The organism is Paenibacillus sp. VMFN-D1 (assembly GCF_003386155.1).
GTDB lineage: Bacteria > Bacillota > Bacilli > Paenibacillales > Paenibacillaceae > Paenibacillus_AQ > Paenibacillus_AQ favisporus.
The window spans coordinates 2,588,867-2,704,209 of the sequence record NZ_QRDU01000001.1 but is presented as its reverse complement, the minus strand read 5'-3'; the positions used below and the strand labels follow the sequence as shown (position 1 = coordinate 2,704,209).

The 115,343-nt window shown below is 54.6% G+C and carries 114 protein-coding genes (1 of these 114 cut by a window edge); 89 read left to right on the top strand and 25 right to left on the bottom strand.

Going from position 1 to position 115,343, the window contains the following annotated elements:
- The 9 genes from essC to C7820_RS12345 all read left to right on the top strand — a co-directional run.
- Window positions 1-2,948 carry the 3' portion of a type VII secretion protein EssC gene (essC, locus tag C7820_RS12385; protein ID WP_116231178.1) on the top strand. The gene continues 1,042 nt to the left of window position 1, outside the view, so the window shows 2,948 of its 3,990 coding nt (coding positions 1,043-3,990); its start codon lies off the left edge, out of view; the stop codon is at window positions 2,946-2,948.
- A gap of 16 nt (window positions 2,949-2,964) precedes the next feature.
- Window positions 2,965-3,792, top strand: coding sequence for a hypothetical protein (locus C7820_RS12380; RefSeq protein ID WP_116231177.1), 828 nt, complete (start codon window positions 2,965-2,967; stop codon window positions 3,790-3,792).
- Window positions 3,793-3,798: 6 nt separating this feature from the next.
- Window positions 3,799-4,854 (top strand): WXG100 family type VII secretion target, encoded by a 1,056-nt coding sequence (locus C7820_RS12375; RefSeq protein WP_147306277.1) that lies wholly within the window; start codon window positions 3,799-3,801, stop codon window positions 4,852-4,854.
- Between the two features lie 127 nt (window positions 4,855-4,981).
- A complete protein-coding gene (locus C7820_RS12370) occupies window positions 4,982-5,266 on the top strand; it encodes a DUF4176 domain-containing protein (protein ID WP_116231175.1) in 285 nt (94 codons plus the stop codon).
- Between the two features lie 83 nt (window positions 5,267-5,349).
- Window positions 5,350-5,625, top strand: coding sequence for a WXG100 family type VII secretion target (locus tag C7820_RS12365; protein ID WP_076167864.1), 276 nt, complete (start codon window positions 5,350-5,352; stop codon window positions 5,623-5,625).
- A gap of 120 nt (window positions 5,626-5,745) precedes the next feature.
- On the top strand, window positions 5,746-7,887 hold the full coding sequence (locus C7820_RS12360) for a protein kinase family protein (RefSeq protein WP_116231174.1): 2,142 nt from the start codon (window positions 5,746-5,748) through the stop codon (window positions 7,885-7,887).
- Between the two features lie 45 nt (window positions 7,888-7,932).
- Window positions 7,933-8,688: a vWA domain-containing protein gene (locus tag C7820_RS12355; RefSeq protein ID WP_116231173.1), complete on the top strand. Its 756-nt coding sequence runs from the start codon at window positions 7,933-7,935 to the stop codon at window positions 8,686-8,688.
- Window positions 8,689-8,701: 13 nt separating this feature from the next.
- Window positions 8,702-9,511, top strand: coding sequence for a hypothetical protein (locus tag C7820_RS12350; protein ID WP_258875220.1), 810 nt, complete (start codon window positions 8,702-8,704; stop codon window positions 9,509-9,511).
- 134 nt (window positions 9,512-9,645) lie between these two features.
- On the top strand, window positions 9,646-10,452 hold the full coding sequence (locus C7820_RS12345) for an SDR family oxidoreductase (RefSeq protein ID WP_116231172.1): 807 nt from the start codon (window positions 9,646-9,648) through the stop codon (window positions 10,450-10,452).
- 88 nt (window positions 10,453-10,540) lie between these two features.
- On the opposite strand, the gene gluQRS is transcribed toward C7820_RS12345, so the two are convergent.
- Complete coding sequence (gluQRS, locus tag C7820_RS12340; RefSeq protein ID WP_116231171.1) at window positions 10,541-11,521, bottom strand: tRNA glutamyl-Q(34) synthetase GluQRS; 981 nt, start codon at window positions 11,519-11,521, stop codon at window positions 10,541-10,543.
- A 177-nt stretch (window positions 11,522-11,698) separates the two neighbouring features.
- Here gluQRS and hrpB point away from each other — a divergent pair, with 177 nt between their 5' ends.
- Window positions 11,699-14,206: an ATP-dependent helicase HrpB gene (gene hrpB / locus C7820_RS12335; protein WP_116231170.1), complete on the top strand. Its 2,508-nt coding sequence runs from the start codon at window positions 11,699-11,701 to the stop codon at window positions 14,204-14,206.
- 89 nt (window positions 14,207-14,295) lie between these two features.
- Entirely contained in the window at window positions 14,296-14,865 is a 570-nt protein-coding gene (locus C7820_RS12330; protein ID WP_397334130.1) for a general stress protein, read from the top strand.
- 43 nt (window positions 14,866-14,908) lie between these two features.
- On the opposite strand, the gene C7820_RS12325 is transcribed toward C7820_RS12330, so the two are convergent.
- Window positions 14,909-15,196: a hypothetical protein gene (locus C7820_RS12325; protein ID WP_116231169.1), complete on the bottom strand. Its 288-nt coding sequence runs from the start codon at window positions 15,194-15,196 to the stop codon at window positions 14,909-14,911.
- A complete protein-coding gene (locus C7820_RS12320; RefSeq protein ID WP_116231168.1) occupies window positions 15,150-15,440 on the bottom strand; it encodes a hypothetical protein in 291 nt (96 codons plus the stop codon). Before C7820_RS12320 ends, C7820_RS12325 begins: the two co-directional genes overlap by 47 nt.
- 341 nt (window positions 15,441-15,781) lie before the next feature.
- On the opposite strand from C7820_RS12320, the gene C7820_RS12315 reads away from it, so the two are divergent.
- From C7820_RS12315 to C7820_RS12295, 5 genes are all read left to right on the top strand, one after another.
- Window positions 15,782-16,171 (top strand): DoxX family protein, encoded by a 390-nt coding sequence (locus C7820_RS12315; protein ID WP_116231756.1) that lies wholly within the window; start codon window positions 15,782-15,784, stop codon window positions 16,169-16,171.
- Between the two features lie 152 nt (window positions 16,172-16,323).
- Window positions 16,324-17,100: a pirin family protein gene (locus C7820_RS12310; protein WP_116231167.1), complete on the top strand. Its 777-nt coding sequence runs from the start codon at window positions 16,324-16,326 to the stop codon at window positions 17,098-17,100.
- A gap of 167 nt (window positions 17,101-17,267) precedes the next feature.
- Window positions 17,268-18,431, top strand: coding sequence for an acyltransferase (locus tag C7820_RS12305; RefSeq protein WP_181909012.1), 1,164 nt, complete (start codon window positions 17,268-17,270; stop codon window positions 18,429-18,431).
- Window positions 18,432-18,982: 551 nt separating this feature from the next.
- The gene (locus C7820_RS12300; RefSeq protein ID WP_076169519.1) at window positions 18,983-19,345 is read left to right on the top strand and encodes a replication termination protein; all 363 of its coding nucleotides are present in this window, start codon (window positions 18,983-18,985) and stop codon (window positions 19,343-19,345) included.
- Between the two features lie 27 nt (window positions 19,346-19,372).
- Entirely contained in the window at window positions 19,373-20,377 is a 1,005-nt protein-coding gene (locus C7820_RS12295) for a Gfo/Idh/MocA family protein (protein ID WP_116231165.1), read from the top strand.
- 106 nt (window positions 20,378-20,483) lie between these two features.
- Here the strand turns inward: C7820_RS12295 and C7820_RS12290 are convergent, their stop codons facing one another.
- The gene (locus tag C7820_RS12290) at window positions 20,484-21,053 is read right to left on the bottom strand and encodes a TraR/DksA C4-type zinc finger protein (protein ID WP_116231164.1); all 570 of its coding nucleotides are present in this window, start codon (window positions 21,051-21,053) and stop codon (window positions 20,484-20,486) included.
- Window positions 21,054-21,158: 105 nt separating this feature from the next.
- Entirely contained in the window at window positions 21,159-22,109 is a 951-nt protein-coding gene (locus C7820_RS12285) for a cation diffusion facilitator family transporter (protein ID WP_116231163.1), read from the bottom strand.
- Window positions 22,110-22,378: 269 nt separating this feature from the next.
- Between C7820_RS12285 and C7820_RS12280 the strand changes: the two genes are divergently transcribed.
- The 7 genes from C7820_RS12280 (at window position 22,379) to C7820_RS12250 (ending at window position 29,762) form a co-directional block, all read left to right on the top strand.
- On the top strand, window positions 22,379-22,756 hold the full coding sequence (locus C7820_RS12280; protein ID WP_076167836.1) for a DivIVA domain-containing protein: 378 nt from the start codon (window positions 22,379-22,381) through the stop codon (window positions 22,754-22,756).
- Between the two features lie 130 nt (window positions 22,757-22,886).
- Window positions 22,887-23,447, top strand: coding sequence for a DEAD/DEAH box helicase family protein (locus tag C7820_RS12275; RefSeq protein WP_116231162.1), 561 nt, complete (start codon window positions 22,887-22,889; stop codon window positions 23,445-23,447).
- 195 nt (window positions 23,448-23,642) lie between these two features.
- A complete protein-coding gene (locus C7820_RS12270; protein ID WP_116231161.1) occupies window positions 23,643-24,044 on the top strand; it encodes an RDD family protein in 402 nt (133 codons plus the stop codon).
- Between the two features lie 273 nt (window positions 24,045-24,317).
- Window positions 24,318-27,497 (top strand): bifunctional cytochrome P450/NADPH--P450 reductase, encoded by a 3,180-nt coding sequence (locus C7820_RS12265; RefSeq protein ID WP_116231160.1) that lies wholly within the window; start codon window positions 24,318-24,320, stop codon window positions 27,495-27,497.
- A 111-nt stretch (window positions 27,498-27,608) separates the two neighbouring features.
- Complete coding sequence (locus C7820_RS34035) at window positions 27,609-28,427, top strand: GNAT family N-acetyltransferase (protein ID WP_309545751.1); 819 nt, start codon at window positions 27,609-27,611, stop codon at window positions 28,425-28,427.
- A gap of 60 nt (window positions 28,428-28,487) precedes the next feature.
- Window positions 28,488-28,955: a GNAT family N-acetyltransferase gene (locus tag C7820_RS12255; protein WP_181909011.1), complete on the top strand. Its 468-nt coding sequence runs from the start codon at window positions 28,488-28,490 to the stop codon at window positions 28,953-28,955.
- A 33-nt stretch (window positions 28,956-28,988) separates the two neighbouring features.
- Window positions 28,989-29,762: a class I SAM-dependent methyltransferase gene (locus C7820_RS12250; protein ID WP_116231159.1), complete on the top strand. Its 774-nt coding sequence runs from the start codon at window positions 28,989-28,991 to the stop codon at window positions 29,760-29,762.
- 16 nt (window positions 29,763-29,778) lie between these two features.
- On the opposite strand, the gene C7820_RS12245 is transcribed toward C7820_RS12250, so the two are convergent.
- From C7820_RS12245 to C7820_RS12235, 3 genes are read right to left on the bottom strand one after another with little or no spacing between them, the layout of a single operon-like run.
- Window positions 29,779-30,864, bottom strand: a complete 1,086-nt coding sequence (locus tag C7820_RS12245) for a GerAB/ArcD/ProY family transporter (RefSeq protein WP_116231158.1) — start codon at window positions 30,862-30,864, stop codon at window positions 29,779-29,781.
- Window positions 30,865-30,908: 44 nt separating this feature from the next.
- Window positions 30,909-32,045, bottom strand: a complete 1,137-nt coding sequence (locus C7820_RS12240) for a Ger(x)C family spore germination protein (RefSeq protein WP_181909010.1) — start codon at window positions 32,043-32,045, stop codon at window positions 30,909-30,911.
- Window positions 32,046-32,073: 28 nt separating this feature from the next.
- Window positions 32,074-33,540, bottom strand: coding sequence for a spore germination protein (locus tag C7820_RS12235; RefSeq protein ID WP_116231156.1), 1,467 nt, complete (start codon window positions 33,538-33,540; stop codon window positions 32,074-32,076).
- A 153-nt stretch (window positions 33,541-33,693) separates the two neighbouring features.
- Between C7820_RS12235 and C7820_RS12230 the strand changes: the two genes are divergently transcribed.
- From C7820_RS12230 to C7820_RS12220, 3 genes are all read left to right on the top strand, one after another.
- A complete protein-coding gene (locus tag C7820_RS12230) occupies window positions 33,694-34,566 on the top strand; it encodes a CAP domain-containing protein (RefSeq protein WP_116231155.1) in 873 nt (290 codons plus the stop codon).
- A gap of 173 nt (window positions 34,567-34,739) precedes the next feature.
- Complete coding sequence (locus C7820_RS12225) at window positions 34,740-35,336, top strand: AAA family ATPase (RefSeq protein ID WP_116231154.1); 597 nt, start codon at window positions 34,740-34,742, stop codon at window positions 35,334-35,336.
- 14 nt (window positions 35,337-35,350) lie between these two features.
- Window positions 35,351-36,037, top strand: coding sequence for an HAD family hydrolase (locus C7820_RS12220; RefSeq protein ID WP_116231153.1), 687 nt, complete (start codon window positions 35,351-35,353; stop codon window positions 36,035-36,037).
- Between the two features lie 51 nt (window positions 36,038-36,088).
- Here the strand turns inward: C7820_RS12220 and C7820_RS12215 are convergent, their stop codons facing one another.
- Window positions 36,089-37,393 (bottom strand): MFS transporter, encoded by a 1,305-nt coding sequence (locus tag C7820_RS12215; protein ID WP_397334161.1) that lies wholly within the window; start codon window positions 37,391-37,393, stop codon window positions 36,089-36,091.
- A 126-nt stretch (window positions 37,394-37,519) separates the two neighbouring features.
- Here C7820_RS12215 and C7820_RS12210 point away from each other — a divergent pair, with 126 nt between their 5' ends.
- The 5 genes from C7820_RS12210 to C7820_RS12190 all read left to right on the top strand — a co-directional run bounded on the left by C7820_RS12210 (window position 37,520) and on the right by C7820_RS12190 (window position 40,266).
- A complete protein-coding gene (locus tag C7820_RS12210) occupies window positions 37,520-37,981 on the top strand; it encodes a GNAT family N-acetyltransferase (RefSeq protein ID WP_116231151.1) in 462 nt (153 codons plus the stop codon).
- Between the two features lie 148 nt (window positions 37,982-38,129).
- A complete protein-coding gene (locus C7820_RS12205; protein ID WP_116231150.1) occupies window positions 38,130-38,417 on the top strand; it encodes a hypothetical protein in 288 nt (95 codons plus the stop codon).
- 203 nt (window positions 38,418-38,620) lie between these two features.
- Complete coding sequence (locus tag C7820_RS12200) at window positions 38,621-39,382, top strand: DUF3891 family protein (protein ID WP_116231149.1); 762 nt, start codon at window positions 38,621-38,623, stop codon at window positions 39,380-39,382.
- Window positions 39,383-39,416: 34 nt separating this feature from the next.
- A complete protein-coding gene (locus C7820_RS12195) occupies window positions 39,417-39,905 on the top strand; it encodes an 8-oxo-dGTP diphosphatase (protein ID WP_116231148.1) in 489 nt (162 codons plus the stop codon).
- 55 nt (window positions 39,906-39,960) lie between these two features.
- On the top strand, window positions 39,961-40,266 hold the full coding sequence (locus tag C7820_RS12190) for an antibiotic biosynthesis monooxygenase family protein (protein ID WP_116231147.1): 306 nt from the start codon (window positions 39,961-39,963) through the stop codon (window positions 40,264-40,266).
- Between the two features lie 70 nt (window positions 40,267-40,336).
- Here C7820_RS12190 and C7820_RS12185 read toward each other — a convergent pair whose 3' ends face one another.
- Window positions 40,337-40,807: a DinB family protein gene (locus tag C7820_RS12185; RefSeq protein WP_116231146.1), complete on the bottom strand. Its 471-nt coding sequence runs from the start codon at window positions 40,805-40,807 to the stop codon at window positions 40,337-40,339.
- 190 nt (window positions 40,808-40,997) lie between these two features.
- Here C7820_RS12185 and C7820_RS12180 point away from each other — a divergent pair, with 190 nt between their 5' ends.
- The 8 genes from C7820_RS12180 (at window position 40,998) to C7820_RS12145 (ending at window position 47,136) form a co-directional block, all read left to right on the top strand.
- Window positions 40,998-41,504: a GNAT family N-acetyltransferase gene (locus C7820_RS12180; RefSeq protein ID WP_181909009.1), complete on the top strand. Its 507-nt coding sequence runs from the start codon at window positions 40,998-41,000 to the stop codon at window positions 41,502-41,504.
- A 43-nt stretch (window positions 41,505-41,547) separates the two neighbouring features.
- On the top strand, window positions 41,548-42,363 hold the full coding sequence (locus tag C7820_RS12175) for a class I SAM-dependent methyltransferase (RefSeq protein WP_116231144.1): 816 nt from the start codon (window positions 41,548-41,550) through the stop codon (window positions 42,361-42,363).
- Between the two features lie 129 nt (window positions 42,364-42,492).
- A complete protein-coding gene (locus C7820_RS12170; protein WP_116231143.1) occupies window positions 42,493-43,251 on the top strand; it encodes a threonine/serine exporter family protein in 759 nt (252 codons plus the stop codon).
- Between the two features lie 12 nt (window positions 43,252-43,263).
- The gene (locus tag C7820_RS12165; protein WP_116231142.1) at window positions 43,264-43,692 is read left to right on the top strand and encodes a threonine/serine exporter family protein; all 429 of its coding nucleotides are present in this window, start codon (window positions 43,264-43,266) and stop codon (window positions 43,690-43,692) included.
- Between the two features lie 49 nt (window positions 43,693-43,741).
- Window positions 43,742-44,437, top strand: a complete 696-nt coding sequence (locus C7820_RS12160; RefSeq protein WP_116231141.1) for a response regulator transcription factor — start codon at window positions 43,742-43,744, stop codon at window positions 44,435-44,437.
- 2 nt (window positions 44,438-44,439) lie between these two features.
- Window positions 44,440-45,375, top strand: a complete 936-nt coding sequence (locus C7820_RS12155) for a sensor histidine kinase (protein ID WP_116231140.1) — start codon at window positions 44,440-44,442, stop codon at window positions 45,373-45,375.
- 146 nt (window positions 45,376-45,521) lie between these two features.
- Window positions 45,522-46,445 carry an ABC transporter ATP-binding protein gene (locus tag C7820_RS12150; protein ID WP_116231139.1) on the top strand — a complete coding sequence of 308 codons (924 nt, stop codon included), beginning with the start codon at window positions 45,522-45,524 and terminating at the stop codon, window positions 46,443-46,445.
- Window positions 46,438-47,136: an ABC transporter permease gene (locus tag C7820_RS12145; RefSeq protein WP_116231138.1), complete on the top strand. Its 699-nt coding sequence runs from the start codon at window positions 46,438-46,440 to the stop codon at window positions 47,134-47,136. Before C7820_RS12150 ends, C7820_RS12145 begins: the two co-directional genes overlap by 8 nt.
- Before the next feature lie 140 nt (window positions 47,137-47,276).
- Here the strand turns inward: C7820_RS12145 and C7820_RS12140 are convergent, their stop codons facing one another.
- Window positions 47,277-48,098, bottom strand: a complete 822-nt coding sequence (locus C7820_RS12140) for a class I SAM-dependent methyltransferase (RefSeq protein ID WP_181909070.1) — start codon at window positions 48,096-48,098, stop codon at window positions 47,277-47,279.
- Window positions 48,099-48,100: 2 nt separating this feature from the next.
- Window positions 48,101-49,339 (bottom strand): peptidase T, encoded by a 1,239-nt coding sequence (pepT, locus tag C7820_RS12135; RefSeq protein ID WP_116231753.1) that lies wholly within the window; start codon window positions 49,337-49,339, stop codon window positions 48,101-48,103.
- Window positions 49,340-49,502: 163 nt separating this feature from the next.
- Between pepT and C7820_RS12130 the strand changes: the two genes are divergently transcribed.
- The 6 genes from C7820_RS12130 (at window position 49,503) to murI (ending at window position 52,785) form a co-directional block, all read left to right on the top strand.
- Window positions 49,503-49,700, top strand: a complete 198-nt coding sequence (locus tag C7820_RS12130; protein ID WP_076167781.1) for a hypothetical protein — start codon at window positions 49,503-49,505, stop codon at window positions 49,698-49,700.
- Window positions 49,697-50,332: a pyridoxamine 5'-phosphate oxidase family protein gene (locus C7820_RS12125; RefSeq protein ID WP_116231136.1), complete on the top strand. Its 636-nt coding sequence runs from the start codon at window positions 49,697-49,699 to the stop codon at window positions 50,330-50,332. The genes C7820_RS12130 and C7820_RS12125 overlap by 4 nt, the downstream gene beginning before the upstream one ends.
- Before the next feature lie 36 nt (window positions 50,333-50,368).
- Window positions 50,369-50,764: a VOC family protein gene (locus C7820_RS12120; RefSeq protein ID WP_116231135.1), complete on the top strand. Its 396-nt coding sequence runs from the start codon at window positions 50,369-50,371 to the stop codon at window positions 50,762-50,764.
- Window positions 50,765-50,877: 113 nt separating this feature from the next.
- Window positions 50,878-51,345 (top strand): DinB family protein, encoded by a 468-nt coding sequence (locus C7820_RS12115; RefSeq protein WP_076167774.1) that lies wholly within the window; start codon window positions 50,878-50,880, stop codon window positions 51,343-51,345.
- A gap of 26 nt (window positions 51,346-51,371) precedes the next feature.
- Window positions 51,372-51,881, top strand: coding sequence for a GNAT family N-acetyltransferase (locus C7820_RS12110; RefSeq protein WP_116231134.1), 510 nt, complete (start codon window positions 51,372-51,374; stop codon window positions 51,879-51,881).
- A 97-nt stretch (window positions 51,882-51,978) separates the two neighbouring features.
- Entirely contained in the window at window positions 51,979-52,785 is an 807-nt protein-coding gene (gene murI / locus C7820_RS12105) for a glutamate racemase (protein ID WP_116231133.1), read from the top strand.
- Here the strand turns inward: murI and C7820_RS12100 are convergent.
- A complete protein-coding gene (locus tag C7820_RS12100; protein WP_244867299.1) occupies window positions 52,782-53,552 on the bottom strand; it encodes an MBL fold metallo-hydrolase in 771 nt (256 codons plus the stop codon). The genes murI and C7820_RS12100 overlap by 4 nt on opposite strands.
- A 195-nt stretch (window positions 53,553-53,747) precedes the next feature.
- On the opposite strand from C7820_RS12100, the gene C7820_RS34030 reads away from it, so the two are divergent.
- From C7820_RS34030 to C7820_RS12085, 3 genes are read left to right on the top strand one after another with little or no spacing between them, the layout of a single operon-like run.
- Window positions 53,748-54,743 carry a tetratricopeptide repeat protein gene (locus C7820_RS34030; protein WP_309545750.1) on the top strand — a complete coding sequence of 332 codons (996 nt, stop codon included), beginning with the start codon at window positions 53,748-53,750 and terminating at the stop codon, window positions 54,741-54,743.
- Between the two features lie 52 nt (window positions 54,744-54,795).
- Entirely contained in the window at window positions 54,796-55,233 is a 438-nt protein-coding gene (gene fosB / locus C7820_RS12090) for a metallothiol transferase FosB (protein ID WP_116231132.1), read from the top strand.
- On the top strand, window positions 55,230-55,814 hold the full coding sequence (locus tag C7820_RS12085) for a histidine phosphatase family protein (protein WP_116231131.1): 585 nt from the start codon (window positions 55,230-55,232) through the stop codon (window positions 55,812-55,814). Before fosB ends, C7820_RS12085 begins: the two co-directional genes overlap by 4 nt.
- A 27-nt stretch (window positions 55,815-55,841) precedes the next feature.
- Here C7820_RS12085 and C7820_RS12080 read toward each other — a convergent pair whose 3' ends face one another.
- Window positions 55,842-56,174, bottom strand: coding sequence for a DUF3889 domain-containing protein (locus C7820_RS12080; protein WP_181909008.1), 333 nt, complete (start codon window positions 56,172-56,174; stop codon window positions 55,842-55,844).
- Between the two features lie 313 nt (window positions 56,175-56,487).
- Between C7820_RS12080 and pfkB the strand changes: the two genes are divergently transcribed.
- The 10 genes from pfkB to C7820_RS12030 all read left to right on the top strand — a co-directional run bounded on the left by pfkB (window position 56,488) and on the right by C7820_RS12030 (window position 68,783).
- A complete protein-coding gene (gene pfkB, locus C7820_RS12075; protein WP_116231129.1) occupies window positions 56,488-57,420 on the top strand; it encodes a 1-phosphofructokinase in 933 nt (310 codons plus the stop codon).
- Between the two features lie 160 nt (window positions 57,421-57,580).
- Window positions 57,581-58,240, top strand: a complete 660-nt coding sequence (locus C7820_RS12070) for an HAD family hydrolase (RefSeq protein WP_116231128.1) — start codon at window positions 57,581-57,583, stop codon at window positions 58,238-58,240.
- Window positions 58,241-58,475: 235 nt separating this feature from the next.
- Entirely contained in the window at window positions 58,476-59,534 is a 1,059-nt protein-coding gene (locus tag C7820_RS12065; RefSeq protein WP_116231127.1) for an ABC transporter substrate-binding protein, read from the top strand.
- A 63-nt stretch (window positions 59,535-59,597) separates the two neighbouring features.
- Window positions 59,598-60,521 (top strand): ABC transporter permease, encoded by a 924-nt coding sequence (locus C7820_RS12060; RefSeq protein ID WP_116231126.1) that lies wholly within the window; start codon window positions 59,598-59,600, stop codon window positions 60,519-60,521.
- On the top strand, window positions 60,521-61,315 hold the full coding sequence (locus C7820_RS12055) for an ABC transporter ATP-binding protein (protein WP_116231125.1): 795 nt from the start codon (window positions 60,521-60,523) through the stop codon (window positions 61,313-61,315). Before C7820_RS12060 ends, C7820_RS12055 begins: the two co-directional genes overlap by 1 nt.
- A gap of 359 nt (window positions 61,316-61,674) precedes the next feature.
- Window positions 61,675-64,452, top strand: a complete 2,778-nt coding sequence (locus C7820_RS12050) for a CHASE3 domain-containing protein (RefSeq protein WP_116231750.1) — start codon at window positions 61,675-61,677, stop codon at window positions 64,450-64,452.
- A 133-nt stretch (window positions 64,453-64,585) separates the two neighbouring features.
- Window positions 64,586-65,659 (top strand): LacI family DNA-binding transcriptional regulator, encoded by a 1,074-nt coding sequence (locus tag C7820_RS12045; RefSeq protein WP_116231124.1) that lies wholly within the window; start codon window positions 64,586-64,588, stop codon window positions 65,657-65,659.
- 49 nt (window positions 65,660-65,708) lie between these two features.
- Complete coding sequence (locus C7820_RS12040) at window positions 65,709-66,872, top strand: Gfo/Idh/MocA family protein (RefSeq protein WP_116231749.1); 1,164 nt, start codon at window positions 65,709-65,711, stop codon at window positions 66,870-66,872.
- Window positions 66,873-66,939: 67 nt separating this feature from the next.
- Window positions 66,940-67,662: a ThuA domain-containing protein gene (locus tag C7820_RS12035; protein ID WP_116231123.1), complete on the top strand. Its 723-nt coding sequence runs from the start codon at window positions 66,940-66,942 to the stop codon at window positions 67,660-67,662.
- Between the two features lie 14 nt (window positions 67,663-67,676).
- A complete protein-coding gene (locus C7820_RS12030; protein ID WP_076167738.1) occupies window positions 67,677-68,783 on the top strand; it encodes a Gfo/Idh/MocA family protein in 1,107 nt (368 codons plus the stop codon).
- Between the two features lie 76 nt (window positions 68,784-68,859).
- Here the strand turns inward: C7820_RS12030 and C7820_RS12025 are convergent, their stop codons facing one another.
- The 3 genes from C7820_RS12025 to C7820_RS12015 form a co-directional block, all read right to left on the bottom strand.
- A complete protein-coding gene (locus C7820_RS12025; protein ID WP_116231122.1) occupies window positions 68,860-71,013 on the bottom strand; it encodes a YhgE/Pip domain-containing protein in 2,154 nt (717 codons plus the stop codon).
- A gap of 82 nt (window positions 71,014-71,095) precedes the next feature.
- Window positions 71,096-71,623 (bottom strand): YfiT family bacillithiol transferase, encoded by a 528-nt coding sequence (locus C7820_RS12020; RefSeq protein WP_116231121.1) that lies wholly within the window; start codon window positions 71,621-71,623, stop codon window positions 71,096-71,098.
- A gap of 122 nt (window positions 71,624-71,745) precedes the next feature.
- Window positions 71,746-72,006 carry a YolD-like family protein gene (locus C7820_RS12015; protein ID WP_181909007.1) on the bottom strand — a complete coding sequence of 87 codons (261 nt, stop codon included), beginning with the start codon at window positions 72,004-72,006 and terminating at the stop codon, window positions 71,746-71,748.
- A 107-nt stretch (window positions 72,007-72,113) separates the two neighbouring features.
- Here C7820_RS12015 and C7820_RS12010 point away from each other — a divergent pair, with 107 nt between their 5' ends.
- Window positions 72,114-72,782, top strand: a complete 669-nt coding sequence (locus C7820_RS12010; protein WP_116231119.1) for an HD domain-containing protein — start codon at window positions 72,114-72,116, stop codon at window positions 72,780-72,782.
- A 7-nt stretch (window positions 72,783-72,789) separates the two neighbouring features.
- On the opposite strand, the gene C7820_RS12005 is transcribed toward C7820_RS12010, so the two are convergent.
- The gene (locus tag C7820_RS12005; protein ID WP_089546638.1) at window positions 72,790-73,527 is read right to left on the bottom strand and encodes a polysaccharide deacetylase family protein; all 738 of its coding nucleotides are present in this window, start codon (window positions 73,525-73,527) and stop codon (window positions 72,790-72,792) included.
- A gap of 172 nt (window positions 73,528-73,699) precedes the next feature.
- Between C7820_RS12005 and C7820_RS12000 the strand changes: the two genes are divergently transcribed.
- The 8 genes from C7820_RS12000 (at window position 73,700) to nagE (ending at window position 82,283) form a co-directional block, all read left to right on the top strand.
- Window positions 73,700-74,536: a sensor histidine kinase gene (locus C7820_RS12000; RefSeq protein ID WP_116231748.1), complete on the top strand. Its 837-nt coding sequence runs from the start codon at window positions 73,700-73,702 to the stop codon at window positions 74,534-74,536.
- A complete protein-coding gene (locus C7820_RS11995; RefSeq protein ID WP_116231118.1) occupies window positions 74,533-75,210 on the top strand; it encodes a response regulator in 678 nt (225 codons plus the stop codon). Before C7820_RS12000 ends, C7820_RS11995 begins: the two co-directional genes overlap by 4 nt.
- A gap of 126 nt (window positions 75,211-75,336) precedes the next feature.
- On the top strand, window positions 75,337-77,130 hold the full coding sequence (locus C7820_RS11990; RefSeq protein WP_258875219.1) for a spore germination protein: 1,794 nt from the start codon (window positions 75,337-75,339) through the stop codon (window positions 77,128-77,130).
- A 65-nt stretch (window positions 77,131-77,195) separates the two neighbouring features.
- Window positions 77,196-78,413, top strand: a complete 1,218-nt coding sequence (locus C7820_RS11985) for a Ger(x)C family spore germination protein (RefSeq protein WP_181909006.1) — start codon at window positions 77,196-77,198, stop codon at window positions 78,411-78,413.
- Window positions 78,414-78,423: 10 nt separating this feature from the next.
- Entirely contained in the window at window positions 78,424-78,678 is a 255-nt protein-coding gene (locus C7820_RS11980; RefSeq protein ID WP_076167713.1) for a hypothetical protein, read from the top strand.
- The gene (locus tag C7820_RS11975; protein ID WP_116231116.1) at window positions 78,671-79,882 is read left to right on the top strand and encodes a GerAB/ArcD/ProY family transporter; all 1,212 of its coding nucleotides are present in this window, start codon (window positions 78,671-78,673) and stop codon (window positions 79,880-79,882) included. Before C7820_RS11980 ends, C7820_RS11975 begins: the two co-directional genes overlap by 8 nt.
- A 407-nt stretch (window positions 79,883-80,289) precedes the next feature.
- A complete protein-coding gene (locus tag C7820_RS11970; protein ID WP_116231115.1) occupies window positions 80,290-80,784 on the top strand; it encodes a PTS sugar transporter subunit IIA in 495 nt (164 codons plus the stop codon).
- Window positions 80,785-80,816: 32 nt separating this feature from the next.
- A complete protein-coding gene (gene nagE, locus C7820_RS11965; RefSeq protein WP_116231114.1) occupies window positions 80,817-82,283 on the top strand; it encodes an N-acetylglucosamine-specific PTS transporter subunit IIBC in 1,467 nt (488 codons plus the stop codon).
- 65 nt (window positions 82,284-82,348) lie between these two features.
- Here nagE and C7820_RS11960 read toward each other — a convergent pair whose 3' ends face one another.
- Genes C7820_RS11960 through C7820_RS11950 form a run of 3 tightly spaced genes read right to left on the bottom strand, consistent with a single transcriptional unit; the run spans window position 82,349 to window position 85,237 of the window.
- Entirely contained in the window at window positions 82,349-82,774 is a 426-nt protein-coding gene (locus C7820_RS11960) for a cytidine deaminase (RefSeq protein ID WP_116231113.1), read from the bottom strand.
- 59 nt (window positions 82,775-82,833) lie between these two features.
- Window positions 82,834-84,195 (bottom strand): TrkH family potassium uptake protein, encoded by a 1,362-nt coding sequence (locus C7820_RS11955; RefSeq protein ID WP_116231112.1) that lies wholly within the window; start codon window positions 84,193-84,195, stop codon window positions 82,834-82,836.
- Between the two features lie 37 nt (window positions 84,196-84,232).
- Window positions 84,233-85,237, bottom strand: coding sequence for a LacI family DNA-binding transcriptional regulator (locus C7820_RS11950; protein ID WP_116231111.1), 1,005 nt, complete (start codon window positions 85,235-85,237; stop codon window positions 84,233-84,235).
- Between the two features lie 502 nt (window positions 85,238-85,739).
- Here C7820_RS11950 and C7820_RS11945 point away from each other — a divergent pair.
- The 5 genes from C7820_RS11945 (at window position 85,740) to C7820_RS11925 (ending at window position 92,542) form a co-directional block, all read left to right on the top strand.
- Window positions 85,740-87,530, top strand: coding sequence for an L-fucose isomerase (locus C7820_RS11945; RefSeq protein WP_116231110.1), 1,791 nt, complete (start codon window positions 85,740-85,742; stop codon window positions 87,528-87,530).
- A gap of 27 nt (window positions 87,531-87,557) precedes the next feature.
- On the top strand, window positions 87,558-89,054 hold the full coding sequence (locus C7820_RS11940) for a rhamnulokinase (RefSeq protein ID WP_116231109.1): 1,497 nt from the start codon (window positions 87,558-87,560) through the stop codon (window positions 89,052-89,054).
- A gap of 32 nt (window positions 89,055-89,086) precedes the next feature.
- Window positions 89,087-89,755 (top strand): class II aldolase/adducin family protein, encoded by a 669-nt coding sequence (locus C7820_RS11935; protein ID WP_116231108.1) that lies wholly within the window; start codon window positions 89,087-89,089, stop codon window positions 89,753-89,755.
- A 419-nt stretch (window positions 89,756-90,174) separates the two neighbouring features.
- Window positions 90,175-91,899, top strand: coding sequence for a proline--tRNA ligase (locus tag C7820_RS11930; RefSeq protein WP_116231746.1), 1,725 nt, complete (start codon window positions 90,175-90,177; stop codon window positions 91,897-91,899).
- A 79-nt stretch (window positions 91,900-91,978) separates the two neighbouring features.
- Window positions 91,979-92,542, top strand: a complete 564-nt coding sequence (locus C7820_RS11925; protein ID WP_116231107.1) for a GNAT family N-acetyltransferase — start codon at window positions 91,979-91,981, stop codon at window positions 92,540-92,542.
- Window positions 92,543-92,633: 91 nt separating this feature from the next.
- Here C7820_RS11925 and C7820_RS11920 read toward each other — a convergent pair whose 3' ends face one another.
- Window positions 92,634-93,380, bottom strand: coding sequence for a hypothetical protein (locus tag C7820_RS11920; protein ID WP_116231106.1), 747 nt, complete (start codon window positions 93,378-93,380; stop codon window positions 92,634-92,636).
- A 364-nt stretch (window positions 93,381-93,744) separates the two neighbouring features.
- Window positions 93,745-94,314, bottom strand: a complete 570-nt coding sequence (locus tag C7820_RS11915) for a GNAT family N-acetyltransferase (protein WP_116231105.1) — start codon at window positions 94,312-94,314, stop codon at window positions 93,745-93,747.
- A 291-nt stretch (window positions 94,315-94,605) separates the two neighbouring features.
- Between C7820_RS11915 and C7820_RS11910 the strand changes: the two genes are divergently transcribed.
- From C7820_RS11910 to C7820_RS11835, 16 genes are all read left to right on the top strand, one after another.
- Window positions 94,606-96,207: an S-layer homology domain-containing protein gene (locus tag C7820_RS11910; protein ID WP_258875218.1), complete on the top strand. Its 1,602-nt coding sequence runs from the start codon at window positions 94,606-94,608 to the stop codon at window positions 96,205-96,207.
- Between the two features lie 197 nt (window positions 96,208-96,404).
- A complete protein-coding gene (locus tag C7820_RS11905; RefSeq protein WP_116231104.1) occupies window positions 96,405-97,454 on the top strand; it encodes an ArsR/SmtB family transcription factor in 1,050 nt (349 codons plus the stop codon).
- Window positions 97,447-98,730, top strand: coding sequence for an MFS transporter (locus C7820_RS11900; RefSeq protein ID WP_116231103.1), 1,284 nt, complete (start codon window positions 97,447-97,449; stop codon window positions 98,728-98,730). Before C7820_RS11905 ends, C7820_RS11900 begins: the two co-directional genes overlap by 8 nt.
- Window positions 98,731-98,775: 45 nt before the next feature.
- Entirely contained in the window at window positions 98,776-99,645 is an 870-nt protein-coding gene (locus tag C7820_RS11895) for an MBL fold metallo-hydrolase (RefSeq protein WP_258875217.1), read from the top strand.
- A 102-nt stretch (window positions 99,646-99,747) separates the two neighbouring features.
- The gene (locus C7820_RS11890; protein WP_116231101.1) at window positions 99,748-100,230 is read left to right on the top strand and encodes a hypothetical protein; all 483 of its coding nucleotides are present in this window, start codon (window positions 99,748-99,750) and stop codon (window positions 100,228-100,230) included.
- Between the two features lie 80 nt (window positions 100,231-100,310).
- Window positions 100,311-101,237 (top strand): DMT family transporter, encoded by a 927-nt coding sequence (locus tag C7820_RS11885; RefSeq protein ID WP_116231100.1) that lies wholly within the window; start codon window positions 100,311-100,313, stop codon window positions 101,235-101,237.
- A 391-nt stretch (window positions 101,238-101,628) separates the two neighbouring features.
- The gene (locus C7820_RS11880; RefSeq protein ID WP_116231099.1) at window positions 101,629-102,336 is read left to right on the top strand and encodes a metal ABC transporter ATP-binding protein; all 708 of its coding nucleotides are present in this window, start codon (window positions 101,629-101,631) and stop codon (window positions 102,334-102,336) included.
- Window positions 102,273-103,175 (top strand): metal ABC transporter permease, encoded by a 903-nt coding sequence (locus tag C7820_RS11875; RefSeq protein WP_116231098.1) that lies wholly within the window; start codon window positions 102,273-102,275, stop codon window positions 103,173-103,175. The genes C7820_RS11880 and C7820_RS11875 overlap by 64 nt, the downstream gene beginning before the upstream one ends.
- Complete coding sequence (locus C7820_RS11870; RefSeq protein ID WP_116231097.1) at window positions 103,172-104,245, top strand: metal ABC transporter solute-binding protein, Zn/Mn family; 1,074 nt, start codon at window positions 103,172-103,174, stop codon at window positions 104,243-104,245. The genes C7820_RS11875 and C7820_RS11870 overlap by 4 nt, the downstream gene beginning before the upstream one ends.
- 25 nt (window positions 104,246-104,270) lie before the next feature.
- On the top strand, window positions 104,271-105,467 hold the full coding sequence (locus tag C7820_RS11865; RefSeq protein ID WP_116231096.1) for a GTP-binding protein: 1,197 nt from the start codon (window positions 104,271-104,273) through the stop codon (window positions 105,465-105,467).
- Between the two features lie 231 nt (window positions 105,468-105,698).
- Window positions 105,699-106,835: a zinc-dependent alcohol dehydrogenase gene (locus C7820_RS11860; RefSeq protein WP_116231095.1), complete on the top strand. Its 1,137-nt coding sequence runs from the start codon at window positions 105,699-105,701 to the stop codon at window positions 106,833-106,835.
- 239 nt (window positions 106,836-107,074) lie between these two features.
- On the top strand, window positions 107,075-107,812 hold the full coding sequence (locus C7820_RS11855) for an ABC transporter ATP-binding protein (protein ID WP_116231744.1): 738 nt from the start codon (window positions 107,075-107,077) through the stop codon (window positions 107,810-107,812).
- Window positions 107,809-108,654 carry an ABC transporter permease gene (locus tag C7820_RS11850; protein ID WP_116231094.1) on the top strand — a complete coding sequence of 282 codons (846 nt, stop codon included), beginning with the start codon at window positions 107,809-107,811 and terminating at the stop codon, window positions 108,652-108,654. The genes C7820_RS11855 and C7820_RS11850 overlap by 4 nt, the downstream gene beginning before the upstream one ends.
- Window positions 108,655-108,666: 12 nt before the next feature.
- The gene (locus C7820_RS11845; protein ID WP_116231093.1) at window positions 108,667-109,437 is read left to right on the top strand and encodes an ABC transporter permease; all 771 of its coding nucleotides are present in this window, start codon (window positions 108,667-108,669) and stop codon (window positions 109,435-109,437) included.
- 24 nt (window positions 109,438-109,461) lie between these two features.
- Window positions 109,462-110,157 carry a response regulator transcription factor gene (locus C7820_RS11840; protein WP_076167651.1) on the top strand — a complete coding sequence of 232 codons (696 nt, stop codon included), beginning with the start codon at window positions 109,462-109,464 and terminating at the stop codon, window positions 110,155-110,157.
- Window positions 110,136-111,617 (top strand): sensor histidine kinase, encoded by a 1,482-nt coding sequence (locus C7820_RS11835; protein WP_116231092.1) that lies wholly within the window; start codon window positions 110,136-110,138, stop codon window positions 111,615-111,617. Before C7820_RS11840 ends, C7820_RS11835 begins: the two co-directional genes overlap by 22 nt.
- Before the next feature lie 113 nt (window positions 111,618-111,730).
- Here the strand turns inward: C7820_RS11835 and C7820_RS11830 are convergent, their stop codons facing one another.
- Window positions 111,731-111,931 (bottom strand): hypothetical protein, encoded by a 201-nt coding sequence (locus C7820_RS11830; protein ID WP_089546663.1) that lies wholly within the window; start codon window positions 111,929-111,931, stop codon window positions 111,731-111,733.
- A 155-nt stretch (window positions 111,932-112,086) separates the two neighbouring features.
- Between C7820_RS11830 and C7820_RS11825 the strand changes: the two genes are divergently transcribed.
- Window positions 112,087-113,856: an SgrR family transcriptional regulator gene (locus C7820_RS11825; protein WP_116231091.1), complete on the top strand. Its 1,770-nt coding sequence runs from the start codon at window positions 112,087-112,089 to the stop codon at window positions 113,854-113,856.
- A gap of 138 nt (window positions 113,857-113,994) precedes the next feature.
- Here the strand turns inward: C7820_RS11825 and C7820_RS11820 are convergent, their stop codons facing one another.
- Window positions 113,995-115,245: a methyl-accepting chemotaxis protein gene (locus C7820_RS11820; protein ID WP_116231090.1), complete on the bottom strand. Its 1,251-nt coding sequence runs from the start codon at window positions 115,243-115,245 to the stop codon at window positions 113,995-113,997.
- Window positions 115,246-115,343: the final 98 nt, after the last annotated feature.

Sequence of the window (115,343 nt, the reverse complement as noted above, 5' to 3'; positions counted from 1 at the left end):
GCACGATCATTATATCGGACCGCAAGGAGAAGCTGCCGATGCAGTGCCAGCTGATCGTTGATATGTCCCAGGGAAGCGGCCAGTATTCGCTGAAACGGGAAGACGGTTCTTTTGAATTGCAAAGCTTTGAAGCCGATACGATTACGCTGGAAAAGGCGGACGCGCTCGCCCGCTATATGGCCCCGATCCGGCTTAAGCGTTCGTCGGCTTCGGAGATTCCATCGCTGCTGTCCTTGTTCGACATGCTTGGTCTGGAAGACATCCGGGCGTGGGATGTACGCAGCAGGTGGAGGCACAACCGTTATCCGGAGAGCTTTCCCGTTCCGCTCGGCGTCCGGGCCGGGGGCAAAAAAGTCATGCTCAACATTCACGATAAGATCGAACGGAACGGTCACGGCCCCCATGGCCTGATCGCAGGCACGACGGGATCCGGCAAAAGCGAAGTGATTCAATCGATCGTCGCTTCCCTGGCTGCGGAATACCACCCGCATGACCTGGCTTTCATGCTGATCGATTATAAGGGCGGCGGCATGTCCAACACGTTTAATCATCTTCCGCATGTTGTCGGAACGATCACGAATTTGAACAGCAGCCTGATCGAAAGAGCCAAGGTCTCGCTGAAGGCCGAACTGGTCAGACGCCAGAAAATACTTAACGAATCGGGCAATCTGCAGCATATCGATGAATATTATAAGCTGCTTAGACAGCGGCAAGGACAACCCCTTCCGCATCTGGTCATTATTATAGATGAATTTGCCGAACTGAAGCGGGACCAGCCCGAGTTTATGGATGAATTGATCAGCATAGCGGCGATCGGCCGCACGCTGGGCGTTCACCTGATTCTGGCCACCCAAAAGCCGGCAGGAGTCGTTGACGAGAAAATATGGAGCAATGCGAGGTTCCGCATCTGCCTCCGCGTTCAGGATGAAAGTGACAGCCGGGATATGCTGAAAATTCCCAATGCCGCCTGGATCACCAAACCGGGCAGGGGCTACCTTCAGGTTGGCAGTGACGAAGTGTTCGAGGAAATGCAGTTTGCATGGAGCGGGGCGCCTTATTTGGACCCTGAGGCCTCCCTTGAGAAACGGGCGGTAAGCGAAGTCGGACTGAACGGCAAGCGGGAATGCCTGTTGTCCGGTGGCATGGCCTCGGCCGAAATGCTGACGCAGCAGCCGAAGCGGCAGCTGCAGGTATTTATAGATCAGCTCGCCCGGACTGCGGAAGAAGAGGGGATTATCCGCCTGCAGGGCCCGTGGCTTCCGCCGCTTCCGGAGCATTTGGAGCTGGACGCCGTCATGCAAGGGACGGATGCGGACAACATTAATGACATCGCCGGTATAGCCGGCCTGATGGACGATCTGCCGAACCAAAGCCAGAGGCTTCTGACCATCCCGATGCAGCAAGGACATTGGGCTGTGTACGGGATGCCGGGCCTCGGCAAATCGACCTTTGTCCAGTCCCTTCTCATGTCGCTGGCAAGATTGTACTCGCCGGCGGATTGGAACGGTTACGTTGTGGACATGGGCCGGGTCATGCGCGATTTTACGGGGCTTCCCCACATCGGGGCAGTCATGACGGCCGAAGAGGAGGACCGGATCAAGCGGCTCTTCCGGTTTCTGATGAAGTCGGCAGCTCACAGGAAAGAATTGTTCGCCGAAGCAGGCGTAAAGACAGCAGCCGCTTACAGATCGTTCCGTCCTGGTTTGCTGCCTCAACTGGTCATCGTTATTGACGGCTATTTGAACTTCCGCAACATCTACCCTGAGGAAAACGAAACGCTGGAGTTCCTCCTCCGTGAAGGAGCGGCTCTAGGCATGACATTTGTCGTAACGGCCAACCGGATTTCTGATATATTCGAGAAAGTGCGGAGCAGTCTGACGAACGCTTTGACCTTCGAGCTGGCCGACTCCGCCGATTATTATTATGCTGTCGGCAGACCGGGACGGATACCGGGCAGTCTGCCGCCGGGAAGAGGTCTGGTGAAGGGGTACCAGCCGCCGCTGGAATTTCAGGCGGCTTTGCCGGCCGTTGGAAAAGATGAGATGCAGCGCACGGAAGCGCTCCGAAACCGAATCCAGCTGATCCGCTCTTTGTATCCCGAGCAGCAGGCTCCGGAGATCGGGAAGCTGCCTGACCGTGTCACGCTCAGGGAGCTGCTCCCGCCGGCAGCCGGTTACGACCGGGATCTATTGAACGGCCGCAGCCTCAAGGTGCCGCTCGGGCTGGCAACCGATGACCTGGACCCTTTCGGGGTCGACCTGCAGGAAGGTCCGCATTTTATCGTAGCAAGCCCAATGGAAGGGGGGAAAACCTCCTTCCTGCTGAGCTGGATGCTGTCCCTCGCACACCGCTATCCGCCGGAAGTGCTGCAGATGTATACCATCGATACCCGTTATGGGAACCGCGGACTGAGCCAATTGGCGGAACTTCCGCATATTCAGGCTAGCGCCAGCCGCGAGGAAGAGCTTGGTCCGCTGATTCAGCGACTGTATGAACAGGTACAAGCCCGGAGTCCAGGCCAGGAAGCGCCGGCTGCCGTGCTTGTGATCGATGATGCGGACCTGTTGGCGAAACAGCTCCAGGATTTTACAGTGAAAGAGCAGCTGACGGCGATCGTCCGCCAGGGCCGCGACCGAAATGTGCATGTGATCGTTTCAGGCGTGCCCGCTGATTTACCGACGTTCGGCGCAGACTGGTTTAACGATATTAAATCCTGCCAAAGCGGATTTTTGTTCGGGACTTTAGACCCTAACGATTTATCGTTCTTTCGTATTCCGTTTTCGGAAGCGAGTCATACCCAGGGGAGCTTGAAAATCCTTCCGCCGGGACAAGGGTACTATATTAAACGGAAATATTTCAGGGTTAAGGCCGCAATTCCGTTTGATGACTATTGGAACAGCCATCGCTGGGTTGCCGAAATTCGCGACCGATGGCATGTTGTCGTTTGAGGGGAGGTGGCTCATAATGTTGACGATTCATGCTTCCAGACAGGACACCATTACACTTGATAATAAAGAATTCTTTTTTCTTGCCGGGATTCTCGGTTCGGACCGGCTTCTCGGCGTGGAAGACCCGTTTCAAGGATATCTGGCCGAAGAGATCTCGGAAGAATGGGATATTGTGAAAGCCTCTTTGCTGGAAAAGGGTTACCTCATTGAGGAAGAGAACGGCATAGAATTGTCTATGCCGCCCAAGATCTTTTCCAGAGTGGCGATTGCCGGCTTGGCGCAGCGGTCCTGCTGGCTTAAATATGTTCAAAACGACGAAACGTTCGAAGGCTATCTTCATGTGACCAACGAACGTGTCGTTCAAGTATGCAAATCCGCAGAGGATTGCCAGTACAAACTGGATGAGCTCGGGACCGTCGAGGAGGCCTGCCGTACGCTGGTGGAGGAAATGGACTTGAAAAACTTCGCGCCGATGGAGACGCCGGCTTTGCTTCTCTCTAAAAAGAAGTTTGCCCATCTCTTCAGCCATACCTCGGAAATTCCGTTCGAAGAGCTCGGCGACCAATTGGTAAAGGCAACAAACGATGTGGAAGGTTCTATCGCGCTTGCCAAATGCATGAAGTACCGCACGGGTGAAGGTGAGCTGCAATTGTCGACTTGGACCGGCAGCGGCTGGGAGTCGCAAAATGCGGCGTTTATGGTCAATGACACGATGAACTGGCTCGTACGTATGAGCATCAAAGGGGATCAGGACTGGCTGACGGCCATTCCGGCGAGCAGGGAGCAATTTGAGGAAATGCTGCTTCAGTGGCTGAAGCAGCCTGCAGAATTAAATGGAAGGTGAGAGTCCGTGCGTATTTCTGTTGAACCGGAGTCACTCCGGTCTTTAAGCCGTCAGTTAGATAGAGGCAGTGAACAAATTCGGGAAATGACGCTCGCCTTGAATCAGGCGCTTGGGAACTTTAGGGGAGAAGCGGCTTTCCCGCAATCCGTAATGGACGAATGGCAGTCCGCACACCGGCAGGGGGAACAGATCTATGCCATGCTGAAGGATATCGGCAAATGGATCGAATCCAAGGCATCCGAATTTCAAACCGCAGACGAGCAGCATCATTCCATTCTGAACGATACCTTGATGTACTCAAACCCCGCACTCATGTTCCAGTCGGCGGCCGTCTCCGGGAGAGAACCGATTCTGCCTGGATATGGGCTGACAGACGGGACGGTCTCCAATCCGTTATCCGCTGTTCAAGCCGTCCACGCCGAAGCTGGGGGCAGTTACTCGGGTTGGAACAGCCACGGGACGGCTGCCGCCGGAGCGGCGGCTGGGTTAGTGACTTTGATGGCAGGAGCTGTACTTCCTGCTGCTAAAGACGCACGCTTGGGTATAAACAAAAACGAGCATGCCGGAAGTGCCAAGTTTTTGCTGGAGCGGGCCGCTAACAATCCTACAGCCTGGAGGTTCATCGACCCCAAGGCAGCGGGCAAAATCCGAACCCTGGGACAAGGACCGGGCGGCCATTCGGGAAATGAAGGCCCTCCGGGAACCGGAACAAAGCGTGAGCTGCAGCAGGAGAGCGGGGAAGAGGACAGGGCTCCCGGCCATCTCATGATCAATAACGGTATAGGTCTGGGTGCGATAGCTGGAAGTACGGCCATCGGGGCTGCGGTCGGATCCGTCGTTCCGGCAGCCGGAACCGCTGTGGGGGCATTTGTCGGTCTGGCCTCGAGTCTCGTCATTTCGGCTGTAACCGACATCGAAGTCGCCGGTAAAACGCTGAGAACGCGTGCCTCAGGCGGGATGGACTTGGTGTCCGACTCCGTCAAGGCGGTTACCCATGGGGCGAGCATACTGGCGGACCAGGTGAAGGACAAGCTGAAGTCGCTGGGCATGCGTTTTGCCTGAAACGGAACCCAGCAGTAGACGTGAAGTACCCTGTTATTTCTATCTGCATCTGATTCTATCACCGGATCGTGATTACCGGCTGCTTACCCATGAAGAATACATACTTAAATGAGAGGACGGACAAGCGATGGATAATGGGATTCCTTCACAAGCTTTGCTTCCGCTCGGATCTGTGGTTCTTCTCAGAGGAGCACAGAAGAAGCTGATGATTTATGGACGTAAGCAGATTCATCAAGAAAACAATCAGATGTATGATTATTTGGGGGTCGTATACCCGGAAGGATATATTGATCCGAATTATACATTTTTGTTTAATCATGAAGATATCGACAGGATTGAGTTCAAAGGCTTTTTTAACAGCGAAGAGGAACAATTTCAAAAAATACTGTCGGAAGTATCCGCGACAAGCTAAGCCAAATGGCATTTGTGATGTGCAGCCAGAGTTTAAGATACCCGAGGAAAGCATAGGAAACCGATAAAAGGGGAGGGACCATCATGTCAGGACGTATTTTGATTTCACCGGAACAGGTGGAGGCGGTCGCCAATCAATTTAAGCAGAGCGGAGAGCAGAGCCAGCAGCTCGTAGCGAGCTTGTCCCAAGCGATCCAGGGGATGGAGGGCCAATGGGAAGGCCTGACGAAGCAGCGGTTTTTCCAGGAGTTTCAAGAAGCCGGCAGACAGATGCAGTCATTTGTCCAGATTCTGAACAGCATCAGCCATGAGCTTGGGGCCATTGCCCAGAAATTCCGCTCTATCGATGAAACGAGATAATTTTAGCCATTCAAGTTACGGTTCATTTACAGTAGAATAAGATCGTAGGAATCATCAACCGGGTGTATTTACTCCCGGTTTTCTTGCAGTCCACAAAGTTTAAGTGAAAGGGGGGTGTCCATGTCTTTTCAACCGAATGCGGGAGATGAGATGGTTATTAACGGGGTGCTGTACCGCGTTGGCCAGCATCCTGCCGCTCCCGGGTTAGCTTATGCGCAGGCAGGAAGGCAGGGAATCGTCTATCAGCTGATTCCTGCCAGCGGGCAGCTTCATGAAGCAAAAGCTTTAAAAGTGTTTTTTCCGAAGTACCGTATTCCTGCGATGGTGTACCAGTCCGAAATGATGGAAATGTACAGTGAAAGTCCGGGTTTGCAGGTCTGCAGACGAGACGTGCTCACTCCCGAAAGAAACGAAAGCCTGATTGCCGAGCATCCTGATCTGCTGTATGCGGTGCTCATGCCCTGGATATACGGGCATACCTGGTTCGATATTATGACCGACCAGCGCCGGCTGCTTCGCGGGGAGAGCCTCGCGCTGGCCAAAGGGCTGGCGGCCATCGGATCGGGGATGGAGCAGCGCGGCTTGGCGCACTGCGATTTGTCGGCACCCAATGTCATGCTTCCGTTTTTTTCTGAAGTGGAATTGCCGGAACCGCGAAGCGTGGTCGAACTGGTAGACATTGAGCAGATGTACAGCCCGAAGCTGGACAGGCCTGATGTGCTGCTGGCGGGTTCACCGGGGTATGCCGCGCACCGGACGGTGCAAAGCGGGTTGTGGAGCGGTTATGCCGACCGGTTCGCCGGTGCGGTCATCATTGCGGAAATGCTGGGTTGGTGCGATCCCCAAGTCGTGGAGAAGGCCTGGGGGGAAAGTTATTTTGATCAGCCTGAACTGCAAAATCCGTGCGAGCGGTACTTTATTCTGAAAAATTCCCTGGAACGGAACTGGGGAGCGAGGACGGCAGAGCTGTTTGCGCGGGCCTGGGAAAGCCAGGATTTGAGCAGCTGTCCGACGTTCGGCGAGTGGCTGGTGCTGCTGTCGACGATGACGGAGAACAGCGAAACCACGGATGAAAGCGTTACGGAGAAACAGGATGCGGTTCAACCGGCGGAGTCTCCGGAGCCGTTGGTTTCCGCTTCCTCCCCAGCTTTTCGGCCGCCGGCGGTGCCCACTGCCAGAAGTTTCGTGGCAGCGGCCGCTGAGCGGGCGGCTGCCCTGACGAAGAAGGAAGAAGCCGCGTCTGGTGATCAGGATGTCGTCAACAGGCTGTTTCACCAGGCCAGAGAGCTCGAATCGAGTGGAAATCTAAGCGGTGCTCTGGAGGTGTACAAGTCCGCCCACCATTTTGTCAGCGAAGGCTCACCGATGGAGATTGAGCTGGAAGCTGCGATACGCGGACTGGAATCCGAGCTGAATCCGCCAGGCCCCGATCGGAAGCCGGACAAGGTTCCTTTTTACCAGTCGCGTAAATGGCTGACTTCGGCGGCGGTTGTCATCCTGCTTCTCGTCGGGACGGCGTTTGCCGTCAACCAAATCGTTGCCGACCATTCGCCAGGGAAGCACATGGAGGCGGGAGCCGGCACGAAGCCAGGCGGTGAGAAAGCTCCTGCGGTCCCGGATACAGCGCAAACGGATCAAAAACAGGAGGAAGCGGACCGGCAGGCCGAGCTGCAGAAGCAGGAAGCCGCGCGGAAAGAGGAAGAAGCCCGAAAACAGGAAGAAGCCCGGAAACAGGCGGAAGCGCAGCGCCTTCAGGCCGAGGCCGAGCAGAAAAAGCTTGAGGAGGCGCGCAAAGCCGAAGAGCGCAAGAAACTGCAGGATCAGTACGCGGTCCAAGCGAAATATGACGCCTATTTGCAGCAGCAGAAGGAAAAAGCAAAGAAAAAGGCTGCCGAGCGGAAAAAGCTGCAGGAAATGTACCAGAAGCAGGCGCAGTACGAAGCTTATCTTGCTTATCAACAGCAGAAGGAAGCGAAGGCGAGGGCGGAAGCGGAAGCTGCCCGTAAAGCAGCCGAGGCGAAGGCGCAGCAGCTGAAGCAGAAGCGTTCCGGCCAGGTCGTCCAGCTGATCGCTTACTACAATCAGGCCTTTAACGCCCAGCGGGGCGGCAACATTGAACGGGCGCGCTCCTACGCCAAGGATTTCGCCCGCCTGTATGAGCAGGATGCGGCGTATTTCAAATCCGTCGGCAAGGTGGGAACGCGGGCGTCGGCCATCTACAAATTCCTGTCCAATGGCTCTTACTCGCTGCCTGACGTTTAGACATAGAAAAAACTAAGGAATTAATCAAAGGGGAGTTGTTTACTGATGAACTATACGATCCAGGCTTCCCAGCGGACTCCGGCGCTGATCATCTATCTGATCGACATCAGCGCATCCATGAATATGCTCATGGACGGCAAACGGCGCATCGACGTGGTGTACGAAGCACTGTCGCTTGCGATCCGCCAAATGGTGTACCGGTCCACGAAAGGGAACCGGCTGACGCCCCGGTACCGGATTGCCATCCTGGCTTACAGTGACGACGTGTACGATCTGCTGAACGGAATCAAAGGGATCGACGAAATTGCAGCGGTCGGTTCCCTGCCGGACTTGACCCCGAGGCGGTTTTCGGATTCGGCCAAAGCTTTTCAGCAGGCAGAGAAAATATTACAGGCCGAGCTGCCGCGCATGCAGGACTGCCCGGCTCCCCTCGTCTGCCACATGACGGACGGGGTGACGACCGGAGAGGATCCCGAGCCGATCGCACGGCGCATCATGAGCATGAGCGTGCCTGACGGGAACGTGCTTGTGGAGAACATCTTCATATCCGATCACATGCTCGACCAGCCGATTGCCCAGCCGCGCCGCTGGAGAGGCATCCTGCCGGATACGCTCCTTCACGATGAGCATGCGGTAAAGCTGAGAAACATGTCATCTCCGCTTCCGGAGAGCTATCGGGACATGCTGGTCGAAGCCGATTATCTGCTTGCCCCGGGGGCGCTGATGATGCTTCCGGGAAGTTGTGCGGAGCTGGTATCCATCGGTTTTCAAATGTCGGCGGCCACGCCGGTAAGAGCTTAGGAGGGATCCGCCTGTGAAAATAAACTCGGCAGCAACCGGTGACATGTTTACGTTTATCAGCTCCCAGACCCAGGAGCAGCCGCTCGCTTCCCATTCGGGACGGGTACTGTGCAGGTACGCTTACGGACGGGCGATGGAGACGCTGCTGCAGGGAGAGAACGGACAGGATTTCGTCGGTGTGCAGACGTACGGTGACGTGTGCAACTTTGTGCTGTGTGACGGCGTCAGTATGAGCTATCAAGGTGATTTTGCCGCCCGTTTTCTCGGCAACACGCTGCTGGATTGGCTGGACCATACGCGGGACTGGTCTTCGGCCGGATTTACGGAGTTCATAACTTCCATCACCGAATCCGCTTCGGCGCAGCTTCGGCGGTTAGCTCCACCGGGCGGGGTTCCCTCCTTACTTCGGGAGGTGCTGGAGGACAAGCAGCGTATGGGCAGCCAATCCATGTATATTTGCGGGCGGATTGAGCTGCCTATAAGCAGAAAGAAGCAGGGAAGACTGTGGATGGCGTGGCAGGGAGACTCGCGGCTGCGATTTTGGAAAGACGGTCTGGAAGTCAGCGAGCACTTTGATGACACCTTTCGGACCAATGAGCGGTGGTCCACGCTAACCGGTCCGGTCGGCGGCAAACCGCATGTGTACCAGACCCGGCTGGATTACGGCATGCCGATGCGACTGCAGCTGTATACCGACGGGCTCGCCGATCTGGACCCGATCCATCAGGTGCTGCCGGACGAGCTGATCCAGGTTTTGCTCGATGCGCCCCATACCGAAGGGCTTCAGGATGATGCCGCTTTTCTTGAATTGCAGTGGTCGTAATGAACGGCTTGCTGCTGGCTGACCCTTTGCGGGTATAAAATTTGTTTGCTGCGCGATGATTAAGCTGACCTCCTTTATGGGTAATCTTGAGACAGATAACTATATTTGATGAGGATGAAAAAGGAGAGATAGCGATGAGTCAGCAGCAATACAACAGACAGCGATTCGAAGGGAAAACGGCGATTGTTACCGGCGCAGGCTCCGGCATCGGGAAAGCGGCGGCGATCAAACTGGCGCAGGAAGGCGCTAACGTGGCCTTATTTGATCTGATTAATGAACGGACTTCCAAGACGGAAGCGGAAATCAACGCGATCCGCGAAGGAGCGGCCCGCGCTTTTGACGTGGATACTTCCGATGCGGCACGCGTGGAGAAGGCGGTGCTGGAAACCGCGGAGCTGTTCGGCTCCGTGGATGTAGTGTTCGCAAACGCTGGCATCAACGGCGTGCTGGCCCCGATTGAGGAGATGCAGCTGGAAGACTGGCAGCAGACGCTGAGCGTCAATCTGAACGGTACGTTTTTGACGGTGAAATACGCGATTCCGCATCTGAAAAAAAATGGCGGAAGCGTCATTATCACCAGCTCGATTAACGGCAACCGCACCTTCTCCAACTTCGGCATGTCGGCTTACAGCACGTCCAAAGCCGGGCAGGTCGCTTTCGCCAAAATGGCGGCGCTGGAGCTGGCCAAGTTCAAAATCCGCGTCAACGTCATTTGCCCCGGCGCGATCTCGACCAACATCGATGAAAGCACGGAGAAAACGGAAGAGCTGAAGGAAATCGTCATCCCGGTCAAGTTTCCGGAAGGAAGCCAGCCGCTCGCCGACGGGCCAGGTCAGCCGGAAGACGTGGCGGATCTGGTGGCCTTCCTGGCTTCGGACGAGTCCAAGCATATTACGGGAGCGCAGATCATTATCGACGGTGCGGAATCGCTGTTGGTTTAACAGCTTTTCGGTATATATAAAAACGGCAGCTCAAGCGGTGGATACCCTTGAGCTGCCGTTTTTGTTGCGGCCGTATCGTGAGAACCCTTTAACTTTCGTACAACTGGGCAAAGAGCTCTTCTGTCATGACGATCGGCTCGGCTGGAATGAGGCTCATATCAAACCGGCCGATCAGCTCCTGGGGAGCGGCCGGATCCGGCGTGGGCACGAGTCCGCCGATCCAGGCCAGCCAGCCGGTGAGCTTGGCCGGGGATACCCCCTGCTCCCGAAGCGCCGCCAGGCTCGTGTTCCCGTGCCGCTTCGCCAGGCGTTTGCCGTCCGTTCCCATAAACAGGGGAACGTGGGCAAAGGCAGGAATCTCCCAGCCCAGCGCCTGGTAGAGCTGGATCTGCCGCGGCGTTGAATCCAGCAGGTCGGCGCCCCGCAGAACGTGCGTGACCTGCATCATGGCGTCGTCCACGACGACAGCCAGCTGGTAGGAAAACATGCCATCCGCCCGCTTGACGATAAAGTCGCCGGTGGCTGCCGGGTCGAAGCTGTGCCGTCCGCTGACGCCGTCGATGAACGCTACCGGCTCCTTCCCGACCCGGTACCGGATGGACGGCTGTTTCAGCTTGGCCTTGGCCGCCCTCTCTTCCGGGCTGAGATTCCGGCAGGTGCCGGGATAGGCCGGCCCTTCCGCGGCGAGTCCGTGCGGTGCGCTGGCCGCGGATAGGAGATCGGCCCGGCTGCAGAAGCAGGTGTACAAGGCGCCCTGCTTCTGCAGCTTGCCTAAGGCGTCCTCGTAATGCTGAAGCCGTTCGCTTTGCGTATAGGGAGCATAGGGACCACCGACGTCGGGCCCCTCGTCCCAGTCGATGCCAAGCCAGCGCAGATCGTCCAGGATCTGCCGGGCCAAATGCGGCTTGGACCGGGGCTTGTCGATGTCTTCCATACGGAGGATGAAGCTTCCGTGCCCGGAGCGGATTTGCAGCCAGGCCAGCAGGGCGGTCCAGGCGTTGCCGATATGCATTTCCCCGGAGGGGGTCGGGGCAAACCGTCCGCGCAGCTTCGGGTTGGTTGGGTTCATGATGCTGTCTCCTTTCCCCAAACATCAGTCAGGTCGGTCAATCCGAATGGATACATTTTATAGCAAACCTGAATAGATATCCAGCACATGCAGGCTTTATAATAGAGAGATACAGCGTAGTCGGGTGATCGTCTGGGCCCGATCCTTACCTTACATAAAGAGAAAACGGGTGGAATTATGACAGAATTGGAGCTGCCGGTACTTCAGGTCATGCCGGAGCTGAAAGAAATATTGAACCGCCGCACGTCGGCGCTGCTTATTGCCGAGCCGGGGGCAGGCAAAACGACCCAAACCCCGCTCGCCTTCCTCGATGAAAGCTGGCTGGACGGCCAAAAAATCGTCATGCTGGAGCCGCGCAGGCTAGCCGCCCGGTCGGCTGCCGCTTATATGGCCTCGCAGTTGGGGGAGAAGGTCGGCCAAACCGTCGGCTACCGGGTCCGGATGGACAGCAAGACCAGCGCGTCCACACGGATCGAAGTCGTGACGGAAGGAATATTGACGCGTATGCTGCAGCGCGATCCGGAGCTTGGCGGCGTCGGCATGATCATCTTTGACGAGTTTCATGAGCGCAACATTCATGGCGACCTTGGGCTGGCGCTTGCGCTGGAATCCCAGTCGGTCCTGCGGGAGGACCTGCGCCTGCTGATCATGTCGGCCACGCTGGAAGCGGAACCGGTAGCCGCGCTGCTGGGCGGAGCGCCGGTCGTTCACTGCGCGGGCAGGCAGTATCCCGTCGAGACGGTCTATGCCCCGCCGGCGGCGGGAACCCCGCTTCATCAGGCCGTGGCTGCGGTCGTTACGAGGGCCTTGTCCGCCCATGACGGGGACATGCTCGTGTTCCTTCCCGGAGCGAGGGAGATCGGCCAGGTTCGCCGGGAACTCGAGCAGAGGGGGCTGCCCGCGGGCTGTGTGATCCGTCCGCTGCACGGCCAGCTCCCGCAGCAGGAGCAGGATGAAGCCGTAGCTCCGGACAGGCAGGGGCGCCGGAAGATCATCCTCAGCACCTCGATCGCGGAAACGAGTTTGACGATCCAAGGGGTCACGATCGTGGTCGACGCCGGGCTGATGCGGACGCAGATGTTTTCTCCGCGGACCGGCATGTCCGGACTCACGACGGTCAAGGTGTCCAAGGCGTCGGCGGATCAGCGCAGAGGCCGTGCCGGGCGGACGATGCGGGGGACCGCCTACCGGCTGTGGAGCCGGGAAGAGCAGGACTTTCTGCCGGAGCGGAGCACGCCGGAGATTCTGCAGACCGATCTGGCCTCGCTGGCGCTTGAGCTGGCAGTCTGGGGGGTGAAAGACCCGCTCAGCCTGCAGTGGCTGGACCCGCCGCCCGTAGCGGCGTACGGGCAGGCGGTAGAGCTGTTGAAGCGCCTGGGAGCCCTTGATAGCGGAGGCGGGATCACCGGACTGGGGAAAAAGATGTCCGCAGCCGGGATGCATCCCCGTCTGTCGCGGATGGTGCTGCTGGGTGCCGCGCAGGGACATGGGATGCTGGCGGCCGTATTGGCAGCCCTTTTGCAGGAACGGGACCTGTTCCAGGGACAAAGTATGGACCGGGACGTCGATATCCGGAAGCGGGCCGAAGCCGTAGCTGCGTGGATGCGCGGCGGCCGGGGTGCGCTGTCCGGCCTTGCGGACGAAGGGCGAATCCGCCGTATTGAGCAGGAAATCCGCGGTATCCGCGCTACAATGGATTTGGATGCCGATGCGGCGATCAACGAAGAATACGCAGGTCCGCTGCTCTCCTTGGCCTATCCCGACCGGATCGGACAGAACCGGGGTAACGGCAGGTTTCTGCTGACTTCGGGCAGGGGTGTAGAAATCGGGCAGGTTCAGCTGCTGAGCCGTGCGCCGTATATCGTGGCAGCCAGCGTGGATGACGCCAAAGGGGCGGAGGGCCGGGTGCTTCTGGCCGCACCACTTCCGGAGGAGGAGCTGTTCGCTCTTCATCAGGACGGCATCATCCGGGAAGGAGCGATCGCCTGGGACCGGCAAATCCAGGGGGTTAAAGCAAGGCAGGTGACGAGACTGGGAGCAGTCATCCTCCGTGAATCACCGGACCCCGCGCCGCCGTCTGATGCCATAGCGGAAGCACTGCTGGACGGCATTGCCGTCGAGGGTCTGGATATCCTGCCGTGGAACAAGTCGTCAACACAGCTTCGGCAGCGTCTGCAATTCATGCATCTGATGCATGCCGACTGGCCGGATTTTTCCGGAGAGACCCTCTCCGGAACCCTGCGGGAGTGGCTTCAGCCATACCTGCACGGGATGAAGAAAAAGAGCGATCTGCAGCGGCTGCATATGTCCACCGTCCTGGAACAGAGCCTGACGTGGGAGCAGCGGAAGCAGCTGGATGAGGAGGCGCCGACGCACATCACCGTACCGAGCGGTTCGCGAATCCCGGTGGACTACAGCGACCCGGCCAAGCCGGTGCTTGCCGTGAAGCTTCAGGAAATGTTCGGATGGCATGAAACGCCGCGCATCGGCAGAGGGAAGATGCCGCTAACCCTGCACCTGCTGTCCCCGGCTCAGCGGCCGGTGCAGGTGACTTCGGATCTGGCCAGCTTTTGGAAGCAGGGGTATTTTGATGTCAAAAAGGATCTCAAGGGCCGCTATCCCAAGCATTACTGGCCGGACGACCCGCTCGAGGCTGTTCCTACAAGGAGAACCAGGCCCCAATAATTTATTGGCCTCACATTCGGTTTATTGTTGTTTGCAAACCTCTGGGCAGGGGTAATAGAAGGCATAACAACAATGAATGGAGGGTGAATATGATGGATCATGGCAAAAAAATTGTTGGCGTTTTTGAAAGTGAGCAGGAAGCGTCCCGGGCGATCACCGAGCTGCAGGATTTCGGTTTCCCGCCTGAGGATATTTCCGTCGTAACGAAGGACCGGGAAGATTTACAGACGATTACGGAAGATACAGGTACAAAGGCGCCGGAAGGCGTGGCCGCCGGTGCAGCCACAGGCGGTATGCTCGGCGGCGTGGCCGGACTGCTGGCGGGGATCGGCGCACTGGCCATCCCTGGAATCGGGCCGATTCTTGCGGCAGGCCCGATTGCCGCGACGCTGGCCGGTGCTGCGGTAGGTGCCGGTGCCGGCGGACTTGTCGGCGGCTTGATCGGCCTGGGCATTCCGGAGGACGAGGCCAAAGAGTACGAAACTTATGTGGATAAGGGTAAAATTTTGGTCATCGTCGATGCCAGAGGACGCGACCGTGACATCTACGACGTGTTCAACCGAAACCGTTCGCTGAATGCCGAGCGCTATAACAGAGATCTCGGGCTGGTGACCGACGATACCGCTTCCTTGACCGATAACGATCACGTTCGCCCGTAATGGCATACAAAAGACGGCTCCTTCAAGGGGCCGTTTTTTACGTTTAGACCATTTTAACAGCCTTATAAGCCCATTTCAGGTCCTGCTCCCACTGCGCCGAAGCGTCCGGCAGAATCCAGGCTTTACGGACGCAGTACTCCTTAAGCCGCTGCAAAAATTCAATAGCTGTTCGCAGCTCGTTGGCTATAGTGTCCTGAACAAGCGGCGGATTTTCCAACAGACACTGGGCAAGTAGAGAGATCCGGACTTGTGTATCCTGCATCAAGTCGGCTGCAATATATTGGTCATTGAGCGCCTTTAGGCCGGTCAGGCTCTCCAGGACGGGATTCATGGCTGTCACCTGCTTGGAATGGGGATGAAGTCGCTTGGGATTGCCCATAAAAAACGTCGTGAAGCTGTTCGAGCAGCGATTTGCGCATTTGGGCGCTGATTTTCAGCAGATCGATGAGAGCGGGGTCGGAAACGAGCTGCACCAAGGTCTCGGACTTGATGATGCCCAGCGTCTCGTGCCTGATCAGTTTTTGCAAGGAGGCGTTCGGGGCGGGACTTCCGGCCATCTTACGGCTGCTGTCCATCATTGCACCCCCTGTCTTTTTTGGAATATTGTTGACTGGATCTCAAGAAGCTATGCATCGGATAGGTTGATTTTGTTTAGGCTCCTAAGGACGCGAAGAAACTTGTAAATCGGGTGTTGACAAAAAACGAATTATGAATTATCTTAAATTTAAGATATTTACCAAACAGAAACGAGGCTGATCTAATGCAGCGGTTATGCCGATATTAGCGGGTTGAATGAAGGAAGTTTGTTAGAAGTGACAGCGGAGGGCTGGCAGTTTGGATAAGGACGATGCTTTTTTTTTTTAACTATTATCTCAATATTAAGAAAATTAAATTTAAAAAATGGAGGATGTTAAAAATGGTTGCATGGGGATTGTTGATTATTCGTTTAGTGATTGGACTTACGTTTGCCGGGCATGGCGCGCAGAAGCTGTTCGGCTGGTTTGGCGGAGGCGGCTTAAAAGGGACAGCCGGGTGGCTCGCATCGATGAACTTGAAGCCGGCTTTTTTGCTGGCGCTGGTTACGGGGATCTTTGAATTTGCCGGTGGATTGCTGTTTGCTGCGGGAATCTGGACTCCGCTTGCGGCGATGATGATTGCTGTAACGATGATCGGCGCCATCGTTACCGTCCACGGCAAAAACGGATTTTGGGCGACCTCGAACGGGTTTGAGTATAATCTGATCCTGATCGCCGCGGTCGTCGGCGTGGCATTGACCGGTCCGGGTGCATACAGCCTGTTCCAGTAAGGACAGCAATCGTAAAATATATAAGTGTGATGGTCGGGTGTGTATACTCCATTGAATTGGAAGTATCGTTAGTAACGGATATGCAAGTCAATCATTTAGATGAATCGTGATGGATGTAAATTTAACACAAGGTATGAAAGGATGGGATGAGCATGCATATACGGCGCTATTTGCCCTCGATGCAGGGACGCGGAGCATTTGACGGAGGTAAGATCACAGAGCAGAAGCCAATCGGTTTCCCTGGGGAGGGATCGGTCATTAACCGGATCGGCCCGCTATTTTATTGGGCATGGGCCCACACTCCGGAGGAAGGACATATTCCGCTTCATCCCCATTTTGGATTTGAAATTATGACGTACGTCATCCAAGGAAAGGCTGAACACGGAGATTCCCTCGGTACCCGCAGCACGGTTGGTTCCGGCGGAGCCCAGCTCATCCGGGCGGGGTCCGGAGTAAGCCATGAAGAGCGTCTGATTGGTCCGGACATGGAGAGCTTTCAAATTTGGTTTGAGCCGGATCTGAAAGTATCGAACAAGCGGGAACCTTCTTACGAGCAATGGGAGCACGAACAGTTTCCGGTAACGGAAACCGCCGGCGGCACCGTCAAGCAGATCGTGGGTGGAGACGCCCCGCTTAAGCTCAGCGTGGATGCCGGAATGTGGGACGTTCAGCTGGAAGCCGGCGGCACCTACAGTCACCCCCTTCGTAAGGGCCGGGCGCTGACCGCGCTCGCGCTACGAGGCGGCGGCCGCTGGAGCGGTGAGCTTCCGGGCGTACATGACGAAACGTTTGATCCGCGCGACTTTATGCTGCTGAGCACAGATCATGACGAAGAAATCACGGTTCAGGCCCAGGAAGGCCCGCTTCGGATGCTGCTGATTGAAGTTCCGGAACGCGTGGATTACGCGCTGCTCCCTAAACGCTACTAACGATGCGGCCTCGGTACGTATTATCAGCCAGGCTGTAAGTTCCAAAGAACGCTTTGCCAATTCTTTCTGGCAGGCGTTCTTTTTTTCGTTTAGGATGGAAAAGGGTAAAGTAAAGAAAAATGAGCTGTGGTCAGGAAAGTGATCTTTTTAAGCACCAGGAGGAAGGTATGTCAAAGAAAGCGAGAATACAGGAAATAGAGCTGCTGCGAGGTTTGGCATTCTTGGCTGTGGCCATGCAGCATGCGATCGCCCATTACTCCATCGTCGGCGGGGTGGCAATGGAGGACGGGGTAATCATGACGCTGCTGCTGATGGCGGCTAAGTTTGCGGTGCCCGTTTTCATTTTCATCACCGGGATGGTGCTGTTCTACAATTATGACGGACCGCTGCGGTACGGCGTTTTTATGCGAAAAAGGTTTAGCGATGTACTGGTTCCCTACATCTTGTGGTCGGCTGTTTATTTTGGTATCAGTCAGCAATGGAACTTCGGGTCACCCGAACAATGGGGGAAATGGGCGATGATGCTGTTCACGGGTAAGAACAGTTACCATTTATGGTACGTGGTCATGATCATGCAGTTTTATTTGCTGTTCCAAGTCTTTCGGATGCTGATCCGCCGGATTATGCAGGCTGCTCCACATCGATTGTGGACGGCCCTGCTGGTGCTCAGCGGTTTGGCTTATCTGGTGCTGCTGTACTTCCGGCCGGATATCAGCGCTCTGCTGACACAAGCGGATATCCCTTTTCTGACGCCGTTTTTTACCGCCTACGCCGATCGTAATTTCGTCTACTTCATGTTTTATTTTATTCTTGGGGCGGCAGCGGGGATGTACCCCGAACGGTGGAGATGGGCGGTAGAGAAAGGCGGAGTTATTTATACGGCTGTCTTTTTGATCTTGTTCGGATATTTTACGTATAAGCTGGTGGCCAGCTTCCAAACGGCGGACGGGCTGAACATCAATTTTAATGCGGTTTCGCTGCTGCGTCCGTTGATCGCTGTGTTTCTGGTAAGCTCAGTTTTCGTTATTTACAGATACGCGCTCCAATGGACTCGTCAAGCAGGTCCGCGCGCGCAGAGGGCGATGTCCCTGCTCGGTAAATATTCGTACGGCACTTATCTGGCTCATGCCCTCATGCTGCGCTATACGTATTCCTTTGATGCCTGGTGGTTTGCAGGATGGAACGTGGCAGTGCGGATGCTGATGTCTTTCATCATTTGCGTGCTGCTGTCTTATATCCTCATCGTAGTTTTATCTTACCTGCCATTCGGCAAGTGGACGGCTGGGGTCTCTTCTTTGAGAAAAAAAACAAGCCCGCCAAAAGCAGCTTGATTCCAGTTAGCTGATCCAGCGATCCACCAACTCGAGTGGACCAAGCATCCCAACAGCCCGGCATCGCCAGCGATAAATCGCACCTTGCGAACCCATCGCTTAAACACCTTGTATCATTAAAAAGCTTTGAATTCTCAAAAAGCCTTGAGTTCTGCCTCGGCCGATCCAAGGCTTATTTTATTTGCCAACCGCAATATTATACAATTTCAACACATGAAAAATTCACAATAGAATAAACCAAATACGTACCACATCTTGCACCTTTGGAGCCATGCTCCATGCCCCGTGTACTTAACTCATCCAGGTCCACGGTAAAAAGGAAGGCCCCAAACCGACTTAGACCGTTCCAGACCGATCTACTCTGATCCAGAACTGACCGGGATAACGGTTCAATCCCGTTCCACGGTATTCTCAGTAAGCCCGTTCTATTAAATTTGCCGCAGGATTCTCCCAAAGTGAAACCTTCATGCTATGCGATTTGGAAAATAGTCGTTTATAATGGAGGTAAATTGGTTAATGAAGGAAATAGGGAAGAAAGCGAGGAAGCTGGCATGGCCTTTATGATTGCCCAGCGGGCATTTATTAAAGCCTACCTGATTACGATGGTGGAGCAGCACCGCGGATATGGTTATCAGATGCTGGAGGAGCTGAGACAGGAGTTTAAGAGCTACGGCTATTCTCCCCCGCAGAGCGAAATTTACCGTGCCCTGCACGAACTGGTGCAGGAGGGCATTTTCTACCGGACCAAGCAGCTGAAGGGCAGCGATCCGCGGGTGGATTTTCAGGAAATCGTATTGTACCACTTTACGGACGATGGAGCCGAGAAGGCCAAGCTGTATAAAAAACAGGTCAAAACCGATCTGGACCGCTGTCTTGGCATTCTGCACAAGGCGGTTAACGACAATTACCAATAAGACCCGGAAGGGAAGGAGGCGTAGGGGATGCAGGAAAAGCTGCGTTTTGGGGTTTTAAGCACGGCCAGTATAGCGAGAAGCGCTTTTATTCCCGGCGTCCAGAACGCCAGACGCGCCGAGATTGCGGCGGTGGCCAGCCGGGATTACGCCAAAGCCAAAGATACGGCGGAACAGTTTGATATACCGAAGGCGTATGGAACCTATGAAGAACTGCTGAAGGATCCCGACATTGATGCGGTCTATATTCCACTTCCCAACCATTTGCATAAAGAGTGGACGATCAAGGCGGCAAAAGCCGGCAAGCACGTGCTGTGCGAGAAGCCGTCTGCGCTCAGCCCCGAAGAAGCTTCCGAGATGGTCGAAGCGTGCAGGGAAGCGGGGGTGATCTTCTCCGAAGCATTTATGTACCGGTATCATCCGAAGCATCGCAGGGTCCGGGAAATCATCGAGGAAGGCGAGATCGGCCAGATCCGGGCCATTCACGGGTGCTTCACGTACAACCACATCGAAAATAAGGAGAACGTGCGGTACAAAAAAACGATGGGCGGCGGGGCCATCTATGATGTTGGCGGCTACCCGATTTCGGCGGCTCGCATGATTCTAGGCGAGGAGCCGCTGGCCGTGTCGGTTCAGGCGCTGTTTTCGGAGGAACACGATCATGTGGACGTCATGGCAACCGGCCTGGTGGAGTTTCCGAACGGCGTCGGGCTGACCTTTGACTGCGGCATGTGGGCCGCGCCCCGGTGCACGCTGGAGATTGTCGGGTCGCAAGGACGGATCGAGCTGCCGGTTGCCTTTGGCTGGGAGCAGAGCGAGGAGCCGGCCCAGATTATCGTCCATGTCGGGGATCAGCGGCGGGAGGAACGCTTCGGTGTGCTGAGCCATTTCATGCTGGAGGCCGACGCCTTTGCCGCAGCGGTATTGGACGGAACGCCGCTCCCTTATCCTCCTGAAGATGCGGTACGGAACATGAAGGTTGTAGAAGCGTGCCTGAAGTCAGCCGAGACGAAACAGAAGGTCTTCCTGCAGTAAGCGTTCATCTGCAAGCACTTAGGGAGGCGAGCCACAAGTTACACGACAATCAAAGCCCCGGGTTCTCTGGTGGAGATCCCCGGGGCTTCGGTTCGTGTGTCCGGCTTTACATGCCTTCATCATAATCGGCGACGTCACGCTTGGCTGCCATGGCCGGCGTGTTAGACGTGCCGTACTCTTCGACGGATTCCCATGCGTCCGCATCATCAAAACGGCCGTCATAGCGCTGCCGGTTTTCGCCTGCGCCGGATGGCGGCGGAGTGATCACCTCTTCTTCGACCGGCCGGTCGCTGCTGACGTCCCGATTCGGCGTATGCTCCACGCAATAAGCGGTGTACGGGATCGCCTGCAGGCGCTCGAACGGAATGTCCCGGCCGCATTCAACGCATTGGCCGTACTCCCCGCGGTCCATGCGCCCAAGGGCGCTGTCGACCTGGTCCAGTTCATTCTGAAGCGTGTCGTTGACGGCCAGGTCCCGGCCGCGTTCGAACACCTCCGTGCCGACATCGGCGGGGTGATTATCGTAAGAGGACAGCTCGCCTGTGGAATCGGCGAGCGAGTCGCCCAGCAGGGCATTGTCCTCACCATTCGCGTGAAAGTGGTGTTCCAGCTCCTTTTTGCGTTCCAGCAGTGCTGATTTGAGCTCCTGCTGCTGATCATGGGTTAAATGACTCATGGATAAGACTCCCTTCTGACAGTAGAATAAGGTATCTGTACTCTTTCCTTACCCTAAAGGCGCGGGGAGCAATCACGCCGTGTCCGTCAGCTCCAGCTGAACAGTCTAGACGGTATCCGTTCCGTCCAGGGCGCAGGGCAGGTCACCGATCTCGAGCTGTAAGGTGGTATGGCCGATGCCGAATTGCTCGCGCAGCTCGGCAGCTGCCTGCTGCAGAAGTTCATCGCCATTGCAGGGCTCCGTCACCACGAGATGTGCTGTGAGCGCCGTTTCCGTGGTGCTCATGCCCCAAATGTGCAGATCATGTATGCTTTTGACCCAGGGCAGGGAAGTCAAGTAGTTCCGGATGGCCGCAATGTCTGTGCCCGGAGGCACGCTGTCGAGAGCCATGTTAAGCGAATCCTTCAGCAGCCCCCAGGTGCTGATGCCGATAACAAGCACAATCAGCAGACTGACGACCGGGTCGACCCACAGCCAGCCCGTTGCTGAAATGACGATCCCTGCGATAACTACGCCGAGCGATACGCCGGCGTCCGCAGCCATATGCAGAAACGCCCCCCGGACGTTCAGATCGCCCCGGCGTCCGGAAACGAACAGCAGCGCCGTCAAGGCGTTGATGAGGATGCCGACAGCCGCCACCCAGATGACGTCCACGCCGTCGACCGGCTGCGGGTGGATGAGGCGGCTGATCGCGCCCCAAGCGATGAGGGCGATCGCCGCGAGCAGGAACAGGGCATTGAACAGGGCGGCGAGGATCGAGGAACGGCGGTAACCGTACGTGCGAAGCTCCGTCGCTTTCTTTCGGACGAGGAGGCTGGCGACCCAGGCCAGCACGAGAGCGAGGACGTCGCTTAAATTATGTCCGGCATCGGCTACGAGCGAAAGGGAATGGCTGATCAGGCCGTAAGCCGCCTCCAAAATGACGAAAGCCGTGTTGAGCACGATACCGATCAGAAAGGCGCGGTTATAATCTGCCGGCCCGTGTGCATGCGAATGTGAGTGTGAATTTTCGTGAGTGGTTGAGTGGGAATGATGGTGATGATGACCGTGTGCCATAAGCGGCTCCTCCTTTTGAATACAAAGCAAATTGCATCCATGTCTTAATTGATATTAACATATGAGCATCTATTCATATAATAACATATTTCACGCCCGTGTCAATTTGTGCCATCCTTTAGGATGGCCATTTTTCTTTGGAACATTCTCCAAAAAAGCGGGGAACGGTTTTCATCCTTAGCAAGGATGTGATATAAAAAATATAGGGTGTGGGAGTAATACAGGACATCCTCCCTTTGCGGGGCTAGAGATTTGGAGGTATTCGTCAAATGGATGAACATATGCAGCGCCGATTGGATAAACAGAAGAAGCTGTTCAAGCAGCTGGGCATTCATCTGGATGCACTTTCCATCCATGAAAAGGTGTTCAGCAACAAGCTTCGGGGTTACGATCCGGAAGAGGTGGATGCCTACCTGGATGAAGTCATAAGCGATTACGAGCGGTTTTATGCGATCATTTCCGATCTGATGGATAAATGGCAGGAGCAGCAAATTACGCTGCGCGACTTGAAGGCAGGCTCACGGCCGGAACCGGACCGTTTTGCCATCGATCCGAAGGTGATAGAGGATATCGTATTGAAAATGGAGTACAACCTTAGACAGCTCAAAAGCAAAATCAGGCCGGATCCTGACTTTTTCGTTGATTAATCCATTACATACAGACATACTGCGAGCCCTTCCGAATATCATGGACAGAAATCCTGGTTCGGAGGGCTTTTTATGTTTTCGCCCCTATTGAATTCATCCAACCACGCGAAATGTAAAGGAGAGGGACCGTATGAAATTCATCCTTATTTTTGGCCCGCAGGCCGTAGGCAAAATGACCGTAGGACAGGAACTCGAAAAAATAACGGAGCTGAAGCTTTTTCACAACCATATGACGATTGAGCTGGTATCGCCGTTTTTCAGCTACGGTTCGGAAGCCGGGAAACGGCTGGTTGGATTGTTCCGGAGGGAAATCTTCGAAGAGGTTGCCAAGAGCGATCTCCCCGGCTTGATTTTCACGTTTGTATGGGCGCTGGACATGAAGGCGGATTGGGATTATGTGGAGGAGGTCTGCGGGATATTCGAATCCAGGGGCGCGGAAGTTTTTCTCGTGGAGCTGGAGGCTGATCTAGACGAGCGGCTCTCCCGCAATCTTAGCCCAAACCGGCTGCAGCATAAGCCAACGAAACGGAACACGGAGTGGTCTGAAAATGAGCTGAAGACATCAATGGAAAAATACCGGCTAAATTCATATGATGGCGAGATCAAGCGGGAGAACTATTTGAGAATCAACAATACGGATTTGAGCGCAGAAGAAGTGGCGCGCCAGATTAAGCATGAATTCGGGCTATAGTTTTTCACTACGGCTGCAAGCTGCCGCAATCCAGTAACTTTTTCTTCTCCGTGACGTTCTTTAAATATAAGCAGCATGTTGCTGGAAGGGCGCATGGAAGAAACAATGGTCATGCCGTCGCATAAGTAAAGAATGTACCGCCAAAGCGCCAGAGTACTATGAATAAAACTTGGGGTACGAGAAGGAGGAGGCGGAATGAATCGGAATGCGGGTTTTTGGATCAGGCTTGGGGCATCGCTGGTGGATGGGCTACTCGTTGGCTTGCCGATCATGATTGTGGTGTGGATGATTACGGGAAAATGGGGAAACGAGGAGTGGATTTCCGATACGATCAGCGGTTTGTATTCACTGCTCGTGCCTGTATTCTGGAATGGTTATACAGTGGGCAAAAGGATATGCAACATCCGGATCCGCAAGGTGAGCGATCACCAGCCCCCCGGAATCGGGACCATGCTGCTGCGGAACGTCGTCGCCGGCCTCGTGTATGGTCTAAGCTTAGGCATTTGCGCGATCATCAGTGCTTTTATGGTCGGGCTGCGTGAAGACAAACGGTCGATTCATGACTTTATTGCCGGGACGGAAGTCGTATATGACTGAACATGTCCTGGCTGAAAAGTAACAGGAAGCACGCCGCTTTGCCGGTGAATTCCGGACCTCTGGCTGATGTGCGGGACAATCATATCATGATAGGGTAAAAGGTAGGATAGGACAGCGTTGTCAGGCGTAAGCAGCCGCAGCCGTCAAATCCTCCTTTTTTCTTATAAAATGACCGAATTACTATTTTGGTCAGTTGGTATTTTTCAGAGCGGTTACCAGTCTGCTGCGCGGTCTGGATTAAAGAGAAAAAACAGGATGATGGAGGGAATAACCATGACGCAAACCATTCAGGTGCCACAACCTAAAACCTACGGACCTCTAGGCAATCTGCCTTTGCTGGATTCCGCCGCACCGGTGCAATCGTTGGTGAAGGTCGCCGCGGAGCTCGGGCCGATCTTTCAGTTCCAATATCCCGGCGGCCGCAGGGAACTGTATGTGTCCGGCCATGAATATGTGAAGGACGCCTGCGACGAAAAGCGTTTTGACAAAAGGATCTGGGCTCCGCTGCAGAACGTGCGCGCATTTGCCGGTGACGGCCTCTTTACGAGCGCAACCCAGGAACCCAATTGGAAAAAAGCCCATAACATTCTGCTGTCCAGCTTCAGCCAGCGGGCCATGCAGGGTTATCATACGAAAATGCTGGATATCGCCATGCAGTTGATTCAAAAATGGGGAAGGCTGAATCCGGACGAAACGGTGGACGTTCCTGCCGATATGACCCGGCTGACGCTCGACACGATCGGTCTGTGCGGGTTTAGTTACCGCTTTAACAGCTTTTACCGGGAAAACAATCACCCTTTTATCGATGCGATGGTACGGGCGCTAGACGAAGGGATGAACCAGCTTCACCGGCTGGGCATCCAGGATATGTTTATGATCCGGAAGAAGCGGCAGTTTCAAGAGGATATCCAGACGATGTTTTCACTCGTCGATGAACTGATCCGGGAGCGCAAGGCGCATGGCGGGGATGAGGATGACCTGCTTGCACATATGCTGGACGGCGTCGATGCAAATACGGGAGAGCGGCTGGATCATGAAAATATCCGCTATCAGATGATCACGTTCCTGATCGCGGGGCATGAAACGACCAGCGGTTTGCTCTCCTTTGCGATCTATTTTCTGATGAAAAACCCCGATAAGCTGCGCAAGGCCGTGGAAGAAGTGGACCGGGTTTTGAAAGATCCCGTACCGACGTATCAACAGGTAAGGGATCTAAAATATGTCCGGATGGTTCTTAGCGAGTCTCTGCGGTTATGGCCGACAGCACCGGCTTTCTCGCTGTACGCTAAAGAAGATACGATGATTGGAGGAACCTATCCGATCCAACAGGGCAACAGCGTGACGGTGCTCATTCCGGGACTTCACCGGGACGTGCGCGTCTGGGGTGATGACGTGGAGGTATTCAAACCCGAGCGGTTCGAGGATCCTAGCAAGGTTCCGCATGATGCGTATAAGCCGTTCGGCAACGGCCAGCGGGCGTGCATCGGCCAGCAGTTCGCCTTGCAGGAAGCCACGCTGGTGCTGGGGTTGGTGCTGAAGTATTTTGATCTGGCGGACGCCGGCCACTACGAACTCAAGGTAAAAGAGACGCTTACGCTAAAACCGGAAGGATTCCGGATCCGTGTCCGCAGCCGAAAAGGCGCATTGATCCCGGTGGGTTACGGCAGCGCCGAGACCGTGGAAGCCGCTGTCAGCGAATCCGCAAAGCCGGCTTCCCTGGCTGCAAATAAACATCATACGCCGCTGCTTGTCCTGTACGGCTCCAATTTGGGCACCGCGGAAGGCATCGCCAGGGAGGTGGCTGACCGCGCGAGGTACCAGGGATTCGACAGCCAGGTCGGTCCCCTGGACGACTATGCGGGCGCGCTTCCGAAGGAGGGGGCGGTGATTATCGTAACGGCGTCCTATAACGGCCAGCCCCCTTCCAACGCAAAGGCGTTTATGGAATGGCTGGAAACCGCCGATCCTTCCGACATCCGGGACGTCCGCTACGCCGTATTCGGCTGCGGGGATCACAATTGGGCCAGCACGTACCAGCGGATCCCGCGTCTGATTGATGAGCTGCTGGCCGCCAAAGGAGGAATGCGGCTCCTTCCGCGCGGGGAGAGCGATGCCAGCGGCGATTTTGAACGGGAAGTGGACGACTGGACGGAGCGCTTATGGCCGGATTTGATGCCGGCGCTGGGACTCCCGGTCTCGGACGTCCGCGACACCAAGCGGAGCACGCTGTCGCTGCGCTTTGTCCAGGGCGTGGCTGCCGTGCCGCTTGCGGAGACCTACCACGCCGTATCCGGGCGGATCGTGCGCAGCTGCAATCTTCAGCACGCAGACAGCGGAAGGGTCACGCAGCACATCGAAATTGCGCTGCCGGAGGGTACGGCTTATCGCGAAGGGGATCATCTGGGCGTGCTCCCGGTGAATCCTGAGCCATTGGTGCGGCGGGTGCTCCGCCGATTCCGGCTGGACGGCTCGGCGCACCTGATTCTGACGGCAGACGGAAAACACAGCGCTCACCTGAAGACAGGAGTGCCGATCCGGCTGGACGAACTGCTGGCACGCAGCGTCGAGCTGCAGGAACCGGCCACCCGTGCCCAAATTCGGGAGCTGGCATCGTACACGGTATGTCCGCCGCATGCTAAGGAACTGGAGGCCATGCTTGAGGAAGACGCGTTCCAATCCAACATTCGGGCGAAGCGGGTTACGATGCTTGACCTGCTTGAGCAGTACGAAGCCTGCGAGCTGCCGTTTGCGCGTTTTCTGGAGCTGCTGCCGGCGCTCAAGCCGAGATATTACTCCATCTCCAGCTCGCCCAAAGTCAGCCCAGGCACAGCCAGCATTACAGTCGGTGTCGTTCGGGGTGAGGCATGGAGCGGTAAAGGAGAGTACTGCGGTATCGCCTCCAATTACCTGGCCGTACAGGAACCTTATACCGAAGTGCTGATGTTCGTCCGATCCCCTGAATCCGGCTTTGTGCTGCCGGAAGATCCCGCCACACCGATGATCATGGTAGGGCCGGGCACAGGCGTGGCTCCGTTCAGAGGCTTTATCCAGGCGAGACGGGTCCTGCAAGCGGAAGGAAAGGCGCTGGGCGAAGCTCATCTGTACTTTGGCTGCAGACATCCGGAGCATGATTACTTATACCGCGAGGAGTTTGAGCAGGCGGAAAAGGACGGCGTGGTGACGCTTCATACGGCTTTCTCCAGAGTGGAGGGCAAGGATAAATGCTATGTCCAGCATCTGATGAAACAGGACGGCGAGCTGCTGCTGAAGCTGCTCGAGGCCGGGGCTAAGCTGTACATTTGCGGCGACGGCTCCCGGATGGCACCCCAGGTAGAAGAGACGCTGATGGGCTCCTATCGGGACAAACACGGGGCGAGCCCTGAAGAAGCAGCCGGGTGGCTTGCCGGGCTCGAATCGGCAGGAAACTATGTGAAGGACGTATGGGCAGGTTGAACTCCCGGCGGTTGGATTTCGGAGCAGGCCTCATTTTGCTGATTGCTTCCTTTCCGTCCGCAAATATATGATGAAAGCGAGGGTAAGGACGATCAGGGAGGGGCAAACCAGGTGAATTATGAAATCAGAATCGCGAGCACGGATGAAATAGAGCTCGTTCATCAGACGATGATGCTGGCTTTTGAAGAATATCGGGGCCGGCTTCATCCGCCCTCAGGCGCTTTGTCGGAAAATACCGAAACGATCCTGAGCAAAATCAGCGAACATGGGGGCGGAGCCCTTCTGGTTTGGTCCGGTGACAAGCCTGTAGGATCGGCGCAGTATTTCTTACGAGATTCCTTTTTGTACGTCGGAAGGCTATCTGTCATTCCCGAGGTCCGCGGTCAGGGATTGGGCAAGGCCATCATGAAGCATTTCGAGAATCTCGCTGCACAGCTTCGTTATTCCGAGATCCGGCTGGGAGTCAGGTTGTCGCTTCCAGAAAACCTCCGGTTCTACCGGAAGCTGGGCTATGAAATCGCTGAGGAGCATGAATATCCCGAACGAACGGATGGTTGGTACATCATGAGCAAACAAGTGCGGAGTGAACACGGTATGATCAGCAAAGACAACGCGGAGCATTACGTATGGGGGAACGGTTGTGACGGATGGCGGCTGGTTGATGAAGAGACGGTCAGCATCATTCACGAGAGGATGCCGCCGGAGACAAGTGAGCAAAGGCATTATCACGCCAGAGCGGGGCAGTTTTTCTTCGTGTTGTTTGGCACACTCGATATTGAAATCGAAGGTACGGTGCATACGTTATCTGCCCATCAGGGAATGAGGGTGCAGCCGGGAGCGGTGCACCAGGTCATGAACCGATCGGCGGAGCCGGTCGAATTTATGGTCTACTCCCAGCCTAATTCGCGGGGGGATCGGACGCTTGCTTAGGATTACGACTAGAACGGTCATATTACGGACAAGTAATACACGATGAGGAGGAAGCATACGATGTCCCAAAGAAGCATTACGATCCGGGAGGCGGGACTCGAGGATCTGCACGAGCTTGCCGCCATTTTTGACTTATACCGGATATTTTATGGTCAGGAGACGGACGTTGAAGGGGCGGCCGCCTTCTTGTTCGAACGAATGGAGCACCGGGAATCGGTCATTCTGATCGCCGAGGACGTGGAGCAGGGCCGGATCGCTGGGTTTACCCAGCTGTATCCGGTGTTTTCCTCCATCTCCATGAAACGGTCCTATATTTTGAACGATTTGTACGTACGGGAGCAATACCGCAAGCAGGGAATCGCCGGTCTGCTGCTTGAAGCGGCCAAGCGGTACGCCAAGCTGGCCAGGGCGAAGGGGCTGTCCTTGTCCACGGCGGTAACGAATGTACGTGCCCAGCAGCTGTACGAACAAAGCGGATACGTTCGGGACGAACAGTTTATCCATTATGATTTAACAACGCTGGATTAGGATGAATCACGGGACAATAAGGAGGGATCATGAATGGGTCCGTCTACGCAGCATTTCTATGACGGTATGTCTGAATCATACCATTTGATTTACGAAGATTGGAAACGTACGGTGTCCAGTCAGGGACAATTTTGGGACCGGTGGATCCGCTCCCGACTGAATCGTCCGGGAAGCAGCAAGATTCGGCTGCTGGATGCCTCATGCGGCATCGGAACCCAAAGCTTGGGGTTAGCACGGCACGGATTTGATGTGACGGCAACCGACCTTAGTCCGGACTCCGTAGCGCGAGCGAAAAGGGAAGCGAAGGCTATGGGACTGTCGCTCCAATTCGGAACAGCGGACTTCAGGACGCTCGATCAGGATGTCGCCGGTAATTTTGACGTCGTCTTCTCCGCCGACAATGCGGTGCCGCATTTGCTTACGGACGAAGACCTGCTGAACGCCTGCCGGCAATTTTACAATAAATGCGTGCCAGGCGGCATGGTCATCCTCACGATCCGCGACTATGACAGCCTGATCCGTGAGCGGCCCCGTGCCACCCAGCCCAGAATTTTGGATCATGGCAAGAGAATCGTGTTCCAGGTGTGGGATTGGTCGGAAGACGGATCGACATATACCACCCGGCAGTTTATACTGCAGGATCAGTTAGAGTCTTGGAAGACGGATAGCTATGCAGCCGTGTACCGGGCAGTTCAGCGAAGCGAGCTGAGCAGCTTTTTGCAGCAGGCTGGATTCCAGCATGTGGAGTGGGTCATGCCCGAGGAGTCCGGGTTTTACCAGCCGATCGTGACGGCATCCAAGTCCTAGATGGAGCGAGCAGATTTCATTGTTTCGCGATTTTACGCTTCATGACTGTTATCATCCACAGAAAGAGCGGAATGGCGATCGCGCAGACCGGAATGATAATCCGCTCCCACAGCTTCTGGATCATGATAATGGCGGCTTCATTCGGAATCAGCAGAGCGATGATGAGGATGGCCGGTGCACAAATCCATATGAGTTTTTTCCAATTTTTCACTTGAAGCCACTGGGCCATCTCATAGCTCGTGATAAACAAGTAAAGGGAGATCTTGGCGAAGACGCCAAAAATCCAAATGAAAATCACGAGCACATCGACATTTTGAATAAAGTTCAGGATGTTTATGGTACGTACCAGCATAAAGTAAGAGAACCTCAGCTCCATTCCAACGTAGGGGCCGAACACGAGCAGCACCATGACCGTGGCCAACGTGACCATGATGGCGGTGAACGCGATGCTCGACAGCGCTTTGACAATTATTTTTTTGTTGCTGGATATAAACGCGAGAAGGACCAGCAGCATAAACGATTCCCCGAAAAAAGAAGCGGGCGACAGCGACGCCTTGAACACCTCTTGCCAGCTTGAGTCACCGACGATCGGCAGGATGTGAAGGAGCTTCGTGTTCGTGACGTTCAGCAAAAAAGTGAGGACCAGCGCAATGAACGTCACGGGTCCGGCCAGTTCGCAAAATCGGCCGATGCCGGTAATCCCGCTGATGCCGGTCAGATAAACGGCCAAAGCCAGTATCATGACCATGAGAATCCAGATAGGAGTCTGGTCAAGGATCGTCAGATGGATAAAATCCGTGAAGGAGCGGAGCACATCCCCGGATAACAGGAGCCAGGCCACGAAATAGGGAAGGATCACGATTCTTCCGATCCAGCCGCCAAGCAGCTTACGGCTGAACTGCGTTAGGGTTTCTCCGGGATGGAGCAGGCTGACATGCATGACCAGATACGTGGTGGCAAGCCCGATCGCACCCGCAATGATCATGGACATCCACGCGTCCTGCTTGGCTATTTCAATGGCAGGCGACACTCTTAACCAGACGGCCATAACGACTTCCACCGTGCTTAAGGTCCAAAAGATTTGCGATCCGGTCAACTTCATAGTTTCTCCTCCTTTCCGATGGGATTCCCCTGATTACTGATGATCTACATCGAGGAATTGGTTTGACCCGGATCCCTGTACCGGAGATGAACCGATACAGTGATCGGCAGTTCGGGGAACGTTTCGTGCCAATGAGGCTTGAGCGTTTTCCATATCTCCGGGTGCTGCCTGTGGACTTGTTCCCCGATTCCAAATATGTCGATTTTATATTGGTGCTGCGCCTTTTCGACCAGTTTGCGAACCTTCTCCTCCGCTTCTTGGCTCAGCTTGGTTTGAATTGTTTTTAGATCATCGTCCTTGGAAGGATCAAGTGACGAATTGTTTTCGACAATGCTGCCGGTGCCGTGCAGCGATATGTTAATCTGCGGCTGGTGCTTAACTATTTTGATCTGTGTGCGGTGCTTTAGGGATTGAACGGCTAAACTGATCGTCTCATTCTCCTTTCCGATGAGAGTGGTGAACGTAAAGTTTTTTTGCTTACCCATCATCCAGTTATTGTACATCGATTCCTCGGGATCCAGGTAACCGACGAGTTTAATTCCATGGTCTTTGTCCAGGATGGCAGAGCCGGCATATATATAGCCTCGGGAAGGATCGGCTGTGATGGCAGGCACAATCGGCTGGGTTCCTTCGCTGAAGGCATCGCATAATAACATCCGGTAGTAGTAGGGCTTCATACCAAGAGCATATTGCTGGCTGCCAAGTGTCGTACTAATGAACGGATCAAATGTAGGCTCGGCTTTGATCACTTCTTTTGCCGTTCCATCCTTGACCACAAGGATGACGGAACGCAATTCCGATTTCGGGTTGCGAAAGATCATGTCGAGATACTTACCCAGCCCTTCTTCAGCCATACGATGACCGATCAGGATTGTTTGACGGTGAGCATAAAACAAGGAGCGCGACAGCTCAGCCTGCAGATGCTGCCCGGCATCCATAAAATCTTTTCCTTTTGCACTCGCGACCGTAAATGTGTTTTTCTTGCCCGCACCCGTCACCTGGCTGCTGCCCAAACCCGCGGGTACGGCGATTTCGGAACTGATCTCCAACTCCTTGTCCTCGGTCATGTCCATTCCGACGCCGATAATAAAAGCACGTTGATTGGGCTCTTTCAGGTTCCAGCAGCCGGTCAACGAAGCTGACAGAAACAGTAAGCAGAAAAAAAGCAAAATTTTTTTCATTGTACCTTCCGCCCTATCCATTCAAAGTTCAAGACTTACTCGCCCGTTTTCTTGGCGAACGCAAAAATACATTTTTCGCCCGGCTTTTCCTGGTTGGAGCAACGGGCTGAAGATACGGCGTCCCTAACGGACTGAGGTGAATCAGATGGGACAAGATGGCGATCATGCCGATCGCCGTGCCGAAAAGTCCGAAAATACCGGATAACACGAGCAGCGGGAAGCGCAGCATCCGCATCGGGTAGCCGAACCGGTAACGGGGGATCACAAACGACGATATGCCGGCGGCGGAGACGACGATGACAATCGGCGCCGAGATGATCCCGGCCTGTACCGCAGCCTGTCCAATGACCAACGCCCCCACGATGCTGACGAGCGGACCGATTTGCTGGGGTAACCGAATCCCGGCCTCCCGCAGCCCTTCAAACATAAATTCCATAATAAATACTTCTATGACGGTTGGAAATGGAGCCTGTTCCCTGAGTCCCGTAATGCTTAGCATCAGCTTGGGAGGGACCATTTCCGGATGAAAGGTGGTCAGTGCAATATAAACCGACGGAAACAGGATGGCGAACAGGGCAAACAAATAACGGATCCACCGATTCATGGTGACATACATAAACCGTTCGTAATAATCGTCAGGTGCCTGCAAACCGTCCCAGAACGTCATCGGCACGATCAGAGCGATTGGCGACCCGCTCACCAAGATCCCCACCCGTCCTTCCAGCAGTCCGGAGGATACGACATCCGGCCGCTCGGTGCTCTGCATTTGCGGAAAAGGGGAGAAGTTGGTGTCCTCAATGGATTCTTCGATGTAGCCTGATTCCAGCACACCTTGCAGATCGATCTGCTGAACCCTTGAGCGAATTTCATCCAGCATCGAAGCGGACACAATTCCTTCAATATAGGCAAGTACAACCTCGGTTTGGGTCAGTTTACCGATGTGAAAGGATTCCATCTTCAGGTTTGGCGTGACGATGATTCTGCGCAGCATTGTCGTGTTCGTCCGCAGCGTTTCGGTGAAGCTCTCCCGCGTTCCGCGCAGGGATGCTTCCGTAGACGGTTCCTCGATCGATCTTGCTTCAAATTGTGAGACATTTGTTAGAAGGACAGAAGCTTCCCCATCCGCCAGAATGGCCAAGTTACCTTTTAAAATATCATCTGCTGCATCGTGGAACGTGTTGACCTTCTTCGTTTCCAGTACCGCGAACAGCTGCTGATCACACATTTGCGCAATGCTGTCAATGGGGCCGATCCCCTGGGGGATGCCTTCGTACATTAAAGGCTTAAGGATGACGGACTGGATGATATCCTTGTCAATCATGCCGTCCAAATAAATGAACAGCAGCTTGGTATCCCCTTGCAGGGTAACATCACGGAATATGACGTCCGAGCAGTGCTCGAACATTGTTTTTAGTGTATGTTCATTGTTGACCAAATGGGGGCTGAGCCGCAGATTCGGATCGATGCTGGTTGATCTCTGGCTGGTTGAATTCATAACATGTTCTTCTCCGCTGGGATAATCACTAATTTTTAGATACTATACCCAAACACCCGATAAGCATACTTTGGCGGTATAAATCTTCCTTGTTGCGGAAAAATTAAGTCGGTATCTTACATTCAACCGTATTAGGGAGGCAGCACTCGTCATATGAAAAAAATCGTTATGATCGCCGTTCTGATATTGATTACAGGCTGCGCGGATCACGGCGCTTCAACGGCGCGGCAGCAGGTGACCACCAAGCAGACAAACCGTGCAAGCCATATCCATCAAGCGGCTCCGACCCGAAAAATCGTCACTTCAGCCTCTTCAACGTCTACGGACAGAGCGGGTAAATCCCATTTGACGGTCAAACAAGTCAATCAAAATGACCTGACCTCGGATTTGCTTAATTTGATTCAGCAGCCAGGGGCGGTACCCGGAACTTCACCGCAGCAGCCTGCGGGAACGCCATCCGGGACTCGGACCGGAGCTCCAACCACCCCAGGGGGAACTCCAACGGGAACGCCAACCGGTACGCCAACGGGAACTCCAACGGGAACGCCGGCCAATCAGGCCCCTGCGGGTACCCCCAAAAACCAGGCTCCTTCCGCAGGAACCGGGAACCAGGCTCCATCGGGTACGAACAATCAGCAGACCTCTGCGAGTGGCGATGCCTCAGCATATGCTCAACAAGTGCTCGATCTGGTGAATCAGGAACGCTCCAAAGCAGGTTTGGGAGCACTCAGCATGGATTCCAAACTGTCCAACATGGCAATGGCCAAAGCCAAAGACATGTATGACAACAAGTATTTTGACCATAACTCCCCGACTCACGGATCTCCCTTCGACATGATGAAGGAATACGGGATTACGTACAACTCGGCTGGAGAGAATATTGCCAACGGGCAGACCTCCCCTCAGCAGGTGATGCAGGATTGGATGAACAGCCCGGGACACAAAGCCAACATCCTGAACAAAAGCTACACCCATATCGGGATCGCCTTTTACAATAACGAGTGGGTGCAGGAATTTACAGGATGAGCGGCGGAAGTGCAGCATAGTGCAGTGCACCACAACTCTTCGGGATATCCGGGGAAGCTGCGGCATAGGGTATGGGAAAAACCGGCGGGGCGCTCCGCCGGTTTTTTTGGTGTATAATGGAACGGATGTGAGAAGCAAATCTCCAAAATATCGTCAAAGTTGAGGGATGATGGATGATCCTATGGATAAACGGCGCGTTTGGCGCAGGAAAAACGCAGACCGCCTTCGAGCTTCACCGCCGGATACCGAATTCTTTCGTGTACGATCCAGAGAATGCAGGGTATTTTATCCGCAAAAATATTCCGCCCAGCATCAGGAAGCCCGATTTTCAGGAATATCCGTTATGGCGGGAATTCAACTATGCCATGCTGAAGCACATCGCTTGTGAATACGACGGAGTCATCATCGCTCCAATGACCGTGGTCGATCCGATATATTTTGAAGAAATCGTCGGCCGGCTGCGAACGGACGGCATGACCGTGAAGCATTTTGCGTTATGCGCTCCGCGCGAAGTCATCCTGCAGCGCTTGAAAAGCCGGGGGGAACGATCAAACTCATGGGGTGCTCAGCAGGCCGAACGCTGTATTGAAGGTCTATCCCAAGACATATTCCGGGAGCATATCGATACCGTTGACCTGTCGGTAAGCCAGGTAGCGGAGCGGATTGCGGACATGGCCCATATTCCCCTGCTGCCAGATCATAGGGGTGCGGTGCGGAAGAAATTCGACCAAATCAAAACCCAGTTGGATCATTTCCGGTTTTTTAACTAGGGGGAGAAGAGGGTATGGAAGCCGTTCTGTTTGATTTGGATAATACGCTCGTGAACCGTAAACAGGCGTTTGAGCAGTTTTCGCGAAAATTTATCGACAGGTTTGCCGCCGCGCACAACCCTGAGCATCGCCTGAGGCTGGTGGAACAGCTGCGTGCCGCAGACCGGAATGGCTATCGGGAAAAAAGGGAGCTGTATGAGGAAATGAGGCGGACACTGCCAATGAGGGTGGAGGCGACGACCGCAGAAGACCTGCTCGCTTATTGGTTCGCTGAGTTTCCCTCCTGCACCGTAGCGATGGACGGAGCGGAACTGGTGCTGCGGGAGCTGAAAAGCAGGGAAGTCCGGATCGGGTGCGTCACGAACGGTTCGGCCAGAACCCAGTATGCCAAGCTCGACCAGGTGCAGTTCAGAGGCTACTTCGATGCGATTATCGTTTCGGAAGAGGCGGGGGTCAAGAAGCCGGACCGGCGAATTTACGAAATGGCGCTGAGCAGGCTGCAGGCCCGTCCGGAGAATTGCTGGTTTGTGGGTGACCATCCTGAAAAGGACGCGCAGGGCGCCGCTGCGGCAGGTATGCGTCCCGTACTGCTGCTCACTACGCCTGCTGAATTGGGTCCGCTTCTGCCGGAAGGGACGCTGACGATAAACAAACTGCAGGAGCTCCTTCCGCTATGCACCGGCCCATTCTTGCGGTTTTGAGGGGACGGTGATGGTAGCTGGAAGGTTCCTGCAGGAAGTGGTGCATGGCATTCAGGCTGGAGCGTTCTGGTTAGCCGTCTGCGGAGAAGCGGATTTCTGCTTACGCTCGTTAAACATAAAGTAATAGATGGCCGATGCGCTGACGTATAGGATGCCGGTCATGCTGAAAGTTAGTGCATAGCCCCAGTATGTCCCGTATGCGGTGAGCAAATGGGACTGGACAGGTCCCATCGTAGCCCAGCCGAGCATGAATGCGGTTTGCGTCATCGAGTTGGCGATCCCTCTGCGGGCATCGGATACCCGGTCAACCGTGATCGAGGACTGGATGGGATTGGCCGCATTCATCAGTGCCTGCCTGAAGAGGAAGCTGAAGCAAGCGACTGCGAACAGGTTGGTGAAACCGGTCAGCAGTAAAAAAGGCAGGGACATCATTTGAAACAGCACCACGGCCTTGACCGGTCCGACGCGGCTTGCCAGCGACGGGCCGATCAGCATCGACACGATCGTCATGATCTGGCCGAGTGAAATCAGGATACCGACGGCCGTAAGGGATACGGCAAAGCGGTTTGTAAAGTACAGATTGAGATAAGGCACGACCAGTCCCGAGCCAAGGCCGACAATCAGCTGGGCCAGCGTAAATTTGGCGATGGCGCTCCAGTCCTCCCGTGCTGAAGATGGGAGCGGATGGGACAGGGCCTGCACTGGGGGAGCGGCCGAAGCGTCTTTTTGGACAGCCGGCTTCTGCCGGACCAGCAGCAAGGGCACAAAGGCAAGCACGCTCGCCGCTCCCCCTGTAAACAGCACAGCCTGCAGGCTCTGGATTTTGCTCCAGCCGGCGGACTGGAGCATATCGGCCAGGTAACCGCCGCCGCTGCTGCCGATGACCTGGGCGGCCAGCACAAGGGAGAAGTGGTAGCTGAACAGTTTCAGCCGCTGCTTCTTGTCCGAATTCCCGGCCAGAAACGGGACGGCGATCACCTGGAAGAAGGCCGCAAACAGGCCGGCTGCAGCGGACAGGAGAATCAGGGCGGATTCACCGCTGGCCAGCGACCTGCCCATGAAGCTCAGACCTGTAAACAATGCGCCGGTCATTAAGAGCAGCTTATGGCTGGTACGGTCCCCCAGCAGTCCGATCGGTATGAAAATAAGCGCCGTCGCAAACGACTGGACGCTCACCAGGGTGCCGTTCATCGTATCGGGGTAACCCAGCGTTTGCACGTAAAGATTGTAAAGCACCGAGAACATGCCTGTCCCGATCTGATACAGCAAATTGGCAAGAAAAAAGAGCCGGATATTCCGGTTGAGGCGATTCCATTCTGACGAGACCTGATGCAGTAACCGCATGGTTTGATTAATCCTCCGTCCTGATGCATTAGCTTCTCTATTGTAGCAAGCGGCCCCCAGGGTGGAAAGGAAAACTTTACATATGGCATATGCTAATCAGAAGCTTGGCTCATGAGAACGAAAGAGGTGATTTGCAAGATGGAAATAACCATTCAACCGTGGGGAATCGGCGAGGATATCCCCTATGACTTGCTGCTGCTTGCTGATCCATCCAAAGAGATGGTTGAGGATTACGTCGCAAGGGGCAGGGGATATGGAGCTTACCTGAACGGCGAATTGGCAGGAGAGTACGTGCTGATCGATACGCATCCGAAAACGGTTGAAATCGTCAATATTGCGGTACGGGAAGACCTTCAGGGCAAAGGAATCGGCAAAATGCTGGTCGAAAACGCGGTCGAAGAAGCCAGGAGGCAGGGAGCGCATGCGGTGGAAATCGGCACAGCCAACTCCAGCTTTCCTCAATTGAAGCTCTATCAACGCTGCGGTTTCCGGATCGTGGGCGTGGACCCGGGCTTTTTTATCCGACACTACGAGGAAGTATTCTATGAAGACGGAATCCAAGTGCAGGATATGGTCCGGCTCCGTCTGGATTTGATATAAAGAATAGACCTGAAGGAAAGCGGTCAGAATCGTCATTACAAGGCTGGGGAGTCTATTAAAATGTGTTTCAATCTAGCGGCAAGTATCGTTGCATTGATAGATTTCAAGCATAGGATAATCTATCAAATGGTAAAGGAGGTCATGTCACATGGCTATTTTGTTACCAGAGCAGTTCTACTCGCTAGCCGCTGGTGTCGGCAAGTCGTTCTATGAGAACCTTGCCGGCGGAATCAATGCTGCGGTCACGGTGAATAATACGTCGGCTTTTCCGGTTGACCTTGTCATCACCCGCGTCAACGCCCCTGTTGTCACTTATACGATCCCGGCTGCAAACAGCTTGACGCTGTCGGTGGAACGTCTGCTTGTCGCCGCACTGCTGGCTACAGCTGCCGGTCCGGTGTTCGGTACGATTCAAATCGCTACCTCTGATTTCTAATCCGCAATACCGCTCCTGCACCAGCTTTTCCCCTTCCCCATGTGATATTGAGCCTCCAGCCGGAATGTTCCGGTTGGAGGTTTTTTTCTGCTGATGGTGCAAGGCCGAGGAAGATTGGCGATCCACAAGTAAATTTTTACTGGGAAAATGAGTTGGGAAAAGTTAATATTAGTAAAAACATCAACCGATGGAGGGTGAATGTGATGATTGTCCGAGAACAACCGGAAGGCTTCGTTCTGATTCGCCAGCATGATCATGCCAAGTTATCGGGACAGATCGCAGAGCATTTGTTGCCGGAGTGGATGCCGACAGGATCGGACCGTGAAGCTGCGGTGCTGGCCATTACCCAGCATGATCGCGGCTGGAGATATTTGGACGAGAATCCGCTATGGGATTCAGAAAGCAGTAGCCCGTTTTCCTTTATCAACTATCCGCTTGTACCCAAACTGTCTTCGTACCGAACCGGCCTGGATGAGGCGGAAGCGATGGATCCGTATGCAGGTCTGCTCTGCAGCATGCACTATGCGTCGTTCCAGCAGATCCGTTATGCGGAAGAACCGGAAGCCGCCCGGTTTTACAAGGAAGAGATCCATCGGCAGGAACGGATTCAAAGTCAGCTCAGCGGATTGGACGCCAGCCGGGTGGAGCGCCATTTTAACCTGCTGAAGCTGTGCGACAGCCTGTCGCTGTACGTATGTCTCAATGAGCCAGGAACGTCCGAAGATGAGGAGCATCCATGGTACCGTGAAGGGATCGAGACGGAGATCGCCGGGCTCGAGCATTTGCAGGCCCGATGGGTGGACGAAGGCTGCGTGGCGGTCAGCCTGCCCTTGTTCCGATCGGAGTTCAGCGGGTCGATTACGCTAAAGAGGGTATCGAGACAAGCTATTGAGGAAAAAGGATTGGGTGCAGCCTACGATATGGCCCCGGAAATCACGCAGGATGTTAAATTCCGGAATAAATGAGGAAGAGAACATAGAAAAAAAGGGAGTGCAAGGAATGGAGACTACCAAAACCGCAGCCGTGGAGGTCGCGCTGTATACGATGTGTCTGGTGCGGGACGGCGACCGTGTTCTGCTTCTGAATCGTCCGGATGACCGCGGTTTTCCCGGATATATCGGTCCCGGCGGCAAGGTGGAATTCCCCGAGAGTCTTTCGGACGGGGCGATCCGCGAGGTATGGGAGGAGACCGGGCTCCGGGTAAAGGATCTGGAGTTTAAAGGAATTGACGAATTTGCCGATCCGGCCAAAAATTACCGCTACATGGTGTTCAATTACGTCGCCAACGATTACGAGGGAGAACTCCTCGCCAATCCGCCGGAAGGCGAGCTCCGTTGGGTAACGATCGAGGATGCGCTGGAGCTGCCAATGCAGCCGTGGTTCCGCAAGAGATTTCCGCTCTTCTTCGAGGAGGGAACCTTTGAAATCCATGATGTGTGGGATCAGGAAAAACAGATCACGATCGCGGAATCCGTCAAGAAGCTGTAGATAGGAGGCGGCTGTATCTCTATTTCAACCATATGAACAGTCAGGAGGAAATGATATGATTCTGGAAGCCGCGATGCTGCAGGTGAAGCCGGGGCAGGGCGAAGCATTTGAGCAAGCCTTCCGGGAGGCTTCGGGTATTATATCTGCCATGAAAGGGTACATCGGTCATGAGCTTCAGCGCTGTATGGAGGTTCCAAACAAATACCTCCTTCTCGTGAAGTGGGAAACCCTTGAGGACCATACGGATGGATTCAGGCAGTCCGAATCTTATGCTCGGTGGAAAGGGCTGCTTCATCACTATTACGACCCTTTCCCGGTCGTTGAACATTTTGAGAAAGTAACCTTACCGGGCACATCCTGAAGGGATACTCCTAGAACGTAACGGGAGGAGCCCTATGGTCCAACGCGGCAGCCGAATGAACAGTTATGTATTACTCGAATAAAGAAACGCGCGGGTCGAGTCCCAAATCATGCACGAGCATGGAATGAAGCTGACCCCGGTGATGGTATACATGCGCCAAAATTTCCAGCAGCCAGCCGAACCGAGTATATGATGCCCCCCAGTAGGTGGAAACCTCTTCCTGAAGCTGGGCTTCCGTCAGCGAGCCGTATTTTTGAACAAGGGATTCATAGTTATCTTGAAAGGCTTGGCGGATGCGCGCGCTCGTCGAATACGATGTCCGGCTGTAAAATGCAGCCATCTCTTCCTGAGAGGCACCGTCTGAAATGATCGAATCGGCGAGCGGCAGCATGGCGAGATGCTCCAGCAGCTCGCCTACGGAAAATTTGCCGGGGGTCGGCCGTTTCGGCAGATCGCTTTCATCCAGACCGTCCATGATCTCGAGAATGGAACGAATTGCAACGTCTATATGATGCAGCGCGCTTTGGCAGCAGGGATTCATGGTTTTATCTCCTCCATTATTACAGGTAAGTATGTACATAGCGATGATCGAAGAATTTTGAACGAGAACATTTGTTCTTGTTTTTTATTATAATGGCAAGCCAGACGGTGATCAAGTTTTTTCGAGACTGATTAACGCTGGTGAGAATGGATGCATTGGAATGTGTACTATGCGGAAGGAGATTTTTCGTATGAGCATCAGACAGGCTGCATATGATGATTACCCGGTGCTGGCCAAGGTCCACGTGGAAAGCTGGAAAACGACCTACAGAGGCATGATCGCAGACGCCTATCTGGACCAGCTGACGGTAGAGAGCCGGCTGGATCGGTGGAAGCAGCTTCTAAGCCGGGGGGACAAGGACTTATGGACATTCGTTTCCGAGGATGAAGCCGGACGGGTGTGCGGTTTTATACAAGGGGGAAAATGCCGGGAAGAAGGGGCCGGGTATGATGCGGAAATCTACGCCTTGTATTTGCTTCAGGAACATCAGGGAAAGGGATACGGGAGGTTGCTGGTGAACACGCTGATCCAAGCCTTCCGGGAGAACGGCTTCGGTTCCATGTACGTATGGGTGCTCAAGGATAATCCGGCGCGTCAATTTTATATAAAAATGGGTGGAAGTCCTGTCTCTGAAAAAACGCTGAATATCGCCGGCCAGGCGGTTCTGGAAACCGGTTTGGCTTGGGATAAGCTCTGAAATAGGAAGGACGGGAATCCGTCTATAGAAAGGAAGCGGAAAGATGGGCAGCATAATCGATTACTATAATCAGTTTGATGAATGGGGGAGACTGGAACGGGAGCCGGTCGAATTTATGGTCAACCTCCATTTCATTAAACGGTATTTGAAGCCGGGAACACATGTCCTCGACAACGGGGCGGGGCCGGGCAAATATGCGGTTGCGCTGGCGCAGGAAGGCTATGACGTAACCTTGACCGATTTGTCTCCGCGACTCGTCGGCATTGCGGCCGGCAAGGTGAAGGAATGCAAGCTGGAGGAACGGTTCCAGGGGATACACGTGGCCGATGCAAGAAATCTTGGAAAATTTGAAGACGGGCGGTTTGACGCTGTGTTGATGCTTGGGCCGCTGTACCATCTTCAGCAGGAGAAAGACCGGAACCAGGCGGCCCGGGAGCTCTTCCGGGTGGTCAAACCCGGCGGACATGTATTTGTCGCCTTTATGTCCCGGACGAGGCACTTGATCAATTCGCTGCTGCATCCGCAGTCCTGGAAGCCGAATGATACGATGGACGGCATTGATGAGTTTATGAGAACGGGTGTATTCAACCACAGCGATGATGGCCGGTTTACGGGAGCTTATTATTTTCCGATTGATGAAATTCGTCCCTTCATGGAGCAGCACGGCTTCGACAGCGTGAAGTTAATCGCATCCGGCAGCGTGGTGCAGTCTATGAACGAGGAACAGTGGGCATACTGGCGGGGCCGCGGTCCAGAGCAATATCAGCGGTTCCTGAACCGTGTCATGGAGGCAGCAGAAGACCCATATATCCTAGGTGCTTCCTCTCATCTGCTGTATATCGGAGTCAAGCCCCAATAACCGAAGGGTACTTCTTACTCCGGAGGATACCGCTCGATTTCGAGGAAGTGACGCTTGTCCGTGTTTTTGTCCGGCAAACCGATTATACTGTAACTAACATAGGGTTTTGCGCATACGGGAGGAAGAGCTTTGGAAGACTTGGTGCAAAGGGAGCACGAAATCATGAAGGTATGCCTGCTCGCCGGGCAAATCATGCTGCAGAGCGGAGCGGAGACGTACCGGGTGGAAGATACCATGGTGCGGATTGCCGCTTCTTTTGGCGTGGATAAAACGCATAGCTACATGACCCCTACGGGACTCATTTTTTCTATGGAGGATCCGCAGCCGATCACGAGGCTGAACCGGATTTCGGACCGGACGACGAATTTGCATAAAATCGACCGCGTGAACAGCGTATCCCGCCGCATCAGCAAAGGGGAGCTGACCATCGCTGAAGCGCGCCGGGAGCTGGAAAACATCCAGCGGACAGGCGATATTTACCCGCTGTGGCTGCGGTTGCTGATGGCGGCGCTGGCCAGCGGCTGTTTCCTGATCATGTTCCGCGGCATTTGGCCCGATTTCCTGCCCGCGGCTGTGGCCGGAGGTCTCGGATATTACTGCACGCTGATGCTGCAGCGGATGATTCCGGTCAAGTTCTTCGCCGAGTTTTCGGGAGCGCTGGCGATCGGCCTCTGCTCGATCCTGTTCGTCAAATTCGGCTTCGGCCGGGACCTGGACATTATCGTCATCAGCTCGGTTATGCCGCTCGTGCCGGGACTGCTGATTACCAACGCGATCCGCGATTTGATGGCAGGCCACCTGGTTTCCGGCTTGTCGAAGGGGGCCGAGGCGTTCATCACCTCTTTTGCGATCGGGGCGGGCATCGCGTTTATGCTGTCATTTCAATGAGGAGGATGCCGCATGTACATTGAACAACTCATCACGAGCTTCGTCGCGTCGGCTGCGTTTGGCATGCTCTTCAACACCCCGAAAAAGGCGCTGCTGCAGTGCGGATTTGCCGGGATGGTCGGCTGGCTGCTGTATATATGGCTTCAGGATATGCACGTGCTGCGAATTACGGCCACCGTGGTCGCCAGTTACTGCGTCACGATGATCAGCCATTTGTTCGCCAAAAGGTACCGCACGCCGATCATCGTGTTCAGCGTATCGGGCATCATTCCGCTGGTCCCCGGCGGAACGGCTTATGACGCGATGCGCAACGCGGTCGAGAACCAGTATGACCAGGCCGTCCAGCTGGGAGCCGAAGCCTTTATGATTTCGGGCGCGATTGCCCTTGGCCTGCTGTTGTCGGAAGTGACCAATCAGCTCATCCGGAAGTGGAGAGTGTAGGTGTTGGAAATTTTACCGGTCAAAATACGAGGAGCTCGGGGGGATCTGCGTGCCAAAGCGCATTCTGATAATCGAAGACGATAAGGAAATCAGCCAGCTGATTGAGAGTCATTTAAAACAGGAAAACTATGAAGTGTTTGTCGCGCTGGATGGGGAAGAAGCGGAATCATTTATTGATAAGGAGGAGTTTGATCTGGTTTTGCTGGATTTAATGCTTCCTAAAGTAAATGGCATGGATGTGCTCAAGCAGATCAGGGAAAGAAGCGTCGTTCCCGTCGTTATTATTTCCGCAAAAGGCAGCGACCTTGACAAGGCTCTAGGACTTGGTTTTGGCGCAGATGATTATCTAAGCAAGCCGTTCTCCATGATTGAGCTAACCGCCAGAGTGCAGGCTGCCATACGCAGGGCAACGCAATATATCCGGACGGAAAATCAGCCGACGGAGGATCGGATTCATTATAAGGACCTCACTCTTGATTTAAGCACGTTTTCTGTGCAGGTCCGAGGTCAGAGTGTTACGCTCACCTCCAAGGAGTTTCATATTCTGAAATTATTCTTAACTTATCAGAGCAGGGTGTTCACCAAGGAGCAAATCTATCAATTCGTCTGGCAAGACGATTATTATGGGAATGAAAACGTGATTAACGTTCATATCCGCAGGCTTCGAGAAAAAATCGAGGAGGATCCTTCCAATCCTCAGTTTATTCGTACCGTTTGGGGCATCGGATATAAATTGGGAGGGTAGCCATGGTTATTTTTCTAAGCGCGGCTATTGCTGTTTTGCTCCTAATGAATATTTGGCAGTTTGTTTCCCGCAGAACATGGAATCGGAATGTACAGGAAATATCGAATAAAATCATGGAGATCATCGAACATCAAACCGCCGAGAAGGTGCTTTTCCAAACCGACCAGCAAGCCGTGCAGCAGTTGCTGATCCAAATCAACCGTCTGCTGGATTACAACCAAAGAGTGATTGCGGATTATGCCAGAACCAAGGATAGTCTGAAGAAAATGATATCCAACATGTCCCACGATTTGAAAACGCCCCTGACGGTCATTCTGGGATATGCCGAAAAGCTGAACCAGGAAGAATCGATTACCGAAGAAGAAAGGAAGCAGGTGATTCTGCGGCTAAACGATAAAGTGAACAGTCTGGTCGCATTGCTTAACCAGTTTTTTGATCTCGTTAAAATCGAGTCGGAAGACTACGAAATCCCGCTCAGCAAAATTTCCCTCAATGAGATTTGCCGCCAAAGCGTGCTTGAATTTTATGAGCTTCTGACATCCCGAGGTCTTCGGGTGGAGCTTGAAATTCCGGAGCGTCCCCTTTACATACTCGCTAATGAGCATGCGCTGCAACGAATATTAAACAATTTAATATCAAATTCAATCCGGTATGGAAGCGACGGAGGCGTGTTTGGTTTAACGCTTCGGGAAGAAGGCGAATCGGTTGCTGTCGACGTCTGGGATCGCGGAAAAGGCATTACAGAAGTTCACCAAGACCGCGTGTTTGAAAGACTTTACACATTAGATGACGCCCGAAACCCGCAATTTCAGGGTAGCGGACTAGGCCTTAGCATTTCGAAACGTTTAACGGAGGCCATGAAAGGATCGATTCGGCTTACGAGCACACCGTTTGAGAAAACGACGTTTACATGCATTTTTAAACAGGTGCCATATTAGATCTCCCGTAAGAGGTGTTCTGTCTGAACGCCTTTTTTTACGAACTTAAGAAACTTGTAAGGATTGAGTAAGAAAAATGATCCATTCCTTGCTTTACGATAGAAGTAATTCAAAGGATGAATATAGACGGGAGGATCATAACTCAAATGAGCGACGTCATTCGAACCTATGAGCTTACCAAAACGGTAAAGGGAAAAACGATTACTTCGAATGTTAATCTCACGGTAAAAAAAGGAGAAACTTACGGCTTGCTTGGACCGAACGGTGCCGGTAAAACGACGATCATGAAAATGCTCACGGGACTCATCATCCCCACATCGGGAGAAATCATGCTATTTGGCAAGAAGTTTACGGAATCTGCAAAAGACGGGTTAAAGCGAGTCGGGAGCATCATTGAATATCCGATATTTTTCGAACATCTAACAGCCATGGAGAACTTGCGGATTCACTGTGATTATCTGGGCTTTTATGACGGAAAGGCCATCACCCAAGCGCTGGATATGGTCAATTTGCATGGGATTGATGACAAGAAAGTGAAGGACTTCTCGCTTGGCATGAAACAGCGTCTGGGAATCGTCCGTGCCATGATTACGAAGCCTGAGCTTATTGTCCTGGATGAACCCACCAATGGGCTGGATCCCATCGGGATTAAAGATATGCGGGAATTAATCCGGATGTTAAACAAGGAATATGGCATAACGTTTCTCCTGTCTAGTCACATCCTGGGTGAAATCGAGCAGATGGCTGACCGAATCGGGATGATTCAGCACGGGAAACTGGTGAATGAAGTCGCACTGGCCGACATTCAGAAGCTGCGGACCGATTATATTGAACTGGTCACTTCGAATGTGCAGAAAACGGTCTATATACTTGAACATAAGCTGCAAATTTCCAACATCAAAATTGTGAAGGATACAAGGATTCGTGTATACGACACAGCCCGATCCACAAGTGATATTTCGAAAACATTGATATCGAACGATATTGAAATTGAGGAAATTCAGAAGCATACGAGTACGTTGGAAGACTATTTTTACAACCAAATCCAGGGGGGCGATAAAATTGACTAAACTGATTGAGCTCGAGTGGAGAAAATTAGAGCAGAAGAAGGTTATCGGTGAAGTGATAATCTATTGGGTGATCCTTATGTTTCTTCCCGTTTTCTTTTTAAAAGTGGTCATGGCTGATTTAGCGTTCACGGATTTTGAGGAGAGTTATTCAAGCGCGATGGAGCTGATGTCGGCGATCCAAATGGGGTTTGTTCTGTTCGGCGCCTCCATGATTAATCACGTATTTATCGAGGAATATAAGAATAAAACGATGTCCCTTTCATTCGGATATCCCATTAGCCGCAAGAAACTGGTTATGGCCAAAGTTTGGTTTATCTTCCTGGCGGTTTTCCTGTGTACGCTTATATCTTTTGTACTATCCGGAATTACCACCTATGTGTTCGATTTGTTCATCGACGTCATTCACGGACTGCCAACCCTCGCGGACATCATTTCGTTTACGGTCAAGTCGATCGTTCATTCCGCGGTTGTCTCGGTGATCAGCTTTGTTCCGCTGTTTTTGTTCGGGATCTGGAAGAGGGCGGTCATTCCGACCGTGATTTGCTCTGTTTTTCTCATGCAGTTCCCGAATTTCGCAGGACTGCTTCATATTCCGTTGAACACGAACATGTTATACGTAGTGCTGGGCCTGATTGGCTTGGTCAGTGTTTACTTGTCAATTGCCAAAGTGAATCAAGTGGGGGATATTTAGCGATGAAGAATTACTTTTAAGGGGATCAGGGCTGAAGAAGCAGGCAAAAAAATCAGGCGTCAGCGGTTCGATGTACTTCCCTTTATCTGAGGAGGAAAGTAAAACCGGCTGCTTGGCCTGATTTTTTGTCATCTTCAGGTTTATCTTACGCCGAGTCTCATCCGGTAGCTGAACAAAACCTGCAGCGTCCTTTCCTGGAAGAAGTCAACGACGACCTGTTTGAAACGCTTAATGTCTTCATCCAACTCCTTCGGGTTTAGCCGGAGGACCGTTTGAACTCCGCCCTGGCTCATTGCGATGCCGAAATACGTGTCAGCATCGCAATCCTCCGCATGATGGAACACAATTTCCTTGGCGAACCTGAAATGGCCGCTGTCCTTAATGGCCGCGAGATGCTTTTCCTTATCCCTTTTGACAGCCTGCTTCTCCTGGCTGAGCTGCTCGCGGATGATGCCGTCGGCCCGGTTGATCACTTCTTCGTAAGCTTGCTCCACCTGCCAATACAGTGTCGGCGGCCAGTCGCAATCGTAGACGGCGAAGATGCCGCCGGGCTTCAGCACCCGGACAGCCTCCAGCAGCGTGCTTGCCGGCTCCATCCAGTGAAAAGACTGCGAGCACGTAATAATATCGGCGGTTTCGCTGCCGACGGCAAGCTGGTTGGAGTAGCCTGCCATAAAGCGGATGTGGGCTGCATCCGTCATCTGCTCCAGCTTGGACTCCGCGACGCTGCGCATGTCGTCATTCGGCTCGATGCCGATAACCTGATCCGCGTGCTTTTTCCAGACAAGCGTGGACAGCCCGGTGCCGCAGCCCAGATCGAGCACCAGTTCCGGCTTGCGCTGAAGGTACCCAGTCAGGAGGGACGTCACCAGAGGAGGCGCTGCGGGCCGGTAGCGGTCGTAGGTATCCCCGTATCCGGAGAAACGTTCGATATTGCGCTGGTTGTTTCCCTCCGGAACGATGCTCATACGCCTCTTGCTTCAAAGCGCTTCAGAATTTCGATGATGACCTGTACCGACTTCAGCATATTGTCGACGGAAATGTATTCGAACTTGCCGTGGAAGTTTTCACCGCCCGTAAAAATATTCGGCGTCGGCAGCCCCATATAGGAGAGCTGGGAACCGTCCGTTCCGCCGCGGATCGGCTTGACAATCGGCGTGATGCCCAGGCTTTCCATCGCTTCGTAGGCTACGTCGACGATCTCTTTCACCGGCTCGATTTTTTCCCTCATGTTATAGTACTGATCGCGCATTTCCAGAGTGACGCGCTCCTCGCCGTATTTGGCCTGAAGCTGCTTTACGACCTGGGTCAGATGCTCCTTCTTGGCGGCAAATTCCGTCCGGTCAAAATCGCGGATGATGTACTCCATTTTTGTGCGTTCGGTATCTCCGTTCTGCGAGAGCAGATGATAGAACCCTTCATAGCCTTCCGTATGCTCGGGCGCCTGCTCCGGTGGAAGCATGGAATTCAGCTCCATGGCGATTTTGATCGAGTTGACCATCTTGTTCTTCGCCGTGCCCGGATGAACGTTGGTGCCTTGGATCGTGATGCTGGCCTTGGCTGCGTTAAAGCTCTCGTATTCCAGCTCGCCAAGAGGACCGCCGTCCACGGTGTAGGCAAAATCGGCGTTGAAAGCCGCAACATCGAATTTCTCGGGGCCGCGGCCGATTTCTTCGTCGGGGGTAAACGCGACTCTGACCGTCCCGTGCTTGATTTCCGGATGGCCGATCAGGTAAGCCATCGCCGTCATGATTTCGGCAATGCCGGCTTTGTTATCCGCGCCAAGCAGGGTCGTACCGTCTGTCGTGATCAGCGTGTGCCCTTTGTACTGAGGCAGCTCAGGAAACAGCTTTGGGGAAAGGACGACGCCTAGTCCCGCGTTCAGAACGATATCGCCTCCGTCATAGTTGTCGACGATTTGCGGATTGACGCCTTTGCCGGTAAAATCCGTGGCGGTATCCACATGGGCGAGTAAGCCGATCGTCGGCACGCCATCCTTGTCCGTATTGGAAGGAAGCGTGGCCATGACATAGCCGTTCTCATCCATCGTGACGTCCTTCATGCCGATGGAATTCAGCTCCTCCACCAGCATGCGCGCGAGGGTAAGCTGTCCCGGGGTCGAAGGCGTGGTGCTGCTTTCTTCATTCGATTGAGTCTCCACCCTGGCGTATGAGATTAACCGTTCCGTGAGTTCCTGTTTCAACATCCTTCATCTCCCTTTATGTAAATGGTGTACTACTTGATATGATATCATGGGCATGGGGCAAAATCACAAGCTTGATCCGAAAAGCCGAAGTGATTAGTGCCCGTCCGGCTGTCTTCCCTGTCCAAAACGATTATAATAGGTTCATGGAGGTGCGTTGGAAGTGTCGGTTAACGTGTTCAGCCTAGTATTTTCGCTTGTCGTGATCGGCTTGATCCTTTTGTTTTTCTTCGGCTTGTTCAAATACGTATCCAACGGCAGCAGGCATGTCAGAAATTCCGATGCCGCCTTGAGGAGAGTTGAGGAGAAGCTGGATTACATTATATACAAAATGAATGAGAAACAGGGGGATGAGCGATGACGGCAAGTCCTTTTAAGGCAATCATTCAATCGGAGGAGGAGCTTCGATTACTGAACAGTCCTCCCAGCGAGCTGGTTAGGAACAAGGTTATCACTCGTTTGGATTCCCACTGCCGCGAATTTATTTCCAAGTCTCCGCTGCTGTTCCTGTCCACGAGTGACGCGGAGGGCGGCTGCGACGTATCACCCCGCGGCGATGCACCGGGCTTTGTATACATATTGGATGATACGCGGCTGGTCATTCCGGAAAGACCAGGTAACCGGAGGTATGATTCGCTGCTAAATATTTTGCAGAATCCGAGTGCCGGGCTGATCTTTATCATTCCAGGGCTGGAGGAGACGCTCCGGATTAACGGAAAGGCCTGCATTACTGCGGATCCTGAGCTGATGGAGAAAATGTCCGCCCAGGGGAAGATCCCGCAAATAGGCATCGGTGTGGAGGTCGAGGAGTGCTATATTCACTGTGCCAAAGCCTTCAAGCGCTCCAAGCTTTGGGATCCGGAACAATGGCCGAAGCGGGAGAAGCTGCCAAATCCTGCCGCCATCATCGCGGATCATGTGCGCGGATTAAAGGTTACGGAGGAGCAGGTTGCACGATCGCTGGCGGAAAGCTACGAAAAGCGATTATATTAAATAGAACGGATATGATCTTTAATAGGGGGGCTGGCTTTGAGCATCATTCCGATGTTGGCCGTTCATGATGCTGTCGCTGCAATTTCTTTTTACCAATCGGTGTTTGGCGCGACGGAAGCGAACCGGATGGTTACGGAAGACGGGAAAACATCGCATGCTGAAATCCGGGTCGGTGCTTCGCGGTTCATGGTCGCGGACGAATTTCCGGAGCATAATACCGCAGCGGAAACACTCGGTGGGACGCCGGTGATTTTGTATATCACCGTTGAGGATGCATTGGAAACAGTGAACAACGCCGTTGCGGCTGGAGCGTCCTTACTTAGGAAGGTTGCCGCACAGCCTCAGGGGGACTTGGTTGGGAAGATCAAGGATCCGTTCGGCCATGTCTGGATGGTTGCCGAGCCCTTGAAGACCGTACCTCAGAAAAAATAATTTAAGGAAATTGAAAATACGGAACAATTTTCCGGGAGGGCCGCCCGGTCGGGGCAAGCGTCGGGTTCATAACATGAACAATGAGCGTAGGAACACTGCGCCAGGAGGAAATGATGAAATCCCTTTTTCTATATAATTGGCAGGTACGCGATGAATGGTTTGATGTCTGCGCACAGTTAAGTCATGAAGAATTACTGAAGGAGCGAACGGGCGGAGTTGGCTCCATCCTGAAAACCTTGTTCCACATCGCTGACGTCGAGTACAGTTGGATGCTGGCTGCCGAAGGCAAGGAGGCTGCAGAACCAAAATTCGAGGATTTCGCGACCCTGAGCAAAGTCAGAGCCTTGTCCGACAGCTACGTGACAGAGCTTCGTCCGCTGATTCTGAGCCGGAGTCCTGAGCGGGACGGGGAAATCGTCAAGGCCGCCTGGCATGCCGAACCTTTGCGTTACGGTGAGGTCGCAAAGCACGTCATCGCCCATGAAATTCATCATATGGGCCAGCTGTCCGTTTGGGCCAAAGAGCTTCATGTGCCAAGGGTTTCGGCCAATTTTATCGGCCGTGGACTTGGTGAGCAGTAAAACTTGAAGGAAGGTAACCATTAGGCATGGAAATGCAGATTCAACCGATGACCCGGGAAGCTGCCGCCCGGATATCTACATGGCGCTATCCGGCGCCGTACGACTTCTATAGTATGGCAGCAGATGAAGAAGATATATTGGAGCTGATGAACGGGGATTATGCAGCAGCGTCGGACTCCGCCGGAAATTTGGTCGGTTTTTACTGCACGGGCAATTCAGCCCGTGTTGCCGGAGGTTATGGGGCCGGTCTATATGAAGATGATACCTGCGTTGATTACGGATTGGGCATGAATCCCGAGCTGACGGGGCAGGGCGCCGGCCTGGATTTTGTAAAAGCGGGCATGGCTTATGTTTCCGATAAGTTTCCCGGGAAGGGAATCCGCCTGGCGGTAGCCAAATTCAATCAGCGTGCCGCAAAGGTATACAGCAGGGCAGGATTCAGGGAGACCTGCGAGTTCTCCTCGATGGTGGGGGGGCGGAACGTGCTCTTTATCGGCATGGTTTACAGATTTCCCGAAGATGCCCGGACAACATGATATAATAACTCCGGGGCTGACGGCCCCGGATGGAACATCGCCGGGCAGCCATTGATATGCGCCCGGAGCAATTATTAAGAAAAATCAGGTGAACAACATGCGAATTGCGCTTTTTGATTCAGGCCTCGGCGGACTGACCGTGCTGTCTGAAGCCGTAAAGCAGCTGCCCAACGAAGACTTTTTATTTTTTGCAGACACGCTTCACGTTCCTTACGGAACCAAGACAAAGGATCAGGTTCTCGATTATGTCCGCCAGTCCGTGGACATGATTCTGCAGGACGAGATCAAAGCGCTTGTCATTGCCTGCAATACGGCGACGAGCGCCGCGGCGGAGGAGCTTCGCCGGGAATACGACATTCCGATCATCGGGATGGAGCCTGCGGTTAAGCCCGCGGTTGAAAGGAACCGGCTGACCGGGAAAAGGGTGCTGGTGGCGGCAACCCCGCTGACCCTGCACCAGTCTAAATACACCCAGCTCGTTTCCAGGGTGGATGACCACAGCATCGTAGACTCCCTGCCGCTCCCCGAGCTGGTCGGGTACTGCGAATCGCTGGAGTTCGACCCGGACCGGATGACACGGTATTTTCTGGATAAATTTGCTAATTATCGGCTGGAGGAATACGGAACCCTGGTGCTCGGATGCACGCATTATCCCTTCTATACCCGGATCTTGAGGCAGATTCTGCCGCCGCATATTGAGATCATTGACGGGAGCGCCGGAACGGTGCGGAGGCTGGACTATATTCTTAAGAAAACGGGAACGTCCGGAACGCAGCGCGGAGGAGATATCCGTTTTGCCTGTTCCAGCGGGGATCCGGAATATATGGCAAAAATGCATAGAGCTTACGACTACTACAGCACTCAGGTCGCCGGCTGCGAACGGGCCGTTGATCCTTCTTTCTAAAGGGAACGCTGCGTTCCGCTTAGCTCCAGTAGACGCTGCACAACGGGTCCTTCAAGTTTTCCGCCGTGGTAGCAAATGACGGATGATATGTCGTAGGCGGCCAGTTGGGCGATGGACTGCGTCGCAAGCGGCATATCGACGGTCGTGTCGGCATCCGGCCCATGCAGCTCTCCGTCAACGACCCGGAGGGCGTCGGCCGCGATCAGCGTCCGGGTCGGCCGATGGTATAAACTGATATGCCCGGGAGTGTGCCCCGGTGTGCCAATCACGACGATGCCGCCACAGATGGGGAGCTCTTCCCCTTCATGGATGATTGTATCGACAGGCGACCGGGGTGGATTCTCCAGCGTAGAAATAAAGGCATTACGCCATTCAGCAGGTACTTCCGGAGGCAGGGACGCTTTGGCCCGTTCGATCGCCTCCGGGGTTACCTTGATCAAACGCTTTTCACCCTGAATATAGGGCCTTTCTTCTTGACTGGACATGACTTCCACCGGACGAGGGGCGTGCTGGCGTATGGCTGGCAGGCTGCCGATATGATCCAGATCCTGATGCGTAATGATGACATGGGTAATCGAATCGATCGATAGGCCATGGGACTTCATCGCTTCCCGCAAGAGGGGGTACTGACCGGGGTAGCCGGTGTCAATCAGGAGCGTATCGTTTCCATCCGTAATGACCGCAGGGTGAACGGTGTTAACGCTGCCCATCATGACGGCGGATACGTCCAGCATAAACACGCTTGCGGCAGTTTGGTTCGTACTCATCCTTCGATTCCTCCCTATTTCCAACTCATGGATTTCAAGACAGAGTCTATATTACGGACAGGGAAGTTGAATGTCAAAGTAAATATTATATCATAACACAAATTTATGTATTTGTCAACGCTTATTTTTGGCGCTATATGCAATATGGCAATCCGGCGTTTTTTGCAAAAATTTCAACATGAAGGGGGCACAGCGGTGCGTGATGTACAGTACCCTGTCCTGCACACGGAGAGGCTGAGGTTGAGGCCGCTTGAGCCGGGGGACCGGGAAGACGTCTTTCGGCTGTTCTCCAACCCGGAAGTCACCCGGTTCATGGATATCGAGCCTTTGGTGAGCCTGGAGGAAGCGGACGAAATTATTGCGCTCACCCGCAGTTCCGGCTGCAGGTATGCCATATTTGACCGTGAGAACGATACGTTTATGGGCACCTGCGGATTCCACTGCTGGGTCAAGGACGGTGAAAGGGAAAGGGCGGAAATGGGCTATGATCTGTCTCCGGAGTATTGGGGCAGCGGTTATATGCCTGAGGCGCTCGAAGAATTGATGAAGGTCGGCTTTGAGGTGATGAAGCTGGATGAGATCGAAGCCCATGTGGAGACGGATAACCCTCGATCACAAAAGGTTCTTATGAGGCTCGGTTTTCGGGAAAACCACCTGCGGGACGGCCACTTGATCGTTTTCAGGGCCGGACGAGAGGATTTTGCCGGGCGCCGCACCTTCAGGAACGCCGTAACGCTCCGGCAGTCAGGGAATGCCGAGCAGTCCAGGGAAATTTGGCTTTCCCTGCTGGCAGAACAGCCTGAGCATCCGGTGATCTTGTATCAGACCGCATGGACTCACGACGTACTGGGCTTGGAGAAGGAAGCCGTGCCTTATTATGAAAAGGCGATTTCGCTCGGACTGCAAGGCGAAGAGCTGGCGGGGGCGATGCTTGGGCTCGGCAGTACATACCGTACGCTGGGACGATATGAGGACGCAAAGTCGCTGTTGAAGCAGGCGATGGAGAAGTTTCCCGAACGCAGGGAGTTTTCCGTTTTTTACGCCATGGCTCTGTACAATTTGGGGGAGCACGCCGCTGCAATGGAGGAGCTCCTCGGACAGCTTGCGGAAACCAGCGCGGACAGCGGGATCCAAGCGTACCGGAAGGCGATTGCCTTTTATGCCGATAAGCTGGATCAGGTGTGGGATTAGCATTGTTAACGGCCAGCTGTGTGGGACAAAAAGGCTGAATGCAGGAGGAATCATGAACATACAGGGTGTGAATCATATTTGTTTTTCCGTTTCGGATCTGGATCGGTCCATCGCTTTTTACAGGGACGTTCTGGGCGCCCAGCTGCTCGTGCAGGGCCGGAAGCTGGCTTACTTTGATCTTGCCGGCCTCTGGATTGCGCTGAATCAGGAGGATGCGGAGCGGGGGGATACACCATCGACTTATACGCATATTGCCTTTACGGTGAAAGATCAGGATTTCGAAGCCTGGCTGTCCCGGCTGCAGCGTTACGGCGTTCGCGTACTTGAGGGCAGGCAGCGGGATGAGCGGGACAAGCTCTCGGTATATTTCCTGGACCCGGACGGGCACCGGTTTGAGCTTCATACCGGCACGCTTGCGGATCGGCTCGCCTATTATCGGGAGACGAAGGGCCATATGAAGTTTTACGACAAGGAGGATGTTGGCGAATGACGACGATCGGATTTGTAAGGCACGGCATCACGGATTGGAACATTGAGCGCAGGGCGCAAGGCCAGACGGATATCCCTTTGAACGAAACCGGGCGGGCCCAGGCAAGAGCCTTGGCTGCCCGGCTGAAGAACGAGCGGTGGGACGCCGTCTATGCCAGCGATTTGTCGCGGGCGCGGGAAACCGCCGAAACGATTGCGGCCGCGCTGGGGCTCACCGTCCGGGTCGATCCGCGGCTGCGGGAAATCCACTGCGGTCAGATCGAAGGAACGATCGAGGAAGACCGGGTGCTTCGATGGGGTTATGATTGGGCTTCGCTGGATCTCGGGATCGAGCCCGACGACTCGATGATTGCCAGAGGAATGGATGCGGTCATGGACATTTGCGCCAGCCATCCTGAAGATCGCGTCCTCGTGGTGAGCCACGGGGCGCTGATCGGCACGCTGCTTCCTGTTCTGATTCCGCACACGGATACGTCCGAGCATCTGCATAACACATCCATCACCGTCATCCGAAAGATCGAGGAAAGCTGGGAATGCGGGCTTTTCAACTGCGTCAAGCATTTGGAGCAGCTGGCGATCTGAACGAGCCTGCCTGTTAAGGATCGGGTTTTAAGGCTGTGTGTCTCTGAACTTAATGGATATCAGTCTTTCGGTCACCGTGTTAAACCGGACGGTAGCCAGCACAGCTGCCGGCATGCCCTGCCGGCTCAGCAGCAGCTTGAACGTTTCTTCCGCTTCCGTCGGCGACAGATTGATGCGTCCGATATGCAGGTAATCCGTAATTTCCGAGTTGTATTTTTTCTGGGCTTCCTTCACAGCAATCAGGCCCCACTTGGCGTAGGGAGGATCAACGGAAGGGTCCGGCTCGGCAACGAGCAGCGAGAGAGACAGCGCGAGGGACAAGGCAATGGATTTGACGAATACGGCGGACATCCACTTCATAGCTCTATAGCCTCCTGAGTTTAAATCTGACCGTTCACGTGCAGCGAGAAGTGCCGGCATACATAGAATTCCCATGTTTTGCAGGTCTATGAGGAATGCGGCCATGGTTTATCCGCAATGAAATCGGCAGGTCGTGCTACATAGAGGAACCGTGCTCGTCGCTTCGGGCTCGTCCGGAAGCCTGCATTCGTCAACCCCAAGCAGGAACAAAGCTTTCCAAACATTGCAGCATGAAGGCAGATGGCACCACACGGCGGAGATACAGGCATCGGAGCTGCCTTGCGAAATCAAGCCATAGATGGGATGGGATCTTATGATAACGACCGTAACGATGAACGCAGCCATTGACAAAACATACTACTTGCCGGCATTTCCGCACGGGAAGGTATCCCGGGTCAGACAATATCTGGCAGCCCCCGGGGGGAAAGGCATTAATGTGGCGAAGGTCGCCGCGCAGCTCGGGGCGGAGGTTACCGCTTCGGGCATCGTCGGCGGCATGAACGGGGAAATCATCAAGAAGCAGCTCGATGATATGAGCATTGCACATCAATTTGTCGCCGTGGAAGGGGAGTCGAGACTATGCCTCAACATCATCGATGAAGAGACTGGGTCGTCGACAGAGCTTCTGGAGCCCGGTCCGGTGGTTGATAACCAGGCACTTGACGCGATGGAGCAGACGATAGCCGCTCTGGCACGCACATCGAAAGTCGTCTGCATCAGCGGCAGCCTGCCGGCCGGGGCCCCGGCCGATTATTACGTCCGTCTTGTCGGGTCCGCCAAAAAGGAAGGGGCGTACGTGATTCTTGACGCCAGCGGTGACGCGCTCCGATTCGGACTGCAGGCGAATCCGGATATGATCAAGCCCAATGAAGAAGAGGTTGCTGCTCTGCTTGGCACGGGCATCCGTGATGAACAGGAGCTGCTCCGGGCGATGGAAGACTTGCTCCGCGAATACCGGATGGAGCGCGTCTGCGTGTCGCTCGGGGGTGCCGGATCGCTGACCGTCACATCGCAGGGACGTTATCGTGCCGTGACTCCTCCGATTCAGGTGGTCAATACGGTAGGCTGCGGCGATTCCTTTGTGGCGGGCATGGCCGTGTCGCTGCTGAAGCAGCTCCCCGCCGAGGAGGGCATAGCTATGGCCGCTGCCGCAGGGACGGCGAACGCCTTATCGGCCATGGCCGGCAGCGTCGATCCGGACACCTTCCGCCGGCTGCTTGGCCAAGTGGAGATCAGCAGAATTTAAGCTACGAATGACAGCTTTATATTTGTGCACAGGCTGCGGTTCCTGAATCGCGGCCTGTTTGACTACATGGTGATATCAGGGAGGAATAGCCCTGCTGCAAGGCGAATCTATTAATGCGGCTTTACAGCCCATCGACTAAGATAAAGAAGGGGTGAACGGCTTGATTCAAGCATTGATTTTTGATTTTGACGGTCTCATCGTCGATACCGAAACGCCGGCCTATCACGCTTTCTGTGAGATTTACCGGGAGCATGGCACCGAACTGCCGCTGGAGACGTACGCGAAGTGCGTCGGCACCAATTTCGACGTATTTAATCCGTATACGTATTTGTCCGAGTGCCTGGGCAGGGAAGTGGATCCGGCCCTCGTCAAGGAACAGGTCAATGTCATCTACCGGGAACTGCTTAAGGATGTTGAAGTCAGACCGGGGGTTGTGGACTATTTGGCGGAGGCCAAGCGGCTCGGGCTGAAGATCGCGCTGGCATCAAGCTCTTATTACAACTGGATTGAGCCATATTTCAACAAATTCGAACTGGAATCTTACTTCGACGTTATTTGTACTGCGGACCTCGTGTCCAAGGTCAAACCGGATCCCGAGCTGTACCTGCTGGCATTGCGGAAGCTGGAGGTAACTCCGGATCAGGCTGTGTCTTTTGAGGATTCGCTTAACGGCTTTATTGCAGCCAAAGGAGCAGGCGTACATACGGTGATCGTGCCTAACTTGATGACCCAGACCTTCCCTTTTGAAGGCTATGACATGATGATTTCCAGCATGTCGGAGATGAAGCTGCAGGATCTTGTCCGGGAGCTGGAAGCGTAAGGCCGCAAAAGCCCGGAAAAACCTGTGCTTTTTTGCAACTTATTGATTGACGTATATTGGCAGTGCCCCTTATGATAATGAATAATCCAGTGGTTATTTAATTCTATGAAAAATATCCGGGCAGGCAGTTCATGCACCCGTGTGCTCCGCCTGATACGGTATTTTTCGCACTTATTTACTTTAATGCTTTCGTATATGACAGCGTTAAAGAAGAGAATCGGAAGGGGTTATGAACATGAAAAAGAGAAATTTGCTATTATCCGTCGTGATGTCCGCACTCCTCGTAACCATGGCGGCCGGCTGCGGAAACTCGGGCACCAAGTCCAGTGAAGCCGGGTCAGGTAGCGGAACCGGGACCGATGCAGGTAGCACAGACAAAAAGACCTACACCGTAGCCATTTCGCAAATCGTCGAGCATCCTTCCCTGGATGCCACGCGCGAGGGCTTCATCGCCGCATTGAAGGATGCGGGGATTACGGAAGGCGATAATCTGAAGATCGATTTCAACAACGCGCAGGGAGATCCGGCTAACAACCTTTCCATTGCCCAAAAGATCGCCTCCGGCAAAAATGATCTCGTGCTCGGCATTTCTACCGGCTCGGCGCAAGCGCTCGTTCAGCAGGTGAAAGATACGCCGGTGCTGTTCGCGGCGGTTACCGATCCGTTGGATGCCAAGATCGTCTCAAACCTGGATCAGCCAGGGGGCAACGTAACCGGGGGCTCGGACACAAATCCGGTAGCGGTTCAACGTCTGATGGACTTCATTGCTGAGAGCTTCCCGAACGTGAAGAACGTCGGCATTGTCATTAACGAAGGCGAGCCTAACGCGATCGTGATGGCCAAAAATGCCGAGGAAACGCTGAAAAAGCATAACATCAAGCTGGTGCGCGCGGCGGTAACTAACACATCGGAAGTGAAACAGGCCGCCGAGTCCTTGGTGGGACGGGTGGATGCGCTGTTCATTACACTGGACAATACCGTTGTTGACGGCGTCGATTCCATTATCCAGCTGGCGAACGAGAAGCACATTCCGTTCTTCTCCAGCGACCGGGATACGGTCGAGAAGGGCGCCTTCGCTACGGTCGGTTTTAAATACTACGACCATGGCTACCAGGTAGGCCAGATGGCGGTCGATATTTTGAAGAACGGCAAGAAGCCGGGCGACATGAAGGTATCGGTGCAGGAGAAACTGGACCTGATTCTGAACCTGAAGGCGGCTGAAGCGCAGGGAATCACAGTAACCGACGCCATGAAAGACAAAGTAACGGACAAAGAAAACGATATTATTCAGTAATCGAGCGATGGGGAGTGGCCGGAATCTTCGTCCACTCCCTTCGTCATAAGGGAGGCTGACACCATGCTGGATTCACTACTGGGAGCACTTGAGCTCGGGCTGCTGTACTCGCTGATGGCGCTCGGCGTATATATCACTTATCGCATTCTTGATTTTCCGGATCTGACGGTGGATGGCAGCTTCACCACCGGCGGCGGAATCGCCGCCGTGATGATTACCCACGGCTACAATCCGTGGCTGGCAAGCCTGGCGGCGTTCGGCGGCGGGCTTCTCGCGGGAATTTGTACCGGACTTCTCCATACCAAGGGGAAAATCAATGCACTGTTATCCGGTATTATCATGATGATTGCGCTGTATTCGATCAACATGCGGATTATGGGAAAACCGAACACGTCCCTGCTTGGGGAAAGCACCGTTTTTTCATCAGTGAACGCTTTCATTACGATGCCGATCGCGGTGATCCTGATTTTGCTCCTGCTGAATATGTTCCTGCGGACCGATTTGGGGCTTGCCTTACGCGCGACGGGAGATAACGCACGGATGATCCGCAGTTTCGGCGCCAATACAGACACGACGACGGTTCTCGGCGTCAGCCTGGCCAATGGACTGGTCGCCCTCTCCGGCGCACTGGTTGCCCAGGAGTCAGGATTTGCGGATATTTCCATGGGGATCGGCATGATCGTCATCGGGCTGGCTTCTGTCATTATCGGTGAGGCGATATTCGGAGCGACGAATGTGATCCATACGACCATTTCCGTCGTGCTCGGGGCGATCGTGTACCGGATCGTCGTGGCGCTCGCGCTCCGGGTGGAATGGCTCGATACGTCCGACCTGAAGCTCATCACGGCCATCATCGTGATCATCGCTTTGGTACTTCCAACCGCAAGGCGCGCTCTTCGACAGAAGCAGCTGGCCAAGCGCCGAACCGAAGAGCTGTCCAGCCAGCTGGGCAGCAGAACAAGCCGGACGGTCGGAGGTGATTTCTAATGCTGGAGCTGAGCAGAGTATCAAAGCTGTTTAATCCGGGCACGCCGGATGAGAAAATTGCGCTGCACAACATTTCGCTGAAGCTGAATCCCGGCGACTTCGTCACGGTGATCGGAAGTAACGGGGCGGGCAAGTCCACGCTGATGAACATCATTTCCGGCGTCATGAAGCCCGACGCAGGGGATGTGCGGATCGAGGGAGCGGTGATCAGCCAGCTGCCGGAATTCCGCCGGAGCCGCTGGATCGGCCGCGTATTTCAGGATCCGATGGCGGGCACCGCTCCTCACATGACGATCGAGGAAAACCTGGCGATGGCTTATACGAGAGGCAAGCAGAGAGGACTGGGGCTGAGCATCAAGTCCGGCCGGCGGGCGATGTTCAAGGAAGAGCTGTCCAAGCTCGGCATCGGCCTGGAAGGGCGGCTGCGGGCGAAGGTCGGATTGCTGTCCGGAGGAGAGCGTCAGGCACTCAGCTTGTTGATGGCCACATTCACCAAGCCGCAAATTTTGCTGCTGGATGAGCATACCGCGGCGCTGGACCCTGCAAGGGCAGAGCTGATCACGCGGCTCACCGACCGGATTGTCCGGGAGCTGAACCTGACGACCCTGATGGTCACGCACAATATGGAGCAGGCAATCCGGCTCGGCAACCGTTTGATCATGATGGACAAAGGCAGAATCATTCTGGATATCAACGAACAGCGAAAAAAGACGCTGACCGTCGAAGAGCTGCTGGCTGAATTCGAGCAAATCAGCGGACATAAGCTGTCCGACGACAGGGTTGTCCTGGGATAATATCTTGAAGAATGAAGGGAAGAAGGCCTTCGCGGTTAAAGCCGCGGAGGCTTTTTTTGCTGCAGCAGCGTGGGAAATCTGTTGAACTCGAGTAAGAGAATCATCGATTAGACGAAAATGGACACAGTTGTTATCCATACGTTTTCATACGAATATACAAAGGACTGCTTTGGCGGATCCACTGGAAACCACCTGCAGCGGGCTTCAGTGATGCGGCCCGTCAACGGTTCATCCTGCCTCGAAGAGAACTCTAGTTGTTGAAATTCGTTCCAACAAGTTCTAAAATACTTAATTGAATGAACTGGTCACTCTACAGTAATTAGAAGAAAGAGAACACCCGTTGGATGGAGGTTTCGATTTTGTTAGGAAAGATGAGGCTCAGCATTCGGTCCAAGATTATTCTTGGATATATTTTTGTGCTCGTGTGCGTCGTGGTGTTCCTGGGAGTGATTTCGAGCCGGGTTGCTTCGCTGCAGCGGGAAACCGATTTTATCAGCCAGCATGACATCGAGGTCCATGACCTGGCCCACAGCATTGAAAAGTCCTTGCTGGACATGGAGACAGGCCAGCGCGGATATATGATCACGGGAGACTCGAGCTATCTGGAGCCGTACACGGCGGCCAGCTCGAAATGGGAGAGCGAGTACAACCAGCTGTATCGTTTGCTGGCGGACAATCCTGAGCAGCAGAAAAATCTGGAGGACATCAAGGCCAATATCGACCGATGGATTGAGATCGCAGGCAAGCCGTCCATTGAGATGAAGCGCAGCGGTCAGGATGCTGAAGTTCGGACATTTTTCCAACGTGACCCGGGCAAGCCGGAAATGGATGCCATGCGGGAAAAATTAACGGCGTTTTTGGACAGGGAGAAAGGGCTGACGAGCGAGCGGGTGCAGACGCTTGAGGACAATAACCGCAGACTGATCACAATCATCTATCTTCTTTGGGTTGTGCTCGCGGCAGTTTCCATCTCAGCAGCCGTCCTGATCTCCAGAAATATCGTAACGACGATCAAGGAAGTTACGGGCACGATCCGTGACATCGCATCAGGCGGCAATTTGAACAAGCGCATCCATACCCGCACACGGGATGAAATCGCAGAACTCGGCAGTGCAACGAACGACCTGCTTCAGGAAGTGCAGCAGCAGAATGAAATGAAGGAACAGATTGCCGCCACCGCTACACTGCTTCAGAACGAAACGAGCCTGGCCAGTCTAAGCCGCGTGTTTGTCAATCGGCTCGCTTCCATTTTCCAGGTGCCCTATATCGTATTGTACGAAGCCAAGGAGGAGGAGGAGCTGGTGCGGCTCGCTTCCTATGCAGGAGAACACGAAGATGAGGCAGGCAAATCGGTCATCGCCTGGGGTCAGGGGCTTGTCGGTCAGTGTGCCGCCGATCAGAGCATGATCACGCTGGACCGGGTACCGAACAACTACATACACATCTCCTCGGGATTGGGGAGCGCCGTTCCGACCTATATTGCTGTTGCTCCGATCGTATTCGAGGGCAGGACGCTGGCTGTTATAGAGATTGCCGCGCTGGTGACGTTCAGCAAGCACCAATTGGACATGCTTCAGCAGCTCTTGGATACGGTTGGCGTCACGATGCACAGCGTGATCAACCGAGCGCAAATCCAGCGCTTGTATATGGAAGCCCAGACGATGAATGAAGAGCTTCAGGCCCAGTCTGAGGAACTGCAGGTGCAGACGGAGGAACTGCAGGTTCAGTCCGAAGAGCTGCAGATGCAAACCGACGAGCTACAAAGCTTGAATGACAAACTGGAATATCAGAAGGCGCAGGCGGAAGAAGCGGCGGCCGAGATGGAAAAATATGCGGAACAGGCGAAGCTTAGTTCCAATTATAAATCCGAGTTTTTGGCTAACATGTCGCACGAGTTACGCACTCCGCTGAACAGCATGCTTATTCTGTCCCAGATTTTGTCGGAGAACAAAAACGGAACGCTGCAGGAGGAAGAGGTCAATTACGCCAAGGTCATCCATTCCTCCGGTACGGACCTATTACGGCTGATCAACGATATTTTGGATTTGTCCAAGGTAGAATCGGGACAGATCCAGCTGGATATCAGTTCGATCAACGCGAGTGAGCTGCCGGAGATCATGTACCGCTACTTTGCCAAAACGGCCGAGGCCAAGTCGCTGGACTTCAAAGTGGAAATCGCGCCGAACGTAGGCGACGTCTTTTTCAGCGACGAGTTAAGACTCCATCAAATATTGCGGAACCTGTTGTCCAATGCGTTCAAGTTTACCGAACGCGGGGAAGTGTCTTTAAGCATATACAAGCTCGACTCGGTTTCGACCCCGCAGTTTTCCATGCCTTATGAGACATTGGCCTTCGCGGTTCGCGATACCGGAATCGGAATTACCGAGGAGCAGCAGCAGGTGATCTTCGAGGCCTTTAAACAGGCGGATGGAGCAACAGCGCGGAAATATGGCGGCACAGGACTCGGACTGTCCATCTCGCTTCAATTCGCCAAACTGCTGGGAGGAGAGCTGGTCGTGGAGAGCGAACCGGGGAAAGGAAGCACGTTCACGCTATACCTCCCATACCAGACCGAGTATGTCGATGAGTCGCCGATGCTTGTGATGCAAGCCGAGGCAGCGGCAGCCATCTCCGGTCCGTTAAGTACGGCTTCGGCGCAAGCAGCGCGTCCTGTGGGGAGTCGGATTTATGCGGAGGAGCCTGCCGCCGATCCGCCGGCCGCAGAGGATATGTTCCTGGAAGACTCGGCCTTGTTCGATGGGAAGAAAATCCTCGTTGTTGACGACGACATTCGAAACGTATATGCGCTGGCCAATGCCTTGGAGAGATATAATATGCAGGTGCTCACCGCACAAAACGGATACGAGTGCCTGGACTTGCTTCAGGCCGAACCGGATATCGATATGATTCTGATGGACATTATGATGCCGGAAATGGACGGTTACCAGACGATGCGGAATATCCGCCAGACGCTGGAGATGACCGATCTGCCGATTGTTGCGTTGACCGCCAAGGCGATGAAAGAGGATCGGGATAAGTGCTTGGCGGCCGGCGCGTCCGACTATTTGAGCAAGCCGCTGAACATCAATGAAGTGATTGCCAGAATTAAAGTTTGGCTGACGAGATCGGAAATATGATATAGTAATCGATTAAATAAAAAGCGACCCAGCGGGAAGTCTCCGGTTCGGTCGCTTTTTATTTGGTTAAACCGTCGAAATCGGAGCGTTTTTTGAAAAACTTGCCTTGACAATAGGATGGTTAGGTGAGAAAATGTACGCGCGTACATCATTCGGAAAAGGGGGAGTTGCCATCGCATCCCGCAAAGAGGTGGCCGAACTAGCCGGGGTATCGGAAGCGACCGTGTCGCGGGTGCTCAACGGAGTCGGCCCTATGAAAGAAGAAACGAGACAACGCGTCATGGAAGCTGCCAAGAAGCTGAATTACGTTCCCAGTGCACTGGCCCGTAACTTTGCGACCAGCCGCAGCGGCAACATTGGTGTCGTTCTTCCATATGTGCCGAAGGTGCATATGTTTTCGAGCTTTTTCTTCTCGGAAATTTTAAGCGGTATCGGCAGCAAAGCCCGAGAGCTGGGTCATGATATCCTGCTGCTGTTTCAGACGCCCGGCGAGTCCATGGATTATGTCCGCTGGTTTCATGCGCATAAAATCGATACATGCATCATCCTTGGGGCGAAGGATGATCCGGATGAACTGCTGGCCCTTCGCCGTCTCGCAGAGGAAGGACTGCCTTTCTGCCTGATCAATCAGCACTTTGAAGGCGAGCCCTTCAGTGAGGTCGATGCAGACCATGTACAGGGAAGCTATATGGCGGTCCGCCATCTGATCGAACAGGGATATCGCCGGATCGCGTTCATGAATGGGCCGCTGACCTACTCCAACAGCCGGGATCGCCTTCAAGGCTGCGAGAAAGCGCTGGCCGAGGCGGGTTTGGTGCTGGAGGAGGAACTGATTTTCCGCGGAAACTTCAGCCGCAGCAGCGGCATCACCGCTGCTTCCGAATTAATGAAGGTCATTGATCAGGTGGATGCCGTCTTTGCCGCAAACGACCGGATGGCCATCGGTTTGATGCAGGGTCTCCGGGACCATGGGCTGTCCGAAGAGCGTTTTCCGGCCATGTTCGGCTACGATAATTCGGATGCTTCACAGGTAACGACGCCTGAGCTGAGCAGCGTAAAGGTTCCTTTCTATGAAATGGGGGAAATTGCGGTCGCTGAAGTGCTGAAGCGGCTGGAGCAGGGAGCATCGGCTCCGGGTCAACCCTTTCGGATCATGCTTCCGACGGAGCTGGTCATTCGGGCATCGTCCCAGAATCTGCGGCTCTGATGAGCCAGAAAGTCCAATATACCAAAGAGATGGAGGAATTCGGATGGAAATGAAAGCGCTGCGAATTGGCATGGTAGGCTACAAATTTATGGGGAAGGCCCACAGCAATGCGTACCGGGCGCTGCCTATGTTTTTCCCGGAGGCGCCGATTCAGCCGCAGATGGCTGCGATTTGCGGCCGTGATGCCGATGCGGTTCAGCAGGCGGCCGGGCAGTACGGCTGGGCCGAAACGGAGACGGATTGGCGAAACCTGGTGGCGCGGGATGACATCGACCTGATCGACATCAACGCGCCGAGTGATGCGCATAAGGACATCGCGCTGGCTGCAGCCAAGGCAGGGAAGCATATTTTTTGCGAGAAGCCGCTGGCCCTGACGCTTGCCGACTCGCGTGAAATGCTGAAGGCTGCGGAGGAGGCGGGAGTGAAGCACATGGTCGGCTTCAACTACCGGTTCTCGCCTGCGGTCCGGCTGGCGAAAAGTCTGATCGAAAGCGGCCGGCTGGGACAGATCTATCATTTCCGCGCCTGGTTTCTGCAGGACTGGATTCTGGACCCTGCCTTCCCGTTAGTATGGCGGCTGCAGAAAGATATCGCGGGTTCGGGCTCTCACGGCGACCTTGGGGCCCATCTGATCGACTTGGCCCACTACCTCGTCGGCGATATTCAGGAAGTCATCGGCATGAGCGAAACGTTTATCAAGGAGAGACCGCTCGCAGAAAATATGACCGGACTCAGCGCCAAAGGCAGTCTGGGCGGACCGATGGGCAAAGTGACCGTCGATGATGCAACCCTGTTTATGGCCCGGTTCACAGGAGGCGCACTCGGTAGCTTTGAGGCGACCCGGTTTGCGGCGGGACACCGCAGCACGAACTCGTTCGAGATCAACGGCAGCAAAGGCAGTGTCAAGTTTGATTTTGAGCGGATGAACGAGCTGGAAGTGTACTTTACTGACGACCAGGAGGATGTGCAGGGCTTCCGCCGGGTGCTTGCGACCGACGCCGCTCATGCGTATTCGCATGCCTGGTGGCCGGCCGGACACACCATCGGCTTCGAACATACGTTTACGCATGAAATGCTGGAGCTGATGGAAGCGATTCACGAGGACAGACAGCCTTCCCCGAACTTCAACGACGGTGTGAAATGCCAGGCTGTGCTTGAGGCGGTGGAGCGTTCCGTAGAGGAGCGGCGCTGGGTGGAAATTTCGGAAATGTAGGCCAATCAGGCGAAGGTATTGAACAACGAATAGCGAGCATATCAAGCATAGACAAGGAGCGTGCCGCATGAAAAAAGCACTGATCGTATGGGGCGGATGGGATGGCCATGAGCCCAAGCAGGTGGCAGAGATTTTTAAAAATGTGCTGGAAGCCGAGCAGTTTGAAGTAGAAGTATCGGATACGCTGGAAGCGTTTGCCGACAAGGAGAAGCTCCTCGGTCTTGATCTGATCGTCCCTTGCTGGACGATGGGAGAAATCCGGAATGAGCTGGTGGGCAACGTGTCGGAGGCCGTGCAGAGCGGCGTGGGCCTTGCCGGCTGCCACGGCGGCATGTGCGACTCCTTCCGGACGCAGGTCGATTGGCAGTTCATGACTGGCGGTCAGTGGGTCGCCCACCCGGGGAATGACGGGGTTCGATACATGGTTAACGTGACAGACGAAGAGGAAGGCTCCCTGCTGCAAGGGATCGCGGACTTCGAGGTCGCGAGCGAGCAGTATTACCTGCATGTGGATCCGGCGGTGGAGGTTCACGCCACGACCCGCTTCCCGGTCGTTCATGGCCCGCATTCGGCCAACAAACCGGTTGACATGCCGGTAGTCTGGACGAAGTACTGGGGTGGCGGACGCGTCTTCTACAATTCGCTCGGGCACCATGCGGATATCGTCGACATGCCACAGGTGAAGGAAATGATGAGACGCGGCTTCGTATGGGCAGCCGAAGGCAAAGAAGCCGGCTCCGACTGGAAGCCGGAGACCGCATATAACGGCATGGCAGACAGCCAATATTAAGGGGAGGGTTATTCTTGGAGCAGATCAAAGTAGGCATTATCGGCTGCGGGAAAATCAGCAGCATTTATATGGAAAACTGCAAAAAATTCGATGTTCTGGATTTGGTAGCTTGCGCAGACATCGATAAGGAGCGTGCCGCAGAAAAAGCAGCCGAATTCGGCATACCCAGAGTGTATTCCCCTGAAGAGCTGCTCGCGGATCCCGAAATTCAAATCGTGATCAACCTGACGATCCCGGCTGCGCACGCGTCGGTCTGCCTGCAGGCTCTTGAGGCCGGCAAGCATGTATACGTTGAAAAGCCGCTGGCCGTCACCCGTGAAGATGGGCAGAAGGTGCTCCAGCTCGCCAAGGAAAAAGGCCTGCGCGTGGGCTGCGCGCCCGAAACGTTCTACGGCGCCGGAATTCAGACCTGCCTCAAAGTGATCCAGGATGGGCTGATCGGCCGTCCGGTCGCCGCGACGGCATTCATGCTCGGCGGCGGACACGAGACCTGGCATCCGGATCCCGAATTTTATTATCAGGCCGGTGGAGGACCGATGTTCGACATGGGGCCGTACTACCTGACCGCACTCGTGCAGCTGCTCGGTCCGATCAAGACCATCACGGGTATGACCGGCAAGGCGCTGGAAGAAAGAACGATCACCAGTTCCAAAAAATACGGTCAAAAAATACCGGTGGAAATCCCTACCCACGTCGCCGGGCTGATCCAGTTCGCCGAAGGTGCGATTGGAACGATCATCACCAGCTTTGACGTATTCGGCGGCAGCAATCTGCCAAACATCGAAATTTACGGCACAAAAGGAACGCTGCGCGTACCTGATCCGAACAACTTCGGCGGCAAGGTGCAGTACCGGATTGCCGGCGAAGCCGAGTGGAAGGAACAGCCGCTGCTGTTCGGCTACGCGGAGAATACCCGCGGTATCGCTGCAGCTGACATGGCTTACGCGCTGCAGAGTGGTCGTCCTCACCGGGCTTCCGGTGAGCTGGCGTACCATGTGTTGGAAGCGATGTGGGCGTTCCATGATGCTTCGGATGAGAAAAAGCATTACGAGATGCAAAGCACCTGCACGCCTCCTGCACCGATGCCTACCGGCCTTGCACCTTATACATTGGATCAATAATGAAACAGGCATGAATCATAAAGCCTCCCGTCAGCAGCCTGGACTGCTGGGGAGGCTTGTTTGGTTTATACCATGATCAATGGATAAGCTTGCTTTCCTTCGCCTTCTTGACGAGGCCTGCGGCAAGCTGGTTGATGATCCCTTTCAGCGCAAGACCAATCACGAGCGTGATTACGACATACACGCACATGATGAGCAGATCGCTGCGGACGACGCTCCATATCATGCCTCCCACCGCTTCGCGCATCATACTGATGCCGTAAGTGAACGGAAGGAACGGATGGATCGCCCGGAAGAAAGGCGGTGTCGTCTGGATCGGAAAGGTCCCGCCCGATCCGGCCAGCTGCAGCACCAGCAGAACGATGGCAAGCGCCTTGCCGACATTGCCGAACACGGAAACGAGCGTGTAGACGATCAGCATAAAGACAGCGCTGTTGACCAATCCGAATAAGATGAACCAGCCTTTGTCCACCACATAGGTTCCCAAGAGGAAGATATCGCCTGCCGTGACGAGGACCGATTGCAGCAGCGCCAGCGTCAGGAAGGTCAGGAACCGGCCGAAATAAATCTGGACGCTGTTATAATCCGTTCCGGCTGCAGGCGAATGCACTTCCGTCGTCACCAGGGATACGAGCAGCGTCGCTCCGACCCAGAGCGCCAGCGTTGAGAAGAAGGGGGACATGGCGGATCCGTAATTCGGTATCGGAAACAGCTGATTCTCCTTCAGCACGACAGGCTCGGCGAAAAACTGTCCTTCCTGCTGGAAGTTGTTTTTCAGCAGGTCGATGACTTCCTGCAAGTTTCCCTCCGATTCGAATTTGCGCATCCGGTCCGCCAGCTCCTTGACTTTGGCTTCCACGCCCGGAAGCTCCTTCTGGATGACGGAAATGCCCTGCGTGCCGATCGCCAATCCCTTGGAAGCGTCGGACAGCACCTTCTTGACGTCCGGCAGGCTCTGTACCGCAGAATCCATCACCTTCTTCGCTTCGGCTGCGGACTTGACCGCCTTCTGCAGCCCGCTTGCGATCGCCGGCTGAATTTCGCTGTCATACCGTCCGAGGATGTCCCCTAGTAGATCGGATACGTCGCCGGAGATGGTGTTCAGCTTATTCACCAGATCCATGGCCGGTTTCTCGCCTTTCTTTACCCCGCTGCGGATTTGATTGACAAGCGTCAGCTGAGACTGCATTTTGTCCCGGACCTGCTTCAGCTTGGAGCTGACGAAATCCAGTCGGCCGCCTGCGGTCTGGTTCAGCCGGTCGAACCAGCTGATCAGCGCTTCCTGCACTTCCAGGCCGGTAGTTAACCTGGAGGATATCCGGTCCAGCGCATCAAGCGCAGTCTGCGGATCGACGTCGGGATCCTTCAGCAGCGCGGTCAGCTGCTCCGTAGCCATGGAAGTCTGCTGCAGAAGCAGCAGATCCTGCTTTACGTTCGGCGCGATATCCTTGGCAGCCGTGGAAGCCTTGCCCATAAAATCGTCCAGACCAGCAGCCAACTGCTGCCCGTTCTTGGCCAGGTCGGTCACGATGGGCAGCGCCCCTTGAGCTTTGGATACCAGCTCGTTGGTCGTATGGATGTCCTGCGCCGCCGTGTTTACGGCTTGGTTGATTTCCGGGAAATTTTTCTCCAGCTCAAACACCAGCGAGCGGACCTTCTCAATGGTCGGCAGCTGATTTTGCAGCTCGATGCCAAGCTCGTTGAAAATTTTAAAAATCGTGCCGTTGGCGGTTTTGACGAAATTTTTGCTGACTTCCTGGATGATGCCGCTGGCTCCGGAAGACGTAATCTTCGGGGATACCGCATTGATCTTTTCGTTCACATAATACAAAATTTCGGCGTGGGTCGGGTTGTCCGACAGCACCGTGGCAATCGAGGCCGAAAAATTGTCCGGGATGATGATGCTCGCATAGTAATCCCCGTGCCGAACGCCTCGCATGGCGTCCGCCTCGGAGACGAACCTCCAGCCCAGCTTATGATTGTCCTTCAGCGAGGCGACGACCTCCTTGCCGAGATTCAGCGACTGTCCCTTCATCGTCGTCCCTTTGTCGTTGTTCGCGACGGCAATCGCAATATCGCCGGTATTGCCGTAGGGATCCCAGGATGCCTTGATGTTGAACCAGGCGTACAGGGAAGGAAGCATAACAAGACCGGCGATGATGACGAGCGCGGCCCAGTTCGTGACAATGTTTTTCACATCTCTGCCGTAGATGGACAAGATTTTACTCATGAGAACACCTGCCTCAATCATACCATTTTGGTTAGTATTTCATTTGAGGAAGGGCGTCATACCGAAGAACCTGAATCCCGCCTTACCAGCCCATTCGTTCTTTGAGGGTTGTGATGTGCGCAAGATGGTGGTTGCCATGCCAGGCATAAGTGCATAGATGCTCGTTCAAATTGGTTTCTCCGCTCGCGGGATGGGTGTAAGTTCTGAGCCACTGGTCACCGCTCAAGCTTTCCAGAACAAGCACAAAACGGACATGCAGCGCCTCCAGCAGGTCCAGGGAAATCTCCGGATCAGGCAGCGCGGAATCCGCAAGTTCAGCCCATAATTGCTCCTCATAAGGTTTTATCACCGGATTATCCTCGGTTAAAGCAAGTTTAAGCCGAATCAGGCTGTTCATGTGGCTGTCTCCGACATGGTGCACGACTTGACGGACGGTCCAGCCGCCCGGCCGATAAGGCGTGTCCAGCTGCTCCTTGGATAATCCGCTGACAGCTTGACGCAGCTTCAAAGGCAGGTTGCGGATTTCGCCGATCAATGCTGTCCGCTCATCCTCGTTCAGATCTTTCTTCGTTTCACAAAGCCCGATAGGATATTTCAGATCATCGGTCATAGCTAATTCCTCCGTTTGCTCAGTAATATGTATAAGGGAAACCGTTGTATTCCAATATGATATAAGCCGGTTTCCCTTGTAACCTTTTCGCTAAGGACTCCTGTCGTTCCTTCAAGCCGGCTTTATGTATGCGCAGAAGTGATCTCGCTGAATTTGATCCACAGCCATTCGTCTTCAGCTCTGAACTTGATCTCTTCCAGATAGGTGTTGATCACGGTGACGAAGCCCCGGATTTCTTGTTCGGGTCCGGCACCGGCAAGGTGCAGGGTTACTTTCAGGTGACGGCGGAGGGATTCCTCCAACAAGCGGCTGGTCTGTGTCCAAGCAGCCTCTTTCATGGTAGAATTGAAACTCGCCGACGGTTCACAGGTTCGGTTGATCATCATTTCACCTCATTTATTAAAAGAGCTATGCATTGTATTATAGGCGAATATATGTTCGGATTCAACCGCGATTGTTCAGAAAAATAAAGCTGCTAGGAGGAAAGCATATGGTGACAAGCCAAATGATTATGGAAGCAAGGGAATACGTGAAGGATCGTTTAAAGTCTGAGCCGTCCGGCCACGACTGGTGGCATATTTACCGGGTGGCGGAGTGGGCGAAGAGGCTGGCGGATCAGGAAGGGGCCGACCCGGTCGTCTGCGAGCTGGCAGCCCTTTTTCATGACCTGGCCGACGAGAAAATCGTGTCTTCGAAAGAGGAGGGCATGGCAGCTATTTCCTCTTGGCTCACGGACCATGGAGCGGATGCCGCGCTCGTGGATCATGTACTGGAGATCATCGGGACAATGTCTTATGGCGGCGGAGGCAGCAGGCCCATGTCGACTTTGGAGGGGCGGGTCGTTCAGGACGCAGACCGTCTGGACGCCATCGGAGCGATCGGCATTGCCCGCACGTTTGCCTTTGGCGGATCACGGGGAAGACTCATGTATGACCCTGACGAGCCGCCTCGGACTAGCATGACCCAGGAGGAATACCGCAGCCGGCAGGGGACGACGGTGAACCATTTTTACGAGAAGCTGCTGAAGCTGAAAGATCTGATGAGTACGCCGGCGGCACAGCGGGAGGCTGCTGCCCGCCACGCATTTATGGAGCAGTTTCTTGCGCAATTCCAACGTGAATGGCCCGGGGAGGAAGCGCCAAAAAAGGGGCGCTTGTAAACGCCCCTCAAGGAATGTTGTACTCTACCAGCTCCGATACGGTAACGAAGCGATATCCGCGCTTTTGCAGTTCAGGCAGGATTTGTTTTAACGCGTCGACGGTTTGGGACTTGCCCTCCACGTGGTCGTGCATCAGGACGATGTCGCCGTTGCGCGCGTTGTTCAGCACCTTGTTCACGATCTTGGCGACGCCCGGCCGGTTCCAGTCCCAGGTGTCCTGATGCCAGGACCACATGACGACGAGATAACCCTCCTTCTTGCAAATTTGGATCATACGGTCGTTATAATATCCTCCGGGAGGGCGAAACAGGTAGGTTTTTTTACCGGTAACCTGGTATATGGCTTCCTGGGTTTCCCGCAGCTCCCGCACGATGACCTCCGGTGAGCTCCGGCGGTTAAAATACATATGGTCGAAGGTGTGGTTGGCAAGCTCATGGCCTTCGGCCACCTGCCGCTTGGCCAGCTCCGGGTGCTCCTGAACCTGTTTGCCGACGACAAAAAACGTTGCCTTTGCGTGATACTGCTTCAGCAGGTCGAGAATCTGCGGCGTATCCTCAGGATCCGGCCCGTCATCGAAGGTCAGTGCTATAATCTTTTCCCGGTTCGGAATCTCCCAGATGACGTCTCCCCTTTGTTCATAGTACTCTCTGCCTTGGTTTACGGGAGAAGCCCCCGCCGCCGGAGCAGCCGTCACCGAAATCGTCAAAAGCAGCATGGATAGCGTTGCATAAAGCCGTGTGCGCATAAGGTCCTCCCGGTTGTTCGTTGTCGATGCTTCCATCCAAACGTCCAAACAAAGACAAGTTCGCTTCGTAGTATGTGACACGAACCGTTCTAACATACGCCGGGCGGGCCGTGATACAATAGAGACAAGTCTGAATATGCCGGGAGTGCCCGGGGAAGGTGCGGATCAAGGCATGTCCTATAAACAAATCAAGTGGATGATATTGATTATTCCAACACTGGCTGTAGGGATATGGGAATATGCGAGGCATGCGTTTCTGATGCCCTATATATCGATGAAGGTGGGTAATTTTCTTACGCCGGTGTTTCTGTTCTTTATCAGCATGACCCTGCTTAGCATGCTGTTCCGGAGGCTGGAACAGGTGCAGGAGGAGCTGAACCGGGAGCGGGCGGAAAAAGCAGCCCTGGAAGAACGGGATCTGCTTGCAAGAGAACTGCACGACGGCATCGCGCAGTCTCTGTTTCTGCTGTCGGTCAAGATGGACCGGGCGGAGTCGCGCGGCCGGGGAGCCCGGGAATCGGCGGACTTCCAGGAGCTGCGCAAATCGGTTCATGAGGTGAACCGGTACGTGCGGCAGGCGATCGCCAATCTTCGCTATCCGGAATCGCCGGAGGAGGGCGAATATCAGGCTTCGATGCGTTCAAGGATTGAACTTACAGCCAAGGAGACGCTGATCCAGCCATGGATCGAATGGTCCATTCCGGATGCGGCTTTGAGCGCCAAGGAAAAAGTAGAGCTTCTGGCCTGCATCCGGGAAGCGCTGCTGAACATTCACAAGCATGCCCATGCCACCAAGGTGACGATCAAAGGCACGCTGGACGGCCGGGGCTGGACGGTTTTCGTCGATGACAACGGGCGGGGGATTCATACGGACCCTTTTCATTTGAAGGACCGATACGGCCTTCGGATCATGAAGGAGCGCGCCGAGGAGCTTGGCTGGAAAATGCTGATTCTGCCGATGCAGCGGGGCAGCCGGGTGGAGATCAGAAAGGAGGCCCATAACCATTGAATACGTTCAGAGTGCTGGTTGCCGATGACTCCGCTCATGCGCGCGAAGCGGTGACCGAAATCCTGTCGGCTGACCCGGCGTTTGAAGTGGTCGGCATGGCCCACAGCGGCGAGGAAGCCGTAAGTATGACCGAGTTATTGATGCCCGACCTGATCCTGATGGACATCCAAATGCAGGGCATTGGCGGGTTGGAGGCGACAAGGCAGATCAAGCTGCAGTATCCTTACGTCAAAATCGTTATGATTACGGTGTCGGATGATGTGACGCATTTGTTCGAGGCGTTAAAGCAGGGAGCGCAGGGCTATCTGCTCAAAAATTTATCCCCGTCGACATGGCTTGAGTATTTACGGGGGATCATGAGCGACGAAGCGCCGCTCAGCCGGGAACTTGCCACGCAAATTTTAAGGGAATTTCCGCTTGCCCCCAAGAGTCCGGAGCATCATGAGACGCTTACCGCGCGGGAGCGCGAAATTTTAAATTGGGTGGCTTCAGGGCTCACCAACAAGGAAATTGCCGCCGAGCTCAAGATTTCTGACCAGACGGTTAAAAACCATCTGAAAAACATACTGCAGAAGCTTCATTTGGAGAACCGGGTTCAGCTGACGCGTTATGCCTTGGAGAAAGGCTTAGTAAGCCGGCGGCAGGGATTGTTCCAGAAACTGAAAAAAGAGTAGTTGCCATTTTTAAGCAGCGCAGGGGTGTACCCTGCGTTTTTTTGTGCTTGCATGGAGACCGATTTGGATGAAATTACCCTGACTTGGAAAGTATAAGCATCATAAATGGACAAGGTGGAGACCCGGATGGTTGGCAAAAAGAAATCCCGCAATGCTTCAACACAACAGCAGCCTTCAAACCGGGCTGGGAAGAACGGCTCACCGTATCAGGAATCCGTGGGGACGGATCCGGCAGAGCTGCACCCGGACAGGCTGTCCTCTGATTTAAAAAGCAATCTGGATCGTTTGAAAAGGGACATGGGAGAAAGCGGTGATATAGTCATCCGTGAAATCCTTGCCCGGAACTTCGGCAGGAAAGTTGCTTTTGTATATGTTGACGGTCTGGTAGACCCGACATCGGTTTCGGAGTTTGCGATTGAAACCGTCTTGAATGAAATCAAGCAGTTCGCATCGGAAGCACAGCTTGTAGAAGCATGGGAATTGGAGCAGGATGCGGGGGAAGGACGAAAAGAAGGCGAAGCCCGATACGAGGCCGAAGACGAGCTCGGAGAAGATTCTCATGGAGGGTATAGAGGCATAACGTCAGAAGAAGACAGGAAATTTTTGCAGCAGTTCAAGGAAAAGGCGCTGGCCGCCGGTGAGATTTACCAGATCTCTGATTGGAGCAAGCTGTACCTGCATCTGCTGTCCGGAGATACGCTGCTTTTTATCGATCGGATTGGCAGTGCGGTTATCGCCAGCACCAAAGGCGGAGAACGGCGGAGCGTCACTGAGCCGGAGTCGCAGACAGTGATCCGAGGCCCGCGCGAAGGCTTTACGGAATCGCTTCGAACGAACACGGCGCTGCTCAGAAGGAAAATCAAAAGTCCCAATCTGTGGCTGGAAGAAATGCAGCTGGGGAGAGTGACGCAAACCGACGTAGGCATCATGTATATTCACGGCATCGTGGACGAAAAAAATGTGGACGAGGTCCGGAAACGTCTCTCGGTCATTGATATCGACGGCGTCCTGGAGTCGGGGTATATTGAGGAGCTTCTCGAAAATACGAATAAGACGATTTTTCCAACCATCTATCACAGCGAACGTCCTGACGTGATCGCCGCAAGCCTGCTGGAAGGCCGGATAGCGATCCTAGTTGACGGAACCCCGTTTGTTCTGCTGCTTCCTTCCACCTTTAATATGTTCTTTCAGGCGGCGGAAGACTATTACAACCGGTTTGATGTGGGGAGTTTAATTCGGTTTCTGCGATACTTCTCGTTTCTCATCGGCCTGCTGCTGCCTTCCTTTTATGTGGCCATCATCGGATTTCACCAAGAGATGATTCCGACTTCCTGGCTGCTGAAGCTTGCAGTGCAGCGGGAGGGGGTTCCTTTTCCCGCCTTTGTCGAGGCCTTTATCATGGAAACGGTTTTTGAAATTTTGCGGGAAGCCGGCGTGCGGATGCCCCGGTCCGTCGGGAACACCATTTCGATCGTGGGGGGCCTGGTACTGGGGCAGGCCGCAGTCGAAGCCGGGATAGTCTCCCCGGTCGTCGTTATCGTCGTATCGCTGACGGCCATTGCGAGTTTCGTGTCCCCGGCCTATAACATCGGGATTGCCGCACGGATGCTCCGTTTTGCCATGCTGATTGCGGCATCGATGTTTGGTATCTACGGGATTGCCTGTATGCTGCTGATCCTTGTTCTGCATCTTTGCAGCCTTAAGTCTCTGAATGTTCCTTATATGGCTCCGTATGCGCCGATGATCTATCCGGATATGAAAGATTCAATGCTGCGCATGCCTCAGGATTATATGAAGAAGAGACCTAAGCTGATCAGCAGGAATAACCCGGTCCGGTTCCGGGAAGGCGCGATGGGCAATCAGCAAGCGGACCGGGATGAGAATGAGCCGCATCAAACACAGGATCCGAGCGAAGTGTAACCGGATATGATGTGAAACGTCAAAAACTGTATTCGAGATTGGCCATGAAGGGAGAGAGCGCTGATATGTTTCAACGGATCTGCTATATCACTATATGTCTGGTGCTCTTGCTGTCCCTGTCAGGCTGCTGGGATATTAAGTTTCTGGACCAGCTCTCCATCGTTTTGGGCATTGGACTGGACGAAGATCCCGACAATCCGGATAACATTCTCCTGACTCTGCAGGTGGTGGTGCCCAGTCAGGCTTCAGAGAGCAGTCCGGGCGGAGGCGGTGGAACCAGCGGCATCCCGGTGACGAAATATATCGGAAGGGGAAAAACTATGCTGGACGCATTGCAGAATATGGACAACGTCGCGCCGCGCCGCTTTTATTTCGCCCACAACCAAATGATGATTATCGGTGAAGACTTGGCGAAAAAAGGGGTTTTTGATTTATTCGATTTGATTGACCGGGACCCGGAAATCCGGATCGATTTTTCTATGCTTGTCGCGAAACACGGGACAGCGGCCCAAGTATTGGAAACTTTGACGAACATGGAGAAATTGCCGGTGAAGCAAATGTACAAAACGCTAGAAAGCTACAATAAGCGGGCTAGCGCAGCCTATCCCGTCAGTATGAAGGATTTTATTCTCACATTGGACAATCCCATGGCAATGGCCGTCACCGGCAGCGTTGAGTTTGTCGGTGATCCTGAAAAGGCGGGAACGAAGGAAAATGTAGAGAAGATTTCACCTGACGGCTATTTGCGAATCGGAAATATGGCTGTGTTCAAAAACGGAAAGCTGGTGGGTTATTTAAACCAAAGCGAATCCAAGGGGCTTGCCATCATCAAAAATAAAGTGCAGCGGCTTGTCGTGCCGATTCCCGTTGAGGACGGAAAGGTACATGTCGCGATCCTTCACAGCAAGGCCTCGGTGAAAGCCCGGTTCAGCCGGGGCAAGCCTGAAGTCGTCATCCATATCAAGCAGAAGGCGAATGTGTTTGATGTGAACAGTCACAAAGTCAAGGTGGATAAAAAGGAAACGATCAGCTGGCTGGAAAAAGAAGCCGAACAGCAGGTTATCAAGATGGTGGACGGCACCATTTCGACCCTTCAGCATGAACTGGACAGTGATGCTCTGGGATATGGGAACCTGGTATATAAGGCCAGCCCGTCATACTGGAAAGCCAATAAGAAAAAATGGGACACGCTGTTCCCCGAAATCCGGACGGTCGTAAGTGCCGATGTGGAGATCTATTCGATGGGAGTCCGCAATCAATCCTATCTGCAAAATATGAAGTGAGGTGTTTCTTGTGGGTCCCGATTATATCATTACCGCAGCAACCTTTGCAGCTGTGATCTTGAATTTTATTGCGCTCAGGCGGAAGGCGTCAAAAAAGGAACTATGGATTTCAACGACGATCATGCTGTTCGGTGGGTTTTTGTATATCATGCTGATCATGGACATCCCGCTGCCGTCTTTTGTGATCGTGATGGGCCATGTTTTCGGACCTATCGCCAAGCCGGTCATGCAATGGGTGTCGGAGGGCAAGGTGATCCATGGATAAGGGCAAAATTTCGGCTCTGCAGTTTGCTTTGCTGATGTATTTGTATATTATCGGCACGGCCGCGCTCGTTCAGCCGCATACACTTGTGTCCATTGCTGGACAAGACGCCTGGTTCAGCGTCATCATTGTTGGAATCATTCAGCTCGGTCTCATTACGCTCTATATGAAACTCGGTTTTCGATATCCAAAACAGACGATTATCGAGTACGGCCGCATACTGACGGGTAAATGGTTCGGTTCGGCCATAGCAGTAGTATATATGTTTTATTTTTTGATTTTGACCGCCTATGTGGCACGGAATATCGGCAATTTTATCGGCTCGGTCGTACTCCCTCAAACGCCGCTGGTTGTTAATATGGTGGTTATCTTAATCCCGGTGCTTTACGGCTGCTATTTAGGGATTGAAGTTATTGGAAGGACGGGGGAAATTTTGTATCCGTGGGCGATGGGCGTTTTTGTCATTACAGCGCTGCTCTTGATCCCTAAAATGCATCCGGGCGAGCTGTTTCCGATGTTTCCCGAAGGGGTAATGCCGGCGATTAAGGCGGGTTATCCACTGCTAGGTTTCCCTTCGCTGGAAATTTCCATCTGCCTCCTGTTGATCCCGTTTGTACAAAACCAGCAAAAAATAAAAAAATATTTTTATGTCACCAGCGTGGGGACCCTGATCTCCGGCGCACTGCTCAGCGTAATCACGATCATGGTGCTTGGCGTGGACATGACGGCCCGATCCCCTTATGCTGTCTATGACGTGGCACGCGAGATCCGGATTGAGCGAGTGTTGGAACGGGCAGAGGTCATTGTAGGCATTATCTGGCTGATTACATCGTTCATGAAGCTTCTGATTTGCTTCTATGGTACCGTGATTACAACCGTGCAGTGCTTTGACGTAATTAATTACAAGAGCTTGGTGATTCCCTTTTTCTTTTTGCTGCTGCCGTTGTCCCTTTGGGTTCTTCGGAATACGGCGGAGCTGGAATGGTCCGGAATCGTTTACCCGATGATGGCGGTGTTCCCGGGATTCGTTATACCGGCAGCGCTGCTGATCGTTGGGAATTTCCGCAGTCGGAATAAGCAAGGTTCGGAAGCGCAGACACAGCCGCTGTCACAGTCACAACCGCAATCACAACCGCAATCACAGTCGCAGTCGCAGCCTCAGTCACAGATGCAGTCGCAGTCGCAGCCGTATCCACAGCCTGAGTAACATTCCAGTGTAAAAGCTTATCGACCAGGATACAAAATTGAATAGATTGGCTATTGACGTACCGCCGTATCTTGTTTTAATATAGGCACATAAGTGAATACTTGAAATTGGCGTGTTACCTTAACATTGGGCATGAGCCAAGAATCGATTCCTGCATGGAGTCTATTCTTGGCTTTTTTTGTTGGTCTTTTGGGGAGGAGTGTGTGGCATTGAAGGGAGCTCCCAACGTTTTGAAATCGCTTCCGTTTCAAAGGTTGTGTTCTCAGGCAGCTTCCAACTGCAAGCATATAACAGGTTCCCACATAGTTCATCCGTTCCTGGACATAATGGAAAAGATCCTTTTTTCATAGCCCGGATGATGACTACCGATCGGAGATTCACGCAGATTTCGTCAAGGAGGAATATTCATGTTTTCAAAATGGAAATCCAAAAAACAGCAAACGCTAGAATTTACGTCCCCGCTTACAGGTACGGCTGTACCGCTTGATCAGGTCCCGGATGAGGCCTTTGCAGGCGGACATATGGGCAAAGGGCTCGCCATTGAGCCTGGCGACGGCAAGCTGATCGCTCCGTTTGACGGCGTCGTGGCTCACGTGATCAAGTCCAAGCATGCGGTCATTGTTGAGCATGAGAACGGCCTGCAGTTCCTGTTTCATATCGGCATTAACACCGTAGGGCTGAAAGGCAGCGGATTTACTAGCCAGGTCAACACGGGAGACAAGGTGAAGGCGGGGCAAACGCTCATCGAATTCGACATCGAGGCGATTCGCGCGGCAGGTCTGCCGACCGTAACGCCAGTCATTATCACGAACAGCGAAGACAAAGTGGAGCAGATGGAAACGAAGCTGGGGGCTGTAACCGCCGGACAGACCCAAATCCTGAGCGTTACGCTTAAATCCTAAAGCTACTTTCGACGAGAAAGGGATGACAGAACATGCTAGCATTTCTGCAAAAAATCGGGAAGTCGCTGATGCTTCCGGTGGCGACGCTGCCGGCGGCGGCGATTCTGATGCGTTTTGGCAACATCGACTATATTAAGGACTTCCACCTGGGCAACCAGGTGGGATGGTTCCTGAACCACTACATTGCACCATTTCTGGATGCCGGCGGATCGACGATCTTCGATAACCTGCCGCTCATCTTTGCCGTCGGGGTGGCTATCGGATTGACGGGTGACGCTGTCGCCGCGCTCTCTGCCGTCATCGGCCACATTATTCTCTTAAAGGTGCTGGTTAAGGTACCGCTTGCGTTTACGACCGTTATGGATAAAGGCGCGGAGCTTAACACAGGGGTTCTCGGAGGCATCATCGTCGGTCTGATTTCCGCCTTTTTATACAACCGTTTTCATAAAATCAAGCTGCCGGACTGGCTCGGATTTTTCGGCGGCAAACGCTTTGTGCCGATTATTACGTCCGTCACGATGGTATTCGTCGGCATCGTTCTCGGCCTCATCTGGGGGCCTGTCCAGGACGTGCTGGATACGTTCGGCCGCTGGATCGTCAGTCTCGGAGGAATCGGCAGCGCGGTATACTTGATCGCAAACCGACTGCTCGTTCCGTTCGGCCTGCACCATATTATCAACTCGATCGTCTGGTTCCAGATCGGGGATTATACCGACGCAGCAGGTAAGGTCGTTCACGGCGACCTGTACCGGTTCTTTGCGGGAGATAAATCCGCGGGCATGTTCATGACCGGTTTCTTCCCGATTATGATGTTTGGCCTGCCGGCAGCGGCACTAGCAATTATCCATACCGCCAAGAAGGAGAAGCGCAAGGCGGTGGCCTCGATCTTTATCGGTGCCGCAGTCGCTTCATTCCTGACAGGGATCACGGAACCGCTTGAATTTGCATTCATGTTCGTCGCTCCTGTACTATATGGTATACATGCAGTACTGGCGGGGGTGGCCGGTTACGTGATGTATGCGCTGGGCGTGAAGCTCGGCTTCGGATTCTCGGCCGGTTTTATCGACTATGCGCTGAACTATCCGCTGTCCACCAAGCCGCTGCTGCTCATTCCGGTAGGTCTGGTCTTCGCGGTCGTGTATTACGTCCTGTTCCGGGTGCTGATCGTGAAGCTCAACCTGAAAACGCCGGGTCGGGAGGATGATGTTCAGGTGGCGGACGAAGCAATAGAAGGCGCCGCAGCAGATGCGGGCGTTGCGGCATCGGACAGCAAGGCAGCCAGAGTGCTCGCGAATATCGGGGGCACGGACAACATCGAAAGTATCGATGCATGCATTACCCGTCTGCGTCTTGTCGTCAAAGACGAGTCGGTCGTCAACGATCAAGGACTGAAGCAGCTCGGCGCTTCCGGCGTCATGCGGCTCGGCAAAGGCGCCGTCCAGGTGGTGTTCGGACCGCAGTCCGAGGTGCTGAAGGATGAAATCCAGAAGCTGATGTAATGACGCCGCGGTAAGACAAAGAGGCTCCCCATGAAGGGGAGCCTCTTTTGGCATTCGGCAGTGCATCAGGACGTCGTCCATTTTTCTTTCAGATCGTCATAAGCGGTGCTCCAGTGATAAGGCTGAATTTCCGCCAATGTTTTAAAGACGAGCTCGTTACCAGGGACGGTGACGGCGCATTTCACGCCCGGTCCCCAATAAAACAAGCGCTCCTGGCAGATCCCGCAAGGAGAGAGCACCTTGTACGGCGACATCTCGTCATCCCGTGCCAAGCAGATCGAATGCGTTACCTTCTTGTCCAGCTTGTGGGCTTCCAATATAGCCCCCGTCTCCATACATAGATGAGTGGAGTCGTTGATGACCTCCGGAGCCACGCTAGTGAGGATCGTTCCGTCTATAAGCCGGACGGCTGCAGCGCCGCCCCAGCCTGTCGGATACCTTGTTCTAATAAGTTCAATAACTTCATCATACATTTGTTGCTCAGTACTCATATCGACAGCCTCATTTCAAAAAATTGCGATCCCCGCATAAGTTGAGACCCACAACGGGTTTAACCGATAATGATTTTCCCTTCCGGATGATTGTACGGCTCCTTCTTGCTGTCCCGGGTCAGCGCGTACGCGAGGGTAAGCGGACCCAATCGGCCCAGGTACATCAGGCAGATCACCCATACCTTGCCGAAGGGGCTGAGCTCGGTGGTCAGTCCCATGGAGATGCCTGTCGTGCCGAAGGCCGAAGCCGATTCAAACAGGATTGACATAAAATCATGGTCTTCCGTCACCGACAGCAGCATGGCAAACAGGATGATCAGCAGAATGGACAGGAGCGTCAGCGTGATGGCTTTGTACACCACATCCTTGGCGATCCGTTTGCGGAACAGGACGACATCCTCCCGGCCGCGGATCATCGCATGCACGGCACCGAGGAGCAGCACAAACGTCGTAATCTTGATGCCGCCGCCGGTCGATCCGGGAGCCGCGCCGATGAACATCAACAGGATCATGAAGAACTGCGTTGACTGGTGAAGGCCGCCGATATCGACCGTATTGACACCGCCGGAGCGGGTCGTCACCGATTGGAACAGCGAGGCCCAAATCTTGCCGCCGGTACTAAGCGGACCCAACGTATGCGGATTGTTGACCTCCATCAGGAAAATGACGAGGCCGCCGACGAAGACAAGCACCGCAGTCGCGCTGAGCACAACCTTGCTGTGCAGTGAGATTTTGCGGACCTTCGGGTATTCCAGCAGGTCTGACAGCACGATAAAGCCGATCCCGCCCAGAAAAATAAGTGCCATCAGGACGATATTCATATACGGGTCGCTCACGAAGGAGGCCATACCGCTGAACGGTCCCTGCACGCTTCCCATCAAATCGAATCCGGCGTTGTTAAACAGCGAGATGCTGTGATAGACACCGAAATAGACGGCCTTGCCCAGCGGCAAGGAAAGGGAGAAGACATAATGGACCGCTAGCAGCAGTGCCCCCACTACTTCGATCAGCAGGGAATACAGAATAACCTTCTTGACCAGCCGGACTACGCCGTCGATGGTGCCGTGGTTCAGCGCTTCCTGCAAAACCAGCCGCTCTCTCAGCGAAATCCGCTTGTTCAGCACGAGCGCGATCAGCGTCGCCATCGTCATGAAGCCGATGCCGCCGACTTGGACCAATAGCAGGATGACGGTTTGTCCGAACACGGAAAAAGCCGTTCCCGTGTCGACGACCGTAAGGCCGGTCACGCAGGCGGCTGAAGTTGCGGTGAACAGCGCGTTCAGGGGCCCGATCGAGATGCCGGTAGCCGACGCTGCCGGCAGCGACAGAAGCAGGGCCCCGGCAGCAATCATAATCAGAAACCCGAACACCAGAATTTTAGGGGGCGTGAGCAGCCGTTTGGACCAATGCCCCCGGGTCATGCTTTTTTGTAAAATGAAACTCACCTCTTGCTGTGACTTAGATAGGTTTGGCAGACGAGCGGATCACCAGCTCTGACGGTAAAATCACCTTGCGGGACTCCGGAACGGAGCTGCCCCGAATCCGCTCCACCAGCAGCTGGATGCCCATGGCGCCAAACTGGTAAGCCGGCTGTGCCGCCACCGTCAGAAAGGGGTCCAGCGCCGACGATAGATCGAGGTCGTCGAAGCAAACGACGGAGATGTCCTCCGGCACCCGGAGGCCACGCTCGCGCAGATCCCGGATGACACCGACCGCCAATACGTTGTTGGCCGCAAAAATCGCGGTCGGAGGGGAAGGCTGCTCGAGCAGCTGCTCCAGATGATCATCCGCATGGTAATCACGGTAGTTCTGGTGGATGATGAGCGTCTCATCCAACGGGATGCCCTGAAGGGCCAACGCCTCCGCGTATCCCTCATAACGGAGCCGGGCCGTGGAGACGTCCAGGGAACCGTTGACAAGCGCGATGCGGCGATGACCCAGCCCGATCAGGTAATCGACAAGCTTCCGGGCGCCTTCCTTGCTGTCCCCGCAGATCATATCCGACTCGATTCCGGGCACCGCCCGGTCCATAATGACGAACGGGATGTTGTGAGCCCGCAGCTTCTCGAGATTTTTCAGCGACAGGTCCCCGGCCGGAGCAAACAGCACGCCATCGACCCGCGTGGACAGGATCATGTCGACATAATCCTTTTCCTTTGCGTAATCCTCGTCACTGTTGCCGAACAGAAGGCGGTAGCCGTACTGTTTGGCACCGTCTTCGGCACCGCGGGCCAGGCTCGTATAGAACGGGTTGGTGATGTCCGTGATGAGCAGGGACAGAATTTGTGTCTGCTGCAGGACAAGGCTCCGGGCATTTGAATTCGGTATGTAATTAAGCTCTTCCATCACTTTTTTGACTTTGCGGCGTGTCTCCTCACTGATCCGCCCGGTATTGTTGATGACCTTGGAGACCGTCATGGCCGAGACGTTGGCCTTTTGCGCTATATCGTAAATCGTTACCAATGTAAACCCCTCTTTGCTGTATATTCTATCAGAACCGCCCGGATAAAAGAAAATACGGATTGACAGTAATCGCTTTCATTGTTATTTTAAAGTTACCGATAACTCATTATACATTTTTTTGAGCATTTGACCCAGCATCAATGCAGCAGATCCAATTCAAGCAATCATGCAAGGCGTTTTGTACCTGGAGCTTAGGACGATCTAAAGAGCGGACGAGGCAGCGGGACCGGTATGTTATATAGAGCAGCAGCGTTGAAATTTCAGGAAAGCACTTTTCTTTTTTTGAAGAGATCAGCACGTGTTCCGGTTTAGTGACGGTGCTCCGATCAATCCATGTCGCTTTCAAGCCAAGCTTGTTCTGTATTCCAAAAATGCATGCCGATTGACGTTTTTCATAGGAACGACGGATTGGAAGGCTGTATATTTTTTTATTTTAGGGTTACCGGTAACCCCAAACGTAAGCAATGAAAAATGATAAGAAAAGCTGAGGAGGAAACAAACGATGGCCAACCAGAACGAAAGATGGAAGCACGGGTTCCCCAAGATCGGCATCCGGCCGACGATCGACGGCAGACGGAAGGGGGTTCGGGAGTCCCTGGAGGATATGACCATGAATCTGGCGAAGTCGGTCGCTGCTTTTCTTGGCGAACAGCTTCGCTACCCTGACGGTTCCCCTGTAGAATGCGTCATTGCCGACACCTGCATCGGAGGCGTGGCGGAAGCGGCGGCTTGCGCCGACAAATTTGCCAAAGCCGGCGTAGGCGTATCCATCACCGTGACGCCGTGCTGGTGCTACGGTACGGAAACGATGGACATGGATCCTTCGATTCCGAAGGCGGTATGGGGATTCAACGGTACGGAAAGACCGGGCGCGGTCTATTTGGCCGCCGTATTGTCTGCCCATGCGCAGAAGGGCCTCCCCGCGTTCGGCATCTACGGCCGGGACGTGCAGGATCTGAACGATCCATCGATTCCTGCCGATGTGCAGGAGAAGCTGCTGCGTTTTGCCAGAGCCGGTCTGGCCGCTGCAACGATGAAGGGCAAATCCTACCTTGCCATCGGCTCGGTGTCGATGGGCATTGCCGGATCGATGATCGATCCGGACTTCTTCCAGGAATATTTGGGCATGCGCAACGAGTATGTGGACATGTCGGAAATTACGCGGCGGATCGAAGAGGAAATTTACGATCCGGAAGAGTTCAAGCTCGCCATGGCTTGGGTGAAGGAGAACTGCAACGAGGGGCCGGACAACAATCCTGAAGCGATCCGGACTTCGCGCGAGAAGAAGGATAAGGACTGGGAGACCGTTGTCAAAATGACGCAGATCGTACGCGACCTGATGGTGGGCAATCCGCGGCTGGCGGAGCTCGGCTTTGAAGAAGAGGCCATGGGCCATCACGCGATCGTGTCCGGCTTCCAGGGACAGCGGCAGTGGACGGACCACTTCCCGAACGGTGACTTCCATGAAGCGATTCTGAATTCCTCGTTCGACTGGAACGGCATCCGGGCGCCTTATTTGGTGGCCACCGAAAACGACAGCCTAAACGGCGTATCGATGCTCTTCGGATACCTGCTGACGAATACGGCCCAAATCTTTGCCGACGTCCGTACATACTGGAGTCCCGACGCGGTGAAGCGGGTGACCGGTCATGAGCTCGGCGGAGCCGCGGCGAACGGCCTCTTGCATTTGATTAACTCCGGACCGGCGGCGCTGGATGGTACCGGGGAGCAGATGAAGGACGGCAAGCCTGCCTTGAAGCCGTTCTGGGAAATTACGCAGGAGGACGCGGACAACTGCCTCAAGGCCACGTCCTGGCGCCCGGCGGCAGTGGAATATTTCCGCGGCGGCGGCTTCTCGTCCGACTTCCTGACGCGCGGCGGCATGCCGGTAACGATGTCCAGGCTGAACCTGGTCAAAGGGCTTGGTCCTGTCCTGCAAATTGCCGAAGGATATACGGTCGACCTGCCTGAGGAAGTGCATGACAAGCTGGATCAGCGGACCGACCCGACGTGGCCGACCACCTGGTTTGCCCCGAACCTGACGGGTGAGGGAGCGTTCAAGGACGTGTATTCCGTGATGGATCACTGGGGAGCCAACCACGGTGCGATCAGCTACGGACATATCGGCGCGGACCTGATCACACTGGCTTCGATCCTGCGCATTCCGGTGAGCATGCACAACGTTTCGGAAGAGCAGGTATTCCGTCCGAGAGCCTGGGGGCTGTTCGGAACAAGCGATCCGGAGGGAGCGGACTTCCGGGCCTGCCATAACTTCGGACCGCTGTACAAGTAAGCATTTTCTACGGGCGAGGTGAGGCTAATGGGTTCGCAATCCTTACACATGCTGGCGGTGGATTTCGGGGCAAGCAGCGGACTCGCCGTGACGGGTGCATTCAATGGCCGAACGCTGTCCGTAAGCGAGGTGCATCGTTTCAATAACGAACCGGTTCGCCTCGGGAACCATTTTCACTGGGATTTTCTGCGGCTGTTCCATGAGCTGAAGCAGGGCATTCACGCTTCCCGGCGGATGGCGGGCGGTGCCCCGGTATCGGTGGCGGTGGACACTTGGGGCGTTGACTACGGCTTGGTGGATGCCAAGGGGAGACTGGCCGGCAACCCTTATCATTATCGGGACCTGCGGACAGAGCAGGTCATGCCGGAAGTGTTCTCAGCGATTCCGGAAAAAGAATTGTTCCGGCTGACCGGCATCCGCTCCTCCTCGATCAACACGATTTATCAGCTGTATGCCGAGGAGAAGGTCCGCTCCGGCTATGGAGCGGACGGGCTAAAAATGCTGATGATGCCGGATCTGTTTCATTACTATTTGTCTGGAGTCATGGCCAATGAATATACGATCGCCAGCACGAGCGGACTGCTCGATCCGCGCAGCCGTACATGGCACAGCGGCATTCTGAACACGCTGTCCATTCCGGAATCGCTGTTCTCGGAGATCGTGATGCCGGGAACGATGCTGGGACAGCTGCGGCAGGACATCCGCGAGGAGCTGCAGGTGCCGGACATGGCGGTAATCGCTGCGGCGGGCCACGACACGGCGGCCGCGGTGGCGTCCGTTCCGGCCGGGACTGCCCCGTATGCCTTCATCAGCTCCGGGACCTGGTCGCTGATGGGCATCGAGCTCGATCAGCCGGCGCTCAGCGATTACAGCCGGGACAGCCTCTTCAGCAATGAAGGGGGAGCGGGCGGCAACATCCGGCTGCTCAAGAACATCATGGGGCTGTGGCTGCTGCAGGAGTGCCGTCGCACGTGGGCGCTGGAAGGCACGCCGCTCACGTACGACGAGCTGACCGAGCTGGCGCTGTCGGCGCCGGAGAACGGCAGCTATATCGACGCTGCCGACGCCGTCTTCCTGCCGCCGGGCGGCATGCCGCAGCGGATCCGCGAATACTGCCGGGACAGCGGCCAGAAGGTGCCGGAGTCCCGCGCGGCCATCGTGCGCTGCATTGTCGAAAGCCTGGCACTTCAGTACCGCCAGACGCTGGACGAAATCGAGAAGCTCGCCGGAGAGCGGATGGAGCATATTCATATCGTCGGCGGCGGCATCCAGAACCGGCTGCTGTGCCAGCTGACGGCGAACGTCACCGGCCGTCCGGTGATTGCCGGGCCGGTGGAAGCCACGGCCATCGGCAATCTGATGATGCAGGCGCTGGCCCACGGCGAAGTGAAGAACCTTGCTGAGATCCGGCAGGTCGTTCTTGAGTCCTTTCCGCCGGAAACCTACCTGCCGGAGGATGCGGCGATGTGGGAGGAGCGCTATCAGCAGTACGTGAAGCTTTTTAAACGTCAAGAGACGGTATAAAGTATGTGTTCTATAAAGGAGAGTGGAGAGAAATGACTGTGCAGCTTGAACAGCAAGTCAGGGAAGAGTTGACCCGGTATGCCCGGAAAACGGTAGCCAAAGGGCTGGTAGTGGGACCGGGCGGGAACATTAGCGCGAAAGCGGGTAACATCATGCTGCTGTCTCCGAGCGGGTTTGCACTCGAAGACATTGAGCCGGAGCAGTGGATCCGGGTGGAGATCGACTCCGGCAACGTGCTGGATCAAGAGGTGCGGCCGTCATCAGAGGTACTGATGCATCTGTTTGCCTACCGGGTCAATCCGGATATCCAGGCGATCGTGCATACCCATCCGGCCCACTGCATCGCGTTGACGCTGGTCTCGAAGGAGCTGCCGATGCTGTTCCCGGACCAGGCCGCGCTTGTTGGCGACATCGCCTTTGTGCCCTACGTGCTGCCGACGACCGATCTGCTGGCCAATGCAGTCGCGGAGAAAGTCGGGGAACACAACTCGATTTTGCTCGAAAATCATGGGCTCGTGACGACCGGGAAAAATCTGCGCGAAGCGTACTACCGGACCGAAGTGGTGGAGGAAAGCGCGAAGGTATACCTCGCCGCCAAGGCGGTGGGCGAGCCGAAAGTGCTGACCGACGCCGAGTACAAAGAGATCCAGTCGCTCGAAAGCGAAGCCTACCGGGTGCAGCTCCTGCAGAAAATGAAGTGATATCCGGCTCTTGACATCGGTCTTGATCATCCTGTAAAGTATGGAAAAAACAAACCATGGTTTGTCAAATTTCCAAAGCGATGATCAAGAGCAACAGTTCATGAGGACCGGCGTTTTCCAGAGAAGAAACCCCTGGCTGAAAGGTTTCCGCGCACGGACATGAGCTTCCCGTCTTGTAGCTGCCGTGATGAAAGAATCTGCAGGTTCGAGTATTCATGGCCGGGTGATCCCGTTATATTGCCAATTAAGGACTGCCGTACATGCGGCGGTTGAATACAGGGTGGTACCACGAACACATTCGTCCCTTCAGGACGGATGTGTTTTTTGTTGTGTGAGATTGTGTTTTTGTTTGTGTTTGTCACGAATATGTGCTGCATTAAAAGATACGAGGAGGCTGATCGGCAATGAGCCGTTATATTATCAAGCAAACGTCCCTGCTAATCCCAACGCTGCGGGAGGCCCCTGCCGAAGCGGAAGCGCGAAGCCACCAGCTGCTGCTCCGGGCGGGCTTTATCCGGCAGCTGGCTGCTGGAATTTACAGCTACTTGCCGCTTGGCTGGCGCGTGCTGCGCCGGATTCAGACAATCGTCCGCGAAGAAATGGACCAGGCCGGGTTCCAGGAGCTGCACCTGCCGGCCATGCAGCCGGCCGAGCTGTGGGAGCGCTCCGGACGGTACGGGGCCTACGGGGCGGAGCTGATCCGCCTGCAGGACAGGCATGAGCGCGAGTTTGTGCTCGGACCGACGCATGAGGAGGTCATCACGGCGCTTGCCGCGAGCGAGGTGAATACGTACCGCAAGCTCCCGCTTCGCCTGTACCAAATCCAGACGAAGTTCCGGGATGAGCGGCGTCCGCGCTTCGGATTGCTCCGGGGGCGCGAGTTCCTGATGAAGGATGCGTATTCGTTTGACCGCAGCTGGGAGGAGCTGGACCGGACCTATCAGGCGGTCCGGGATGCTTACCGCCGTATCTTCACCCGCTGCGGCCTGAAGTTCAGCATGGTGGAAGCGGAGGCGGGAGCCATCGGCGGTGAAGGGGAAACCCATGAGTTCATGGCGCCCGCGGAAATCGGCGAGGATACGATCGTCAGCTGCCTGGCCTGCGGATATGCGGCCAATTTGGAGAAGGCCGCTGCTGCTGCCAGAGAACGTTCGGCGGATGAAGCGGAACGCCAAGCTCCCGCTATCGAAAAAGTCGCCACACCGAACACAAGGACGATCGAAGAAGTGAGCGCCTTCCTTGGGGTGCCTGCATCACAAATTTTGAAGACGATGATTTATAGGGCTGACGATAAGCCAGTCGCTGCTATCGTACGGGGAGATCATGAAGTCAACGAGAATAAGCTGGCCGCAGCGATTGGGTGCGTGACGCTTGAGCTCGCTGACCCGCAGGAGGTGCTGAAGGTGACGGGAGCGCCTCATGGTTATGCTGGACCTGTCGGCCTGGATATCCCTGTATATTTGGACCGGGATGCCGTTCTGTACGGCGGCGCGGTAGCCGGAGCGGGAGAGGAACATGCGCATGTGCGGAACGTGGTGCCGTCCCGGGATTTTCAGCCGGCGCATATCGGCGATTACCGCTGCGTGCAGGAGGGGGACCGCTGTCCAAACTGCGGGGAGACGCTGCATTTTGCCAAAGGCATCGAAGTAGGCCACGTCTTCAAGCTGGGCACCAAATACAGCAGCGTCCTCAATGCCGGATATACGGACGAAGCCGGCAGGGAGCAGACGATGATCATGGGCTGTTATGGCATCGGCGTTTCCCGCCTCCTTTCGGCAGTGGCCGAGCAATCGCCCGCGGAACAAGGGATGTGCTGGCCGCTCGGCATTGCCCCGTATTCTGTGCATCTGATTCCCGTCTCCGCCCAGGATCCGGATCAGGCAACGGTTGTGGAGCAGATTGCCAAGGAGCTTGCACGGCAGGGCGTGGAATGCCTCGTCGATGACCGGGAGGAGCGGCCGGGCGTGAAGTTCAAGGATGCGGACTTGATCGGCCTGCCGCTTCGCATTGTCGTAGGCAAACGGGCCGGGGAAGGCATCGTCGAGTGGACAGACCGCAGGGCCGGTGGACGGACTGAGATAGCGTGGCAGGAAGCTGCCCGGCTGGCTGCTGAAATTTGTTCTGCGTCATGGGAAACTCTATAATAGAAGGGATTATGCCTGCTCACGGGAATGGAATTTCCTGGGCAGATTAACCTTATGTATTGCTATGATGGAGGAAGCTATGACAATCAGACCCGCAAAACGAGAAGACGCGCATCATGCCGCCCGGCTGCTGTACGATGCGCTGCACGATGTTGCGAATCAATTAACCGGAGAGGACAGCGAGGAGGCCGTGCTGGCCGCGCTTGAAGCCTATTTTGCCGCCGAGGATGGCCGCCTTAGCTACAAGCAGACGCTGGTGAAAGAACTGGATGAACGGCCGGTAGGCTTAGTGGTGGCATACGGAGGCGACCAGGCAGCGGAGCTGGACCGGCCCATCCTTGCGAGGCTGCGATCCATGAAGCAGAACCCGGATTTGCAGCTGGATAAGGAAGCGGACCTCGACGAATATTACATCGACACGCTTTCGGTCTCGCCGGAGTATGGCGGACGGGGGATCGGCACGTCCCTGATTCGCGCAGCCGAGGAACGGGCAAGTGCATACGGATACGCTAAAATCGCCATGGCGGTTGTAACGGATAACACGAAGGCCCATTCGCTGTACTTGAAGCTCGGATACCAGACCGACAAAAACATTATGATTAACGGCCACGTGTATTATCATATGGTCAAGCATTTGGGCTGAAGGCAGCCTGCGAAAAATGAACAGCAAAAAGGACAGCCGTCGGGCTGTCCTTTGCTGCATTTATATACTGGCGGCGGTCATTTCTGGCACATCAAGCCTTCATTTCCCGGATCGGTTCAAAAATCGCCACCTGCCGCTTGCCGATCTTGAAATGCTGAAGCCGTTTATAACGGGCGTGCCCCAGCTTTTGGCTTTTGTCCGCGATCATCGCGACGACCGCACCTTCGCTGCTAAACAGCGGATAGATATGCTCGAATAAAGCGGACACCGGGTCGGCGTCGCCGCTTTCCCAGCTGACGAGATCCCCGTATGGAAGGTCGGTCAGCACCAGATGAATCGGCTGATCGACGTGATCCAGGTGATGCGGCTCCGTAATGTTGTCCTGAAAAACGACGCTTGCGTCCAAAGTCAGGCCCGAGACTGCAGACTCAAGGCGGGCCAAGCTCTCCAGCGCTTCCTTATGCGAAGGTTTGCCGTAGTTTTCGTACAGCTCCTGCAGCTGGAGCTCCCGTTCGCTGAGCCCCTGCTTCGTCAGGAGCGCCAAATTTTTGCCCGCGACGGACAGGGCGTTCGGATCGACATCCGAGGCATACATCCGCCGGATCCTAGAACCGTGAAGAAGACCGGTTATGGTCAGCAAGTAGGCTCCGCCGCAGCAGGGATCGTAAAGGGTATAAGGGCCGGAAATTCCCCGCTCCTCCAGAATGCCGAAGCACCGCTGGACGATTTCGCTTCCGAGCCGCACCGGGAAGGAGGTCACGCCGGGAGCATTATATAGTACCCTGCCGCTGGCGTAGTCCTCGTAGCTGCCCGCTTTTGTTTCATACAAGTATTGCATATCGTTTACCTTTCAGCCGTTGGTGTGTTTGCGTTTTTTATGAGATCAGAAAGTATAGTAGTTATTCTATATAACTGGTATCATTGTAGCACGGGAAGGGTCTCCGCCCAAACAGCCACACAAAAGAAGCGCGAAAAAGCCTCACGAAAGCCCCCGAGAGCTTCATGAATCCCTCATGAATCCCTCATGAATCCCTCATGAATCCCTTACGAATGCCTCACGAATTCCTTATGAAAATGCATCACGAATCCCTCATGACTGCCTCACAAATACCTTATGAAACTCTAAGGATAACCTTATTTTGAGCCTTCCCAAGGACTCAAGTTCGACCGGCAAATCGCAAGTCTTCCTTTTAAGCTCTCCGCTATTTCGCCACCTGCCCGAGTCCCGGCCATTCTTCCGCCGTCACGGCAAGCAGAACATGATCCTCCCACACGCCGTTGATTTGTAAATACCGCTCCGCAAGGCCTTCCCGGCGGAAGCCTGCTTTTTCCAGGACGCGCAGCGACCGCAGGTTCCGCGGCATGACGCCGGCCTGCACCCGGTGCAGCCCGAGGCTTCGAAACGCATGATCCACGCTCATGCGGACGGCCGCGGTCATATAACCTTTTCCGTTCTGATCCTGCGCCATAAAGTAGCCGATGTTGGCGTTTTGAAATACCCCCCGCGCAAATGCCGTCAAGGCAACCCGGCCGATCAGCCGATCCGATTCCTTTAAAAAGATGCCCAGCACACAAGCCTGGTCCAGCTCAGCGCCCGTGATGCCGTTCCACACGTCCTTGACCTGTCCTTCCAGCGTCCAGAACGAGTCGGGACGAATCGGTTCGAAGGGCTGAAGAAAGTCGCGGTTATTTCGGCGCAGCGTAAAAAGCGCCTCTGCATCCTCTTCCACCAGCTCTCTTAAATAAATGGCCTCATGCTGATCCAGCAGCATTACAATCCCTCCTTAATATAATATCGGTCGATGGCATTCCAACTATATTTCCGGCCGCTTCATACCGGCAGTCTGGATGCCTGCTTACAGTAATATAAGTCTAATTTCCAGGCCTGTCCATGGCAAATGCTGTCGTATCTTCCCTTTTTCATTCCACTTTATTCTGAAAGTTTTTATACCATATCTACCAATATTTAGCGATAAAATCGTCCGCATCTTTTTGATAGGATAAGAGTAAGCATTCTATGAAAGAAAAGAAAATCTATTCTATGAAAAGTGAGGCACCCTCCCTTGATTAAACCGCAAAAGTTAGTAACCTTATTTGCAGCATTCATGCTGGCCGCAAGTACTGGACCGGTATATGCCGCATCCGGCAGCTCAAGTCTGCCTTTTCATGACATTTCGGGGAGCTTCGCCCGGGATGAAATCGTCGACCTCGTTCACGAGGGCGTTGTTGAAGGAACGGGAGGGGGAGCGTTTGAACCGCGCAAAACGGTAACGCGTGCCGAGTTTACCGCCATGACGGACCGATTGCTTAAATTGAAGGAAGTGGACGGGGACATTCCCGCTTTTAGCGATGTTCCGCGTACATCCTGGTATTACGGCTGGGTGCAGGCCGGGCTCAATCTGGGCATTGTTCAGGGGAAAAGCGCCAGCACCTTTGAGCCGAAGGCGAATATTACCCGGGAGGAAGCCGCAGTCCTGATCGTTCGTGCGCTGAAAAAGGAACCCGCAGCGGTCAGCGCTGGGCAGCTGCCGTATCAGGATGCCGAGAGCATTTCCGCATGGGCGCGCCCTTATATCAAAGCCGCGGCTGCATTAGGCCTGATGGAAGGAGCGGACGGAAAATTCCGCCCCAAAGCCAACATGACCCGCGAAGAAACCGCGGCCGTGCTTGACCGCGTGCTGCAGATTTCGTCATGGGATCAGGCGATCCATTCCACGCCGGCGTCCTCTCTGCAGGTTGGATGGCAGAACGGATTGACCATCTCCCAGTTTATCGCCAAGGTGAAGGCATCCAACGTCAACACGATCGTACCCCGCTGGTTTTTTCTGGAGGAGGGAACCGGCTCCTTGTCCAACCACGTGGACGCCAGCCTGCTGAGCTGGGCGAAGCAGAATCATAAAAAAGTGTGGGCGCTTCTCGGCAATCACTCGGATCCTGAGCTGACGGACGATATTTTGACCGATCCTGCGAAGAAAAGCAGCGTGATCAAACAGCTGACCGCTTATGTCAAATCGTACGGGCTGAGCGGCATCAACGTCGATTTTGAAAATGTCAGCCCTCAGGACCGTGAAGCGCTGACGGCGTTCGTGACGGAGCTGGACCAAAGCCTTCGTACCGTGGGCGGCGTCGTATCGATCGACGTGTCGCCGGACCTTGGAACCGACTGGACGGAAGCCTTTGATTACAAGGCGCTGGGACAGGCGGCAGACTATATGATTCTAATGGGCTACGATGAGCATTGGGGCGGTGACCCGATCGCCGGGTCCGTATCTTCTTACCCTTGGGTGGAAAGCGCGCTGGACAAGCTTCTTCGCTCCGTGCCATCGTCCAAGACGATCCTGGCCCTGCCATTCTACACCCGGGACTGGACGCTGAAAGAAGGAGGAGCCACTTCGGAAGAATTGAACCTGGCCCAGCAGGGCGTCCGCACGCGTTCTGTGGCCTATAACCGCAGCTGGGACGACAGCCTAGGGCAGTACGTTTTCAAATATCAAAAACAGGGATATACCCATAAAATATGGATTGAGGACAGCAGGTCCATCACGAAAAAATATGTTATGGCAGCCGACCGGGGAGTGGCCGGTTACGCTTTCTGGTATATGGGGGCGGAGACGCCTGACGTATGGACGGCGATGTCCAATGCGGAAAGGTATGCTTCCTACTAATCATAACCAGTAAAATAGGTGGAGTCTGATCTTGGGATAGATCAGGCTCTATTTTTATAATATTATTCAGTAAAAATAGAATTTAGTGTTCTATAATTATTGAATTTATGAAGTTGATTGATTAGAATAAAACATATTAGCCCAGATTTTGGAATCAACCGGTATCAATACCATGGAATTTTGGGAGGAGATTAGGGATGAACTTACTGGATCTTTCCTTTAAAAGAACGAGCTATGAGGCCAAAGTGCAGACCTCCATCTGGTATGAGTGCGCGCTGGGTGCAGCCGTGCTGACCTATCCCAAGCTTCACGGGTCGCTGGACAAGCCCGGCGAATATTATGCCCAGCTGCGCCAAAGAGCCAGCAGCCGGCTCGAAGCCGAGCTTCAGTTCTGCCAGGAGCATAACACCTGGAAAATGCTGCTCCAGCTGCTGCATTCCTTGAGCTTCGAAACGATTGAGAGCTTTGCAGTGGAGGCTCATGCTCTAAGCAGGGAGGAGTTCCGCTATCTTGTCCTCCCGTACCTGGAGACAGCTTTGGAGCCAGCCCGCAGACGGGCGGCGGAAGGAGACGCTGCTGGTGCGGAAGAGATGATGGATGCCTGCCGCGGACACCGTTTTTTTCCACAATTGATTCATGATGTGATGACCACAGATGCCGATACGCTTAGGGACCATCTGATTGCTCTGCTGCAGCTGTGGGACGCGGAGTTTATGGAACACGAGCGGGAGATAACGGCTGCCGTGCTGAAGCGGGATGCGGAGGAGAAGGAGGCCTGGCTTCGGACGCTTTCACCTGAGGAGGCTGTCCTGAGGGCTACCGGTGTGGAATATGCCCCCGAGCCGGGGGTTCAGCAGGTGCTGCTCATTCCCCAAATCATTTATAGGCCGTTTACGGTCGAGGCTTCGCTGCCGCAAACGAAGGTATTTTATTATCCTGTCAGCGAGACCAGCCTGCCGGGGCTCCGGGATCCTTACGAGCCGCCGTCCAGGCTGGTGCAGATCTACAAGGCGCTGGGAGATGACAAAAGGCTCCGCGCCTTGAAGCTGATCGCCGGGAAGGACCGGACGCTGAAGGAGCTGACCGACGTCTTGGGGCTGGGGAAAACGACGGTGCATCATCATCTGGCCGTTCTGCGCGCAGCCGGTCTTATCCGGGTGAAGGGCGGCAGCTATGCCTGGAACCCGCAGTCGCTGCACTATCATGAACGGGAGCTGAACGAATTTTTGACTGGCAGCCATGATTAATAGGCAGAGCCCGGAACAAGCGGAGGGTGATTTCGCACAGCCGAGGCGGTGGCCGCAAAATTTCGCATGGCTGTATGCGGACCAGCAGCTGTCCGTGTTCGCCGGCACCTGCGGTACGTTTACCCTCTCCTGGCTGCTGTACGAGGTGACAGGCTCCACAGTGGCGATGGGAGGGCTGTGGCTGATCAGCTTCGCTTCCCAATGGGGCGTTCAGCTGCTTGCCGGTCCCCTGATCGACCGGTGGAAAAGAACGGCGGTCATGAAACTGTCGGAAGCCGTCCGGGCTGCGGTATATCTTGCCGCGGGTCTGATGTGGATAGCCGGGGAAAGACAGTCATATATATTGTATACGGCATCTTGGATCAGCTCGTTTGTCATGTACGACCTTGCTTCCGGTGCCCTGCTTCCGAAGCTGGTCAGGCCGGAAGAACTGACCCGCAAAAATGCATGGATGTCGGGAAGCGTGCAGCTGATACGGACCTTAGCCTTCCCGCTGGCGGGTCTTGGCGTGCAGGTCCTTCAACCGGGAACCCTCCTTCTGATCCTGTCCTTGCTGTTTGCCGGCTCTTTCCTGTGCATCTGCTGCATTCGGGAGGGGCCACCTGCCTACGCTGCTTCTGCTGGACAAGGCCGATCAGGCGCGGGAGCGGCTTGGTTCGGTCAGATCCGGGCCGGATGGAGGGTATTTTCGGGCAACCGTCTGCTGGTGGCGCTCGCTTTGTTCGTCTCCGTTACCAGCTTTGGCGTAGCGGCTACGCAGGCGATGTATATCCCGTACGTCTCGGAGGTGCTTGGGGGGGGCGCGGCGGAATATGGCTGGTTTACGGCCGCATTTCCCTGTGGGTATGTGCTGGGCAGCTGGGCAGCCGGCAGAATAAAGGGAACCTCTCCAATGCTTGGCACCATGCTCGCCGCTCTCCTGATCGGCGGGGCGACTTACGTCGGGTTGTCGCTCGTTCGGAGCCTGCCTGCTGCCTTGGTGATCGAGCTGGCCGCGGGGATCGCTATGCCGTTCTGGAATGTTTTCAGCAGTAATGTTTTCTACAGGCTGGTCCCCGAGCAGGTCCTTGGGCAGGTTTTATCGATGCGGATGCTGCTCGTCAAATCTGCCGGGCCGCTTGGTATCCTCTACGGCACTTTTTGCGCCGCGGCGTACGGAATTCCCCGGCTGTTCCTGACGGTCGGACTGCTGATTATGGCTGTGACGGGAACCGGTGTGGCCTGGACGATGATTTTCAGACATAATCCGGCGGGTGATTTGAGAAAATATCCATAGGAAAACAACCGTTTTACATACCACATGAAGGAAAAGAGGTTGACTATGGAGAAAGGTACCGATCAAGAGCTGTCTTACGGATCAGACTATCATTATATTCCCGCCACCTCGGCGGCCAGCGGTGAGGGCGTGGAGGTACGCCCGGACGTATACAGCTACACGGTGCAAATCGTCAATATTGTGCTGGCAGGTAATCCGCAGGCTGGATCGTTCGTATTGATTGATGCAGGTATGCCGGGTTCGGCGGACGACATCATCCGGACGGTGGAAGAGCGCTTCGGGTCCGGCCGCCGTCCGGAAGCGATTATATTGACTCATGCCCATTTTGACCACGTGGGCGCACTGATCGATTTGGTGAAGCACTGGGAAGTCCCGGTATATGCCCATAAGCTGGAGATGCCATACCTGATGGGACAGGAGAGCTATCCGAAGCCCGACCCGACCGTGGAAGGCGGAATGCTCGCGAAGCTGTCCTTTGCGTTTCCGAACGAACCGGTCAACGTGGGACCATGGGTCAAGCCGCTGCCGGATAACGGAAGCGTACCGGGCATGCCGGAATACAGGTGGATCCCTACGCCGGGACATTCGCCCGGGCATGTATCCCTGTTCCGGGAAAGGGACCGGACTTTGATTGCGGGGGACGCCTTTACGACCGTCCGGCAGGATGAACTCTATAAAGTGCTGACCCAGAAGGTGGAAATTAGCGGACCGCCGCGGTATTTTACGCCGGATTGGTTGGCGGCCTGGCAGTCGGTCAAACGGCTGGAGGCTCTGCACCCGGATGCAGCCGTCACCGGGCACGGGGAGCCCGTAAATGGTGAGGTGCTTGAGGCGGGATTGAAGAGACTGGCGGAACAATTCGACAGCCTGGCCATTCCAGATCACGGGACCTATGTGAAACGGTACGAACATTAATCGCAGCTTAGAACGATCAGCCGTACACCGGGGGCCATACTTCTGGAATGCGGCTTTTTTTATCAAAATACAACGTTTGAAGAAAGGAAGTGAACCGCTCTCTTGTCCGTAAAATCGGTGAAATGGTATGCCGTGCTTGTGCTGCTGTGCGTACTCCTCGTGTATCTCGTCGACCTGACGACCTTTCGTTACAACGGGAGGACGATATCCGGCAACGGTAATCCCGGACTGCTGTTTTTGTTTCCGGCCTGGACGGCCGCGCTGATGCTGATGATCGCGACCTTTATAATGGCCGTCAAATATTTTGACGATCTCAGCGACCATATCGTAAAGAAGGCTTACCGGATCTGGTTACCGCTTTTTTCCCTGCTAGCCCTGCTCCTGTCCGTTTATTTCCAATACCGCAAAATCATGCAGTGGATGGATACATACCGTCAGATGACGGAGAGGCTTGGCTCGCCGCTATTCCTTGGCGCTCTAAATCCGTATAATAATTCACTCTACTACAATGCCCATATTTTGTTATTCTGTGTATCGGCGGCCATGTTATGCGGATGGTGGGTCGTATCCAGGCGACCGTACTAAACTTTCGGCATGACGGGGAGGATGAGGCGTGCTACAATAACATGTTGTAACGCACCCAATGTCAGTTGAAAGGAACATCCATGAGAAAAACATCCGCACCCCTACCTACCTTCATTCCATTACTGATCGGCATTACGGCGATATCGTTCTCTTCCATCTTCGTAAAATGGTCGTCCGCGCCTGCGTCGGTGCAGGGCATGTACCGTCTGTTGTTCACCGCGATTTTGATGCTTCCCTTCCTGAAGCCCCATTGGAAGGAATTACGGGCGCTTTCCATAAAAAATTGGCTGCTCCTCGGGACGTCCGGCTTTTTCCTCGCGCTTCACTTTCTGCTCTGGATGGGGTCGCTCAAGCTGACGAGCGTCTCCAGCTCAACGATTATATTAGCGCTGGAGCCGGTTTTTATCGTCATCGGGGCGTTCTTCTTTTATAAGGAAAAAACGTCGGCTGCCGCCATTTCGGGCATGGTGGTCGCCATTGCCGGAGCCGTTCTGATCGGGCTCGGCGATATCGGCGTTTCCCGTGACAATCTGCTTGGTGATCTGCTGTCCGTCCTAGGCACGCTCGCGGTGTCCGTGCACATGCTGGTCGGGCAAAAAATGGTCGCCCGCGTGCCATCCTTTGTGTACAGCTTTGTCGTGTTTCTTTCGGCTGCGGTCGTGTTTGCTATATATAACGCGGCAGCCGGGGTGTCTTTTACGGCATACCCGGGACGGGACTGGGGAATATTCCTGCTGCTGGCCGTCGTCCCGACGGTATTTGGCCATCTGCTGTTTAACTGGCTGCTGCAGTATGTGCCCGCATCAACGATTTCGATGAGCATTCTGGGAGAACCGGTTGGGGCGAGCCTGCTCGCGTTCCTGATCCTTGGTGAAGCGATCACGTTGTTTCAGCTGGCGGGGGGCCTCTTGGCGATTGCCGGCCTGATCGTATTTCTGAACGCCGGAAAGTTCAAAACCCGGCCGAAAAGCGATATTCCTGTCGAGCCAGCCCATCCGGCCCCATGATTTGACCAACAATGAAGCGGCTCCGACTTATGGTCGGAGCCGCTTTTTTTTGCGCTGAAAACACTTCATGCAGAGAAATATTAATAGTAATTATTACGATTTACTTGCCAGCTTGGATGTTTTATGGTTTAATCGTTAAAGCGTAATAATTACGATTAGTAGCCCATATACTGTACCGATTTGAATATTTGCCATCCTATTCCCCGAAAAGATCGGACTGAATGGATGATGAGCAAGATGATAAGCAAGTCACAGGAACGGCAGCTGCTTTGAACCTCCATAAGTTGCAGAAAAAGGGAAAAATTTTTTTGTCTGAAATTAATCGTAATATTTACGAATTAGTCCGAGAGGGAATGATTCATGCCTTGAGGATGAGGAGGGAGAAAACGGGATGAATATCGCAGCAATGAACAACGTTGTATACGGTTATGATGGGGTCCCCGTCATACATAACGTCTCGCTTCGGATTGAATCCGGCGAGTTTATCGCGGTCAGCGGGCCGAATGGTGCTGCCAAGTCGACGCTGCTGAAACTGCTGCTGGGCTTGGTGAAGCCGTGGAGCGGCGAGGTCAGCTACGCTCCGAATTTTAACCGGAAGGCCATCGGGTATTTGCCGCAGCAGGCAGCCTCGTTCAACAGTGGATTTCCGAGCAAGGTGATCGAGCTGGTCCGTTCCGGCTGCTATCCGAAGCTTGGATTGTTCCGCCGCTTCGGCGCCGAGCAGCATGCGCTCGTGGAATGGAGCCTCCGGCGGGCGGGAATGTGGGAATACCGCAGCAGAAAAATCGGCGGGTTATCCGGCGGTCAGAAGCAGAAGGCATGCATCGCCCGCGTCATGGCCCAGCAGCCCGATCTGGTCGTCCTGGACGAGCCGGTAACTGGCATGGATGCAGGCAGCAGGCTGCAATTTTACCAATGGATGAGGGACTATGTATCCGCGGATGCCAGACGCACGGTGCTCATGGTGACGCATGGACTGGATGAAGCCCGTCCCTATTTAGACCGGGTCATCCGGTTGGAAGGAAAGGAGGAGGACTGCCAATGCTTCACTTCGAATTCATGCAGCGCGCCTTTTGGGCAGGAGGTCTTATTGCATTAATCGCCCCGATCCTCGGCGTGTTTCTCGTCCTGCGGCGGCAGTCGCTGATGGCGGACACCCTGTCACATGTATCCATGGCGGGCGTGGCGCTTGGGAGCGTCCTGCATATGAGCCCTGTACTGGCGGGATTCCTGTTCGCGGTAATCGGCGGGATTGCGATTGAACAGCTCAGAAGGTCCTACCGCGCTTACAGCGAGGTTCCGGTCGCGATCATTATGACGTCCGGGCTGGCGCTGGCGATGGTACTGATGAGCATGAAGAGCAACCTGAGCAAAAGCTTCAGCAGCTACCTGTTCGGCTCCATCGTGGCCGTGAATCCATCGCAGCTGATGATCATCGCCGCGGTGACGGCGGGTGGACTGATCTTCTTCGCCGTCCTTCGGCGCCACCTCTATACGCTAACATTCGATGAGGAGACGGCTGCCGTGGGCGGCGTACAGGTCAAGCTGATGACGTTCGCATTCGCGGTCATGACGGGACTGATCGTGGCTGCGGCGATGCCTATCGTCGGCGTCCTGCTGGTTTCGGCACTTATCGTGCTGCCTTCCGCATTTGCGCTGCGCTTTGCCGGGGGCTTTCTGCAGGCGTGCATCCTGGCGGTTTGTGCCGGCCTGACCGGCGTGTTCGGCGGCCTGTCGGCTTCCTATTACACGGATACTCCGCCAGGCGGCACGATTGCTCTAACGCTGCTGCTGATCCTACTTGCGGGTATTGCCGTCCAGAAGGTCGGCCAGCGCCGCAGACAGCGCCACTTGGGAGAAGCGGTCAGGGCCGTCCCGTCCGCATCCCGGCAGGTCATGAGCACATCCTACCAAGAAGAGGAGACAAACGTATCATGAATAAAAGAACACCCTTTCTATCTGCACTTATCGTAAGTTCGATGATCCTGGTCCTGGCCGGATGCGGATCCGCAGCGAAGAAGGATAGCGCTGAGCCGGCTGCGGCGACCGTGACCGGCAAGGACAAACTCAAAATCGAAACGAGCTTCTACCCGATGTATGAATTTACCCGCCAGGTTGCCGGCGATTTGGCGGACGTGCATCTGCTCGTTCCTGCAGGCACCGAGCCCCACGACTGGGAACCGACGCCGAAGGATATGGCCGCGATCGAGCAGGCGGACATATTGGTCTATAACGGAGCCGGGTTGGAAAGCTGGGTGGATCAGGTGGTCTCCGGCTCGGACAGCAAGGGGATGACGGCGGTAGAAGCGAGCAAGGGCTTGGAGCTGATCCCGGGAACGGAAGAAGAAGACCACGATCATGACCATGACCATGACCATGACGCTGCAGATGGAGACGCGCATGCGGCTGAAGCGGAAACCGGGCATGAAGAGGAGCCTGCCCATGAGCATGAGCATGAGCATGAACACGAGCACGATCACGGCGCTTTCGATCCCCATGTTTGGCTGTCGCCGAAGCTTGCCATCGGAGAAGTCCGCACGATCGAAGCAGCGCTGTCCGCAAAGGCGCCGGAGCACAAGGCACAGTTTGAAAAAAATGCCGCTGCCTACATAGCCAAGCTGCAGCAGCTGGATGAGCAGTACACGAAAGAGCTGTCGGGCACGAAGCGCAAAGATTTTGTTACGCAGCATGCAGCTTTCGGATACCTGGCCCACACGTATGGACTGACACAGGTACCGATTGCCGGTCTCTCTCCCGAACAGGAACCGTCGGCGCAGGCGATGGCGGAGGTCGTGAAGTTCGCCAAGGCTCATCAGGTGAAGACGATTTTCTTCGAGACGCTGGTATCCTCCAGTGTAGCGGATACGATCGCCAAAGAGGTCGGGGCGAAGTCGGCCGTGCTGAATCCGATCGAGGGGCTGACCGCCGAAGACGAAGCCAATAACCTCGACTATCTCCAGATTATGCAGGCAAACTTAACGGCGCTGGTGAAGGCGCTGAATGAATAATCCCATGACAGGAGGACTTGCTCTTATGAACCAATCATCCGTCATTCCGGTCACCGTCTTGAGCGGTTATCTCGGATCTGGCAAAACGACGGTTTTAAACCATGTGCTGAACAACCGCGAAGGCGTCAAGGTCGCCGTCATCGTGAACGATATGAGCGAAATTAACGTGGACGCGCGGCTCGTTCAATCGGAGACTTCCTTGTCCCGTACAGACGAGAAGCTGGTCGAAATGTCCAACGGCTGCATCTGCTGCACGCTGCGGGACGACCTGCTGCAGGAAGTCCGCAAGCTGGCGGAGGAGCGGAGATTTGACTACATTCTGATCGAATCGACAGGCATCTCCGAGCCGATCCCCGTTGCGCAAACGTTTCATTACCAGGACGAAGCCTCCGGGATCGACCTGACGAAATACGCCCGGCTGGACTGCATGGTAACCGTAGTCGATGCGTACCGCTTCTGGCTTGATTTCGCTTCCGGGGAGACGCTGCTCGACCGGAAGGAAGGCGCCGGGGAGGAGGATGACCGCGATGTGGCCGATCTGCTCATCGATCAGATCGAAACCTGTGACGTGCTGCTCCTGAACAAATGCGACCTGGTGGAAGAAGAGGCGCTAAACCAGCTGGAGGGATTGATCCGGAAGCTGCAGCCGTCAGCCAAAATCATCCGGACCGTGAACGGGGAGGTCGCACCGGGTGAAATCATGAACACGGGCCTGTTCGATTTTGATGCGGCGAGCCAGTCTTCCGGCTGGATTCAGGAGTTGCAGCGCGACCATCATACGCCCGAAACGGAGGAATACGGCATCGGCTCCTTCGTATACCGCCGGCGGGCCCCGTTTCATCCGGAGCGGCTTGCCGCGCTGCTGTCGGACTGGCCGGAGGAGATCGTCCGCGCCAAGGGATTGGTCTGGCTGGCCGTCCGCGGCGACATGGCGGCGAGCATCAGCCAGGCGGGACCGTCGATCCAATTTGGCCCGGCAGGCTATTGGGTCGCTTCGCTTCCGGAGGCGGAGCAGCGCGAATGGCTGGAACAGGAGTCCGATCTCCGGCGCAGATGGGACGAAACCTGGGGTGACCGGATGAACGAGATTGTGCTGATCGGGATCGGCATGGACCGGGAAGGCATTACCCGCCGCCTCGATGAGTGCCTGCTGACCAGCGGAGAGATGGAGATGAACTGGGCGGAGTTTCGTAATCCGCTGCCTTGGATCGAAATCCAGTAACATACGTTTTGTAGATAGCTTGGCCGTCCAAAAAAGGGTTCATTCGGGCGGCTTTTTTTCGTAAATCACCAAGTTACGTCTTCTGAAGCTCTATGGAGCATCACGTACCCGTCCCGCGTTTGAATTTGCCGGATTGCGTGTAAAGGATAAGGGACTTCACCCGACGCCCATGCGTGAAAACGCAGGTTCGGGGAGACACTACGGTCAAATCCAAGGAGGGACGATGCTGGCATGAAAGCTGTAACCTATCAGGGCAAAAAGAAGGTGGAAGTGAAGGAGGTCGGCGATGCGAAGCTTGCCAAGCGGGATGACATTCTCGTCCGGGTGACGAGCACCGCGATCTGCGGTTCGGATCTTCACATTTACCACGGGCTGATTCCGGGGATGTACGACGATTATGTCATCGGTCATGAGCCGATGGGGATCGTCGAAGAGACCGGACCGGACGTTACCCGCGTCAAAAAAGGCGACAGGGTCATCATTCCGTTCAATGTTGCGTGCGGAGAGTGCTTTTTCTGCCAAAACCAGATGGAAAGCCAATGCGACAACGCCAATGACGCCAAGGATACGGGCGGTTATTTCGGCTACTCGGAGACGTACGGCGGTTACATGGGCGGGCAGGCGGAGCTGCTCCGGGTGCCCTTCGGCAATTTTGTACCGTTCAAGGTACCGGAGGATGCGGAGGTGGAGGACGAGAAAATCCTGTTCCTCTCCGATATTCTTCCGACCGCCTATTGGGGCGTGGACAATGCCGGCGTGAAGCCCGGCGATACGGTCATTATTCTCGGCTGCGGGCCGGTCGGTCTGCTGGCGCAGAAATTCGCCTGGCAAAAAGGGGCCAAGCGCGTCATCGCGGTCGACCATGTGGACTATCGGCTGGAGCATGCTAAAAGAACAAACAACGTGGAGACGTACAACTTCGAGAAGACTCATGACATCGACCAAACGCTGCTGGAGGCGACAAAGGGCGGAGCGGACGTCGTCATCGACTGCGTGGGACTGGATGCCAAACGGACTGCTATGGAGAAGGTCGAGACAGCCCTGATGCTGCAGGGAGGATCGCTTGGTGCCTTTAATACGGCCGCCAATGTCGTCCGCAAGTTCGGAACGATTCAGGTGATCGGGGTGTACGGCCTGAAATACAACATGTTTCCATTCGGTCATCTGTTCGAGCGCAACGTACAGGTGAAAATGGGACAGGCCCCCGTCATTCATTACATGCCCGAGCTGTTCCGGCAGATCCAAACCGGGAAAATCGACCCGACCGACATCATTACGCATCGGCTGCATATTAGCGATGCGCCGCGGGCTTACGAAATTTTCGATAACAAGGATGAGAGCTGCATTAAGGTCGTGCTGAAGCCCTAAAACGGTATTATGCGGGTTGAGGAGCTCATGCCGCGACATAAGCGAATCACTGAATCACAAGCCCGAAAAGGAGCGGTGTGCAGGAATGATCCTGCCGCCCTCCTTTTTTTCGTATACCTGTACAGCACCTGACTCAGCATGGAGAACCACCTCCTGCTTTCAATGTTTTTTTGCCGACGTTATAAATTCTTTAGAATTGCCTCCTATACTTCTTGGCAGGAGGAGATCATATGAACGAAATGAACGAGAATAACGTACTGGAAGTATTAAACGTATCGAAAAAAGCGGGGACGCGTACCTTGGTGGACCAGGTGTCCTTTTCCATACAGGCGGGGGACGTATGCGGTTTTGTCGGTCCGAACGGAGCCGGGAAAACGACGCTGATCCGGATGATGACAGGACTGATCAAGCCGGGGGGCGGAAGCATCCGTATTGACGGAACCGATGTGGGGCGCGAGCGGGTCAAGGCGCTGTCCCGGGTCGGGGCGATTGTGGAATCGCCGATCTTTTTTCCTTATATGTCCGGCAGGGACAACCTGCTGAACCTGGCAAGGCTGCATCCGAATGTGCCGGGGACAGAGCGGAAAGCGCGTGTGGAGGAGGCTCTGTCGATTGTTGGGCTGAGCCAACGGGGCTCGGACAAAGTAAAAACCTATTCGCTCGGCATGAAGCAGCGGCTCGGCATCGCCCAGGCTTTGCTTGGGGATCCGCGGCTGATCATTCTGGACGAACCGGCGAACGGCCTTGACCCGATGGGCATTCGCGAGCTGCGCCAGCTGATCCAGCGGCTGAACCAGGAGCGCGGGATTACGTTTCTGGTTTCGAGCCACCTGCTGGACGAGCTGCAGCGGATTTGCAGCCGCTTTGTCATCATCAAGGAAGGCAAGCTGGTCTGGGAGGGCACAAGCCGCGAGTGGCAGGAGGCGGCCGGGGCGAAGGGGATCGAAGAGCACTTTGTGGAGATGATGACCTCATGAACAAATCTTTATTTCTAAGCGAGTGGGAACGGATGTGGAAGCGGAAAATCACCTGGCTGTTCCTGATCGCCATGCCTGCCGTCGTCGCGGCTACCGCCAAATATTATGCCGGCCACAATCGGGGAATTTCACCCGCAAGTGCGGAGTATACCTGGGCGGGGAATTTTCCGGTAATGGCCTTGATCGAGCAGCTGATCGTTGTGTTCAATGTGATGTCTCTGATCCTGCTCACGCTTTCCGTCACGGAGGAATACCGCAGCGGGCAGATCCGGATGGTCATGCTCCGTTCGTTTACGGCGGGGCAGCTGCTGCGCGCCAAATGGCTGGCCCATATGGCGGTGATGGCGCTGTATTTTACCGTATACCTGCTATTGTCGGTGGCAGCCGGTCTGCTGTTCTTTGAGCCTCATGAACACATTCAGCTGTTTTACCATGACCATACCGTTTCCTTAAAAGGGATGATCGGCTACACCTTGTTGTATTATGGACTTGCGTTTCTGAGCGTGCTGGCGATCGGGAGCGTCTTCATGGCGGCTTCCGTCATTTCGCGAACGACGACGGGTGCCGTCGGATTGGGGCTCGGATTTCTGCTGTGCTCACTCGGATTTCCGCTGATTTATGAGCTGGCCAACCGGGTTGGCGGCCTGGGCCTGCCGGGGATGCTGAAGTATTTGTCGTTGACCGAAATCCAGTACAGCGGAATCGCGGTTATGCTGGGTCAGGCGCAGGCGGTGAGTTCGGAAGCCGCAGCCCTGACGGCGCTGCTTGTGGGCTTAGGATATGCCGCGGTTTTCGGCGTGGGATCGCTGCTTGCATTTTCAAAATCGGACCGGTGGATGTAAGGGGGATAAATGATGCTTGCTATGATGTTAAGCGACTGGGAACGGATGTGGAGACGGAAAAAGACGCTCGTCAGTCTGCTGATTTTTGTCTTGATTATAGGATTGGATTGTCTTTTTTTGAGCATGCAAAAATTGGGGGCGTTCGATAACGTATCGACCGTTCCGCTTGTGTCGGAAAATTTCGCTTTGTTTTTGTTGAAGGAGGTGTCGTTCTTCCTCGTGCTCATTATCGGACCGATGCTGATCATCGACAGCATGAACGGGGAGTACACATCAGGACAGCTGCGGATGGTGCTGATTCGCCCGGTATCCTTCGCCAAGCTGTTCCTGGCTAAATGGATGAACCTGGCGGGATTGCTGCTGCTGTTCACGGCTGCAACGTTTGCCGTCGGCGAAGCCTTCGGCTATGCTTTTCTGCCTGGCGCGGATACCGTGGTGTTTTTGAATCCGGAACAGCAATACGGCCCGACGGGGGCGTTCTTCTACTGCTTGAAGTCTTACGGCCTTTTTTATCTGATCCTGCTGGCGCAGCTGAGTCTGACCAGCCTGATCTGCACGCTGCTGCCGGGCGTTGTGCTCAGTTATTTGGGGTGGATTGCGGTCGCAGCCGGGTCTTTGTATGTCTCAGACTCACTCGGGTTCCTTCTGATGGGAATGAATACGATCTTTAAATTGACGGCGGGATTATATCATCATCCTTTTTATTTGCCGCTTCTGGTGTGTCTTGGATTCGGTTTTGCCGTTACAATGGGATTATGGCAGCGGAGAGGCTGGACCAAATAGAGAGAGAAGAAAGAGGTACATGGAATGAGCGACAAAATACTGATCGTGGATGACGAAGCCGAAATTGCCGCCCTGCTGGAGCAGGCGCTGACGATGGAGGGTTACGAAGTGATGACCGCCGCAGACGGGCGTGAGGCGCTGGAACGGATCCACGACCGGCCGGATCTGATTATTCTGGACGTCATGATGCCACACGTCAACGGTTTTGAGCTGTGCCAAATGATCCGCGAGGAAGTAGGCTGCCCGATATTGTTCGTAAGCGCGAGGCAGGCCGAAGCAGACCGGATCCAGGGGCTGTCCATCGGCGGCGATGACTATATTACGAAGCCGTTCAGCATCCGGGAGCTGAAAGCCCGCGTCGCGGCCCATCTCCGGGGGAGCCGGCGGGCTGCCGGCCAGCAGGCGGAGCGGTCCACCTTGCGGTACGGGCTGCTCCACATCGATCTGAAGGGGCGGAGCGTCGCCTACAAGCAGACCGAGATTCCGCTGACTGCGAAGGAATTCGACATTATCGAGCTCCTTGCGCTGCATCCCGGCCAGGTTTTTTCCAAGGAGCAGATCTATGACAAAGTGTGGGGGCTTGAGGCGATGGGCGATGCCAGCACGGTAACGGAGCATGTGAAGAAAATCCGGGCGAAGCTGACCGGTACGGATCCGGATACCCCATACATCACGACGGTTTGGGGGGTCGGCTATAAATGGGAAAAATCGGCTTTATAGAGCGGCTTTCCATTAAAAAGCAGCTGATCTCTACGTTCATCCTGATCATGCTGCTCAGTCTGGTGCTGACGGCGGTAACCTATATTGTTGGCTTCTGGTGGCTCACGAGCAGCAGCTGGTTCAATCCGGCCAATCACTACGAACAGAAGATTCCGGCGATTGCCGCGTACTCGCGCACTTTGGGAGAAGCGGTGCTGGATCCGGCCAGCCGGCCGAAACTGGAGGAGAAGATTCCCGGAGAAGGGATCAAGTATCAAGTGATGGACGCCGGGGGCAAGGCGTTATACGGAACACTGACCGGACCGGTTTTTAAACAAAAAGGGGATTTGGTCCAACGCTTAAATACCTCTTTTTCGCGGCAGCCCAGCATCGGGTTCGGCGGCGTCATTACGAAGATCGTCCCGGTGACGTCTTCCTCTGGAGAGCTGCGCGGCGCCATCGCGCTGGAGTACAAGCTTGAGGTGACTTCCAACGGTGGCCCAGGGTCAGCGGATATTCTCAAGTTTGCCCTGAATATTTGTTTTCTTGCGGCGCCTTTTATTTACATTGCGCTCTTTACGTATATATTTGCAGCCCGGTTCGGAAGGCGGATCAGCCGTCCCGTTCATGAACTTATCGATGCATCCGAGCGGATCCGAAGGCAGGATCTTGATTTTACAATCACTTACAAGGCGGCCAATGAGCTGGGGCTGCTCACCGATTCTTTTGAAAAGATGCGGGCTGCTCTAAAAGACTCCCTGCTCCGGGAATGGAAGCTCGAGCAGGAGCGCCGGGATATGATGGAGGCCATCGCCCACGACCTCCGGACACCGATGACGATTATTCAGGGCAATGTAGAAATGTTGACGGATACCGCGGGAGTGATTCCGCGTGACAAGCTCGAAGATCGTCTGCGCGTCGTGGAGGGCAACATTCAACGGGTCAACCGGCTGATTCAGGATATTCAGGTGGCTTCCGAGAAGGATATGGAGTATTTTCCGCTGTATGTGAAGGAAACGGATGTCGCGGAGTTTGCAGGCGCCAAAGAACGGGAGATCCGCTATCTGTGCGCGGGCAAGCAGATCCGGCTGGAATATACGGTGACCGATGAGCGGCCGGAGCCGTATCCCGTCTATATGGACGTCCAGCGCGTCGGGCAGGTTCTGGATAACGTCATTACGAACAGCCTCCGGTATGTTCCGGAGAAGGGGAGCCTCAGCGTATCCCTCACCATTCGCGAGAAGGACATCCGGTACGAAATCTGTGATACGGGGCCTGGTTTCAACGAAGCGGACATACCGAATCTGTTCCGAAAATTTTACAAAGGCGACAAGGGACAAACCGGGCTTGGCCTGTATACAGCCCGCGTCATTTGCGATAAGCATGGGGGAGGCATTCAGGCTTCCAACCGGCCGGAGGGCGGGGCCTGCATTACGTTTACGGTTCGGACGGACATGCATAACCGTGAAACGGGGCAATGAACGGAAAGCGTCAATAAAGGCACCGGCAAAGACAGGATGCGTTCATCCTGTCTTTTGTTTTGTCGGCGGCGGGTCTCACAACGAAACGGTGAATGAGATCCCCTAGCCGATGTTTATGCGAAAGGATGCTTCCCTTTTTTTCGTCTTAACAGGCTAGAAGTAATGGCGAGCATCCAACGCGTGTTTTTTTGGGATTTGAAGGACTTATAACGATCAGCCGATTCCGTAGTTTCTGATACGCCGGCATGCTTGCGGTGATGCTCAGCTTGGCGGTATTCCATCAACTTTTCTTGCACATAATGATGTTCCAGCATGTGTTCTCCTCCTCGAATAAATGTTCCGGTATTGGATGAATCTGTCTTTTCTCTGTCTAATGCCATTATGATCTATTCAAAAGGGGATAAAAAGTGTATACTTGCGCAAAAGGATTTCCTCTTTTATTCGGGACGTCAGGCAAGGAGGGCTGAGTATGCTGTTGGATGAAAGGTATTTGCTGCTTCATGAGCGCTTTGGCGGCGGCACGGAGCTGGGAATACCTATCGAAGTGACGCTGGATGAGCTGGCCGATGCGCTGTATTGCACCAGCCGTAACGCCAAGCTGATTTTAAGAAAACTTGAAAGCGAGCATTTGATCGAGTGGCTGCCCGGGCTGGGCCGGGGGAACCGGTCGAGGATCGTGTTCAAAGCCGACAAGGAAGCCTATTTGATTGAGTATTCCCAGCATCTCGTGGAGAACGGCGATTACAAACGCGCCTTCGACCTGATCGGGGGATTTGGAAACGGAACGTACGCCAAGCCGAAATTTCTCGAATGGCTGGATAACCACTTCGGCTACAAAAAAGGGGAAGAAGGCGGCCCCGATGATACGCTGATCTTTCCCGTGCTGAAATCTCCGCATACGCTGGATCCCGCCGATTTGCTGTACGCGTTCGATTCGCATTTGATCCGGCAAATTTTTGACCGGCTGCTGAGGTTTGATGAACAGACCGGCACGATTGCGCCGATGATCGCTCATACCTGGTCATCGAACGACAACGCCACGGAATGGACGTTTTATTTGCGCAAGGGGGTTCGCTTCCATAACGGGCAGGAGCTGACCTCACGCGATGTGCAGTTCACGCTCGAACGCCTTAAGGACGGGACGGCCAACGGATGGCTGATGCGAGGCGTGGAGCGTGTTGAGACGATCGGACCTCGGGTTCTGCGGGTCAAGCTGAACCGGCCTAACTGGATGTTTGACCGGTTCATGTGCTCGGCAGCGGCTTCGATTCTGCCCTTCGGCTTCGCAGGCATGGAAGAAGACAGCTATTGGAGCCATCCGCTCGGAACAGGCCCGTTCCGTCTGGTCACTTGGACCAGCGGCCGGATCGGGATGGCGGCGTTTGACGCCTATTTTCAGGGGAGGCCGTATCTGGACGGTGTCGACATCGTGATCATGCCGGAAGAATGCAGCACGGAAATGGACGGAATCGCCAAGGTTCACCACAGCCTGGATACGATGCGTATGGACCGGAGTACGCCGGAGGATACCTGGCAGGAGATCGAGAAACTGTGCCAGGGCTGTACGCTGCTTACCTGGAACGTGTCACGTGAAGGTGTGCAGCAGTCGGAGGCGTTCCGGCGGGCCGTGCGGATGATCCTGCATCCCGGTGATATGGTTGCGGAGCTGGGCGGCGAACGGGCGCTGCCGGCTTTTGGGTTCCGTCCTGACGCGAGCCGTTCCCACGCGGTGGAACCGACGCGTCCCGATCGCGTCCGGAGGGCGCTGGAAGAATCGGGTTATAACGGAGAGGTCCTCCGCTTTGCATGCCACCAAAAATATGGGGAAGACGGCATGTGGGTCGTAAACCGGCTGGCTGCCTGGGGAATCCAAATCGAGACCCTGGATTATGACCAGTGGCCGGAATCGGATTTCGTTATCTCCGGCCTGGTATTTCCTGAAGACGAGGTATGTGAAATTGAAGCTTATCAACACCGGGACTGCGTCATGCAGGCTTATTTTGACCGTGAACGGAAGGAATGGATTACCGGCCGGATCGATGCGGCCGTGGCGGCCGAATCTACGGACCAGCGGCGGATGTTCTTGAAGGAGATTGAGGAACATCTCCGCGATGAGGCGACGGTCATTTTTCTGCACCACCGGAGGCTGAGCACCTTTTTGCATCCCTCGGTACGCGGTGTCAGCCTGAATCCCCTCGGGTGGATCGACTTTAAGGATGTATGGCTGGAACAGGCATGACGAAAGGCTGCAAAAGCGAAGCTCGTGCTCAAGTATGAAACGTTTGTGAGGCGTAGGACTAATCTGTTGCTTAATCATAAAAGCAGGCATACCGCGGGATGAACCCCACTGTATGCCTGCTTTATTCATATATACCGATTAGAATTTGAAAATCTGGATCGTCTTCTGCAGCTGGAACACGGCCTGTCTCATTGCTTCGGTCTCATCGACGACGGCCTCGATCGACTTCATCTGCTCGTTCATGGCGGCGGACACCTGCTCCGTACCGGCGGAGGACTGCTCGGTGATAGCCGAAATATTCTGGATGGCCGCCGATATTTTACGGGCACTGTCCAGCATCAGGTCACTTTCATTTGAGAACGAAGTGATTTGCTCGGTTATGTATTGTACGCTTTCGACGATGTGGGCAAAAATCTGCTCGGCCTCGCGGATCCGTTCATTTTGCTGCTGCACCACATCCTCGTTGATCTTGATGTTGTCAATCGCCTGGTGAATGCTCTGCTCAATGCTTTTAACGAGGCTGAATACTTCCTGTGTAGACGCAGTTGATTCCTCCGCAAGCTTGCGGACTTCCTGGGCAACAACGGCAAAGCCAAGCCCATGCTCGCCTGCCCGCGCCGCCTCGATCGAAGCGTTTAAGGACAAGAGGTTGGTCTGTTCGGCAAGTTCGGAAATCGTCTTGGTGATCTTCGTAATGCCTTGGGCATTTTTGGACAGCGTGTCAATGGTCTTGGCCACATTCTCCGTTGCTTCGACGTTCTGTCGCATCCCTTCCGCCTGCTTCTCCACAGACTGGCGTCCTTTCTCTACGAGGCTGAAGGTAATTTCGGACTGCTGCTTCATTTCCTTGGTAGAGGCCGCATAGTTGCCGACCTTGAGCTCGATGGCCTGGATGGATTCGGTCATACCGGCGACGTCCGAGGAAATTTCGTTTGCGCCGACGGCCAGCTCGTTGGCCGAAGTGGCGACTGTCGCCATGACGGTTTTAAGCTCCTGATTTTTATCCGCGATACCGCGGCTCGAATCCATCACCTGGCGGGTGATGCTTGACGCGTCGTTCAAAATTTTCTTCAGCTTGTCCACCATGCTGTTAAACGATCGGCTGACGTCGCCCATAGAACCCGATTCATCCACACGGTTTGTAAAATCGCCTTTGGCAATGCTGGCGGTGGCGTTAGCGATGCTGTCAAACGAAGATGTAAGCGTTTTCTCGATGTAGCGGGCTAAAGGGTAAGTCAGTGCAGCAAAGATGATGACGAACGCCGCGCCGATCAGGATTTCCCCGATCAGAATGAAAATAATCAGGGCTGGGAGTGCGAACAATGCGGCCACCAAGTAGCATCCGGCCAGGACCCGCTGGGACAGAGGAAGATTCTTCAGCCAAGACATAGGAAAATAGACCTCCTTCAATTGAGCAAATTTTACCATATTATAACATCGATATGAGCAAAAGGTCTATATATGAATATTTTTGTCGATTCACTACA

Coding starts and splice junctions, on each gene's coding strand:
- C7820_RS12380 (WP_116231177.1), top strand. CDS start 2,965: ATGTTGACGATTCATGCTTCCAGACAGGACACCATTACACTTGATAAT.
- C7820_RS12370 (WP_116231175.1), top strand. CDS start 4,982: ATGGATAATGGGATTCCTTCACAAGCTTTGCTTCCGCTCGGATCTGTG.
- C7820_RS12365 (WP_076167864.1), top strand. CDS start 5,350: ATGTCAGGACGTATTTTGATTTCACCGGAACAGGTGGAGGCGGTCGCC.
- C7820_RS12360 (WP_116231174.1), top strand. CDS start 5,746: ATGTCTTTTCAACCGAATGCGGGAGATGAGATGGTTATTAACGGGGTG.
- C7820_RS12355 (WP_116231173.1), top strand. CDS start 7,933: ATGAACTATACGATCCAGGCTTCCCAGCGGACTCCGGCGCTGATCATC.
- C7820_RS12345 (WP_116231172.1), top strand. CDS start 9,646: ATGAGTCAGCAGCAATACAACAGACAGCGATTCGAAGGGAAAACGGCG.
- gluQRS (WP_116231171.1), bottom strand. CDS start 11,521: ATGAACCCAACCAACCCGAAGCTGCGCGGACGGTTTGCCCCGACCCCC.
- hrpB (WP_116231170.1), top strand. CDS start 11,699: ATGACAGAATTGGAGCTGCCGGTACTTCAGGTCATGCCGGAGCTGAAA.
- C7820_RS12330 (WP_397334130.1), top strand. CDS start 14,296: ATGATGGATCATGGCAAAAAAATTGTTGGCGTTTTTGAAAGTGAGCAG.
- C7820_RS12325 (WP_116231169.1), bottom strand. CDS start 15,196: ATGAATCCCGTCCTGGAGAGCCTGACCGGCCTAAAGGCGCTCAATGAC.
- C7820_RS12320 (WP_116231168.1), bottom strand. CDS start 15,440: ATGGACAGCAGCCGTAAGATGGCCGGAAGTCCCGCCCCGAACGCCTCC.
- C7820_RS12315 (WP_116231756.1), top strand. CDS start 15,782: ATGGTTGCATGGGGATTGTTGATTATTCGTTTAGTGATTGGACTTACG.
- C7820_RS12310 (WP_116231167.1), top strand. CDS start 16,324: ATGCATATACGGCGCTATTTGCCCTCGATGCAGGGACGCGGAGCATTT.
- C7820_RS12305 (WP_181909012.1), top strand. CDS start 17,268: ATGTCAAAGAAAGCGAGAATACAGGAAATAGAGCTGCTGCGAGGTTTG.
- C7820_RS12300 (WP_076169519.1), top strand. CDS start 18,983: ATGGCCTTTATGATTGCCCAGCGGGCATTTATTAAAGCCTACCTGATT.
- C7820_RS12295 (WP_116231165.1), top strand. CDS start 19,373: ATGCAGGAAAAGCTGCGTTTTGGGGTTTTAAGCACGGCCAGTATAGCG.
- C7820_RS12290 (WP_116231164.1), bottom strand. CDS start 21,053: ATGAGTCATTTAACCCATGATCAGCAGCAGGAGCTCAAATCAGCACTG.
- C7820_RS12285 (WP_116231163.1), bottom strand. CDS start 22,109: ATGGCACACGGTCATCATCACCATCATTCCCACTCAACCACTCACGAA.
- C7820_RS12280 (WP_076167836.1), top strand. CDS start 22,379: ATGGATGAACATATGCAGCGCCGATTGGATAAACAGAAGAAGCTGTTC.
- C7820_RS12275 (WP_116231162.1), top strand. CDS start 22,887: ATGAAATTCATCCTTATTTTTGGCCCGCAGGCCGTAGGCAAAATGACC.
- C7820_RS12270 (WP_116231161.1), top strand. CDS start 23,643: ATGAATCGGAATGCGGGTTTTTGGATCAGGCTTGGGGCATCGCTGGTG.
- C7820_RS12265 (WP_116231160.1), top strand. CDS start 24,318: ATGACGCAAACCATTCAGGTGCCACAACCTAAAACCTACGGACCTCTA.
- C7820_RS12255 (WP_181909011.1), top strand. CDS start 28,488: ATGTCCCAAAGAAGCATTACGATCCGGGAGGCGGGACTCGAGGATCTG.
- C7820_RS12250 (WP_116231159.1), top strand. CDS start 28,989: ATGGGTCCGTCTACGCAGCATTTCTATGACGGTATGTCTGAATCATAC.
- C7820_RS12245 (WP_116231158.1), bottom strand. CDS start 30,864: ATGAAGTTGACCGGATCGCAAATCTTTTGGACCTTAAGCACGGTGGAA.
- C7820_RS12240 (WP_181909010.1), bottom strand. CDS start 32,045: ATGAAAAAAATTTTGCTTTTTTTCTGCTTACTGTTTCTGTCAGCTTCG.
- C7820_RS12235 (WP_116231156.1), bottom strand. CDS start 33,540: ATGAATTCAACCAGCCAGAGATCAACCAGCATCGATCCGAATCTGCGG.
- C7820_RS12230 (WP_116231155.1), top strand. CDS start 33,694: ATGAAAAAAATCGTTATGATCGCCGTTCTGATATTGATTACAGGCTGC.
- C7820_RS12225 (WP_116231154.1), top strand. CDS start 34,740: ATGATCCTATGGATAAACGGCGCGTTTGGCGCAGGAAAAACGCAGACC.
- C7820_RS12220 (WP_116231153.1), top strand. CDS start 35,351: ATGGAAGCCGTTCTGTTTGATTTGGATAATACGCTCGTGAACCGTAAA.
- C7820_RS12210 (WP_116231151.1), top strand. CDS start 37,520: ATGGAAATAACCATTCAACCGTGGGGAATCGGCGAGGATATCCCCTAT.
- C7820_RS12205 (WP_116231150.1), top strand. CDS start 38,130: ATGGCTATTTTGTTACCAGAGCAGTTCTACTCGCTAGCCGCTGGTGTC.
- C7820_RS12200 (WP_116231149.1), top strand. CDS start 38,621: ATGATTGTCCGAGAACAACCGGAAGGCTTCGTTCTGATTCGCCAGCAT.
- C7820_RS12195 (WP_116231148.1), top strand. CDS start 39,417: ATGGAGACTACCAAAACCGCAGCCGTGGAGGTCGCGCTGTATACGATG.
- C7820_RS12190 (WP_116231147.1), top strand. CDS start 39,961: ATGATTCTGGAAGCCGCGATGCTGCAGGTGAAGCCGGGGCAGGGCGAA.
- C7820_RS12185 (WP_116231146.1), bottom strand. CDS start 40,807: ATGAATCCCTGCTGCCAAAGCGCGCTGCATCATATAGACGTTGCAATT.
- C7820_RS12180 (WP_181909009.1), top strand. CDS start 40,998: ATGAGCATCAGACAGGCTGCATATGATGATTACCCGGTGCTGGCCAAG.
- C7820_RS12175 (WP_116231144.1), top strand. CDS start 41,548: ATGGGCAGCATAATCGATTACTATAATCAGTTTGATGAATGGGGGAGA.
- C7820_RS12165 (WP_116231142.1), top strand. CDS start 43,264: ATGTACATTGAACAACTCATCACGAGCTTCGTCGCGTCGGCTGCGTTT.
- C7820_RS12155 (WP_116231140.1), top strand. CDS start 44,440: ATGGTTATTTTTCTAAGCGCGGCTATTGCTGTTTTGCTCCTAATGAAT.
- C7820_RS12150 (WP_116231139.1), top strand. CDS start 45,522: ATGAGCGACGTCATTCGAACCTATGAGCTTACCAAAACGGTAAAGGGA.
- C7820_RS12125 (WP_116231136.1), top strand. CDS start 49,697: ATGACGGCAAGTCCTTTTAAGGCAATCATTCAATCGGAGGAGGAGCTT.
- C7820_RS12115 (WP_076167774.1), top strand. CDS start 50,878: ATGAAATCCCTTTTTCTATATAATTGGCAGGTACGCGATGAATGGTTT.
- C7820_RS12110 (WP_116231134.1), top strand. CDS start 51,372: ATGGAAATGCAGATTCAACCGATGACCCGGGAAGCTGCCGCCCGGATA.
- murI (WP_116231133.1), top strand. CDS start 51,979: ATGCGAATTGCGCTTTTTGATTCAGGCCTCGGCGGACTGACCGTGCTG.
- C7820_RS12100 (WP_244867299.1), bottom strand. CDS start 53,552: ATGAGTACGAACCAAACTGCCGCAAGCGTGTTTATGCTGGACGTATCC.
- fosB (WP_116231132.1), top strand. CDS start 54,796: ATGAACATACAGGGTGTGAATCATATTTGTTTTTCCGTTTCGGATCTG.
- C7820_RS12085 (WP_116231131.1), top strand. CDS start 55,230: ATGACGACGATCGGATTTGTAAGGCACGGCATCACGGATTGGAACATT.
- C7820_RS12080 (WP_181909008.1), bottom strand. CDS start 56,174: ATGAAGTGGATGTCCGCCGTATTCGTCAAATCCATTGCCTTGTCCCTC.
- pfkB (WP_116231129.1), top strand. CDS start 56,488: ATGATAACGACCGTAACGATGAACGCAGCCATTGACAAAACATACTAC.
- C7820_RS12065 (WP_116231127.1), top strand. CDS start 58,476: ATGAAAAAGAGAAATTTGCTATTATCCGTCGTGATGTCCGCACTCCTC.
- C7820_RS12060 (WP_116231126.1), top strand. CDS start 59,598: ATGCTGGATTCACTACTGGGAGCACTTGAGCTCGGGCTGCTGTACTCG.
- C7820_RS12055 (WP_116231125.1), top strand. CDS start 60,521: ATGCTGGAGCTGAGCAGAGTATCAAAGCTGTTTAATCCGGGCACGCCG.
- C7820_RS12045 (WP_116231124.1), top strand. CDS start 64,586: ATGTACGCGCGTACATCATTCGGAAAAGGGGGAGTTGCCATCGCATCC.
- C7820_RS12040 (WP_116231749.1), top strand. CDS start 65,709: ATGAAAGCGCTGCGAATTGGCATGGTAGGCTACAAATTTATGGGGAAG.
- C7820_RS12035 (WP_116231123.1), top strand. CDS start 66,940: ATGAAAAAAGCACTGATCGTATGGGGCGGATGGGATGGCCATGAGCCC.
- C7820_RS12025 (WP_116231122.1), bottom strand. CDS start 71,013: ATGAGTAAAATCTTGTCCATCTACGGCAGAGATGTGAAAAACATTGTC.
- C7820_RS12020 (WP_116231121.1), bottom strand. CDS start 71,623: ATGACCGATGATCTGAAATATCCTATCGGGCTTTGTGAAACGAAGAAA.
- C7820_RS12015 (WP_181909007.1), bottom strand. CDS start 72,006: ATGATCAACCGAACCTGTGAACCGTCGGCGAGTTTCAATTCTACCATG.
- C7820_RS12010 (WP_116231119.1), top strand. CDS start 72,114: ATGGTGACAAGCCAAATGATTATGGAAGCAAGGGAATACGTGAAGGAT.
- C7820_RS12005 (WP_089546638.1), bottom strand. CDS start 73,527: ATGCGCACACGGCTTTATGCAACGCTATCCATGCTGCTTTTGACGATT.
- C7820_RS12000 (WP_116231748.1), top strand. CDS start 73,700: ATGTCCTATAAACAAATCAAGTGGATGATATTGATTATTCCAACACTG.
- C7820_RS11990 (WP_258875219.1), top strand. CDS start 75,337: ATGGTTGGCAAAAAGAAATCCCGCAATGCTTCAACACAACAGCAGCCT.
- C7820_RS11985 (WP_181909006.1), top strand. CDS start 77,196: ATGTTTCAACGGATCTGCTATATCACTATATGTCTGGTGCTCTTGCTG.
- C7820_RS11975 (WP_116231116.1), top strand. CDS start 78,671: ATGGATAAGGGCAAAATTTCGGCTCTGCAGTTTGCTTTGCTGATGTAT.
- C7820_RS11970 (WP_116231115.1), top strand. CDS start 80,290: ATGTTTTCAAAATGGAAATCCAAAAAACAGCAAACGCTAGAATTTACG.
- nagE (WP_116231114.1), top strand. CDS start 80,817: ATGCTAGCATTTCTGCAAAAAATCGGGAAGTCGCTGATGCTTCCGGTG.
- C7820_RS11960 (WP_116231113.1), bottom strand. CDS start 82,774: ATGAGTACTGAGCAACAAATGTATGATGAAGTTATTGAACTTATTAGA.
- C7820_RS11955 (WP_116231112.1), bottom strand. CDS start 84,195: ATGACCCGGGGGCATTGGTCCAAACGGCTGCTCACGCCCCCTAAAATT.
- C7820_RS11945 (WP_116231110.1), top strand. CDS start 85,740: ATGGCCAACCAGAACGAAAGATGGAAGCACGGGTTCCCCAAGATCGGC.
- C7820_RS11940 (WP_116231109.1), top strand. CDS start 87,558: ATGGGTTCGCAATCCTTACACATGCTGGCGGTGGATTTCGGGGCAAGC.
- C7820_RS11935 (WP_116231108.1), top strand. CDS start 89,087: ATGACTGTGCAGCTTGAACAGCAAGTCAGGGAAGAGTTGACCCGGTAT.
- C7820_RS11925 (WP_116231107.1), top strand. CDS start 91,979: ATGACAATCAGACCCGCAAAACGAGAAGACGCGCATCATGCCGCCCGG.
- C7820_RS11920 (WP_116231106.1), bottom strand. CDS start 93,380: ATGCAATACTTGTATGAAACAAAAGCGGGCAGCTACGAGGACTACGCC.
- C7820_RS11915 (WP_116231105.1), bottom strand. CDS start 94,314: ATGCTGCTGGATCAGCATGAGGCCATTTATTTAAGAGAGCTGGTGGAA.
- C7820_RS11905 (WP_116231104.1), top strand. CDS start 96,405: ATGAACTTACTGGATCTTTCCTTTAAAAGAACGAGCTATGAGGCCAAA.
- C7820_RS11900 (WP_116231103.1), top strand. CDS start 97,447: ATGATTAATAGGCAGAGCCCGGAACAAGCGGAGGGTGATTTCGCACAG.
- C7820_RS11895 (WP_258875217.1), top strand. CDS start 98,776: ATGGAGAAAGGTACCGATCAAGAGCTGTCTTACGGATCAGACTATCAT.
- C7820_RS11885 (WP_116231100.1), top strand. CDS start 100,311: ATGAGAAAAACATCCGCACCCCTACCTACCTTCATTCCATTACTGATC.
- C7820_RS11880 (WP_116231099.1), top strand. CDS start 101,629: ATGAATATCGCAGCAATGAACAACGTTGTATACGGTTATGATGGGGTC.
- C7820_RS11870 (WP_116231097.1), top strand. CDS start 103,172: ATGAATAAAAGAACACCCTTTCTATCTGCACTTATCGTAAGTTCGATG.
- C7820_RS11865 (WP_116231096.1), top strand. CDS start 104,271: ATGAACCAATCATCCGTCATTCCGGTCACCGTCTTGAGCGGTTATCTC.
- C7820_RS11860 (WP_116231095.1), top strand. CDS start 105,699: ATGAAAGCTGTAACCTATCAGGGCAAAAAGAAGGTGGAAGTGAAGGAG.
- C7820_RS11855 (WP_116231744.1), top strand. CDS start 107,075: ATGAACGAGAATAACGTACTGGAAGTATTAAACGTATCGAAAAAAGCG.
- C7820_RS11850 (WP_116231094.1), top strand. CDS start 107,809: ATGAACAAATCTTTATTTCTAAGCGAGTGGGAACGGATGTGGAAGCGG.
- C7820_RS11845 (WP_116231093.1), top strand. CDS start 108,667: ATGCTTGCTATGATGTTAAGCGACTGGGAACGGATGTGGAGACGGAAA.
- C7820_RS11840 (WP_076167651.1), top strand. CDS start 109,462: ATGAGCGACAAAATACTGATCGTGGATGACGAAGCCGAAATTGCCGCC.
- C7820_RS11835 (WP_116231092.1), top strand. CDS start 110,136: ATGGGAAAAATCGGCTTTATAGAGCGGCTTTCCATTAAAAAGCAGCTG.
- C7820_RS11830 (WP_089546663.1), bottom strand. CDS start 111,931: ATGCTGGAACATCATTATGTGCAAGAAAAGTTGATGGAATACCGCCAA.
- C7820_RS11825 (WP_116231091.1), top strand. CDS start 112,087: ATGCTGTTGGATGAAAGGTATTTGCTGCTTCATGAGCGCTTTGGCGGC.
- C7820_RS11820 (WP_116231090.1), bottom strand. CDS start 115,245: ATGTCTTGGCTGAAGAATCTTCCTCTGTCCCAGCGGGTCCTGGCCGGA.